General features: G+C 48.6%; 96 protein-coding genes, 1 other RNA gene and 1 riboswitch (1 of these 98 running past the window's edge). Of the genes, 57 read left to right on the top strand and 40 right to left on the bottom strand.

Annotated elements, in window-relative coordinates; genetic code table 11:
* From AC6R1A_RS09575 to AC6R1A_RS09550, 6 genes are all read right to left on the bottom strand, one after another.
* Positions 1–104 carry the beginning of a hypothetical protein gene (locus AC6R1A_RS09575; protein ID WP_500638714.1) on the bottom strand. It extends 628 nt beyond the left edge of the window, so the window shows 104 of its 732 coding nt (coding positions 1–104); it begins with the start codon at positions 102–104; its stop codon lies off the left edge, out of view.
* Between the two features lie 58 nt (positions 105–162).
* Positions 163–300, bottom strand: a complete 138-nt coding sequence (locus AC6R1A_RS09570) for a hypothetical protein (RefSeq protein ID WP_500634121.1) — start codon at positions 298–300, stop codon at positions 163–165.
* Positions 290–898 carry a hypothetical protein gene (locus AC6R1A_RS09565; protein WP_500634120.1) on the bottom strand — a complete coding sequence of 203 codons (609 nt, stop codon included), beginning with the start codon at positions 896–898 and terminating at the stop codon, positions 290–292. The genes AC6R1A_RS09570 and AC6R1A_RS09565 overlap by 11 nt, the downstream gene beginning before the upstream one ends.
* 9 nt (positions 899–907) lie before the next feature.
* Positions 908–1,264 (bottom strand): hypothetical protein, encoded by a 357-nt coding sequence (locus AC6R1A_RS09560; RefSeq protein ID WP_500634119.1) that lies wholly within the window; start codon positions 1,262–1,264, stop codon positions 908–910.
* Positions 1,257–2,444: a hypothetical protein gene (locus tag AC6R1A_RS09555; protein WP_500634118.1), complete on the bottom strand. Its 1,188-nt coding sequence runs from the start codon at positions 2,442–2,444 to the stop codon at positions 1,257–1,259. The genes AC6R1A_RS09560 and AC6R1A_RS09555 overlap by 8 nt, the downstream gene beginning before the upstream one ends.
* A 79-nt stretch (positions 2,445–2,523) precedes the next feature.
* On the bottom strand, positions 2,524–3,060 hold the full coding sequence (locus AC6R1A_RS09550; RefSeq protein WP_500634117.1) for a hypothetical protein: 537 nt from the start codon (positions 3,058–3,060) through the stop codon (positions 2,524–2,526).
* Between the two features lie 218 nt (positions 3,061–3,278).
* Here AC6R1A_RS09550 and AC6R1A_RS09545 point away from each other — a divergent pair, with 218 nt between their 5' ends.
* The 7 genes from AC6R1A_RS09545 (at position 3,279) to AC6R1A_RS09515 (ending at position 12,744) form a co-directional block, all read left to right on the top strand.
* Positions 3,279–3,527 (top strand): hypothetical protein, encoded by a 249-nt coding sequence (locus AC6R1A_RS09545; protein ID WP_500634116.1) that lies wholly within the window; start codon positions 3,279–3,281, stop codon positions 3,525–3,527.
* 169 nt (positions 3,528–3,696) lie between these two features.
* Positions 3,697–3,873 (top strand): methylation-associated defense system helix-turn-helix domain-containing protein MAD1, encoded by a 177-nt coding sequence (gene mads1 / locus AC6R1A_RS09540; RefSeq protein WP_500634115.1) that lies wholly within the window; start codon positions 3,697–3,699, stop codon positions 3,871–3,873.
* Positions 3,870–4,787 carry a restriction endonuclease gene (locus tag AC6R1A_RS09535; RefSeq protein WP_500634114.1) on the top strand — a complete coding sequence of 306 codons (918 nt, stop codon included), beginning with the start codon at positions 3,870–3,872 and terminating at the stop codon, positions 4,785–4,787. The genes mads1 and AC6R1A_RS09535 overlap by 4 nt, the downstream gene beginning before the upstream one ends.
* A 44-nt stretch (positions 4,788–4,831) precedes the next feature.
* Positions 4,832–7,186, top strand: a complete 2,355-nt coding sequence (locus tag AC6R1A_RS09530) for a type I restriction-modification system subunit M (RefSeq protein ID WP_500634113.1) — start codon at positions 4,832–4,834, stop codon at positions 7,184–7,186.
* The gene (locus AC6R1A_RS09525) at positions 7,186–8,460 is read left to right on the top strand and encodes a restriction endonuclease subunit S (RefSeq protein ID WP_500634112.1); all 1,275 of its coding nucleotides are present in this window, start codon (positions 7,186–7,188) and stop codon (positions 8,458–8,460) included. The genes AC6R1A_RS09530 and AC6R1A_RS09525 overlap by 1 nt, the downstream gene beginning before the upstream one ends.
* A 7-nt stretch (positions 8,461–8,467) precedes the next feature.
* Entirely contained in the window at positions 8,468–9,067 is a 600-nt protein-coding gene (locus AC6R1A_RS09520) for a hypothetical protein (protein WP_500634111.1), read from the top strand.
* An 8-nt stretch (positions 9,068–9,075) separates the two neighbouring features.
* A complete protein-coding gene (locus tag AC6R1A_RS09515) occupies positions 9,076–12,744 on the top strand; it encodes a type I restriction endonuclease subunit R (RefSeq protein ID WP_500634110.1) in 3,669 nt (1,222 codons plus the stop codon).
* Positions 12,745–13,479: 735 nt separating this feature from the next.
* Here AC6R1A_RS09515 and AC6R1A_RS09510 read toward each other — a convergent pair.
* A complete protein-coding gene (locus AC6R1A_RS09510; RefSeq protein ID WP_500634109.1) occupies positions 13,480–14,364 on the bottom strand; it encodes a BrxR family helix-turn-helix transcriptional regulator in 885 nt (294 codons plus the stop codon).
* Positions 14,365–14,520: 156 nt separating this feature from the next.
* On the opposite strand from AC6R1A_RS09510, the gene AC6R1A_RS09505 reads away from it, so the two are divergent.
* From AC6R1A_RS09505 to AC6R1A_RS09485, 5 genes are all read left to right on the top strand, one after another.
* Entirely contained in the window at positions 14,521–18,012 is a 3,492-nt protein-coding gene (locus AC6R1A_RS09505) for a hypothetical protein (protein WP_500634108.1), read from the top strand.
* Positions 18,012–19,976 carry a hypothetical protein gene (locus AC6R1A_RS09500; RefSeq protein WP_500634107.1) on the top strand — a complete coding sequence of 655 codons (1,965 nt, stop codon included), beginning with the start codon at positions 18,012–18,014 and terminating at the stop codon, positions 19,974–19,976. The genes AC6R1A_RS09505 and AC6R1A_RS09500 overlap by 1 nt, the downstream gene beginning before the upstream one ends.
* 105 nt (positions 19,977–20,081) lie before the next feature.
* Positions 20,082–20,366, top strand: a complete 285-nt coding sequence (locus AC6R1A_RS09495; protein WP_500634106.1) for a 5-methylcytosine restriction system specificity protein McrC — start codon at positions 20,082–20,084, stop codon at positions 20,364–20,366.
* 138 nt (positions 20,367–20,504) lie between these two features.
* Positions 20,505–22,214 (top strand): class I SAM-dependent methyltransferase, encoded by a 1,710-nt coding sequence (locus AC6R1A_RS09490; RefSeq protein ID WP_500634105.1) that lies wholly within the window; start codon positions 20,505–20,507, stop codon positions 22,212–22,214.
* Positions 22,215–22,219: 5 nt separating this feature from the next.
* Positions 22,220–22,942 carry a DUF429 domain-containing protein gene (locus AC6R1A_RS09485; RefSeq protein ID WP_500634104.1) on the top strand — a complete coding sequence of 241 codons (723 nt, stop codon included), beginning with the start codon at positions 22,220–22,222 and terminating at the stop codon, positions 22,940–22,942.
* A 39-nt stretch (positions 22,943–22,981) separates the two neighbouring features.
* Here AC6R1A_RS09485 and AC6R1A_RS09480 read toward each other — a convergent pair whose 3' ends face one another.
* Together AC6R1A_RS09480 and rrtA are read right to left on the bottom strand one after the other, a co-directional pair.
* Positions 22,982–24,394: a DEAD/DEAH box helicase gene (locus AC6R1A_RS09480; RefSeq protein WP_500634103.1), complete on the bottom strand. Its 1,413-nt coding sequence runs from the start codon at positions 24,392–24,394 to the stop codon at positions 22,982–22,984.
* A gap of 183 nt (positions 24,395–24,577) precedes the next feature.
* The gene (rrtA, locus tag AC6R1A_RS09475) at positions 24,578–25,186 is read right to left on the bottom strand and encodes a rhombosortase (protein WP_500634102.1); all 609 of its coding nucleotides are present in this window, start codon (positions 25,184–25,186) and stop codon (positions 24,578–24,580) included.
* Between rrtA and AC6R1A_RS09470 the strand changes: the two genes are divergently transcribed.
* Positions 25,163–25,783 carry a tRNA-uridine aminocarboxypropyltransferase gene (locus AC6R1A_RS09470; RefSeq protein ID WP_500634101.1) on the top strand — a complete coding sequence of 207 codons (621 nt, stop codon included), beginning with the start codon at positions 25,163–25,165 and terminating at the stop codon, positions 25,781–25,783. The genes rrtA and AC6R1A_RS09470 overlap by 24 nt on opposite strands.
* Positions 25,784–25,860: 77 nt before the next feature.
* A riboswitch (purine riboswitch) is annotated at positions 25,861–25,960 on the top strand.
* A gap of 76 nt (positions 25,961–26,036) precedes the next feature.
* Entirely contained in the window at positions 26,037–27,062 is a 1,026-nt protein-coding gene (locus AC6R1A_RS09465; RefSeq protein WP_500634100.1) for an adenosine deaminase, read from the top strand.
* Between the two features lie 5 nt (positions 27,063–27,067).
* Here the strand turns inward: AC6R1A_RS09465 and AC6R1A_RS09460 are convergent, their stop codons facing one another.
* The 4 genes from AC6R1A_RS09460 to AC6R1A_RS09445 form a co-directional block, all read right to left on the bottom strand.
* On the bottom strand, positions 27,068–28,372 hold the full coding sequence (locus AC6R1A_RS09460) for an anti-phage deoxyguanosine triphosphatase (RefSeq protein ID WP_500634099.1): 1,305 nt from the start codon (positions 28,370–28,372) through the stop codon (positions 27,068–27,070).
* Between the two features lie 51 nt (positions 28,373–28,423).
* Entirely contained in the window at positions 28,424–30,919 is a 2,496-nt protein-coding gene (locus tag AC6R1A_RS09455) for a bifunctional diguanylate cyclase/phosphodiesterase (protein ID WP_500634098.1), read from the bottom strand.
* A gap of 59 nt (positions 30,920–30,978) precedes the next feature.
* Positions 30,979–31,578, bottom strand: a complete 600-nt coding sequence (gene yfbR, locus AC6R1A_RS09450) for a 5'-deoxynucleotidase (RefSeq protein ID WP_500634097.1) — start codon at positions 31,576–31,578, stop codon at positions 30,979–30,981.
* 113 nt (positions 31,579–31,691) lie between these two features.
* On the bottom strand, positions 31,692–32,906 hold the full coding sequence (locus AC6R1A_RS09445; RefSeq protein WP_500631687.1) for a pyridoxal phosphate-dependent aminotransferase: 1,215 nt from the start codon (positions 32,904–32,906) through the stop codon (positions 31,692–31,694).
* Positions 32,907–33,127: 221 nt separating this feature from the next.
* On the opposite strand from AC6R1A_RS09445, the gene AC6R1A_RS09440 reads away from it, so the two are divergent.
* From AC6R1A_RS09440 to AC6R1A_RS09410, 7 genes are all read left to right on the top strand, one after another.
* Positions 33,128–34,456 carry an isochorismate synthase gene (locus AC6R1A_RS09440; protein WP_500634096.1) on the top strand — a complete coding sequence of 443 codons (1,329 nt, stop codon included), beginning with the start codon at positions 33,128–33,130 and terminating at the stop codon, positions 34,454–34,456.
* A complete protein-coding gene (gene menD, locus AC6R1A_RS09435) occupies positions 34,457–36,193 on the top strand; it encodes a 2-succinyl-5-enolpyruvyl-6-hydroxy-3-cyclohexene-1-carboxylic-acid synthase (protein ID WP_500646175.1) in 1,737 nt (578 codons plus the stop codon).
* Complete coding sequence (gene menH, locus AC6R1A_RS09430) at positions 36,183–37,016, top strand: 2-succinyl-6-hydroxy-2,4-cyclohexadiene-1-carboxylate synthase (RefSeq protein WP_500632377.1); 834 nt, start codon at positions 36,183–36,185, stop codon at positions 37,014–37,016. Before menD ends, menH begins: the two co-directional genes overlap by 11 nt.
* A 47-nt stretch (positions 37,017–37,063) precedes the next feature.
* Positions 37,064–37,930 carry a 1,4-dihydroxy-2-naphthoyl-CoA synthase gene (gene menB / locus AC6R1A_RS09425; protein ID WP_334550914.1) on the top strand — a complete coding sequence of 289 codons (867 nt, stop codon included), beginning with the start codon at positions 37,064–37,066 and terminating at the stop codon, positions 37,928–37,930.
* An 11-nt stretch (positions 37,931–37,941) separates the two neighbouring features.
* Positions 37,942–38,928 carry an o-succinylbenzoate synthase gene (menC, locus tag AC6R1A_RS09420; RefSeq protein ID WP_500631683.1) on the top strand — a complete coding sequence of 329 codons (987 nt, stop codon included), beginning with the start codon at positions 37,942–37,944 and terminating at the stop codon, positions 38,926–38,928.
* A gap of 39 nt (positions 38,929–38,967) precedes the next feature.
* The gene (gene menE / locus AC6R1A_RS09415; protein ID WP_500631682.1) at positions 38,968–40,374 is read left to right on the top strand and encodes an o-succinylbenzoate--CoA ligase; all 1,407 of its coding nucleotides are present in this window, start codon (positions 38,968–38,970) and stop codon (positions 40,372–40,374) included.
* 127 nt (positions 40,375–40,501) lie between these two features.
* Entirely contained in the window at positions 40,502–40,696 is a 195-nt protein-coding gene (locus AC6R1A_RS09410) for a hypothetical protein (RefSeq protein WP_334550910.1), read from the top strand.
* 14 nt (positions 40,697–40,710) lie between these two features.
* Here AC6R1A_RS09410 and AC6R1A_RS09405 read toward each other — a convergent pair whose 3' ends face one another.
* The 3 genes from AC6R1A_RS09405 to AC6R1A_RS09395 all read right to left on the bottom strand — a co-directional run bounded on the left by AC6R1A_RS09405 (position 40,711) and on the right by AC6R1A_RS09395 (position 44,271).
* Positions 40,711–41,634 carry a YeiH family protein gene (locus AC6R1A_RS09405; protein WP_500632918.1) on the bottom strand — a complete coding sequence of 308 codons (924 nt, stop codon included), beginning with the start codon at positions 41,632–41,634 and terminating at the stop codon, positions 40,711–40,713.
* A gap of 156 nt (positions 41,635–41,790) precedes the next feature.
* On the bottom strand, positions 41,791–43,662 hold the full coding sequence (locus AC6R1A_RS09400; protein ID WP_500629708.1) for an MFS transporter: 1,872 nt from the start codon (positions 43,660–43,662) through the stop codon (positions 41,791–41,793).
* Positions 43,663–43,680: 18 nt separating this feature from the next.
* Positions 43,681–44,271 carry a TetR/AcrR family transcriptional regulator gene (locus AC6R1A_RS09395; protein WP_500631699.1) on the bottom strand — a complete coding sequence of 197 codons (591 nt, stop codon included), beginning with the start codon at positions 44,269–44,271 and terminating at the stop codon, positions 43,681–43,683.
* A gap of 214 nt (positions 44,272–44,485) precedes the next feature.
* Between AC6R1A_RS09395 and AC6R1A_RS09390 the strand changes: the two genes are divergently transcribed.
* Together AC6R1A_RS09390 and AC6R1A_RS09385 are read left to right on the top strand one after the other, a co-directional pair.
* Entirely contained in the window at positions 44,486–45,355 is an 870-nt protein-coding gene (locus AC6R1A_RS09390; protein ID WP_500631679.1) for a Tim44 domain-containing protein, read from the top strand.
* 130 nt (positions 45,356–45,485) lie between these two features.
* Complete coding sequence (locus AC6R1A_RS09385) at positions 45,486–45,809, top strand: DUF1244 domain-containing protein (protein WP_500631678.1); 324 nt, start codon at positions 45,486–45,488, stop codon at positions 45,807–45,809.
* Between the two features lie 142 nt (positions 45,810–45,951).
* Here the strand turns inward: AC6R1A_RS09385 and AC6R1A_RS09380 are convergent, their stop codons facing one another.
* From AC6R1A_RS09380 to AC6R1A_RS09365, 4 genes are all read right to left on the bottom strand, one after another.
* The gene (locus AC6R1A_RS09380; protein ID WP_334550902.1) at positions 45,952–46,362 is read right to left on the bottom strand and encodes a phosphate ABC transporter substrate-binding protein; all 411 of its coding nucleotides are present in this window, start codon (positions 46,360–46,362) and stop codon (positions 45,952–45,954) included.
* Positions 46,363–46,372: 10 nt separating this feature from the next.
* Positions 46,373–47,524: a hypothetical protein gene (locus AC6R1A_RS09375; RefSeq protein WP_500625877.1), complete on the bottom strand. Its 1,152-nt coding sequence runs from the start codon at positions 47,522–47,524 to the stop codon at positions 46,373–46,375.
* A gap of 106 nt (positions 47,525–47,630) precedes the next feature.
* Positions 47,631–49,097, bottom strand: coding sequence for a methyl-accepting chemotaxis protein (locus AC6R1A_RS09370; RefSeq protein ID WP_500638719.1), 1,467 nt, complete (start codon positions 49,095–49,097; stop codon positions 47,631–47,633).
* A gap of 440 nt (positions 49,098–49,537) precedes the next feature.
* A complete protein-coding gene (locus AC6R1A_RS09365) occupies positions 49,538–50,614 on the bottom strand; it encodes a PLP-dependent cysteine synthase family protein (RefSeq protein WP_500632529.1) in 1,077 nt (358 codons plus the stop codon).
* Between the two features lie 217 nt (positions 50,615–50,831).
* On the opposite strand from AC6R1A_RS09365, the gene AC6R1A_RS09360 reads away from it, so the two are divergent.
* Entirely contained in the window at positions 50,832–51,296 is a 465-nt protein-coding gene (locus AC6R1A_RS09360; protein ID WP_487903569.1) for an Lrp/AsnC family transcriptional regulator, read from the top strand.
* 75 nt (positions 51,297–51,371) lie between these two features.
* Here AC6R1A_RS09360 and tesB read toward each other — a convergent pair whose 3' ends face one another.
* Positions 51,372–52,232 (bottom strand): acyl-CoA thioesterase II, encoded by an 861-nt coding sequence (gene tesB / locus AC6R1A_RS09355; RefSeq protein WP_500632530.1) that lies wholly within the window; start codon positions 52,230–52,232, stop codon positions 51,372–51,374.
* Between the two features lie 240 nt (positions 52,233–52,472).
* Here tesB and AC6R1A_RS09350 point away from each other — a divergent pair, with 240 nt between their 5' ends.
* The gene (locus AC6R1A_RS09350) at positions 52,473–52,901 is read left to right on the top strand and encodes a YbaY family lipoprotein (RefSeq protein ID WP_500632531.1); all 429 of its coding nucleotides are present in this window, start codon (positions 52,473–52,475) and stop codon (positions 52,899–52,901) included.
* Positions 52,902–52,909: 8 nt separating this feature from the next.
* On the opposite strand, the gene AC6R1A_RS09345 is transcribed toward AC6R1A_RS09350, so the two are convergent.
* The gene (locus AC6R1A_RS09345; RefSeq protein ID WP_500632532.1) at positions 52,910–53,212 is read right to left on the bottom strand and encodes an MGMT family protein; all 303 of its coding nucleotides are present in this window, start codon (positions 53,210–53,212) and stop codon (positions 52,910–52,912) included.
* 51 nt (positions 53,213–53,263) lie between these two features.
* On the opposite strand from AC6R1A_RS09345, the gene AC6R1A_RS09340 reads away from it, so the two are divergent.
* From AC6R1A_RS09340 to AC6R1A_RS09325, 4 genes are all read left to right on the top strand, one after another.
* Positions 53,264–54,001, top strand: a complete 738-nt coding sequence (locus AC6R1A_RS09340; RefSeq protein WP_500632533.1) for a VP0952 family biofilm-associated protein — start codon at positions 53,264–53,266, stop codon at positions 53,999–54,001.
* A gap of 157 nt (positions 54,002–54,158) precedes the next feature.
* Positions 54,159–56,222, top strand: a complete 2,064-nt coding sequence (locus AC6R1A_RS09335; RefSeq protein ID WP_500632534.1) for a GGDEF domain-containing protein — start codon at positions 54,159–54,161, stop codon at positions 56,220–56,222.
* Between the two features lie 117 nt (positions 56,223–56,339).
* Positions 56,340–56,436, top strand: an RNA gene (ffs, locus tag AC6R1A_RS09330) — signal recognition particle sRNA small type.
* Between the two features lie 262 nt (positions 56,437–56,698).
* Positions 56,699–57,163, top strand: coding sequence for a GNAT family N-acetyltransferase (locus AC6R1A_RS09325; protein ID WP_500632535.1), 465 nt, complete (start codon positions 56,699–56,701; stop codon positions 57,161–57,163).
* Positions 57,164–57,205: 42 nt separating this feature from the next.
* Here the strand turns inward: AC6R1A_RS09325 and AC6R1A_RS09320 are convergent, their stop codons facing one another.
* A complete protein-coding gene (locus AC6R1A_RS09320) occupies positions 57,206–58,702 on the bottom strand; it encodes a phospholipase D family protein (RefSeq protein WP_500632538.1) in 1,497 nt (498 codons plus the stop codon).
* A gap of 736 nt (positions 58,703–59,438) precedes the next feature.
* On the opposite strand from AC6R1A_RS09320, the gene AC6R1A_RS09315 reads away from it, so the two are divergent.
* The 6 genes from AC6R1A_RS09315 (at position 59,439) to AC6R1A_RS09290 (ending at position 65,556) form a co-directional block, all read left to right on the top strand.
* Positions 59,439–61,073 carry an ABC transporter substrate-binding protein gene (locus tag AC6R1A_RS09315; protein ID WP_334550882.1) on the top strand — a complete coding sequence of 545 codons (1,635 nt, stop codon included), beginning with the start codon at positions 59,439–59,441 and terminating at the stop codon, positions 61,071–61,073.
* Positions 61,074–61,147: 74 nt separating this feature from the next.
* Positions 61,148–62,068, top strand: coding sequence for an oligopeptide ABC transporter permease OppB (oppB, locus tag AC6R1A_RS09310; RefSeq protein WP_334550880.1), 921 nt, complete (start codon positions 61,148–61,150; stop codon positions 62,066–62,068).
* 15 nt (positions 62,069–62,083) lie between these two features.
* The gene (gene oppC, locus AC6R1A_RS09305; protein WP_334550879.1) at positions 62,084–62,986 is read left to right on the top strand and encodes an oligopeptide ABC transporter permease OppC; all 903 of its coding nucleotides are present in this window, start codon (positions 62,084–62,086) and stop codon (positions 62,984–62,986) included.
* A gap of 27 nt (positions 62,987–63,013) precedes the next feature.
* A complete protein-coding gene (locus AC6R1A_RS09300) occupies positions 63,014–63,985 on the top strand; it encodes an ABC transporter ATP-binding protein (protein WP_334550877.1) in 972 nt (323 codons plus the stop codon).
* Positions 63,982–64,977 (top strand): murein tripeptide/oligopeptide ABC transporter ATP binding protein OppF, encoded by a 996-nt coding sequence (gene oppF, locus AC6R1A_RS09295; RefSeq protein ID WP_487902387.1) that lies wholly within the window; start codon positions 63,982–63,984, stop codon positions 64,975–64,977. Before AC6R1A_RS09300 ends, oppF begins: the two co-directional genes overlap by 4 nt.
* 156 nt (positions 64,978–65,133) lie before the next feature.
* A complete protein-coding gene (locus tag AC6R1A_RS09290) occupies positions 65,134–65,556 on the top strand; it encodes a hypothetical protein (RefSeq protein ID WP_500631673.1) in 423 nt (140 codons plus the stop codon).
* Between the two features lie 71 nt (positions 65,557–65,627).
* Here AC6R1A_RS09290 and AC6R1A_RS09285 read toward each other — a convergent pair whose 3' ends face one another.
* Positions 65,628–66,221, bottom strand: coding sequence for an outer membrane beta-barrel protein (locus AC6R1A_RS09285; RefSeq protein WP_500632536.1), 594 nt, complete (start codon positions 66,219–66,221; stop codon positions 65,628–65,630).
* A 142-nt stretch (positions 66,222–66,363) separates the two neighbouring features.
* Here AC6R1A_RS09285 and cydH point away from each other — a divergent pair, with 142 nt between their 5' ends.
* Positions 66,364–66,456, top strand: a complete 93-nt coding sequence (cydH, locus tag AC6R1A_RS09280; protein ID WP_334550872.1) for a cytochrome bd-I oxidase subunit CydH — start codon at positions 66,364–66,366, stop codon at positions 66,454–66,456.
* 8 nt (positions 66,457–66,464) lie between these two features.
* Positions 66,465–67,610 carry a patatin-like phospholipase family protein gene (locus tag AC6R1A_RS09275; protein ID WP_500633535.1) on the top strand — a complete coding sequence of 382 codons (1,146 nt, stop codon included), beginning with the start codon at positions 66,465–66,467 and terminating at the stop codon, positions 67,608–67,610.
* Positions 67,611–67,714: 104 nt separating this feature from the next.
* Here the strand turns inward: AC6R1A_RS09275 and pyk are convergent, their stop codons facing one another.
* Positions 67,715–69,157, bottom strand: coding sequence for a pyruvate kinase (pyk, locus tag AC6R1A_RS09270; protein ID WP_500631669.1), 1,443 nt, complete (start codon positions 69,155–69,157; stop codon positions 67,715–67,717).
* Positions 69,158–69,508: 351 nt separating this feature from the next.
* Here pyk and mlc point away from each other — a divergent pair, with 351 nt between their 5' ends.
* Complete coding sequence (gene mlc / locus AC6R1A_RS09265) at positions 69,509–70,726, top strand: sugar metabolism global transcriptional regulator Mlc (RefSeq protein WP_500629695.1); 1,218 nt, start codon at positions 69,509–69,511, stop codon at positions 70,724–70,726.
* Between the two features lie 113 nt (positions 70,727–70,839).
* Positions 70,840–71,787, top strand: coding sequence for a chemotaxis protein CheV (locus tag AC6R1A_RS09260; protein WP_500633509.1), 948 nt, complete (start codon positions 70,840–70,842; stop codon positions 71,785–71,787).
* 46 nt (positions 71,788–71,833) lie between these two features.
* Here the strand turns inward: AC6R1A_RS09260 and AC6R1A_RS09255 are convergent, their stop codons facing one another.
* The 4 genes from AC6R1A_RS09255 to AC6R1A_RS09240 form a co-directional block, all read right to left on the bottom strand.
* Positions 71,834–74,905, bottom strand: a complete 3,072-nt coding sequence (locus tag AC6R1A_RS09255; RefSeq protein WP_500633510.1) for an error-prone DNA polymerase — start codon at positions 74,903–74,905, stop codon at positions 71,834–71,836.
* A 21-nt stretch (positions 74,906–74,926) separates the two neighbouring features.
* A complete protein-coding gene (locus tag AC6R1A_RS09250) occupies positions 74,927–76,375 on the bottom strand; it encodes a Y-family DNA polymerase (RefSeq protein WP_500633511.1) in 1,449 nt (482 codons plus the stop codon).
* 2 nt (positions 76,376–76,377) lie between these two features.
* On the bottom strand, positions 76,378–77,061 hold the full coding sequence (gene imuA, locus AC6R1A_RS09245) for a translesion DNA synthesis-associated protein ImuA (protein WP_500633512.1): 684 nt from the start codon (positions 77,059–77,061) through the stop codon (positions 76,378–76,380).
* A gap of 129 nt (positions 77,062–77,190) precedes the next feature.
* Positions 77,191–77,934, bottom strand: a complete 744-nt coding sequence (locus AC6R1A_RS09240) for a YciK family oxidoreductase (RefSeq protein ID WP_500629691.1) — start codon at positions 77,932–77,934, stop codon at positions 77,191–77,193.
* 89 nt (positions 77,935–78,023) lie between these two features.
* Here AC6R1A_RS09240 and sohB point away from each other — a divergent pair, with 89 nt between their 5' ends.
* Together sohB and AC6R1A_RS09230 are read left to right on the top strand one after the other, a co-directional pair.
* Entirely contained in the window at positions 78,024–79,085 is a 1,062-nt protein-coding gene (gene sohB / locus AC6R1A_RS09235; protein ID WP_500631665.1) for a protease SohB, read from the top strand.
* A gap of 194 nt (positions 79,086–79,279) precedes the next feature.
* The gene (locus tag AC6R1A_RS09230) at positions 79,280–81,142 is read left to right on the top strand and encodes a methyl-accepting chemotaxis protein (RefSeq protein WP_500633513.1); all 1,863 of its coding nucleotides are present in this window, start codon (positions 79,280–79,282) and stop codon (positions 81,140–81,142) included.
* 52 nt (positions 81,143–81,194) lie between these two features.
* On the opposite strand, the gene AC6R1A_RS09225 is transcribed toward AC6R1A_RS09230, so the two are convergent.
* Together AC6R1A_RS09225 and AC6R1A_RS09220 are read right to left on the bottom strand one after the other, a co-directional pair.
* On the bottom strand, positions 81,195–81,965 hold the full coding sequence (locus AC6R1A_RS09225) for an ABC transporter ATP-binding protein (protein WP_500631663.1): 771 nt from the start codon (positions 81,963–81,965) through the stop codon (positions 81,195–81,197).
* Positions 81,965–83,017, bottom strand: coding sequence for a FecCD family ABC transporter permease (locus AC6R1A_RS09220; RefSeq protein ID WP_334568275.1), 1,053 nt, complete (start codon positions 83,015–83,017; stop codon positions 81,965–81,967). The genes AC6R1A_RS09225 and AC6R1A_RS09220 overlap by 1 nt, the downstream gene beginning before the upstream one ends.
* Before the next feature lie 128 nt (positions 83,018–83,145).
* On the opposite strand from AC6R1A_RS09220, the gene AC6R1A_RS09215 reads away from it, so the two are divergent.
* From AC6R1A_RS09215 to AC6R1A_RS09185, 7 genes are all read left to right on the top strand, one after another.
* Entirely contained in the window at positions 83,146–84,228 is a 1,083-nt protein-coding gene (locus AC6R1A_RS09215) for an ABC transporter substrate-binding protein (protein WP_500633514.1), read from the top strand.
* Between the two features lie 314 nt (positions 84,229–84,542).
* Positions 84,543–88,238, top strand: coding sequence for an ATP-binding protein (locus tag AC6R1A_RS09210; protein ID WP_500633515.1), 3,696 nt, complete (start codon positions 84,543–84,545; stop codon positions 88,236–88,238).
* Positions 88,235–89,404, top strand: a complete 1,170-nt coding sequence (locus tag AC6R1A_RS09205; RefSeq protein ID WP_500633516.1) for an EAL domain-containing response regulator — start codon at positions 88,235–88,237, stop codon at positions 89,402–89,404. The genes AC6R1A_RS09210 and AC6R1A_RS09205 overlap by 4 nt, the downstream gene beginning before the upstream one ends.
* Complete coding sequence (locus tag AC6R1A_RS09200; RefSeq protein WP_500633517.1) at positions 89,401–89,997, top strand: response regulator; 597 nt, start codon at positions 89,401–89,403, stop codon at positions 89,995–89,997. The genes AC6R1A_RS09205 and AC6R1A_RS09200 overlap by 4 nt, the downstream gene beginning before the upstream one ends.
* The gene (locus tag AC6R1A_RS09195) at positions 89,994–91,388 is read left to right on the top strand and encodes a sensor domain-containing diguanylate cyclase (RefSeq protein ID WP_500633518.1); all 1,395 of its coding nucleotides are present in this window, start codon (positions 89,994–89,996) and stop codon (positions 91,386–91,388) included. Before AC6R1A_RS09200 ends, AC6R1A_RS09195 begins: the two co-directional genes overlap by 4 nt.
* Positions 91,389–91,394: 6 nt before the next feature.
* Complete coding sequence (locus AC6R1A_RS09190; protein WP_500633519.1) at positions 91,395–91,754, top strand: Hpt domain-containing protein; 360 nt, start codon at positions 91,395–91,397, stop codon at positions 91,752–91,754.
* Positions 91,751–93,385: a response regulator gene (locus tag AC6R1A_RS09185; protein WP_500633520.1), complete on the top strand. Its 1,635-nt coding sequence runs from the start codon at positions 91,751–91,753 to the stop codon at positions 93,383–93,385. The genes AC6R1A_RS09190 and AC6R1A_RS09185 overlap by 4 nt, the downstream gene beginning before the upstream one ends.
* Positions 93,386–93,445: 60 nt before the next feature.
* Here the strand turns inward: AC6R1A_RS09185 and AC6R1A_RS09180 are convergent, their stop codons facing one another.
* Positions 93,446–94,897 (bottom strand): RimK family ATP-grasp domain-containing protein, encoded by a 1,452-nt coding sequence (locus tag AC6R1A_RS09180; protein ID WP_487902368.1) that lies wholly within the window; start codon positions 94,895–94,897, stop codon positions 93,446–93,448.
* Between the two features lie 69 nt (positions 94,898–94,966).
* On the opposite strand from AC6R1A_RS09180, the gene AC6R1A_RS09175 reads away from it, so the two are divergent.
* Complete coding sequence (locus AC6R1A_RS09175) at positions 94,967–96,088, top strand: GNAT family N-acetyltransferase/peptidase C39 family protein (RefSeq protein WP_500631653.1); 1,122 nt, start codon at positions 94,967–94,969, stop codon at positions 96,086–96,088.
* On the opposite strand, the gene AC6R1A_RS09170 is transcribed toward AC6R1A_RS09175, so the two are convergent.
* Positions 96,085–96,411: a DUF1496 domain-containing protein gene (locus AC6R1A_RS09170; protein WP_500633521.1), complete on the bottom strand. Its 327-nt coding sequence runs from the start codon at positions 96,409–96,411 to the stop codon at positions 96,085–96,087. The genes AC6R1A_RS09175 and AC6R1A_RS09170 overlap by 4 nt on opposite strands.
* A 36-nt stretch (positions 96,412–96,447) precedes the next feature.
* Positions 96,448–97,362 (bottom strand): 1-aminocyclopropane-1-carboxylate deaminase/D-cysteine desulfhydrase, encoded by a 915-nt coding sequence (locus tag AC6R1A_RS09165; RefSeq protein WP_500633522.1) that lies wholly within the window; start codon positions 97,360–97,362, stop codon positions 96,448–96,450.
* Between the two features lie 448 nt (positions 97,363–97,810).
* On the opposite strand from AC6R1A_RS09165, the gene psrA reads away from it, so the two are divergent.
* The 3 genes from psrA to fabV all read left to right on the top strand — a co-directional run bounded on the left by psrA (position 97,811) and on the right by fabV (position 102,242).
* Entirely contained in the window at positions 97,811–98,437 is a 627-nt protein-coding gene (psrA, locus tag AC6R1A_RS09160) for a TetR family transcriptional repressor PsrA (protein ID WP_334550821.1), read from the top strand.
* A gap of 112 nt (positions 98,438–98,549) precedes the next feature.
* Complete coding sequence (locus tag AC6R1A_RS09155; RefSeq protein WP_500633523.1) at positions 98,550–100,835, top strand: acyl-CoA dehydrogenase; 2,286 nt, start codon at positions 98,550–98,552, stop codon at positions 100,833–100,835.
* A gap of 204 nt (positions 100,836–101,039) precedes the next feature.
* Positions 101,040–102,242: an enoyl-ACP reductase FabV gene (gene fabV / locus AC6R1A_RS09150; protein ID WP_334550818.1), complete on the top strand. Its 1,203-nt coding sequence runs from the start codon at positions 101,040–101,042 to the stop codon at positions 102,240–102,242.
* Positions 102,243–102,388: 146 nt separating this feature from the next.
* Here fabV and xthA read toward each other — a convergent pair whose 3' ends face one another.
* On the bottom strand, positions 102,389–103,195 hold the full coding sequence (xthA, locus tag AC6R1A_RS09145; RefSeq protein ID WP_500633524.1) for an exodeoxyribonuclease III: 807 nt from the start codon (positions 103,193–103,195) through the stop codon (positions 102,389–102,391).
* 213 nt (positions 103,196–103,408) lie between these two features.
* Here xthA and AC6R1A_RS09140 point away from each other — a divergent pair, with 213 nt between their 5' ends.
* Positions 103,409–105,526 (top strand): methyl-accepting chemotaxis protein, encoded by a 2,118-nt coding sequence (locus tag AC6R1A_RS09140; RefSeq protein WP_500633525.1) that lies wholly within the window; start codon positions 103,409–103,411, stop codon positions 105,524–105,526.
* Positions 105,527–105,655: 129 nt separating this feature from the next.
* Here AC6R1A_RS09140 and rsmS read toward each other — a convergent pair whose 3' ends face one another.
* Genes rsmS through dinG form a run of 4 tightly spaced genes read right to left on the bottom strand, consistent with a single transcriptional unit; the run spans position 105,656 to position 109,297 of the window.
* Complete coding sequence (gene rsmS / locus AC6R1A_RS09135) at positions 105,656–105,832, bottom strand: pleiotropic regulatory protein RsmS (protein WP_500633526.1); 177 nt, start codon at positions 105,830–105,832, stop codon at positions 105,656–105,658.
* Complete coding sequence (locus tag AC6R1A_RS09130) at positions 105,832–106,380, bottom strand: primosomal replication protein (RefSeq protein ID WP_334550813.1); 549 nt, start codon at positions 106,378–106,380, stop codon at positions 105,832–105,834. Before AC6R1A_RS09130 ends, rsmS begins: the two co-directional genes overlap by 1 nt.
* A 4-nt stretch (positions 106,381–106,384) precedes the next feature.
* Complete coding sequence (locus AC6R1A_RS09125; protein WP_500633527.1) at positions 106,385–107,164, bottom strand: sulfite exporter TauE/SafE family protein; 780 nt, start codon at positions 107,162–107,164, stop codon at positions 106,385–106,387.
* Between the two features lie 60 nt (positions 107,165–107,224).
* Entirely contained in the window at positions 107,225–109,297 is a 2,073-nt protein-coding gene (gene dinG / locus AC6R1A_RS09120; protein WP_500633528.1) for an ATP-dependent DNA helicase DinG, read from the bottom strand.
* A gap of 515 nt (positions 109,298–109,812) precedes the next feature.
* Here dinG and AC6R1A_RS09115 point away from each other — a divergent pair.
* On the top strand, positions 109,813–110,805 hold the full coding sequence (locus AC6R1A_RS09115; RefSeq protein ID WP_500633529.1) for a porin: 993 nt from the start codon (positions 109,813–109,815) through the stop codon (positions 110,803–110,805).
* A gap of 87 nt (positions 110,806–110,892) precedes the next feature.
* Positions 110,893–111,564 (top strand): DUF2057 family protein, encoded by a 672-nt coding sequence (locus AC6R1A_RS09110; RefSeq protein ID WP_500633530.1) that lies wholly within the window; start codon positions 110,893–110,895, stop codon positions 111,562–111,564.
* A 93-nt stretch (positions 111,565–111,657) separates the two neighbouring features.
* Here AC6R1A_RS09110 and bioA read toward each other — a convergent pair whose 3' ends face one another.
* Complete coding sequence (bioA, locus tag AC6R1A_RS09105; RefSeq protein ID WP_500633531.1) at positions 111,658–112,935, bottom strand: adenosylmethionine--8-amino-7-oxononanoate transaminase; 1,278 nt, start codon at positions 112,933–112,935, stop codon at positions 111,658–111,660.
* A 129-nt stretch (positions 112,936–113,064) separates the two neighbouring features.
* Between bioA and bioB the strand changes: the two genes are divergently transcribed.
* On the top strand, positions 113,065–114,117 hold the full coding sequence (gene bioB, locus AC6R1A_RS09100) for a biotin synthase BioB (RefSeq protein ID WP_500631640.1): 1,053 nt from the start codon (positions 113,065–113,067) through the stop codon (positions 114,115–114,117).
* Positions 114,104–115,285 (top strand): 8-amino-7-oxononanoate synthase, encoded by a 1,182-nt coding sequence (gene bioF, locus AC6R1A_RS09095; protein WP_500633532.1) that lies wholly within the window; start codon positions 114,104–114,106, stop codon positions 115,283–115,285. The genes bioB and bioF overlap by 14 nt, the downstream gene beginning before the upstream one ends.
* Positions 115,286–115,343 lie beyond the last annotated feature (58 nt).

The raw sequence follows: 115,343 nt of genomic DNA, 5'->3' as shown, positions 1-115,343 counted from the left end.
TGCAGCTCTACTGTAAGTAAGCCGTTTCTGTTTCGGCCAGCATACCATTCGACAACGGCAATGTTTTGGTTTAGCGCTGTGGCTCTGGTTTTAAGAAAATGCATATTATCTTTCCTGTATTTTCAACAGTTCAGCCCGGCTTCAGAGCTGAACTGTTATGACTTACTGGTTGCTCATCAACATCAAAGTGATAAGAATGAAGATGGCGACAACGTTAGTGATAAGCAATGCGTTAATATCGCTATGAATCCCGATAAGAAAAAACACTAATGATGCAGGTGCAATAAACTTAATGTTCATATGACTTGTTTCCTTTTTCTTGCAAGCGTTGCTGTAACTGCTGGAACGCGGCTTTCACTTCTACCTGATCACTGCCATGCAGTTTTTCCATTGCCTGAGAGAAACGAGCGTAAGAGAGTCTCACCAGTTTATAGGCAGAAAAACGTCCATTTTCTGCCACAACTTTGTGTTCTACCGTTTCATACCCGTTAACCGGTACAGAAGATACGATGCTGTCGATAAGGCGGGTGTATTGCTCTTTCATCTCGTAGTTACTTTCCTTGTTGTAACTTTGCTCATTGCCGGAAAGCTCCTGGGAAAATGATTTGGCCAGTTCATACTGGGCATTGAGATCCGCTTTTTTCATTGCGAAATCAATGTTTCTACTCTCCCCGCTTCCCACACCATAAACGGATGTATCATCATTTTTTGGTGGCATCAGAAACCACTCTGGTACATTGCTGATTTTATCTTCGGCTTTTTCCTGAGCAGCATTGGTTCTGATTTGTTCCGCTTTTAGCTGATCACGGGCAATGTCTGCTGAATCAGGTGAAGAAGCACAACCGCTCATAGTTAATGTGGCGACAAATGCTAATAAAATAACGTTAATTCGGTTCATGACTCTCTCCTAGATTTGTAGTGTGACGCAGTAACTTTTAATGCCATTAATTTCTTTGTAATAAGACTCGGTTGTCTGAATACCCCTCAATCTAAGTTGTCCGCTGGAGTAGATGTTTTCAGTCAACTTGTCAGTAACGTCATAGGAATCGCTACTTTCTGTGGTCACTTGTTCTATATGGCTACGGGCTGTGACCACACTGTTTAAATCCAGAACCAACCGCCCTTTTGCTATCGTTTTAGCGGTTGCCCGGTCGATAGATTCATTACCGGTAGTTTCGATACACGCGGTAGCCGTTGGATGCTGGGTTTCGGCGAGACACGCAGAGGAAAACAACAATGCCAGAGTCATCAGATGTTTATTCATATTTCCATCCTCTGAGTTCTTTGCGGTCTAAAATCTCTACGGAAGCAGTAAGCGCCGTAATTTGTTTAAGTTCTGCTTCGTTGACATTGCGAATAACCATTGGGTTGCGGTACATAACTCCGATCATCTCGCTGCCTGGCGCACCGGCATACTGGAAGAAAAATTCATCATCATTGAAGAATCCCCCCATATTTCCGATGGGTAAATACCCCAGCTTACTGCCTGCTCTTACCTGTAATACGATAACTTTGTTAGTGATGTAACCCAGAAGCTTTTCGGTAAACGGTAATTTTTGTCTGTTGCCTTTGTTGTGGTATTCCGAAATTTTTATCGTTGATGGAGGTGTATGACGGCCTTTTTCCTGACTGACTTCCAAGTACTTACCAAGAGTCTGATAAGCTGGCTTATGGTCAAAATTCCACCTTACAGATACTGCGAGGTTATAAGTACCATCACTGTTTTTAGTAAATTGAGGACGACCTGTTTTGATATGTGCTTCATGCTGAATGAAACCGAAGACATTGTTGTCAATATCCTGCCTAGCCAGCTCATATTCATCATTTCCCAGAGTTGCCAGCTGAAACAATGTGCCTTCTTCGAAAATCTGTCGTGAGGATTCACGGTTATTATCTAAGTCCTGCAAAATCGCATTTCGTGCAGCCATCAGATCAGTGCGTGCTTTACCGGAGTTTATCTGTTTAGTGATATCGAACAGCTCTTTTCTCAGGCGTTGATTGTCTTTACGCAACACCTCCATTTTCTGACGTCGTTCAGGGTCATTTTTTAGTTTTTCCAGACCATTATTAATGGCTTCCTGCGACATACGAACCGTCGCGGTTGTGGTCAATACCACACTGCCGGACTGGTTAAGCTTGCGGGTATCTTTGCTATCAACAATTTCAATGAATCCAGCCGTTAATACACGAATTTGTTGTTTGGTAAGGCGGGAATCTGTGACTTTTTGTTCAGTCTCAACATAGCTGCCGGCATAGTCTGAAGCGGATTTTTTTATTTGCTCAATATTTAACGCCCGAGCACTGGTTAGTGTGTCGTTATCTCCCATAACCAGTTGCTCTGTGACCGATAATGTCAGGTTATTTTTGTCTTCCCGAATCAACTTTGTCCCGGCAAATGCCTGAGCTGAAATAATGAAAATAAATGCGGGTAGTAGTCTTAACATTGATTGTTTACCTTTTTCAGGGTGCAGAAATCCTGGCCCGTTGTGTTGCAAAGCAGCAGGAATTCTTATTTGAGTGTTTTTAATGAACGGTTACGTCAGGTAAATCGATAATTTTAGTGATGCAGAACAGAGTCCCTAACATCATCCAAAGTTTGAGACCATCGATATCCGGGCCGTCAGTATCAAAGGCTTCATCGATAGAAACACCTCTAGAAAGGGATAGGCAGCAAAATCTGAAATAATGGATATTTTGATCAGTTATACATAGATCCTTGCCTAATTGAGATTCCAAAATCCCTTGGAATAATTCGGATTCTTCACAGAGTACTTGTTGGGCACATGGGGTACACTTTTCTTCGACCAGTCGTGAGAAAAAATGGTTGTTTAAGGTACTTTGTTGGATCAGGCAACTGCTTATTACTCTGAATTCGTCGGTTATAACATGAGACAAAGCAATACCTCTTAGATGAGGTTCTTTGACAATCATTTTTGCCCACTCAATAGTGGCTTTTACGACATTATCAGTAGTCCCGTCAGGATGTGTTCGACCAGATATAGTGGCTTGTCTAATAGCTCGTGTTAGCTCTTTATTTAAAAACGAAATCGATGGTGTCATATACTTGTCCTCTGCTGAGAATGTGTTCGTATGAACAAGTATATTGGCAACCAATCATATTCAATGGTCCGTGTAATATGATCAAAGATAGTTTTATCAATATATATTATTGTTATATAAGGTTTTTATTTGTAAATTATAATAATGGGTAAAAGGTGTAGAAATTCTTTTTGAACGCGACCATTATGAAAAGAGATTGATTTAAGCGAGTAGGGAAAATGTTACTAGTACACATAATCTTTGTTTTGGGGACGATTGTTGGATTATTGGCTCTGTATGCACCCCAAATTGAACAGTGGAACAACAAGCATCTGTTATCTGCTGGTAAGACTAATGGTGTCTTTGGACAAGATAGCCTGGAGGATGTCGAAACTAGTGAAAAAGTCAACACAGAAAAATTAATCGATGCGGGTTTCACTCACAAACAAGCTGCAGCAATCGTTTCAATACTTGAAGAGACCAAGTAAGTTAAAGCTATGGCTAAGGTGAAAAATTCATCAGGCAGGCTTTGAGCTTGGCCAGTGATTAAGCTCTTAGTCTCATAATCCTACTACAATCATTGTCCATTCCTCAATTTTCCCATATTCTCTCATTATTAAATCTACTCATAAAATTCCTGAGAGCTAACACGCTGAAATGACTGACCAAATTTTAACCTTGAAAGAGGTTGCCACGTATTTAAAACTAGCCGAAAAAACTGCATACAGATTAGCAAGCGAAGGAAAACTGCCTGGTTTTAAAGTTGGTGGCTCATGGCGCTTCAAGCGTGAAGATCTCGATGCGTGGATTGAAAGTCAAAAGGCGAACAAATGATACCAAACTATCAAGTCTTTATGCGCCCTTTCTTAGAGGTCGCAAAAGCCGCTAATGGCAAAGAGGTAAAGCTAAGAGATGTTATTAATCAACTAGCTGACTTATTCGAGCTTTCAGAGGAAGAACGAGATGAACGCTTACCAAGTGGTAAGCAAACAGTACTCGATAATCGTATTGGTTGGGCTCGAACGTATCTCACAAAAGCAGGTCTACTAGAGGTAACCCGTCGAGCTCATTTTGTAATTACTGAACGTGGTTTAAAAGCGATTAGTGATCCAACCACAGAGATAGACAACCAGTACCTTAAACAGTTTGATGAGTTTGTTGCATTTAAAGATCGAAAGGCTGAACAGTTAGACTCTACCTCAGCAGTTGAAAGCGACGCGGATAATGTAACACCTGATGAAGTCCTCAGAGCTGCTTACAAACAAATCAATGATGTTTTAGCTTCAGATATTTTGTCTCGAACACGTAAAGTTTCCCCTGCCTTCTTTGAGCAACTACTGATCGACCTGCTACTAGCAATGGGCTATGGCGGAAGTGATGAGGGTATGGCTCATACACTTGGAAGAAGTGGGGATAATGGTGTTGATGGAGTCATCAACCAAGACCCTCTAGGTGTAGATCAGGTATACATTCAAGCTAAGCGCTATGCCGAAGGCAACAATGTAGGATCTAGTGAAATACGGGATTTCTTTGGGGCGTTGAACTTAAAGAAAGCGCAGAAGGGTATCTTCATTACCACTTCCGATTTTACATCCTCAGCCACACAAACGGCTAAAGATTTAGGTATGCGCATTGTGCTTATTAACGGTAAAGAGTTGGCTAAGTTGATGTTGCGATACAACATAGGCAGCCGAGACGAGCAAGTGCTTTATATTAAACGCATAGATGAAGAATTTTTTGAGGGTTAAGTACACCGTTTACTTAACCCTGATGACATAACAGGATTGTCCACATGAAAGACCTTGGAAAGTACAAAAAGCATAGTGACCTAGTTTGGAACATAGCCAACTTATTACGTGGCCCATACAGGCCACCTCAATACCGCCGAGTGATGATTCCTCTGACAGTTCTTAAGCGGCTGGATAGTGTGCTTTTAGATACTAAGGCGCAAGTTTTAGCTCATCACCAAAAGCTTGTGGCTGCGGGTACTGAAGAAGAAACAATCGAAGAAATCATCAACCAGAAATTTGATTTGAAGTTCTTCAATACATCTGAATTTACCTTTAAAACGCTACTTGATGATCCTGATAAGTTGGCAGCAAACCTGAACAAATATATTGCAGGTTTTTCAAAGCGAGCTCGTGAGATTCTTGAAAAATTTAGTTTTGGTGAAGAAATCGAGAAGCTAGATGAAGCAAACCGTTTGTACGAGGTTGTGAAAGAAATGGCTTCTGATGATGTAGATTTTCATCCAGATAGGGTTGATAACGTAGCAATGGGCTACATCTTCGAGGACCTTGTGCGCCGATTCAACGAGCAGGCTAATGAGGAAGCAGGGGATCACTACACACCACGAGAAGTGGTTAAGTTAATGATTAACCTTCTTTTTACTGGTGAAGAGCAATTACACAAGCCAGGAAAGGTTATTAAAATTTATGATCCTACGTGTGGTACTGGTGGCATCTTATCGGAAGCTGAGAGAACAATCATTGAGGACTTAAACAGAGACGCTAATGTTGAACTGTTTGGTCAGGAGTATAACGCTGAATCTTACGCTATCTGCGGTTCTGACCTAATGATTAAAGGTGAAGACGTAAACAACGTTGTTTACGGCAATACGCTAGGTACGGGTAAGGTGAAGGAAGGCTTTGCTGATGGTGATGGGCATCCTGAAGAGCGTTTTCACTATATGGCGGCAAACCCACCATTTGGCGTTGAGTGGAAACCAGAAAAAGATACTGTGACGAAAGAACATGAACAGTTTGGTTTTAAAGGCCGTTTTGGACCTGGGCTGCCAAGAATTAATGATGGTGCTCTACTATTTTTGATGCACATGATGGCAAAAATGGAACGACCACCAGAAACTTACACATTGCCAGAGCCAGGCGGTGTTGAAGGAGGTGAGGGTTCTCGTATTGCTGTGATTTTCAACGGGTCACCAATGTTTACTGGTGATGCTGGTGGCGGTGAAAGCAACATCCGTCGATACATCATTGAAAACGATATGCTTGAAACAATCGTAGGTTTGCCGGATCAGATGTTCTACAACACGGGTATCTATACCTATATCTGGATTGTAACCAACCGAAAGGCAAAAAATCGTCAAGGCAAAGTTCAACTAATCAATGCGACGGACTTTGCTTGGAAGATGAAAAAGAGTTTGGGTGATAAACGTAAAAAACTTGGTGAGGGACCGCTCGCAGGTAATAAAGATGAGCCTGACCACATTGCTGAAATCACCAAAATCTATGCGGCTTTCAAAGATGGCGAAACACGTACGTTAAATGAAATAGGTACTAACCTTGACAGTCCTAAGGACAAAAAGCGTAATAAAGATAAGCCTATATTTGTATCCAAAGTCTTTAATAACCAAGATTTTGGATACTTGAAAATTACAGTCGAGCGCCCGTTACGTCTTAACTTTATTGTAAATGATGAGCGCATCGAACGAGTTAAGCAAACGGCTTACTTCATCACTCTTGGTAACTCTAAAAAACGCAAAGATAAAACAAAAATTGCAGAAGAGATCGCCCTAGGTAAAGCTCAGCAACAAGAACTCTTGAGAGTACTTAATGAAGTGAAAGCTCTTTATGCAGATGGTGTTGTTGTCAAGAATCGAAAAGTTATCGAACAGCAGCTAAAAGCTGTATTTGCAACATCGGAGCTTAAATTTGATGCAGAGATGAAAAAAGCACTGCTTTGTGATGGTGTACTTGGTGAGAAAGATCCGACCGCAGAGCCCTGCCTTGACAGTAAGAACCGACCAGAGCCTGATGCGGATCTTCGTGATTTCGAAAAAGTTCCTTTTCCTGGTGGAATTCTAATTAATGGTAAGCGTGATGAAGAAAATGAGTTGATCGAGCTACCGTTACCATTGGATTACGAGACCAAGAAAACAAAAGGTAAGGTTGATACTGCCGAGTTGTTAGATCTAGTAAAAGAGCATTGTGAGAGCTTTCTAACAAATGAAGTTTTACCTTACCGTGATGATGCTTGGATTGACCACAGTAAGATTAAGGTAGGCTACGAAGTGCCATTTAATCGACATTTTTTTGAGTATGAAGAAATTGAAAGTATTGAAAAGTTAGCTCTTGAAATACAAGACATTGAGCAGGAAATGTTGGGAATGCTCAAGGAGGTTCTTTAGTGGACTACCATGTTTATCCTGAAATGAAAGTGAGCGGCTTAGGAAACGTAAAACTTATACCTAAGCATTGGTCTACAAAGCGACTTAAATTTATGGCCTCTATTGAAAACGGTAGAGATTATAAAGCTGTAGAAGTACAACCTAATGATCATGGTTTCCCTGTGTATGGGTCTGGAGGGGCTTTTAGAAAGGCATCAGACTACTTGTATGAAGGGGAATCGGTACTTTTTGGTCGAAAGGGAACAATTGATAAGCCACTATATGTTAAAGGTAAATTTTGGACAGTGGATACAATGTTTTACTCAATTGTGTCTAACGACGTTTCTCCAAAGTATATTTATTATTTGTCATTAACCATTCCATTCGACCTGATTGCGACTCAGACGGCTTTACCAAGTGTGACTCAAAGTGATTTGTCTAATTGCCTTTTGTGTTGTCCTCCTAAAGATGAGCAGATTCAAATAGCTAAATTTCTAGATTATAAGATCTCTCAAATTGATACTTTGGTTGAAACAAAAAAAGAAGTTAAAAACAAGCTCAAGCGACAGAGATTGGCAATTATAACCAAAGCTGTTACTAAGGGGATTGACCCAGAAGCGGTAATGTCACAAACAGGTATCCAGTGGCTAGGGAAAATCCCAAGGAATTGGAATATAAAACGACTAAGGTTCGTAGCAGATATCAACCCTGTTAAGTCAGAAGTTCGACATTTAGATCCTGAAACACCTGTTTCGTTTGTAGCAATGGATTCAATCGGTGAATACGGTGGAATTAGACTGGATACGACAAAACCGTTGTCGGACGTTTATAACGGATATACGTATTTTTCTGATGATGACGTTGTTGTTGCTAAAATAACACCATGTTTTGAGAATGGTAAAGGAGCTTTGGCTTCAGGCATGGCCAATGGAATAGGGTTTGGAACGACTGAACTCCATGTTTTAAGAGCAGGACTAGATTGTAGTAGTAGGTGGCTATTTTATTTGACAAACAGCTACGCATTTAGACAAATTGGCGAGTCTGAAATGTATGGTGCTGGTGGTCAAAAGCGTATCCCCGAAAACTTCATAAAGGATTTTCGGGTGGGTATTCCCCCTTTCGAAGAACAGGAAGCTATTGCTGATTTTATTGATGGGGAGTTACAACACATTGATCAGATGTTAGAAGTCAATATGAGGGCCATTTCTAGTCTTGATAGATACCGAAGAGCTCTTATAGCCGCTGCCGTTACTGGTCAAATAGATGTCAGAACTATAAATATTCCCGAGGTGTAGCTAGAAGATGGCAGTGGATGCAAATAAGTACTTCAGGGGCTTACGTTCTTACCTCAATACTAATGCTTATGAAATCACTAAACGTGATAATGGGCGAATTGTGCTGGAAGAAAAAATATTCTTAGCCGGAGGGGAAGAGCGTAAGCAGAGGGTGAGACTTGGATTCAGTGGTGAGGTTATTGCTTTAAAACTTGATCGAAAGAATCAAAATGGAAATACCGATCCACTATTTCACTTCCTAGAAGATGATGCTAGACCTTGGTCAAAGCGTTGTGACTTCGTCATTTTTCAACTTCATAGAAATAAGCTGTCTGTTTACTGTATAGAGTTTAAGTCTTCAACTTTACCAGATAGCTTAGTGGATCAGCTGGCATCTACGGAGTCTTGGTGTAAAGCAGTTCAGTCAATAATTTGCTTATACACCAATGAGAAAAAGCGACTGCATCTAAGAAAGTTTGTTTTCTCTTGTATGGATGATCCAAGTCGTTTTGTTGATGGTGAAGGTTATATTAAGCGCGATCATAGTGTTCGCCATTATCATTACGATGATCTAAACGGCATGAAATTAGAAGAATTAGATAACCAGTGTCCTGTGTTGGTTGGGTAAGGAATGACATGAAAAAACATACCGAAGCACGTTTTGAAGATGCGATTGAAGCTTGTCTTGTTGATGTACACAAGTATGAACAAGGACAAAACTCAGATTTTGACACTGAAAAAGCCTTAGAGCCTAAGCGGGTAGTTCGGTTCATACGTGAAACGCAAAAGAAAGTATGGGCAAGTCTAGAGGCTATTCATGGTGATGGATTAGAGACGCTTATTGTCGACACGCTGAGCAAAGAATTAAATGCAAGGGGGACGCTAAAAGTACTTCGCCATGGATTTAAGTGCTTCGGTAAGAAAATTCGAATAGCGTTCTTTGCTCCGAATAACCATAAGAATGCTGACACCTGGGAGCTGTATGGAAAGAATATACTTAGTGTAACTCGCCAGCTTCATTACAGTGAATCTACTCCAAAAAAATCTATAGATATGGTTCTATTTATTAATGGAATACCTGTAGCAACAATGGAGCTGAAAAATGAATTTACAAATCAAGATGTAGAAGATGCCAAGCGACAATATAAAAATGACCGTGATCATAAAGAACTAATCTTCGAGTTTAAGAAACGTACATTGGTTCATTTTGCTGTCGATACGCAGTTAGTGTTTATGGCAACTCGACTAAGTGGTAATAAGACGTTTTTCTTACCGTTCAATAAAGGGTGCAATAGTGGCGCTGGTAACCCTGTATCTGAAAGTGGTGGTTATAAAACGGCATATTTATGGGAGCAGGTGCTAGGTCGGGATAGCTTCCTTGATATTCTTGGCCGTTTTATGCATTTGCAAGTAGAAGAAAAGCGGGTATTAACGGATAAAGGCATTAAGAAAATCACTAAAGAAACGATGATCTTCCCCCGTTATCATCAACTTGATGCCGTTAGAAGCTTAGTTTCTCATGCGTATGAGTCAGGACCTGGTCGTAACTATCTTGTAGAGCATTCTGCTGGTTCTGGGAAATCAAACTCTATTGCATGGTTAGCCCATCGCTTGAGTAGTCTTCATAACGAGCAAGAGCAGCGCATTTTCAATTCTGTCATTGTTGTCACTGACCGACGAGTTCTAGACCAGCAACTTCAGAACACTATTTACCAGTTTGAGCATAAGCAAGGGGTTGTTCAAAAAATTGATGAGGATACTCGTCAGCTTGTGAAAGCCTTGGTTGACGGCACCCCTATAATCATTACCACCTTGCAAAAATTCCCGTTTGTAACTGAAACCATAGAGAAGTTAAATGAAGAACAAGGTCTCGAAGAGGGTTTAAAGTTCAGTACTGCAGGAAAGAATTTTGCGGTAATTGTTGATGAAGCACATAGTTCGCAATCTGGTGAAAGCGCTATGGAGTTAAAAGGTGTTCTAAACCGTGATGGTATTCAACTATCTGCTTCTGAGTTTGCCTTAGAAAATGATTTTGGAGACGAGGATTATGACAACTTTGAAGACGTTTGTCGTGAAATGATGAAGCGCGGGAAGCAACCTAATATCAGCTTCTTTGCCTTTACTGCAACACCTAAATATAAAACAAAGCATGTTTTCAATGAGCCTGACCCTAAAACGGGAAAGGTGCCTTTTCACAAGTACTCAATGCGTCAAGCAATTGAAGAAAAGTTTATCCTTGATGTTCTGAAGCATTATACAACCTATACCGCGTACTTTGGTATGGCGAAGTCTTCCGAAGAAGATCCCCATGTTGAAAGGAAAAAAGCAGCCCTAGCGCTAGCGCGTAACTTGAATCGCCACCCTACAAATCTATATCAGAAGACAGAGGTGATGGTTGAGCACTTTAGACAGCATGTTCGCCACAAAATTGGTGGTAGAGCTAAAGCTATGGTTGTAACGGGCTCTAGACTTCAAGCTGTGGATTATAAGAAACAGTTTGATAGTTATATAAAAGAGAAAGGATACTCTGACGTGAAGTCGTTAGTTGCTTTCTCTGGCACAGTTACCGATCCGAAGGTGCCTGATAAAGAGTACACCGAAGTTGGTTTAAATGGTGGTATTAAAGAGAGTGAGTTACCAGAGCAATTTGATACTGACGAATATCAAGTATTACTTGTGGCTGAAAAGTATCAAACAGGTTTTGATCAACCGCTGCTTCACACCATGTATGTGGATAAGAAGCTTTCAGGTATACAAGCTGTCCAAACGCTATCTCGCTTAAATAGAACATGTGCAGGTAAAGAGGATACCTTTGTTCTGGACTTTCAGAATAAGCGAGAACATATATTTAGAGCCTTTAAAGACTTTTACGAAGATATAGCATACGAAGAGTTGACGGATGCTCAGCAATTGTATCGTCTTCAAGACCAAATTGACGAGTCTGGGATTGTCTTCACCAGTGAAGTTGAAGAGTTTTGTAAGGTATACTTTCAGCCTAAACGACAAGAAAGCAAGCAGGATCACGCCAAGTTTAATAGCATATTAGATAAGGCGATTGAACGCTTTAAAGAGCTAGAGGAAGAGGAACAATCAGAGGTTAAAGGCTTACTTGTTGATTTTCGAAACATGTATAGTTTTCTGTCCCAAGTTATTCCTTACCAGGACTCTGATTTGGAGCAATTGTATACCTATGCTCGTTTCTTGTTGACGAAGCTACCAAGGAAAGCCAGTGGTACTGATTATCATGTCGAAGATGATGTGGAGCTCCAGTACTATCGATTACAAAAAATCAGTGAAGGTCAAATTGATCTAAATACAGGTGAAGCGAAAGCGCTAAAAGGCCCTTCTGATGTTGGCACTGGGCAACAGGGAGAAGAGCTAATCAGGCTGTCTGAATTAGTTGCTTTGCTTAATGACCGTTTTGGTACGGATTTTAATCAAGCGGATCAGTTGTTCTTCGACCAAATTGAGCAAGAAGCTGTTGGGTGCGAGAAGCTGAGAATGGCTGCTGCTGTAAACTCTCTAGATGACTTCCGGTATGTGTTTAAGAAAGCGTTCAGTGGCTTAGTTATAGACCGAATGGATGGGAACGAAGAAATCTTCAATAAGCTCATGGGAGATGTTGAATTTAGAGATCTCGCATCTGAGCATTTATTACATAAGGTTTATCACTCGTTGAAGTCTGACGAAGCTCAAACTAGTAAGCCATTACCGCTTAATTTTGGTAACAAGCAGCTTTTTCAGACTCCGCAACTTGAAAAACTTGATGCGATAACTAAGTTAGCCACCATAACTATCACTACTGATATCCCATATGTTGATGATATCGTTAACTTAAGCGTTCTGGGGCACGCTCGTGAGCTAAGAGAGTTGGGGGTTGTCACTCCAAAACAGTTAGAGGCTTATTTTGAGTTAACAGCAGAACTTTCGGCTGCATTTGAAGGCGTAGACGTTCCATTTATAGATTCAGTTGATTCAAACTCTAATAGTCTACTCTGGTCCCTATCTTCAGTCACAGAAGGCAGCTCAATAGTTGAAATTGCTCTGAGCTACTATCAACCAGCATTAGAAATGGCTGAGGTAGCAGTTGATATTGGCTCTGGTGCTTTAACAGTGGCCGAGAATGGTCTAACACTAGCTGGAGCAGCAGCTTTGCTGCAAAAGCCATACAAAGCCATTAAGCAAAAGCTAAGCAAAAAAATGATAGAAGCTGAGTTAGATGATGGAACTGACGAAGTTGAACAAAAAGGCTCAGTAATAATTACGGAGTTCAATTTTCAGGATGAACTAAAAAAGCGTGACTGATTAATTGAGTGTTGAGGTCATGGTAAGCCAACTTATCGAGTGCGATGGTGAAGCTATCGTTTTTCAGTTAAGCATCTGCCTAGCCTTTGCTAAAAGTAATGCTTAATGTAATGCTTTTTTATTTTTGTATATTGAAATTGCTTAATATTCATATGATTATAGCGTAAAGTGGAATTCCTCACTCCCGCCACATTCTTAAAGGTCTGATTTATCAGGCCTTTTTTCGTGTTAGGGCTGTGTGCTATCAACCTAAAGGTACAAAATAGCAGACAATGACAGCTACATTACCAAATTATACATCCCGACAATGCACCTATCTTGTTCGCAGCAGAGCAGGCATCTACTCGTTTCGCTGGAATATTCTCGCCAATGGTAAGCACCACCAGCCTAAACTTTCACGGAAAATGAGAGACTTTTTGACGGCTGTTCGGTTTGCCTCCGACCTGGCAAGTCGACTCCTTCAGCTTCCAAATCCTACCATTGATGAAATAAAATCCATCTACAGTGACTTTTCAGGGAAGCAGAAGAAACAGAACTTGTTATTATCTTCCATTGATATAGTGGACTTTCTTAAAGATTTGAGTGCAAAAAGTCAGACAGAATATCGCAACTGTTGGAATGGTTTTGTCCATTGCCTTTCATTTTCAAAGACTCTAGACAGCGTTAGACAGGCTCACATTGAAAAGTGGAAAGAGACCCAGCCAGACGTGTAGCGTAACTACTATGAGGAAAAAGTTACGCTTTCTCTCTAGTTGTTCTTACTTGTGAAAAGCCGGGCCCAAGCGTCTGTATAGATTCAATTTCTTCAACCTCATGCCTGTTCATAAGCTGTAACCCAAACACCTTAGGAGGGAGGAGTGCGTCGTTCGAACAGTCTACTCTTAGCTCGTTGAGCACATAGCCAGCTAAGGCTGCGTTAGTCTCGATGTTTCGGATCGGTTTTCCTTCCATCTCTAGCTCCCATGCTAGGTTCTTGATGTTTCCATGCCGGGTATGAGGAGCAACACTTAGGGTGACAATAGTTTGCCACTCTTTGTCTTTTTCTGGGGGAATATACTCAGAGGTATGAGCTGGTTCTGCAGAGACAAATCGACTGACTCGAAATGAGCGCCCACCACCTTTGCTGTCATTCGCTTCAGAGTCCCACCCTCTGACATGCCATGCACCTAAGCCGAAAAAAACAGAGTGTGGAGAATAGATGCGAGGTTTCTTGCCCTTTGAGGAGTTGTATTCAACTGCTAAGGGTTGTTTAGCTACAATCGCCCTGGTTATGTGGGACAGAATTTCGTCTGATATGTTTTCAATTATTCTGGCAGAGTTCTGCACTCCATATGTAGCGGTTTCGAGCAGAGTTTCTTCTATACCCCAAGCAAATAACCTCAAGGCCGCAAAAGCATCATGTTTGAACTTGGGTTGAAAATTAGGCGTTCGGACATAGCAGCGTCTCCCCACGTCAAATTGAATATTATCTTCAAACTTTTCCCGGTACTGATTGAATGCACGGCTAGAGGTAGCAATAGAGATTTCTCCATGCTTCATTAAGTCAGCACGATTTACCTTGCCATAGAACATCAGATAGAAGTCTATTAGTCGGAGTCGTTTTTCTTGAACTGTATCCATATCATTTTGCACCTGAGTATCAAAATTTACTGTACTAATTTACTCTAACGATGCAAATGATTCTAGTGTAGGATCGAATTATGTAGAGAATTGCTTGAAAGTTCAGTAATGGTAATTGTCGTGAAATATAACTGATTCAATTGCTTAGAGGTGATTATGAGTGCGTTGCTTAAAACCTATTTAGAGATAGCCGGACCAGAGGCTTGTATGTTTGATGAAGGCTTCCTGGCTTTAGTTGATGCACAAACCGGGCTAGGAAAAACCTATCAAGCAACGGAATTGCAACTGCAACACCTCGTTATCGATTCAGGAAAAACACTAATTTATGCGACGAACTTGCGCGTTAATGTTAAAGAGGCATACGAAGATCTGCTGAATCGAATACAAAGCAATAGCTCTATTTCCGAGCTGCAAAAAAAGCAGCTCAAAGAGAATGTAATTCTGATACCAGCACAAGATACCTGTATCACCGAGTTATCTGATAGTGATTGGGCGTTAATCTATGAAGCTTTGGAAGTGCGTGAACGTCGGGAGATAAAAACAGCTTTAGATAGGATCAACCTGTTGGAGCAAGCTAAGGCGGGTACAAACTCAAATACGTTTGATGAAGAACTACGTAGCCGTTATGGCGCCATTTTCTCTCTGGTAAGAGAGTATCTGAGAAAGAAAGGGAATTGGAGCTATGAGCTAGAAACAGTACTAGACAAAATATTCCCGGCCAGAAGAATACGAAAAGGTACAACGCAAGTGCTGTTTATGACTACGTCTAAGCTACTTTATCCCTGGCATGGCATCCACAGTACTTACCGAGTCAGTGACTTCCTGGACAGCTCTTTGCTCATCTTGGACGAGTTTGATCGACAGCAGGGTGAGTTTTTGACGCATCTCATCAATACTGTATCTGATTATGACATTATCGCCTTGACACGAAAATTTTATGCAAGCTTTGATAGCTTTAAAGTCCGTGGGGCTCCTGAATTTATGGGCGTAGATAAAAGCTTTGATAAATTCCGTGCTGCTTTAAAGGACTTCAAAAGCAAATGGAAGGTTCAATATAGACCGTATATCTCCAACGCTACGATTCTAGAAGGTAGTGAAAACCAAAGCAGAATATTTACCCTACTGTCTGACAGGATGTCCATTCATGCCATCAACTTCAAGCATGAAGATCTTAGGTCTAAAACTAACCATTTAGAAGGTAGCCATGAAATTGGTCCCGGAGGTGATGAGAGTGCGATTCAGTTTGTAAACAATGGTGCTCAACTTGTGCGAACATTCTGCAATGGAATGCTGGGCGCTATTCTCAAGCTAAAAAACAACCTGGAAGGTCTCGGGGATTTAACCACCTATACAACGGAAAACCTGGTAGAAAAGATCCTCAATAACCTTGGGCTTGCGGAGCTCACGAAAAGTATCATGTCACTAATTTCTGCAAGGTTAAGCTTCAAGGTAGAAAGTGAATATAAATCTTATAGTTTTCACGACAGTGGGTATGAGATAGCTAATATCTCTAGGTACAGTGAGACCGATGATACCGTAGTTGCATCAACCTTCGATTTAGCTTTGACATCATCAGGCTTGTTGGCTCACTGGGTTTTAGCTGGAGCAAAGGTTCTGGGTATCAGTGCAACTGCGACCAGTGCGACTGCGATTCATAATTTCGATCTAAAGTATCTACGAGATGTACTATCAACGCGATTCATTGTGCTTAATGACGAGCAGAAAAAGGCGATACAGGCAGAGTATTACGCAAAGCGTCGTTATAAGGAAAATGGTGTTCAGATAGCGGTACAGAGCATCTCAGAACGAGTTGCTTGGGGCGGTGTTGAGAAGCTTTACCAAGAGTTCAAAGGTAGTGCTCTGATGCCTCAGATTCTGGAAATGCAACTATGCGAGATGTTGGGCATTGATAAACCGGAAAGCCTGCCATTTGGGCTAAAAAGGGTAAATAAGTTACTTGAATCCATCCGACTGTTCTCAGTACACCGAGATAACCGATATCACTTCTGCATGCTTAACAAAAGTTATAAAACGAAAGAGTTTTTTGAATTTATGGCATTTGTCGGAGATAAGTTCGGTGTCAGCATTTTCGAAAACATCAATGCGGCATCGTTCAGAACCGATGAATTTCAGTCTGTGCTTGAACAACTCGAAACTACATCTAATAAGGTGGTTGTCATCACCAACTATCAGGCCACAGGGGCAGGGCTCTCACCTTCGTACGCTATAGCACAAACGCATAACTTGATATACATCGGCTCTGAGGGCAGTAAGCCTATACAGAACAAAACTGATATAGACTCTATCTACCTTGAGCAACCTAAGAGCTTAATTGGTAGTCACATCTACGACTCTATGCTCAGAAATGAGCGAGATCTGGCGATTAAAAAGAACATCCATGATGCGCTAATGTTGCATGAACAGGGCATTGTCGTGGCTAATGATGTAAAAGGCCAACTGAAATGGTTTATCTCCTCAAAGGTCAATGGCAGAGCTGTCGGTAAAATGATTGCGACTTATAAAGGCAGTGAAGACTATCGCTACGCAGTGTACCGTTTTGTTGAGCAAGCATTAGGGCGTATGTGTCGTACTGAGTGGAAGCAGGAAGAGATCTCCATAATGTTTGATGCTCAGGATGACTTTGTTGAAGCTCTGGCAATGGATAGCCGCGACCTCTCGTACTTGTCTATTGAGTATCGAGAGCTGATTGTAGAAGTGAAAAAGCAGCTGCGAGTTGCTGTAGAAGAAAAGCTGCGTTCAGCTTATCACCCGAAAGCTGCAAGAAATTACGCACATATACAGCGATTGATCACCAGTGTCTATGAGCACCAGAACCCTAGTGCAATAGGCCAATATGAAAGGCTGCGGCAGTGGATGATGAGGAAACCAGCGATGGATAGTGCACCTGATGGTGAGGAGATGCGCTATTACATTGAGCTAGATGCAAGCCTGGGCAAGTATCACTATCAGGTTGAGTTCTCGCACGAGAAAGGTATTACGGAAATGTTCATCGACCCGGTAGATGCATCTGGTACAAGAGAGGTCTCGGAAGTTTCGGCGCGCCTGCCATTGTTGCTGAACAATCCAGCAGTAGCGAAGCATTTTGAAGATGAAGGCTTTGCCTGTTCATTTGTCGAGGGGAAATATGTGCTCGCACCAGCGATGTTTGATCTTTATATGGGAGCGATTGGTGAAGAAGCTATAAAAGCGATTCTCGCTCGTCATGAGTACCAGCTTCAGCCTATGCCTGAGGGTTGTGCGGAATGGTTTGATGGATACCTGGAAGTTGGTGAAAGAATACTGGTGGTGGATGCTAAGCACTGGGATCTAAGCATTGGATGTTTGGTGCACGACAATACTCTGGAAAAATGTCAAAGCAAGCTATCAAAGCTAAGAAAAAACATCCCCGATGCGTTTGGCGATAAACGTATACAGGCGCTGTATATCAACACAATATACGAAGGTGATGGAAGTGTAGTGTCTAGAAGGTTCTCTGTCGATGAAGGGGAGGGCCTGGAGCATGCGAGTTGTTCCGACGCTGATGTAATTGAGGTCCCGGGCATTATTGATAAGAGTACGGGTTCGAGCAATGTACCACCAATGGCACGCTTGCTCGGAATCTTGGAGTCATATAAGGAGACAGAGTGATGAGCCGCAGTTTTACTACCATGATTGACCTAACATTCGATTTCAAAGGTCTTGACAGGAACTATTTGCTGTACAAGGTCTCCTTAGCTAAAACGTCAGAGAAGCAAAACTATTCCGCGCAACTTAGTTTGGTCGATAAAGAAGCTGCTCCTAAAGCACTTATACGTCACTCATACCACCACTGGATACTTGTAGATAAGAAAAATAAGGTTAACTCAACTTCGCCGGACATTTCCTTTGAACAGGTCAGGTTTGAAGACTGCGACGCATTATTGTTGGGACGACTGTTAATTAGAGCCTTGGGTAAGGCTGCATCTGGTGAGTTCTTTTCTGGTTTAGGTGAAACGTATTTGTTCGTTGAACCGGATAAGTTTTATGAACATACCGTATATAAATGTTTGAAATTTGACCTGAGAGAAAGCGTGCGATTTGGCTCTTTGTTTGTAGATATAGACGGGGTGACCTTTTCCCCACTTGAAACAGTTTACAAGCAAAAGCATAAAATAGAGAAAGCACCGAAGTTCGAGTTTGATAACGCTACCGGCATTCTGCGCAGAAATCCAAAGGGTAACCTGATGATTTATAGTCCGGGTAAAAAGAAGTTCACAACTAATGCTATCGACATCACCGGTCAAAAAGCTATCTCACTACAAAAAACGAAAACGGGTGCGATTTATCAATTTGTCGAACTGATGAATCGGTGTTTTGCTGATGTTCTTCGAATAGAGCTCAAGCCTATAGAAGCGGACTGGCGTGAACATTACAAAAAGAAAGATATAGAGAAGATATATCAGAAAATTTATCAGGCAATTGATACAGCTGGTGGAATCCAAGTCATCAATGCTTCAATGAGCAGCAAGGGATATCAAAGGCTTCAAGCAGAGACGTGGCCGGTTATGGTTGAGTTTGTTGAGGCGCAAAATTATGACAAAGCAAAGCCTACATTGGTTGTGCTGGATTCGGCTAAAGAATACGAAGAAGTTGGCCAGGATGATCCTAAGCAGAGCTTCTATTCTGCTGGAACAGTCGTGCAGAGTGTTTACAACTCGACGATCATCTCGCAGCGTGCAAACAAGAATCAAACGGAGCTTCAGCCTTTAATTGATACCTGGGTGAAGGAACTGGCTATTAAACGAGAGTGTGTGCTGGGCCATTTCATGATTCAGGATTTTGTAGAGAACTTTTGGTTTGTTGAGCTCAAGGAAGAGAAGTACCAAGATCCTGTGTACCACATTCTTAAGTGTGAAGGTGGCGAGTTTAAGTACGAAACGCATGACGAGTTTTATTTTGATGAGCTTGGGATTCAGTTACCAGAAAAAAAACGGTGGTTTGAAAAGCTACAGTATGTGATTGATATGTCCAGTGATGAACCTCAGGTGTGCACCATAGTGCACGAAGATATAGCGGTTATTCCTGATGCTGAAAACTTATTCAACGTACTTCGTCACCTGGAAAAGAGTGACCATCAGGGTATGAGTAGAGTGTTCATCGAGGGGTATCTATCTTCTCTTGGCGACTCTGCTGACTCGATTGTAGACAAGCTCAGATTGATGCTGGAAAGGAGCCCTCAAAAGCGGGATTTCTACAAAGAAGATTTAAAGTTGGCCAAGGTCGGCTATCGCTCAAACGCTGAACAAGCACTGATCAATGATTACTTTGAACAAACAGGGATCATGTTCAATTACTCGTTAAAGGGGGAACATAACGAGTACCTGGAAGCCCTCACCGGCCATTTTTATGATGCTGAGCATTCAGCGTACTTTGTGGGTAGCGAGAAAGGTGGTTTTAAGTTTAGCCGTGGTCAGTTCAACCACGTACGCCATCTGGAAGGCCCAGAGTACCTGAAGAGGCGTTGTCTGGAGCTAACCAAGAGCTACTACATTCGCAATAAGCTTGCTACGGTGCGGCCATTTCCATTTAAGTATTTGTCTCAGTGTATAGAGAATTCGACGGAAGCGAGATAATGGTGATCTTTAGTTTTAATATAATTGTCTTTAAAGTCAGGTACATGTTGACATTCTAAGTGTGATTGTATCGAAAGTATGTGTAAGTGGTAGTGTATACTTGATGTGGCTGATACTAAGTGGAAACGAATTGACGAACAGCAAGCCACAGCAAAGCAAAAGTACGGTAGTAGTCAATCTGACATGTATCAAATGCTTGCTTATGGCCAAAATTATTTAGGCGGGGTAAGCGTGGTATATCTGATCTACCCAGCATACGATCACTCTAAAGAGTCTCTACCGCCATTTCGATTTGATGAAAACCTCGCGGTTAAGGTTATCCCTTATGAACTCGTGGATGACGAATGTGAGCTATCGGGTGTTAAGGGTTCTACTGAATGGCGACAATGATTGGAGATGGTACGCCGGATTAAAAGTTTGCTGGATTAATGTGACGTAAATCACCAAACCTAACCCATTTCTAAGACTTTATCGCCATATGCAATTGAGCTGTATATCATGCTTTTAGAATGATGATCGGCGCCTATTATGTTCCAGACCACCTCTTTTTATGATGCGCACGCAGATGTGCTAGCGAAGCAATACAACTCAGTGTCGTTTGAGTATGTCCACCAGTCTTGGCGGGCTTATTGGCCGAGTGCGGGCGCGTCTGTGCTTGATGTGGGAGCCGGTTCTGGGCGAGATGCAAAGTGGTGTAGCGCACAAGGGTGTGAGGTCATTGCTATCGATCCGAGTGATTTGCTGCGAGATATTGGCAAACACAGCACGGGCCCGAATGTCACTTGGCTGAAAGATTCACTCCCTGGGCTAGAGAACACGCTCACCCTAGGTATGCGCTTTGACCTGATCTTAGTTAGTGCAGTATGGATGCATATACCGAGTAGTAAACGGGAGCGCGCGTTTAGGAAACTCTCATATCTTCTTGCTCCCAATGGCAAGCTTGTGATCAGTTTACGTCATGGTGAGTTCGAAGATGGGCGCCACAGCTTTCCTGTTTCGGTGGACGAAATTAAGCGCTACGCAAACGAACGTGCGCTACAAATTGAGTTGGTCACTGATAGCGATGATTCTCTTCAACGCAGCGGTGTGCATTGGCAAACCGTTGTGCTGTCTCTACCTGATGATCGTTCTGGAAGTCTCAACACCGTTCGCCGTATTGTGATCAATGACAGTAAGTCGGCCACCTACAAATTGGCTTTATTGCGCACACTTTTACGCATTGCTGATGCTCATCCCGGCGCAGTGATGGAGAGAGCCGATGGCAAGATAACGCTACCAGCCGGCTTAGTCGCGCTTTATTGGGTCAGGCAATTTAAGCGACTCATTGATGTCGATATCCAAGGCATGGGGATTCAACAAAACTCCAATAGTAGTAAAGGTCTGGGTTTCGTAAAAGAAGATGGGTGGCACCAACTTAACCATCTAGCGGCGGATGATTTTGCCATTGGTGCGCTCTTTATGGGGGATGACGCCAAAGCCATCCAAAAGCTCTTCTCTCACACACTGGCGACCATCAAATCAGGTCCCGTAACCTTTATTTATCAAGGTAGTAAAGACAATCGCTTGTTTGAGTTATGTTCACCTTCCTCTCGTCGCAAGCGTCAAGACTCAGTGGTATTGGATGGCGCGTTTTTCGCAAGTTACGGTGAGTTTGTGCTTGATGAGAGTTTGTGGGAGTGCTTTCGCTTGTATCACTCATGGATTGAGCCTTTAGTCGTCAACCAATGGGTTAAAGAGATGCAGCGATTCGAGTTAAATCGCCAGCGTGATATAGCGCTACATACCTACCATAATTGTTTGGTCTGGATTGATGCTGCGCATGACACGCGTGATGTACGACAAAGAGTTGAGGAGCTCAAAGGTCAAGGGACGGAGATTGTCAGTGTGTGGAGCGGTAAGCCGCTCGCAGATGCGTATCACGTTGATCATTGCTTGCCTTTTGCGTACTGGCCAAACAATGATAAGTGGAACTTATTTCCGACGACATCAGCGGAAAACCTGAAAAAGAGTGACCGACTGCCAACAGTTAAACGCCTGTATGACTCGAGAGTGCGAATCCTAGATTGGTGGAATGTTGCGTGGGGAAATGATGCACATCGCCAGCGCCGCTTTTTCACTGAAGCCGCATTATCGCTGCCCAATTTACCCGCCGCGTGTACCGACTTTGAGGCGGTATTTGAAGCGATGGGGCTTCAAGTGCGAGGGGTAAAAAGCCGTTTACTTGTCTCTGAGTGGTAACCACCATGACTTACACCGGAATTGATGGCTGCAAAGCAGGCTGGTTGGCTTGGGTAGTGACAGAAAATGCACGGCCTAAAATCGTGATTGAAGAAAGTTTGGACGCGCTGGCGGCGCAGATTGGGGGCACTGGAGTGTGGCTGGTGGATATGCCAATCGGCTTTAGCACCCCAGATCAGCCAGATAGGTTATGTGACAAGGCCGCGAGGGCATTGCTCAAAGGGCGCCGTGCGTCGGTGTTTTCCGTACCTTGTCGTGAGGCGGTCTATAGTGAGAGTTACGAGCGCGCCTGCGAGCAAAATGTGGCGCGGTTGGGCAAAAAGTTCTCGAAACAAACCTGGGGTATTGTCCCTAAAATGCGTGAATTGGATGCCTTTGTCCGATCTCGGCGCAGTGCGTCACTGTCTGTACGTGAAGCGCATCCCGAGCTGGCCTTTGCGGGGCTATCTGGTCAACCGATGGCGTGGAATAAAAAGTGTGTTGAGGGGCATCAAGAGCGGTTAGCGCTGCTAAATCACATTGCCCCAGATTGGATGGCGGTGCTCAATTCAGCGCTGGCGAGCGTGCCGCGTAAAGTAGCGGAGAAAGATGACATTCTCGATGCGTTTGTTCTGATGTGTATTTCGATGCGACCAGAAGAGTGGGTGAGCGTACCAAACCCTGCCAGCGATTTAGAATCTGGCTTGCCACGTGAGATTGTCTATCTACCGAGCGCCGATGTGAGCTGAGTACCCGTTTCACATCGGCGTCATCTGTTTAACGCCGGTTTATTGCGCTTTTTGAGTGTTGGATGGCTTGTTTGGACGGTTACCTGAACGGCTTGGCTTTCTTGCACCGTTGCCGCTTTTCCCCGCGGGTTTACCACCACGGTTTGCACCGTTCGCCGATTTTGGGCCGAAGTGACGCTTGTTTTTGCTGGCCGGTTTGTGGCCACGTGCGTTGTCTGCTGAGCGTTGTCCGTCGGTGTGTTCCGTTTTCGGTTTCTTCGGCTTTTTCGGTTTCTTTGGCTTAATCGGGCGTGTGTCGAGTTTCGATTCTGGCAGCACGTTCACTGGCGCATAGCCTTCTAAGGCAAGGCGTGGCAACAACTGTTGAATCAATCGCTCTATGGCAAATAGCTCGCTCGCTTCTGCCGCTTCCACCAAAGAGATGGCACGGCCCACTTCGCCAGCTCGACCTGTACGGCCAATGCGATGAACATAATCTTCGGCCACATGCGGCAGTTCAAAGTTAACCACTTGAGGCAACTGTGGGATGTCGATGCCGCGCGCCGCAATGTCGGTGGCTACCAGCACGCGAACGTCGCCAGATTTAAAATCCGCTAGTGCTTTGGTGCGCGCACTTTGGCTTTTATTGCCGTGAATCGGCGCTGCGGTGATCCCTTGATCATTGAGGTAATACGCTAAGCGGTTAGCACCGTGTTTGGTGCGACAGAACACCAGAACTTGCTTCCAGTCGCCATCTTGGATCAGTTTGACCAACATCGGCGCTTTCTTGCGCTTGTCGGCCGGGTAGATGCACTGCTCGATGGTGGTTGCGGTCGAGTTGGCAGGGGCGACAGACACTTCAACAGGGTTGTTCACCAAGCCTTTTGCTAAGTCACGAATCTCAGCTGAGAACGTCGCTGAGAAGAGCAGGTTCTGGCGTTTTTCAGGTAGCAGAGCCAAAATCTTGCGGATATCGCGAATAAAGCCCATATCCAGCATGCGGTCTGCTTCATCGAGAACCAGCACTTCCAGTTGATCAAATTTCACCGCATTCTGTTGGTAAAGATCGAGCAAGCGACCCGGCGTGGCGACCAACACGTCCAACCCTTTGCGCAGCTTCATCATCTGCGGGTTGATCTTGACGCCGCCAAATACCACACCCGAAGTCAGGCGTTGGTAACGGCTGTACTTGAAGACGTTTTCTTGCACTTGCGCTGCCAACTCACGAGTCGGCGTTAGTACTAGCGCACGAATGTGATTGCCTTTGACGCGCGTGCCGTTATCGAGGCGCTCTAGAATTGGCAGTGTAAAGCCTGCGGTTTTACCTGTGCCTGTCTGCGCTGCGGCCATGACATCTTGACCAGCAAGCACCGCTGGAATGGCTTGTTGCTGGATTGGTGATGGCTCACGGTAGCCTTGTTCATCAATGGCTTTAAGCAGCGGAGCAGAAAGACCTAAATCGGTAAAACCCATACGTTGTTCTCTGTTGTGATGTAACCACGCCCCAGCGTGTATGCGGGGGGCGAAAAAGTGGGCCATTCTGCGCCCTTTGTCTCTGAACATCAATAAAATTATTGAGACAAAGGGCACAAAGACCGGGCGTCAAGGAGGGCAGTGCAAGACGGCGGATGCGGCCGTGGCTGATTTGAGCGTGACTTATTTTAGCGTGATCGCGTCTTTGTTTTGTTGCGTGAGCAAGTGCATGACAAGCGCGAAGAGCAAGCCGGTCCCCACGCCAAAGAGATGTGCATCAATGGCGACAGGTGCTTCAATCAGAGCGCTGGTGGATTCTGGCGCGCCCATGCTTTGCTCCCAAGCAATTTTTGCCAGCAAGCCAAGCACAAGTAGCCCGCTACTTTTTCGCCTTGGTAAATGGCTCTTGCTTGGTAAGTATTCACGTAAGGCGAAGTAGCCAAATAGTCCATGTAAAACGCCAGAGAGGCCAACATAGCCTTGCATCGTCGTCGTCAAGTTAAGTAAACCGACGCCAAGGCTACAGAGAAACAGGGCTAAAATAAGATCAAAGGGGCGAGGGCGGAATAGATAGCAAATCACCCACAGACCTGCGAGGTTCATCACAAGGTGGGCAAGGTTGGTATGGGTAAAGTTTCCTGTTACGATCCGCCACCACTGACCTTGTAGGATATCGACCTGGTGCCAAGCGCTCCAAGTCGCGGCGGGTTCAGTTTGTAACACGGCACACACAAGGCTAATGAGCCCCAATAGGATAATTAAGCGGAAATGACGTTTCGGTACTGTACTCAATGTGGGAAATCACTCAAAGCGTGTCTATGCCAATGGATAGTGCCGCTATCCTCTCATGTGGAACTCATCATACTCCAACATAAAGCGGAAACCCACCGACCAATGGGCACCGCGCGCATCTTGACGCTCTCGCTCTCCAATAGTCGCTGTTACGTCGGGGAAGATTTCAGTGAGCATGAGGCGCTCAACGCCCTGCTTAGTGAACCCAACGTCGAGCATTGGGTACTGTTTCCCGGTGAAGGTGCGCAGAGCTATGAGCAAGTGAGAACGCGCCTCCAGCAAGCTGAGCCTAAGGTACGTCTGCGCGTGATTCTATTGGATGGCACATGGAAGAAAGCCTATAAAATGTGGCAACTCTCAACCAACTTACACGCTTTGCCTAAAGTGGCGCTCCCCACAGATCTGGTGGGCAACTATCGCATTCGTAAATCGCCTAGCGCCAACAGTTTATCGACGGTGGAGGCAGGCTATCACATCTTGCGTTTGCTTGAGCCTCGGCAGGATTTTACCCCACTTATTACCGCGTTTGAGAAGATGATCGATTTTCAGATTGCGCAAATGCCGCCAGGCGTGTTCGAGAAAAACTACCAAGGCTAAAGGTTGCCCCGCAGCAAAGGTTGGCAAAGTCATCTATCTCGGTATATGCTTAACGCAATCGTTTTCACCGTAAGGCCATCATTGGCGCTGCGGTGCTTCGTATAATCCCACTGATACGGTGTGGGAGTCTCTACCTGGAGCCGTAAATTCCAGATTACGAAGAGATAAGTGCAAGTCGCTTTTCTCTTTGTATGTCTGAAATTCGTCAAGGGAAAAGCGTTTGTTGTGAAAGTGTCATTAAGAGGCGACAAACGTGAATCATACTGCTTTTATTCAAAACCTACCCAAAGTTGAACTCCACTTACACATTGAAGGCACCTTAGAGCCCGAGATGATGTTTGAGCTTGCTAAGCGCAACCAAATAGACCTGCCCTTTGCGACGCCTGAGGCGGTCAAGCAAGCCTACCAGTTTACCAATCTTCAATCGTTTTTAGACATCTACTACCAAGGCGCCAATGTGCTGATTGAAGAGCAAGATTTCTACGATTTGACGTGGGCTTACTTGCTGCGCTGTGAGCAAGATAATGTGATGCACACTGAGATCTTTTTTGACCCGCAAACGCACACCGCGCGGGGTATTGCCTTCTCTACCGTGATCAACGGCATCACGCGCGCTTTGGATGATGGCCAGCAAAAGCTCGGCATTACTAGCCAAGTGATCATGTGCTTTCTTCGTCATTTGGATGAAGAGAGCGCGATCGACACGCTTGAAGAGGCGATGCCGTTTAAAGAGAAGATCGTTGGCGTAGGACTCGATTCCTCAGAACTTGGCCACCCTCCAGAAAAGTTTGAACGCGTGTTTGCCAAGGCGCGTGAGGCGGGCTTTTTGACCGTGGCACACGCAGGCGAAGAGGGGCCAGTCGCTAACATCACCAATAGTTTAGATAAGCTGCATGTGGCGCGAATCGATCATGGAGTGCGTTGCAGTGATGATCCAAGCTTAGTCGCCTCGCTTGCACAATCGCGCGTGCCGTTGACGGTCTGCCCACTATCAAACATCAAGTTAAAGGTCTTTGATGAGATGGCGCAGCACAACATTGTGGACCTATTGCGCCAAGGGCTTTGTGTGACGATTAACTCTGACGATCCCAGTTACTTTGGCGGTTACATGAGCGATAACTTTCTTGCGGTTGCCGGCAGCCACGCACTGAGCCGCGATGAACTGGCCATGTTCACTCGTAATGCGATTGAAGCCAGTTTCATTTCACAGCAAGAAAAAGCGCGCCTGAATGCCCAGCTTAGTGACTATATGGAAGCAGGGCAGTCCGAGCGTAGCTAATCGCGTTATTGAGACGAAAACAGCTGTTGGTGTAGGCGCTGAGCGTGGCCATCGGTCATTGAGGAGATGTAGTCGGCTATCACGCGATAGCCGTCTTTGCTCTGTGTCCACTGTTGGCGCACTTCGATCGGCAGCAATCGCTCTGGATCGGCGCTCAGCGCTTCAAAGATGTCCATAATGATCTGTTGGCCTTTATATTCGACCACCTGAACGTGGGGCACTTGAATCACATAGTCGCTGACAAAGCGCTTGAGAATATCCAGTGCTAGCGCCATTTTTGGCTCCAAAAAGGCATTGAAAGCCAACAAGTCACAATCGAATGGCGCATCCACCGGCTTGATAGAGACGCTGGTCAGCAGGGCGTTGACCATACCGCCAATGGCATCTTTGCGCTGAAAGTGCGTGCCGGCAAACAGCATTTCAGTGATGGAGTCTATGTGCTGCTCAAACCAACTCTCACCGCACTCCGACAACTGGCTCGCCGCGCCCTCTATCCATTGATGACGGGTGACCAGACCAAGCACTATGGCATCTTCCAGATCGTGTACACCGTAGGCAATATCATCAGCCAGTTCCATAATGGAGCAATCGAGCGACTTAAATCGCGTTTTGTGGTGCCCTTGGCCGCTTGGCGCTTCACGCAGCTCGCTAAAGCGCGTTTTGTCCGCTTGAGAGAGCGGTTGCAGCATCCAATCAAAGGTGACTTGGTCACAATCATAATACCCTTTCGCAGGCGACCACTCTTTGGCTTTTAATCGCCGTTGATGAGAGACTGGCGGTGGCGTGTCGGCGGAGCAAGTTTGGCTGAGCGGCGCTGGGTATTTCATCAACCCAAGCAGAGTGCGCCGAGCAAGGTTCATACCAAAATGCTCGGTGTAGGGCTCAAGCTGGGTAACAATACGAAAAGTTTGCGCGTTGCCTTCAAAACCGCCGTGGTCGCGCATCATGTAGTTCAGGGCGACTTCGCCGCCGTGCCCATAAGGCGGGTGGCCAATATCGTGCGCCAAACATAACGAATCAATTAAGCTATCGCTAGGCAGTAGGTCACGAAACTCAGGCTGCTTCTTTTTGATTTGCGCGACAATACCTGTACCGAGCTGAGCGGCTTCAAGCGAATGGGTGAGACGGGTGCGGTGAAAATCATCAAAGCTGGTGCCATGCACTTGGGTTTTGGCCTGCAAACGACGAAACGCCGCAGAGTGGAGGATTCTTGCTCGATCGCGCTGGTATGGGCTGCGATGATCGTCACGGCGAATTTTATGTTCATCGTCGTGGCGCATCAGCCACGCCGGGTCCAAGTTGAAATCCATCAGCACATCACCTTTCGAACGTTACGTGTTTAAACCTCGAGTATGCCTAGCTTACGATGGATTGCCAATCTGCTTTATCAAATCCTCAATAGACAGAGGTTTAGCATAGAAATACCCCTGACCTAAATTGCAGTCGTACTCGATCAACTGCTGGCTTTGCTCTTGCGTTTCTATCCCTTCGGCGACCACTTTCATCTTATGCGCTTTGCCGATGGCGATGATCGCTTTGACCAGCGCATCACTCTGTTTGTTGAACAGCATTTTATCGACGAAGCTGCGGTCAATCTTGATCTCGTTAATCGGTAGATTGCAGAGGTAGCTCAGAGACGAGAACCCAGTCCCAAAGTCATCCAACGAGACTGCAAAACCGCTCTCTCTGACTTGATTAAGGATTGGTGTGACCATTTCTAAGTCATCAATCAGGACGTTCTCGGTGATTTCAACCGTGATGCGGCTGCGGTCGATCTGCTGTTCATCAATAATACGAGTGAGCTGTTCAAGGAAGTTTTTCGCCATCAATTGGCTCGGCGAAATGTTAATGGAAAGACCCAGCGCATCCTGCCCATTGGGGAAGTGCGCAATGATGTGCTGACACGCATGGCGAATGACAAATTCGCCAATTTGATGGATAAGACCGATCTCTTCTGCTTTGCGGATCAGCTCAATCGGTGACACATGCCCAAGCTCAGGGTTATGCCAACGCAGAAGCGCCTCTACCGATTCAAACTGGCCCGATTGCAGATTGATCTGCGGTTGGAACACCATATAGAGTTCATTATTCCTGATGGCGTTTCTCAGCTCTTTTTCTAGAGTCAGCTCGTACTGGACACGCTTGTTAATTGACTCATCAAAGAACAATACGCGCCCTTTACGGCGGGCTTTTGAGGTATAGAGCGCCGTGTCGGCGCGAGTGATAAGCTCTTCCGGATTTAAGCCATCTTGCGGATAGATAGCGACACCGATACTACAACTGGTGGAGATCACTTTGCCATCCACCACCATTTCTTGTTTAAAAATATCGCGGATTTGATGGGCGATCTCTTCAGCATCGAGCACTGAGCCCAGTTGTGGGAAGCAGAACACAAATTCATCGCCGCCAAAGCGCGCTACCAGTGAGTGATCATTGAGCATCTCGGTAAACTGATGGCCGACATAGGTTAGCAGCTTATCACCCACAGAGTGGCCAAAGGCGTCGTTGACCTTTTTAAAGTCATCAATGTCGACAAACATGATCGCCGTGAGCGGTGTTTCTTGATTGGCATTGCGAATCGCCTCTTGAATAAACTCAATCAAGAAGGTGCGGTTGGGCAACTCGGTTAAACTGTCGTGCAGGGCTTGATGTTGCAGCTCACTTTTGGCCTCTTGCAACTGGGTAAAGTCACGCGAAATCTGCTTTTGCATGATGCGATAACGTAGCCCAACACGTTTACCGACCACCCAAGAGAGCAAACCTAAAATGCCACAGACCAGAATGCTCGCCAGCAAGACCTGATTGAGCTCTCGCTGATTGCTCTGTGTGATCTGTTGCTCGCGATCCATGAGAAAATCTTCGACGGGCTTGAGGTAAACGCCTGTCCCGACGATCCAATCCCAGTCGGGCAAGTAGGTGACATAGCTGAGCTTGTAGGAATCTTCGCTACCGAGCGGCGTTTGGCTTGAGTGGTAACGGACAAAGCCACTGCCTTGGTGGGCGGTATCGACAATGGCTTGAATGTACTGAAAGCCGGTTTTATCGGTAGCGTCTAAGCGTTCAACACCGAGCAGCGCTTTGTTGGGGTGAGAGAGCATCGCCCCTTTGCTGTCCATGATGAAAATGTAGTCGTTGTTGCCGTAGCGATAATCTGAGATGCGTTCAATCAAACGTTGTTTGATATCTTGCTCGACATCCACCACGTACTCACCGGTACCAATAAACCAATCGTAGGGCTCAAACAGAGCCACATAGCCAATTTTGTCGAACTTTTGATCCAAAGCATTGGGTTTGTTCCAGTGCCAACGGTGGTAGACACGCTGTTGATTGCTGACCATTCGGGAGAGGTCTCGAGTGAGGTACGAACCATTGACATCTTGAAGATCCCACATGTCCGTTCCTTCTAACTGGGGAAGAATCGGATGCATGACATTGGTACCATCGAGCTGATAGACAAAGAAATACCCGCGCCCTTGATTGAATCGAATGGGTCTGAGCGCTTCGGTGATCGCCTTTTTGATGGTCTCTTCGGGTTGGCCTTCATACTGGCGATATAAGTTTTGTGCAATGGCGAGGGCTTCTTCAACGCGCTGTTTAATGTCTTGGCGAAGCAGATCTTCGGTGCGTTTTTTCTCAAACTCAATCTGATCGACAATATTGGTCACGCGATTTTGGATGCTTTTGCGCTGTGTGGTGTAGAAGTTGTCGCGCAGGTAGTTGACGTCTTTTTCGAGCGCAAAGCGATTTTCGTTGACGATTAAGGCCACAATGACAATCGCAAATGTGACCATTAAGGTAAGCGGCACATACTGAATGAACATCAGCAGTTTTTTATCATTAGAGATACCGTCCTGCACTACACACCTCGTCTTAGGGCTTTTTGATTAAGTGTAGACAGAAAGTACTAGCTTACCAGTTAACTTATCTCATCGAGAGAGAGCTCAAAACTCGGGGCGAAGGTGTTGAGGAAGTACTCCATTTCGGGGGTATGGCGCTCTTTTAGCGTCACATCGAGGCGCTTTTTGGCCAAGGCGTATTCATGGTTGCCCGCACTGAGCTCTTCCAAGCATTTGAGATAGGCACAGATGGTGTCGGCTTGCTTAACGATGGCAGCATCGTCACTGTGCGCTTGATGAGAAACTAAGTAAGGCGCGAAGTCTTCTTGGAACTCTTCCGGCAGCATGGAGAGCAATTTCTTTTCGGCCGCCGCTTCGATTTTTTTGTACTCTTTGGCGATCTCAGGGTTGTAGTATTTCACCGGAGTGGGTAAATCGCCCGTCAGTACTTCACTGGTGTCGTGATACATGCCGAGCAGCGCGACACGTTCTGCGTTGACTTGGCCGCCAAACTTCTTGTTTTTGATAAGCGCCAGCGCGTGGGCGACAAAGGCGACTTGCAAGCTGTGCTCGGAGATGTTTTCAGTCGATACAGAGCGCATGAGCGGCCAGCGCTGAATAAGTTTCATACGGGCCAAATGGGCGAAAAAGTGGCTTTCTTGGGGCTGATTGGATGGCATTTCTCTACCTCCTAGAAATGAAAAAAGGACACGGGGTCGTGTCCTTAGCATAAGAAAATTCGGCGGCGATTACTATTGCCGAATCGCTGATTACACCACGGTGCCGAAGCGCGTTATTGGCTGTAACCGGAGAGGAATTTCTCAAAGCGGCCAATGGCCAGTTCCAAGTCTTCAACATGGGGCAATGTCACGATGCGGAAGTGATCCGGTTTGGGCCAGTTGAAGCCAGTGCCTTGTACCAGTAGCACCTTCTCTTGGATCAGAAAATCCAACACCATTTTTTGGTCATCTTTGATCTTGTACATCTTTGTATCAATTTTAGGGAACAGGTACATCGCCCCCTTAGGTTTGACGCAAGAGACGCCAGGGATTTGGTTGATCAGCTCCCAAGCGCGGTCGCGCTGCTCCAGCAATCGACCACCCGGTAAGATCAACTCATTGATACTTTGATAGCCACCGAGCGCGGTTTGAATTGCATGCTGCATAGGCACGTTGGCACACAAACGCATCGACGCCAGCATGTCCAGGCCGTTGATGTAGCCCTGCGCCAGGTGTTTTGGCCCGGTCATAAACATCCAGCCGCCACGGAAACCACACACACGGTAGGCTTTAGAGAGACCATTGAAGGTCATCACCAGCACATCTTCAGTCAAGGTCGCAACTGAGGTGTGCGTCGCACCATCGTAGAGCACTTTGTCGTAAATCTCATCGGCGAAAATGATCAACTTGTGTTGGCGCGCAATTTCAATCACTTCCAATAGGAAATCACGGCTGTAGACCGCGCCGGTTGGGTTGTTTGGGTTGATCAAAACAATCCCGCGGGTTTTGGGCGTGATTTTCTTCTTGATGTCATCCAGATCGGGGTACCAATCGGCTTGCTCATCACACAGATAGTGCACCGCTTTACCACCTGACAGTGCGACTGACGCTGTCCATAGTGGGTAGTCCGGTGCTGGCACTAGCATCTCTTCGCCGTTGTTGAGTAGCGCTTGCATCGCCATCACGATCAGTTCCGACACGCCGTTACCGATGTAGACGTCTTCCACATCAAGCGAGCGAATACCTTTACGTTGGTAATGTTGCACGACCGCTTTACGGGCCGAGTAAATGCCTTTGGAATCGCAATAACCTTGTGATGTTGGGAGGTTACGAATCACATCGACCAAGATTTCGTCAGGCGCGTCGAAGCCAAATGGGGCGGGGTTGCCGATATTGAGCTTTAGTATTTTGTGTCCTTCTTCCTCCATGCGCTTAGCATGTTTCAGTACAGGACCCCTAATGTCATAGCAGACATTGTCGAGTTTTGACGACATCCCGATATTTTGCATTGGCAGCAACCTAAAAATAATTGAATTTCTTTATTAAAGTAACTCAATTCAACGTTATTTAGAATAAAAATCTGAATGATTGCGGCTATTTAGTGAGCTTGTAGCACGCGTATTATCACAGGAATTCGCAAAACATTGCTTGCATCCTTGATTTGAGTAGGGTCAATAAATAGAGTAGCGGTATAAAATTGAATAATGATCTCTTTGCATACGAGGCTGATTTGTCCCATTTCCATCAAGCAGTCACTGAACTGATAGAACGCGTCAAGCAAGCAGAAGATGGCACCGCCCGTCTGGTTCAAGCTCTTGAAGACAAACCAGAATGTTCAATGATCGATTGGCTGGATGCTCAGCCGCTTTTCCCTAAATTTTACTGGCAATCCCGCGATACTCGTGAAGAGGTGGTGGCGCTCGGTCAGTGGCATACTTTCGTTGACCCGGCTCCCGCTTACGCAATTTTATCGGCAGATCAGCGCGTATGGGGAGGGCGAGCGTTTGATGGTGACGATGAAAAAAATCGCCGTTGCATGCCGTCGTTTTTCTTCTTACCTCAAGTGGAGTTGATTCGTCTTGATGATCAATGGTCTTTGGCGGTCAACCTCAGCCCAGACAAATCGCGCACCTTGATGGCGCTAAACAAATTGCGTTGCGAGGTGGCCAAGCTTAAGCCTTTAAGTGCCAACGTTCAGAGCATGACCCATAGCCCAGAGCAGCCGCAGTGGCATGATTTGGTCGACAAAGTGTTGCACGGTATCGATCACGATCAGTTTAAAAAAGTGGTGCTCGCAAGGCGCACCGATGTGGCGCTAGACCACGCGATCAGCGCTGCGCAACTGCTTAAATCCAGCCATGAGCAAAATCACCATAGCTTCCATTTTATGTTGGCGCTAGACAGCAAACACAGCTTCGTAGGGTCAACGCCAGAGCGGCTCTATGCCCGCCAAGATAATGAGCTGCACACCGAAGCCTTAGCTGGCACGATTGGTCGTGGGCAAAGTGCGACGCAAGATATGGCGCTCGCCAATTGGCTAGCCAATGACAGCAAGAATCTCAACGAAAACCAGTACGTGGTGGATGACATAGTGCAAAGCCTCGCGCCGTTTTCTTCCCATGTTGAGGTGGAGCAAGAGGCGCGTTTGGTTCGGCTAAGAAAAGTGCAGCACCTTAAGCGCACCATTCACGCCACGCTGCACTCGGGGATTAACGGTGTGCAGTTGCTTGGCGCTTTGCAGCCAACGGCGGCGGTCGCCGGTTTGCCGCGTCAGGCGTCGATCGATTTTATTCGCCAAAACGAGCCGTTTGCGCGCGGTTGGTACGCTGGTTCTATGGGCTTTATTAGCCATCAACGCGCCGAGTTTTGCGTGGCGATCCGCAGCGCTTTGGTCTTGGGGGAGACAGTACAGCTCTTTGCCGGGGCAGGGATTGTGCCCGGCTCTGTGGCTGAGCACGAGTGGCAGGAGCTGGACAAAAAAATGTCGACGCTACTGTCACTGTTTGGCCATCAATCACCGCCTTTTTGTCAACGCTCATCATTAGGAGTGGCTTCGTAAATGCCCCCACAAACCCATACACAAGCGGTGACAAATCGTCTTTGGTCGCGTGTTTTACTGGAAGAATTATCTCGATTTGGCGTGCGTCACGTCTGTGTCGCGCCTGGCTCGCGTTCAACGCCGTTGACCCTAGAAGCCCATGCCAATGCACATTTTACCCTGCACACCCATTTTGATGAGCGAGGTTTAGGCTTTCTCGCTTTAGGGCTGGCCAAAGCCAGTCAACAACCGGTCGCTATTGTTGTCACCTCTGGGACGGCGGTGGCCAATCTTGTGCCTGCGGTTGCTGAGGCCAAGTTAACCGGCGAGCCTTTAGTGGTGCTCAGTGCTGATCGTCCCCCGTCGCTGGTGGATTGCGGCGCGAACCAAGCGATCAATCAAATAGGATTGTTCTCAACCCATGTCACTAACAGCTTAAATCTGCCTATCCCTGCGGGTCGAGAGGCGTATCCTTGGCTGCTGACATCGGTTGATAACCTGATGGCAAGCCAGCAGCGCGAGGGCGGTGCGGTGCACATTAACTGCCCGTTTCCTGAGCCTCTCTATCTCAGCGTGGAGGATGAACCAGTCTTGGCGCAAAGTCTCGATACGTTATGCCCTGAGCTGGCTAAGTGGACGCTATCATCCACACCTTATTCGAAAAAAAGTGCTGCTCAGCACAGTGAGCCTTGCCATGTTCCTAATCTGGCGGGCAAGAAAGGCGTGGTGGTAGTGGGGAGTGTGGGAGTAGAGGAAGCCAAACAAGCCAAACACTTAGCCGACACATTAGGTTGGCCGGTGTTTTGCGATCCGCAGTCAGGCGTCAGTTCGCCTTGGGCACACTACGATTTATGGCTGCAAAATTCGCGTTTTCGCTCTCAGCTTGCATCTTGCGAGTGCGTCCTACAGTTTGGCTCGCGTCTGGTCTCTAAACGTTTGGTGCAGTGGATAGCCGAGTGCGTTACCCACTCGGGCGCTGAGTATCACTATGTGTCACCTCACCCTGCGCGCAATAACCCGAACCATCTGCCACAGCATCATCACGAGGTGGATATTGGCCGTTGGATTGAGAATGTCCAAGCGATCATGCCCGCAGCGGTAAGCCGTAAAATCGGATGGGCGGAGGGCTTAATAGAAGCGAGCGCGCAAACACGTCGCCTAGTGCAGCAGTTCAATGTGAATGGCGCGCTCAGTGAAGTCTCCGTGGCCATGTCGTTAGAATCGTTGCCCGATGAGGCATCGCTCTTTATTGGCAACAGTTTGATAGTTCGCTTGGCGGATATGTTTACTGCGTTGACGCCGAGAGAGGTGTTGAGTAACCGCGGCGCATCGGGCATTGATGGCTTGATCGCCACCGCAGCAGGCGTTGTTCGTGAGCGTCAAACGCCGACTGTGGTGCTGCTTGGCGATACCTCCGCACTTTATGATTTGAATTCACTTGCCCTGTTCCATCATGAGCCAACGCCGGTGGTGATTGTGATTACCAACAACGATGGCGGCGCGATTTTTGATTTGCTACCGGTCCCAGATAGGGAGAAGCAAGCTCTGTATCAAATGCCGCACGGTTTTCATTTTGAACACGCCGCGGCGCAGTTTGGCCGTGCGTATCGTCAGCCAAAGACGCTGACGGACTATCAGCACTGTTTAGCCACGCACCTCAAGCAGGGAAGTGGCGCACTCATTCTTGAAGTTGTTACGCCCGCGGGTGAGGCGTCGAGTCATATTCGCCAATGTGTTAGTCAGATCCATGCTCTCTAGTCAGTTCTTCCCTGCCGATGATGTTCAGAAAAAAGACAGTATTCAGCAAGCTGATGACGCGCCGCTATTGGTGTTTCTTCACGGCTTTCTTGGTTCGAGTGACGACTGGCGTGAGACGCTCAGCTATCTGAGCGAGTTTGATCGACTTTGCCTCGATCTTCCGGGCCACGGTGAGAGTGTCGGCATCCACACCGAGTCATTTTCGACTTGCTGCGCACAGATCACCAAGAGCGTGTTGGCGAGATTGCAGAGTGAGCAAATCTCTTTGGAGCGACCTATAGTGGTAGTGGGTTATTCGCTTGGCGCTCGCCTTGCCATGATGGGCACGGTGAAGCGCGATTTTGCGCCGCTGAGTATCCAAGCCTTGCTGCTAGAGGGCGGCAATTTTGGCTTGCAAGACGAAGCACAGCGCCACGAGCGATGGCTCAGTGATGCTCAATGGGCCCGCCGCTTCAACGAGGAGCCGATTGAGCAGGTATTGAACGATTGGTATCGCCAGCGCGTATTTAGTTCACTAAAGGATGCGCAAAGACAAACTCTTATCGCCAAGCGCAGTGATAATCTAGGCCCCGCGGTGGCCAAGATGCTATTAGCAACGTCTTTGGCGAAGCAGCCAGACTGCTTAGACGCACTGCGCCAACTCACCCTGCCAATCACCTATGTCTGCGGTGAGCAGGATGAGAAATTTAAACAACTTGCACAGCGCAGCAGGCTCCACCTCTGCTGCGTTGAGAATGCGGGGCACAATGTTCATGTTGAACAGCCCCAACGCTTTGCAGAGCAGGTGCGCGCGCAGTGTATTGCGCTTGCCGCTCGCTCCTAGACATTATGCCCCGCTCGGTTGGGCTACAAGACAAAACAGGAATCATCATGGCTAAAACAGTCGGTATCTCAGAAGAAGAACTCTACGCTCCCGTTCATTGGCGTGATTGCAGCGCCGAATATGAAGACATCCACTACCACAAATCGGACGATGGCATTGCTAAAATCACCATCGCGCGACCTCAGGTGCGCAATGCGTTTCGCCCTTTGACGGTCAAAGAGATGATCCATGCACTCGCGGATGCGCGCTACGATGAGAGTGTTGGGGTGATCATTCTGACTGGGCTAGGCGAAAAAGCATTCTGTTCAGGCGGCGATCAAAAAATTCGTGGCGACTACGGCGGCTACCAAGATGATTCTGGCACTCACCATCTCAACGTGTTGGACTTTCAGCGCCAGATCCGCACCTGTCCAAAACCCGTGATCGCCTCGGTGGCCGGTTGGGCGGTGGGCGGCGGCCACGTATTGCACATGATGTGTGACCTCACGATTGCCGCAGACAACGCCCAATTTGGTCAAACAGGACCCAAAGTGGGCTCTTTCGATGGCGGTTGGGGCGCCTCTTACATGGCTAGAATTGTTGGGCAAAAGAAAGCGCGTGAAATCTGGTTCTTGTGCCGTTTTTACGACGCCCAAGAAGCGCTCGACATGGGGCTGGTGAATACCGTTGTGCCTCTGGAAGAGTTAGAAAAAGAGACGGTGCGCTGGTGTCGTGAAACCTTGCAACACAGCCCAATGGCGCTGCGCTGTCTGAAAGCGGCGTTAAATGCGGATTGTGATGGTCAGGCGGGTCTTCAAGAGTTGGCAGGCAACGCAACCATGATGTTCTACATGACCGAAGAAGGCCAAGAGGGTCGCAACGCTTTCAATGAGAAGCGTCGCCCTGACTTCAATAAATTCCCACGCAATCCGTAAAGGAGTTGGTGATGAGAACAGCCAAACTGTACCGCTACGAACTGCCGATGGACAGTGGCGTGATCCTGCGCGAGCAACGTTTGACTGTGCGGGAAGGCTTTGTGATTGAGCTTTGCTGTGATGGTCATACTGGTCGTGGTGAAGTCGCACCGTTACCCGGTTTTAGTGTGGAGAGTCTCGATGAGGCCTACGCGCAATTGGTTGAGCAGCTTTCTTACTGGCAACTAGGCCAAGAATTGGCGCTGGATACGCTGCATCCTTCGGTGGCCTTTGGTCTATCGATGGCGCAATTGGAGCTCGACAACGCCTTGCCGGCAGAGGGCTGTTTTCAGGCCGCGCCGCTTTGCTCGGGCGACCCGGATGAGCTGTTGCCCAAACTGGCGGGGATGAGCGGGGAGAAAGTCGCCAAAATCAAAGTTGGCTTGTACGAGCCTATCCGAGATGGCCTCTTGGTGAGTCTATTCCTTGAGTCGATTCCCGATTTGACGCTGCGCCTTGATGCGAACCGAGCATGGAGCGCGGACAAAGCGGCGCAATTTGCTAAGAAAATCGCGCCGTCGCTACGTCAACGTATCGCTTTTATTGAAGAGCCATGTCAAGCGCCGGGGGACAGCTTCTCCTTTGCCATCAACACTGGCATTGCGATTGCCTGGGATGAAACACTGCAACACGCCATGCGCAGCGAGGATTTCTCACTGCATGATCTCAATGGCGCCAAAGCGATCATCATCAAACCGACTTTAATTGGTTCGATTGAACGCTGTAAATCGCTGATTGAGCAAGCGATGTCGCTTGGGATCAAACCGGTGATCAGCTCAAGTATTGAGTCAAGCCTTGGCTTGACGCAACTGGCGCGCCTTGCCCATTGGTTGCTGCCGGAGACGATTCCAGGTTTAGATACCGTCGGATTGTTTACCGCGCAACTTGAGGTCCCTTGGCCGGGCTGTGAGCTGCCGGTTACGCCTCTGTCGTCGCAAAGTCTCATCTGGCAATGTTAATCGCCGCTGTGAGAGGCGAGCACTATGATGGAAGGCTTCATGTTGTCACCAGTTAGACAATGGGCGCAGCAGTGCCCATTGCAACTGGCCTTGCGCACGCCAGAGCGAGACTATACTTGGGCAGAGCTGTCTGATGTGGTCAGTGAAACAGCATCGACTCTCGCTCAGCAAGGTGTGGGACAGGGTGATGTGCTCACCTGCATCGATAAAAACAATTCGGAACTCCTGTTTGTGTTGTTGGCGTGTATGGAGCTAGGGGCCATTTGCGCCATCAGCATGCCCGGTAGTGAGCAGGAGAGGGCGCAAAAGCTTTCTACGTTGTATCCCGCATCCAACGCTGTGAAGCAGTGGTCTTCTCGCCAAGATATTCGCAGTACCCTCCGCTTAGACTTCTCTGCCAACCAGCGACAACGCCAAGAGAATTTTTCTCACAGTTACCACCCAGATAACCTCGCGACGCTAATTTTTACCTCAGGCTCGACTGGGCCTGCTAAGGCCGTCGCCCATACACACGCGCAGCATTTGGCCTCAGCGACGGGTCTATTGACGCACTTTTCTTTTCAGCCTGAAGATTGCTGGCTACTGAGCTTGCCGCTTTATCATGTCTCTGGGATGGCGATCGTCTATCGCTGGTTGGTCAGTGGCGCGCAGCTCAAAATCGGCACGGGTGAGTTGGCGCGCGACATTCAACAGGTAACTCACGCCTCGCTGGTGGCGACGCAGCTTAAACGTTTACTCGATAGCCAACAGCCTTTACAGCTGAGTCGTGTGTTGCTTGGTGGCAGCCATATTCCGCTAGAGCTTAGTCAACAAGCTGCGGATCGTGGTATCGACACCTGGCTGGGGTATGGGTTGACGGAAGCGGCCTCGACCGTGACAGCAAAACGCGTGGATGGCAAAGAGAGCGCCGGTGTGGTGTTACCCCATCGCCGCGTGATGGTGCACGACGGGCGGATTTTGATTGGCGGTGAGACGCTCGCCTCAGGTTACTACTTTCAAGGTCAATTGACCCCGCTCCCGAGGGTTAGCGTGCCGGGGCAGGGGGATGGGTTTGATAGTAAAGATTTAGGCCAGTGGCAGGACAATGAGCTGTGTATACTTGGCCGCGCCGACAACTTATTTATCTCTGGCGGCGAGAATGTACACTGCGAAGAGATAGAAGCGGCGCTCTGTACCCACAGTGCGATTCGTCAAGCGATTGTGGTGCCCGTTGACGACGCCGAATATGGCCAGCGGCCAATCGCAGTTCTCGATGCCAACGCAATGCCCGATAAAACCGAGCTAGATTCCCACCTAACACCACTATTAGCCAAGTTCAAATGGCCCATCGGTTACTATTTGATGCCCCCTGAATTGACCCAAACAGGCATCAAAGTCTCACGTTATAAGGTTAAGAAGTTGCTAGTTCTAGTTCCTAGAGTAGGGCTTTCTCCTTCTAGGAACTAGAAACTAGCCACTCGCCTCTCCTCACCCATTAGGTCTTTTGGCAATATCACAGACCAAATCTGAATTTCGTTTTGTTATTCCTCTCTTTCATAATAACCGCTAGTTTAAATGATGATGGGAATAAGCAATGAATGCGATCTTGATCGTCGCGGTGGTGATTCAGATTATTGTCGCGACGCAAAGCGAGGGTGTGATGCGCTCGTTGTGCGAGCTCACGGCTTTCCTGTTGGTCATTGTGTTGGTTTTTCGTCAGCGTCAGCGATTGAGCCCACGTCGCAGAAAGCAAGACAACAAAGTGATGATCGAACCAGAAGATCTCTAACGTCGGTTCGCGCGTTAACTGAGCATTAGCCAAGTCAGTGAACCGCTTGAAATCAACACCCATAAGGTGATGCCAAACAACAAGGGCTTGGGTCCGGTAGCTTTCAATTTTTCTAGCGAAATACCACATCCAATCAAAAACAAACAGACCACTAATGCGCGTTTTGCCAGCGCGAAAAGGCCTTCATAGAGCACCTGAAATTGCGGTAGCGCATCACTCACTCCGATCGCGGCGCAGTAGAACACGATGAAATAGGGAATGGTGACCTTTTTTGCATCGCTGTGAAAAATCCACGCACTCACCAGAGCCACAGGCACTATCCATAACGCACGCGCTAACTTTAGCGTGGTTGCGGTGGTAAGTGCTTCCTCACCGTATGCCGAAGCGGCGCCGACCACCGAAGAGGTGTCATGGATGGCGATGGCGGCCCAAGTTCCGAAGGTGTGTTGGTCGAGGTTGAGGGTGTGCCCAATCAACGGAAACACAAATAAAGCGACCGAGTTAAGCACAAATACAGTTGCCAGTGCCAAGCCAATTTGCTCATCTTTCGCATTGATCGCCGGTGATACGGCGGCGATGGCGCTGCCGCCACAAATCGCGGTGCCTGATGAAATTAAATAGCCGGTGACCGTGTCCAGCTTAAGCTTCTTCGCTAGCCAGCCACCGATGAGCAAGGTGCCAACGATGGTCGTGATAATCAGGCCGATGCCATCCGCGGTGACGCTGATGGCTTGCTGAAATTGAATACCAAAACCCAAGCCAACAATGGAGTAGGCGAGCAGCTTTTTGGTGATTTTTGCAAGCGGGATCGACGCCGGTACCCAGCCCATCGACGCGATCAAAAAGCCAATCACCAGTGCGGTGGGTGACGAAATCCAGGGCGTTAAACACAGGGCCAGTGCTGCCCAGAAAAGCCAAGTTGAAGAGGATCGGATCATCGTTGCTCTAAGTGCCTACAGAAACGTGTTCAGTGAATAACGTCAGTCTAAAGCAGTTTTGTTGTTAAGTAGATTAGTATGATTTGAACAAGCGTTAAGTTTTTCTTAACGCTTGTCTTCACAGTGAGCGCCTGTATCAAGTCGTGTGCGGGGTGATTATCGCCAATCGCCGCGCAGTTCGAGCACGCGTTGCTTCATCCCTTCGGCGGAGGCTTCTTGCGGCGTAACCGGCTCTCCGGCTTCGATTTCAATTCTCGACCAGAATCGACTCGGCAAGCCTTTGCAGGCACTGCCTTTCACGCGACTAAAGTAGCTGCCCCACATGCCTTTCAGAGCGACGGGAATCACAGGGACAGGGCTGCGTTTAAGAATGATGTCCATACCGCGCATAAAAGGGCCGATTTCGCCATCAGGCGTCAGTGTGCCCTCAGGGAAAATACAGACGATGTGTCCCTCTGCCAGCGATTGTTCCACTTCGCTGAACGCGCGGCGGATAGAGCCTCGGTTTTGCGCGCAAATCGGAATCACGCCCGCCCGCTTTAAAAAGCGTTTTAGCGGAGGAAGATGGGCGTACTCTTCATGCATCACAAAACGAATCAAACGCGGACACACCGCGCTCAGTAGCAGCGCATCCATATAACTGACGTGGTTACAGACAATCAGTGCGCCGCCCTGTTCGGGCAGATGGTGTAAGTTTTTGTGTTTGACGCGATAGGCGCTGTGCGTCAGCACCCAAACCAAAAAACGCACCGCAAAAATCGGCACTTGCAGGAAGAGATAGAGCGCGACTAAGGCATTCAACACCGACAGCAGAATAAACAACTGCACTATGGAGAGGTTGAGTAAGCTCAGGCACACAATGCCCATCACAGCACTGCCTACCATAAAGAGTGAGTTGTAAATATTGAGCGCCGCAACGACCTGCGCGCGCTCATTCTCCTTTGAGCGTTGCTGCATTAACGCATACAGAGGCACGATAAACAGACCGCCAGAGGCGCCCAGCAGTAGCAGATAAACAAACACTGGCCACAGTGCTGAGTGGCTAATAAACGCGTGGAACGTAGAAAATTCAGGCAATTGATCAGGGACAGCGAGCGCCATTAGCAGACCAAACAGGGTAATTCCGGCACTGCCAAGTGGCACGATGCCAATATCGATGCGATTTTTCGATAGCTTGTCACACGCCATGGAGCCAACCGCAATGCCGACTGAAAACAGCGCGAGCAGGAAGGAGACCGCGGCTTCATTACCACTTAAGTGCAGTTTGGTGAAATTTGGGAACTGAGTCAGGTAGGCAGCGCCTAAAAACCAGAACCAACTGATCGCCATTAAAGTTTGAAAGACGGTTCTGTCGCGTTTTGCAATCGCAAGTGTACGGCGTGTCTGTTGGATAGGCTGCCAACGAAAGGTCAGGTTTGGGTCGCTGGCTGGGGCAACCGGAATTGATCGGCTCGCGAGATAACCCGCAATCGCAAACACCACGACGGCGCCCGCCGCAACGTATTTGGCGTTCTCTGCGGAGGCAATGACGCCAGCGCCCAGTGTGCCAAGCAAAATCGCAAGAAAGGTGCCGGTTTCGACTAAGGCGTTGCCGTTCACCAGTTCATGTTGCTTAAGCTGAGAAGGTAATAGGGCGTATTTTATCGGTCCGAAAAACGCCGATTGGGTACCCATCAAAAACAGTAACAAGAGCAAAATAACATAGCTTTCGGTAATAAAACCGACAGCGCCAAGGCACATAATGGCAATTTCGGCCAATTTGACTTTACGAATGAAGCCCGCTTTTTCGTATTTGTCCGCCAATACTCCCGCCGATGCCGAGAATAAAAAGAAAGGCAAGATGAACAGGCCCGCAGCGAGGTTGATGAATAAGTTGCTAGAGATGGGGAGCGCGTTTGCGCCCGCGAACGCGACAAACAGCAGCAAAACATTCTTGAAAATGTTGTCGTTAAACGCGCCAAAAAACTGAGTAATAAAATAGGGTAGAAAGCGCTGCTGTCGAAGAAGCGAGGTCTGGGGCTCTGACATGAAGGGGCCTTTTATTGATTACCAGCTTTTAAGATAGCTCGAAAGTAAATTTTCGATAAGCACTTTGCCCTCAATCGGCTCATCAGCAAAAAACTTATCATCGACACTGAGTAAGGTAATGCCGTGAACGCCCGCCCACAACACGCGACTGGCTTTCACCACCTCTTGATCTGAGCGATGAGGGGCAACGGCTTTCAGCAGATGTTCCAGCATGCTGGTCATACCGTCAATGCGCTGTGCTTGCCATTCGGGCAGCTCTTCCCCGTTCATATTGTGCTCAAAAATGAGCTGCCAACGGTAAGGGTGGCGTGCCGCAAAGTCGTGGTAGCAATAGGCAAGCTCATATAAGGCTTTGGTGCTGTGGTTACAACGTTCAACGACCTTTTTTGACTCAAGCGCGAGTTCGTCCAGTGTTTGAGCGACCGCGTGTAAGAGCAGCAGGTTGTAGTTGCCAAACACATTCACCAAGGTGCTCGGAACATAGCCGATTTTGTTCGCCAGCTTACGCAGGCTCAGCTCATGATGAGAGTGAGTCGTGAGGAACTCTTTTACCGTGTCTAAGGTGAGTGCGATCAGCTCTTCGCGAGTGTGGTCGTTGCGTCTGGCCATAAAAAGGGGATGAAAATGAACAATGTTCAATATTCTAATAAGCACCTGTTCGATCCGCAACAAAACAATCACTAAATTGGGGCGTTTCCTTGCGGATAGCTGCAATATTCTGATACATCATAAACCCAGCTTCTGGTTTCTTTATCAAGGATGTCTGGGTATTATGCGATGATAACGAAAACTTCATCCTCAAATGGAAACTCTAAGGAAAAATATGAAACGTTTGTTTTCCCTAGTTGCTCTACTCATGGTCTCTGTCGCCATGACGCCTGTTGCCGAAGCGAAAAAGTTCGGTGGTGGTAAATCTTTCGGTAAAAGCTTTAAAACAGCCCCTGCGCCGAAGCAGCAGCAACAAAACACCAATACGCTGGGTAAAGACCAATCGACCAAAGCACCGAGCTCAAGCAAAAAAGGCTTAATGGGCGGCTTGCTTGGCGGTCTGCTGGCTGGTGGCCTGCTCGCGGCATTTTTCGGTGGCGCGTTCGAGGGCATCCAATTTATGGATATTCTCATTCTCGGTTTGATCGCCTTTGTGATCTTCAAATTTATGCGCGGTATGCTGGGCGCAAAACAGGGCAGCATGAATCAACATCGTCAGCAACCTGCTTTTGGCGGCAGCGCACCCAAGTTCGAACAGCCGAATGTTCACAACTTTGAACAAGCGTCTGCGTCTTCTACGGGCGGTTTTGGTGCACAGACTGATGTGCCACACAACACGCCACCGGGTTTTGACCAAGCGGCCTTTATCAACGGCGCGCGTGAGCACTACCGCATTTTGCAAGGGGCGTGGAACCACAATCAGTTGGAGACCATTGAAGAGTACGTGTCACCAAGCTTGTTTGAAGACCTAAAAGCAGAGCGTGCGAAGCTAGAGGGCGATCAACACACTGACGTTATGTACGTGGATGCGGAAATCGTGCGAGCGGACTACGACGCGTCAAAAGCGCAACTGAGCCTACAGTTTAGCGGTCGCTACCGTGATGCGGTGGAAGGCGTTGAAGAGAATATCGAAGACATCTGGCACCTAGAGCGTGACTTAACCGTCGACAATGCGCCATGGTTGATTGTGGGTATCCAAGGATAATATCCTAGGGCAAGAAATAGTATCCTAAGGTAAGAAATAGTAACCTGATGTAAGAAAACGCCCATTTCGATGGGCGTTTTTTTCACCTCTCCATGATTGACCTTAACAACCAAAACAAGGAAAGAGTAACGTGGCTGAATTTAAGTACCAACACCTCTCACAGGAAGAGCAAGACAAACTCGATGCCGCTGTGTTTCGTCGCTTGCTGTCACACCTCGATGACAATAAAGACGTGCAAAATATCGACCTGATGATCTTGGCGGGTTTTTGCCGTAACTGCTTTAGCAAATGGTACAAAGCCGAGGCGGACAACCAAGGGTTAGAATTAGACATTGATGACGCACGCGAGCGTGTTTACGGTATGACTTACGATGAGTGGAAGCAAAACCATCAACCTAAGGCTACCCCAGAGCAGTTGGCTGCCTTTGAAGCTCGTCAGAATCGCACCAAATAGCGAGTAGTAGCTACAGAGCGAATCAAAGCAGTAGCAAACGTCAGAGACAAAAAAGCCAGCGCAGGTTCCACCTCGCTGGCTTTTGTTTAGATTGCGCCTATGTTTAGATTGCGACTATGTTTAGATTGCGTTTAGGGGCGGTTTAGAGCTTAAGAAGCACCTTAACATCGCCCGTAACAGCAGACTCATCCACATAGCCAATCGCGCTGGCATTCGAAGAGACTTCCGCAATCACGCCGGCGTAATCCGCCACTTGAACAGGCGCTTCCGCTTTACCCGTGAAGACCAAGCGTGACCAGGCCGATTGCAGCTGAGACTCACTGCGACCCGTGGCGATTTCATGAAAAGCAATACGCCCAGCGTCACCATCAGCCAGCTCAACGATACGCGCAGTTGAGCCATTGTCGAGCTTGGTTTTTTTGCCCATAAAGAGCTTTTTCACATCACCTGCTGAAAGTGAGTCCACACCAGCCGGATTACCAATCACGACCATACCTGCTAGCGCATTGAATGAAAGGGCAGAAGCCGCTAATAAAGTGATCAGTTTTTTCATCGCTTCCTCCTTAGAATACAAAGTCTAGACGTGCAGAGTAGACGAAGGTGTCTTGCTCCAAAAATTCAGAATATGAACTGTTTATATTTGTTTGATAGCCGCCTGATGTATCTTTGTAGTCAACGTATGTAACATCAAATTTTAGAGCCATATTTTGATAAAAATCCCAACGGCTACCCAGAGAGTATGAAATGCGCTCGTAGTTAGAGATCTTATTTAGGGCAAGAGCGGTTTGGTATGCTGATTGATCCGAAACGGCGAGCGCGAGGCTAGGTTCGGGACGTTCATCATCATCCGTGGTTTCTACCCAGCTTGAGGCTATGTAAGGAGTAAATTCGCCAATACGATACCCGACTAAGCCAGAGAGTGAACGAGTGTCATAGAATTTTCCGTCCAATTGAACGTCGGTACCTTCGACATTAACGAGTAAGTCGCCATTATCGTACTGTGCTCCGAGGGAAATAAACTGCCCATCTTTGTCTTTGGCTATCACAGAGAGGTTACAGCCATCGCTGCTGTCAGTACATTGTGGATCTGCTGTTGCTCTAAAATATGAGCCACGTAAAGTAATATCTTCGTAGTTCCAACTCGCCGATAAACCCATTAATTTGTTGAGTTTCACCTCACCAATGCGAGAATCATCTTCGTCTACTGTACCAATCCCAACTACTGGTTGAATAAGCAAGGTTGATTCATCAAAGTCGACTGGTATTAGGAGCTCAGCGCCAGTATACCCTTTTAAGACAATGTTCTGATACGTCTCTTGAGAGGGTCTCAACATTGGATAGGCGTATCCTAAGTCGATGTAATCCGAGTAGAAAAACAATGGTAGGCGTAACTTACCAGCACGAGCGGTGAAAGAGTCAAATTCGTAGGCAAGGTAAGCCATTTCAAATTTTGGATCGTAGTCATATTGACTGTTTGCAACAATTTGAGTGACAAACTTAGCTCGATCATTCACTTGGAAGTCAAACTGAATTCCGGCGAGTGTTTCTTGTTCCCACTCAACGTTGTCATCAGTGTATCCTGCATAGCCGACATCATTGTCTGCTTTACCGATACCAACGGAACCAAATCCTCCGATAGATAGGTCTTCTAAACTGGCAGCGTTAGCGCCAAATGCGGCGAGTGCCACACAGCTTGCTAGAATCGTTCTTTTCATCCTGAACTCCACTACTTTATGTTGGGGGTTATCATAGTTATTTAATTTTGGGCGAATTTGTCCACACCATCACGCTTACGAGACGGTGTGAGAGACAAAGAGATCGCTACTTGACCTTAAAGTGACTCGTCAGTTCGGTTAAGTTAGCGGTAATAATGTTGATGTTTTGCGCGACGCTATCGAGCTCACCGACACTGTCTGCCGTACCTTGAGCCATGTTGCGGATGTTGGCCACTATGGTTTCAATCTCTGCGGATGTGCGTTCTTGCTCTTCTGTGGAAGAGGCAATCAGTTCGTTTTTGTGGCTAATATCCGAGACGTCAGCGGTGATGCGTTGCAAAGATTGCTCAGCAACGAGCGATTTCTCTACGCACGCTTCCGCTTTGTTGGCGCTTTCGGTAATGATGTTGGCAGCGGTTTTGGTCTGTTCCTGTAACTGCTGCAAGACAGATTGAATTTCTTGAGTAGAGGTTTGAGTGCGAGAAGCGAGGGTGCGCACTTCGTCGGCCACCACGGCAAATCCGCGGCCCTGTTCGCCCGCGCGGGCGGCTTCAATGGCGGCGTTAAGCGCCAGTAAGTTGGTTTGCTCAGCAATGGCGCTGATCGCATCCAGAATCGAGCCCGCATTTTGGGTGTTGGCATCGAGTTGTTGAACGACTGTCGAGGCGTTTCTCACGTCTTCCGTCAGCTCTTGAACGGCAGTGATGGTGCTCTTAACCTGCACTTCACCGTTGCTGGCTTGCTCACTGGCGCTGTTGGCTGAGACGGAAGCATCGCTGGCGTTGGAAGCAATCAGCCTTGCAGCTTCAAACAATTGCGCCAGTGAGCGAGAGACTTCTTCGATCGCTTGGTATTGTTTATCTGAGAGGCTAGAGGTCGAATGGCTTGATTCCACTAGAGTGGTGGATATATTGTCCAGCTTGCTGACGTTTTCGATAGTGTGGGTGACGTTTTGCTGCAACTTGTTAACGAATACGTTGAAGGAGTCGACCACAGGTTTCAATTCATCGCGTTTGTCATGTTGAATTCGAACAGTGAGATCGCCATCGCCTTCGGCAATGTCGCGCATGTTTTCGGCCAAGGCACCCAGATCGCGGCGAATACCGCGAGTGACAAATGCGCCCATGACGATGATCAGAGCCAGCGCCACAACACCAAGAACGCTCATGTTGCGACTTGCGGTCACGTTGTCACTTTGTAGCTCCGTCACCGACTGCTCAAACTCATCAATGCGAGCTTGAGAGAAATCGGACATTTGGGTGGTCAGTTGGCTAAGAAGTTGGTTGTTTGCTTCGGCTTTTCTGGCCGCCTCGGACAGATCGAGTTCGCCATCAATCATGCCGAGCGCGACATCATAAGTGCCATTGAAATAGCTCTCTAACGTCGATTTAAGTTGCGCAGTCTGTGATTTCAGTGCTGGCTGCAAAGTGGCTTGCATCTCAAAGTTGCCGACGATTTCCGCGAGCGTGTCACGGTTGATCTCGAGCATCTCTTCATCACCGAGTGTTACGGCGAGATTGAATCGCTCTGCAAGCTGGGAGAGCAGCACAGAGTTCAGGGAGGCCGAGTTCATCACGGGGTAATAAAGCTTATTGATATCACGAACTTGTTCGGTGTTATTGGTGAGGGTTGAGCCACCGATAGAGAGAATGCTCACAAAGCCGAATAGCGACACCAAGCAGAGTGCAAGGACCTTCCCACGAATGGAGAGCGACAGCATAGAAATTTCCTTATTTCAGTATCAACAAAGATGTGTGACAGTGATTGTTTATAGATTTTGTATTGTGGTTAATGATAATAATCACATCTTATCAATACTAAAACAATAACCTAGCCACGTTATTTTGCTATTACTGTGAAGGATAGTCGCTCTTTTGGGACTCTGCTGAGTTTAAAACAAAAGTCGTAGGTTAAAAATTGATTTTTGTATGACTTAATTCGTTTCTGTTTTCATTATTTATAATAAAAACAACGGGTTGATAAATGCGCGTTTTTATCGCCCGTTGTTTGAATTTATCGGATGTTTAGCCCCGTTCCTGTGGTTGCAAATTGTTTAAGTTGCGTGAGGTAAGGCGCTAAATCACCAATGTGATCCTCAACCCATTCTGGTGAAAAGTAAGTATCGAGGTAGCGCTCGCCACTGTCACAGAGTAGCGTGACAATCGCGCCTTTCTCGCCTTTGGCTTTCATTTCGCTGGCGATTTGCAGCGCGCCGAACAGATTGGTGCCTGTAGATGGCCCCACTTTACGCCCCAGAATCCCCTCAAGCCAATGGATGGTCGCGACCGAAGCAGCGTCAGGAATGGTGCGCATTTCATCGATAACGCCGGGAATAAAGCTCGGTTCAACTCTTGGGCGGCCGATCCCTTCTATTTTACTGCCGCAGTCGAGCGTCAATGAAGCATCGCCAGTACGATAAAATTGATGGAACACTGAGTGTTCTGGGTCAACCACGCACAACTTGGTGTTGTGCTGTTGATAGCGAATAAAGCGGCCAATGGTGGCGGAAGTGCCGCCTGTTCCAGGGCTCATAACAATCCAACTGGGGATAGGGTGCGTCTCGAGTGCCATCTGGCTAAAGATCGAGTTAGCAATATTGTTGTTGCCGCGCCAGTCTGTCGCGCGCTCAGCATAAGTGAACTGGTCCATATAATGGCCGTTGAGCTCTTTGGCGAGGCGGTGAGATTCTGCGTAAATCTGGTCGGTGCGTTCGACCAGATGCGCTTTGCCACCATAAAATTCGATTTGTTCTATTTTTTTCCGCGCGGTGCATTTGGGCATCACGGCGATAAAGGGCAGCCCAAGTAGCCGCGCAAAGTACGCCTCTGAGACCGCGGTACTGCCGGAAGAGGATTCAATGATCGGAGTGTCAGGCCCGACCCAACCATTGCATATTGCGTACAGAAACAGTGAACGTGCCAATCGGTGCTTGAGCGAGCCGGTAGGGTGCGTGCTTTCATCTTTTAAGTAGATATCAATGCCGTCAACACACGGCAAATCGAGTTTGATGAGATGAGTATCGGCGCTGCGTTGATAGTCCGCTTCAATTTTGCGCACAGCGCTGTTTATCCAATCATGATCTTTACACACGGTATCGCTTCCATTGTTCATGCAATGAAAATAAACTAACTTCAAATAAGGAGAAATGCTTACCTATTTTTCCTTGTATTTACTGTCATCGTAGAAAAAAATTCTCCCATAACCCATAACCCATAACCCATAACCCATAACCCATAACCCATAACCCATAACCCATAACCCATAACCCATAACCCATAACCCATAACCCATAACCCAAGGCCTCACCATGCAACTAGACCGTATCGATAAAACTCTCCTCAACTTGCTGCAACAAGATGCGACGCTGTCGTTGAACGATCTGGCGGATGCGGTCAATCTAACGACGACACCGTGCTGGAAGCGGCTGAAAAAGTTGGAAGAGAGTGGCGTTATAGAGCGTCGCGTTGCGTTGCTCAACCCTGACAAACTGGAGTTGTCGTTTACGGCGTTTGTGTTAGTGAAAACATCGGATCACTCGCATGGCTGGTATAGCCACTTTGTCGAGACTGTGTCGGAGTTCCCTGAGGTGATGGAGTTCTATCGGATGGCGGGAGAGTATGACTACATGATGAAAGTGCTGGTGAAAGACATGCCGTGTTTTGACCGTTTCTACAAAAAGTTGGTCAACTCGGTAGCGGGTATCTCTAATGTCACGTCGACCTTTGCTATGGAACCCCTGAAATACACCACGGCGTTGCCGATTCAGGGTTAGCGTTATGATTAGCAATAACTGGCAGCGCCTGAAAAATAGCGCCGCGCTTGGATGATTCCAAACACGGCATTGGCGTTATTGAGTAAATCGCATCACACCTTCTTGCACCGCAGTGGCGACCAGGTGTCCCTCACGATTGTATATCTCGCCGCGGACTAAGCCTCGGGTATTGCTGGCGGTCGGGCTCTCGATGGCATACAGCAACCAGTCATCCATTTTAAAAGGGCGATGGAACCAAATAGAGTGGTCGATGGTGGCCACTTGAAACTTGGGCGTCATCAAAGAAACACCGTGCGGATGAAGCGCGGTCACGAGGAATCCCCAGTCAGAGGCGTATCCAAGCAAGTATTGGTGAATCAGTTGATTGTCGGGCATCTCACCGTTGGCACGAATCCAAAGATACTGCTTGGCGTCGACTTTTTGCGGATTTAACGGATTGACGACCGTGACCGGGCGCATCTCAATCGGCTTCTCCCCACAAAACGCTTTTTTCAGCTTCTCTGGCAAGATGTGTTCGATTTGCGCGGCGAGCTCAGACTCGGATTTAAAGTTTTCAGGCCCCGGAATATTCGGCATGGTGTTTTGATGCTCAAAGCCCGGCGCATCACCATGATAGGAGGCGGTTAGGTAGAAAATCGGTCGACCGTTTTGAATCGCTTTTACCCGACGTGTGCTGAAGCTTCGGCCATCGCGCAGGTTTTCCACATCGTAAATGATCGGTTTTTCCGGATCGCCAGGGTAGAGAAAGTAGCTGTGAAACGAGTGCACAGTGCGCGCATCATCCACTGTGTAGCGAGCGGCAGAAAGCGCCTGACCAATCACTTGTCCTCCATAGACTTGCGGTAGGCCAAGGTTTTCACTTTGGCCGCGAAACAATCCTTCTTCTAATTTTTCAAGTTTCAGTAGTTTTAGGAGTTCTTTGAGAGGTTTACTCATTGGCAGATCCTTCCCCTTGTCGAGCGGGTTTCATAGGTACAGGTTGACGATAGCGACTATTTTATCGGTTGAGTGATAAATTTAAACAGCTGTATGAAATTGTAGTCAGACTTTTCTGATTTGCGTTAGGTCGCGGTCAACTCTTTCATCAATAAGCACCACTGTGCACAGCCATCGTTTATACTCAAGGCGATTCTCCCGCTTACGTTGGGTTTTTGGCGAACAAATTAAAGAGGCACTATGAAAAAGAATATCACGCATTGGTTTTTAGCATGCACCGCGATACTTGCGCTCGCAGGTTGCCACGCGGGGCAACCGTCGGCGACAGCGCCGAAAATGGACACAGTCTCCGGTACTCTCGCCTACCGAGAGCGGATCGCACTGCCGAGCGAAGCCTTAGTGACGGTCACGTTGCAAGATGTCTCACTGGCGGATGCGCCAGCAAAAGTGATCGCCAAACAGCAGTTTTCGGCGGATGGGGCGCAAGTCCCGTTTGCGTTTGAGCTCAGTTACGATCCGAGCCAAATTGACGCGCGACATACTTATAGCGTCAGCGCAAGAATTGAGGTGGGTGGGAAATTACGTTTTATCTCTGATACCGCGTATCGCGTGATTACCGATGAAGCGAAAACGCAGCAAGTGAATCTAATGCTTAAAGGTGTGCGTTAAACATCGTCTTAAGGCTGCCAGCGATAGCGAACCAGTCTTACTCGGCCTTGCGGTGATACCTCAATGCCCTCTTCAATGAGGGCGTTTTTTTGTCTTTCAAACGCTTCGCCTTTCAATGAGAGCTTACCTTGACTATTGATAACCCGAAACCAAGGCAGAGATGATCCCTCCGGCAGTTGGCCCAGCGCTCGGCCGACATGTCTTGCGTAACCTGGGTAACCCGCCATTTTTGCGATCTCTCCGTAGGTAGAGACCTTTCCACATGGAATTTGGTGAATCACAGCAAAGATTTGCGCGAGAAACTGGTCCATAATGATTTTGTCCTAGTTCGATTTTTTCCATGGAATGGATAAGGAGAGAGGATGGTATTGTCTACATTTCAGTTCTTTGTCGCAACACTGCTCGCGGTGATTTGCGCCCGCACCATCAGCATGAGTGAAGGAGACATCCCACTGCTCGCGATGCTCATTCCCGCGCTTTGGATATTGCCTCAAGGCGGTATTGTCGGGTTGATATTGATCGGTGCAATGACGGTTTACGGCTTGACGTTGCCTTATCAGCCGATTGCGTTGTCGGTCAGCCAATGGATACTCTTTCCGCTCTTAATGGTGGTGTTCTCAAAACGCAGCAATATGTGGGTGGTGTTAACCATCGCATTGATTGTCGCAGCGCTGCAAGTCGGCATTATGGTCACACAGGCCGGTGGAAAATTAGAGGGCAGTGCCTTTATCACTGTGCTGCAAACCCTCTCAATATCGGTGGTGTGGTGGTCAGCCAATCACTGGAAACCATCGAATAAACATAGCTGGTGGGCGCTCAGTTTGATCTTGCCCCTGTGGATGGCTGAACTCTCCTACGGCGTGCTGGTGGCACTTTCGCTGACGGGCATGATTGCCTCAATGGAAACATTGACGAAGCTAAAAACACTGCGTTGGGGGAAGTTGCTCTGTTGGACGCTGCCGACCGTCGGATTTGCTGCTTTAGTTGTGTCGCCCAATATTGACGTGCCCAACCCGGTATTTGTGGTGTGGTTTGCCTTGTTAGGCACGGCGTGGATGACCGATTACATCCTTCGCAGTGCGGAAGAAGCAGAGATTTAGTTGCATAGCTCTCACTATAAAATGTTTGGCTAGCAATTACTTGGCGTATGCAACCGAGTGTGCGAGAATCTTGCGTAATTGCAATCTCATGCAAAGGGGTGAGCAGTCTTCACCAGGACTGGTTACTTGGGTTAGTTTTTCGCTAGAGACATGAACAATGTGGTTTAGGTTTTGGCTACGGATGGTCAAACTCGGCCAAGGATTGTGGCTACTGTTGGCGTTGATGGGAGGAGCCCATGCAGCGCAAGAGCAGTATCGGGTCGCGATGGAAGCCGATGACGTCGTCACGAGGACGCTGTTTGATGCAGTGTCGCAGCATTTTTCCATCAAAGTAGAGTATGTACGCTATCCTAGTTTTAGCAGCATCTTACAGTCTGTCGAGTCTGGTGAGAGCGATTTCGCGGCCAATGTCACCTATACACCTGAGCGTGCTCAATACTTCGATTTTTCTGCGCCCACTAACATTGAATACACCTATTTATTTAGCCCCCAAGCCCGCCGTTTAGGGGACGTTCAAGTCGTGGGCGTGCCCAACGGCACGATTTATGGCGAGCTGATTGAGCGCCACTTTCCTGCGATTACCCTCATCGAATACTCGGGCCATCACGAAGCGGTTCGACTACTGAATGCCGGGGAAGTTGACGGCGTTGTTGACGCCATAAACCAGCTTAAGCCGATGTTGCTTTCCGGTTTTGATGCCGAACTGCTGAATGATCAAATCCCCATTAAACCGGTCTCTATCGTGACAACCAAAGGCCAACACGCGGATCTCCTGGCCGCGATAGAACATTACGTCCATAGCGCTAGCGTACAAAAACTGTTGCGTGAGTCGATTCGACAATACCAATTTAATATTCGCAGAGATGCACTACGAAATGTGGCGAAAGAGAGCGGCCTTGACCTTGATCGCCCACTGAGAGTGAAGTTGGAGAATTTTGGTCAGTACGCGACCTATCATGCCGACGGCAGTGTGTCCGGGATCGCAGCTGACGTTTTATTTCAAGTGTGCGACATCTTACTGCTTAAATGTCAGCTTGAGAGTCAAGCCAACGAGACTTGGGAAAGCATGTACCAAGATCTGGTCAATCAGGCTATCGACGTACTTGCACCGGTTGCGGTGCTGGAATCGCGTCGGGGTGAGTTACTCTTTGGTGATTCTTACTACTTCCCTGAAGCGATTTTGGTCAAACGGGAAGAGTACAAGGAGGGCGTCTACAGCAATATTTCTGAATTGATTGCAGAGCGTATTGGCGTGATCAAAGAGGCGGCATCTGAATCACTGCTGAATGTCTTGCTGCCCAACAAGCGCTTTAAGGTCTACAACAATAGCCAAGCGTTGGTGACGGCGCTGCTGAATGGCGAAATCGACTACATCCCCATGACGCGCGGCAGCTTCCATGCTCTGCTGCGTGAGAGCAAAGAGGTGTTGCCACTCGAAGAGGACACCGCGATAGCGCCTTTCTACCGTTCAGAGGTAGCGATGGGCTTTGCAAACAATGAACTCGGAGCGCAATTGGTGCCGCTGTTCAATCAGGCGCTGACGATGATCGACGTCGAGAAAATCATCCACAACTATGATAACCAGCCAGACTGGAAAGCCACGCTGCATAACGAGAAAAGCTTAGCCCAGCAGAACCAAGCATTGTTTCTGTTTGTGCTGGCGTTCTTGGTCATCGTGGCTTATTTTCTCTATAGCCAATCGAATACGGATAACTTAACGCGTTTGAGAAACCGGCGTGCCATGCAGCGTAAATATCGACTCGGGCTCAAATCGCGTGACACCTTGGTCTATTTTGATGTCAACGGCTTCAAAGCCATTAATGATACCTATGGGCATGAAATTGGTGATGAGATGTTAAAAGCGATCGCCAACCAGATCGTTCGCTACTGGCAAGGCAGCGCTTATCGTATCGGTGGAGATGAGTTTATCTTGATTGGCCAGATGGATGAGGGACAACTGGATATTCTCGCTCAACATGTTGCTGCCTTAACCTATACCTCATGGGATAACAGTGTGTCACTCAACATTACGTTGGCTATGGGTGTTTGCCAAGCGAGTACTCGCTCTCTGACGCTTCAGCAAGCCCTGAATCAGGCGGATCAAGCGATGTACAGCCACAAACGCAAGCAGCGAGAGCGCAGTAGCCAAGGCGCAAAGAGCAAAGCAGCTTGGTTAACTGCTCCGTCAATGGCTGAGCAGCCACAATTGCCTAATGATTAGGCAGTTAAGCCGTTTTTCTTTGATTTGTCTGGTTAACCGCTTGAAATCAGTCAGGCGATGATTAATAATCCCCACACTTCTTAGCGCACAGTCGCAAGAAAAACGAATCAATGGAGGCTCTGGTCCTCCCGCAACAATAGCTTGTGAACTCGGTCAGGTCCGGAAGGAAGCAGCCGCAGCAAGTGACTTGTGTGCCGGGATGTGGCTGGGGCTTCCACCCTTTTGAAGCCTGCAATATATGTTCGCATAAATTGCAGGCTTTTTCATATCTGCACAGCATTGGGTTCTGTGTCGCTAGGCGAAGAATTCATCTCACGTATACAGGATATGACAGTCTTCATCAGTTAGCTCATATTTTCCCCTTTTCTTTTTTCGACAAATTCAACAACCACTTGACCAAAGTAACGATTGACTCACTTTCCCTCACCTCACTATGTGGTCAAATTTACTACCGCACTGCAGAGCAACAGATAGCTATGATTACGATACGAGACTACCAGCACTCAGACGCCCTAGAAATGTGGCAGCTGAAGTTCCAAACGATTAGAACCGTGAATATCAAAGACTACACTTTTGAGCAAGTATCCGCTTGGGCTCCGGATGGCTTTGATATGGCGGTGTGGCAAAAGCGCGCAGACGACATGAAACCTTTCGTCGCGGAATTCGAAGGCAAAATAGTCGGCTTTGCAGATTTACAGAAGGATGGGTACATCGACCATTTTTTCTGTCATGCCGAGTATCAAGGCATCGGGGTAGGGCGACGATTAATGGAGCACCTATTTACGAAAGGACGTAGACTAGGCATCAAGCGTTATTATTCTCACGTGAGCATCACCGCCCGTCCGTTTTATGAGCACCTTGGCTTTCGTGTTGTAGCAAAGCAGCAAGTCGATGTACGTGGGCAGCAACTCACCAACTTCATAATGGAAACAACCGGCTAAGATTGGTTGGGCATTGGCCCTAAGTTCGATTTTGTTACTCGCTTATAATTGGCTTTCTATCGGTAGCCATCCGCTGATCCACGCGCCCATTTTTAACCATAGGCTAGCGTCGGGTTCGCTATCGAATTGCACGGACTGCGCGTGATCGAGCCAAATCAGTTCGCCCTCTTGCACGATGACTTGGTACGCCTTCTCATTCAATTTGCTGTACAGCTGCGCTAAAGCGCGCTCCGCGTACTCAGGTTGTTCGAACAGTACTGCCAACTCGGTATTGAGTTCCGCAGAGCGCGGGTCAAGATTCATCGAACCGACGGCAATTTTGCTCCGATCGAGTACGATGACTTTGGCATGTAAGCTGGCGTTGCTGCTGCCCTTGATGCTCCAACTGTTGTCGATGTCTGCTGTCGCTTTAACTTCCCAAAGGGTAACGCCGCCTTCAATGAGCGCTTGGCGATATTTCGCATACCAACCGTGAACGGCGAAAACGTCATTGGACGCGAGACTGTTGGTAATAATCGTCACTTCAATCCCTTTCTCAACCGCTGAAATCAAGGCTTGTGTGCCAGATTCTGTCGGGACAAAGTAGGGGGAAATCAAGACCAACTCACTCTCTGTTTGGCTAAGAAATTGTGTCAATCCGCTTTTTAGTGGCTCGCCTTGTCCTAGCACTTTGTTTGGCGAGTCGTAGATAAGCTGCGCTTTACCCCAGAAAAGCGAGAGTTCTGCGTTAATAAGCTTTTGATAAAGAGGTAATTGGCTAAAGTCGTATTGGCCCTGCGTGAACTGCTCTTCGATTTTAGAGCTTGTGACCCAATCTGAGATGGCTTCAGAGGTGAGCGGTGTGTGATTTGGGTAAATCCACTCCATCGGGATAGCGAAGTCGCTGTTCCAATATTCATCGAACTGCTCACTCACCGCTGCGACGGCTTCACCGTGCATCAACAGATCAAAGTCGCCAAACTCGACATCCGATTGAAATGAAAAGTACTCATTGCCAATGTTTCGCCCGCCAATCACTGACGCGACATTATCTGCCGTGAGTGATTTATTGTGCATGCGGTGGTTAAGACGGTCAAAATCACTGAGGAAGGCCGCGCCGCGCGCTGTGCGATATTGGTGAGGATTGAATAGACGAATCTCGATGTTTGGGTGTGAGTTGATGTAAGCCATGACCTTGTCATCGCGCTTTTGCATGTCGTCTAACAATAGGCGAACTCGGACGCCTCGCTCTGCGGCGATGAACAGTCGCCAACTGAGCAGTTGGCTGGTTTCGTCGTCACGGAAAATATAATACTGAAGATCTAAGCTCGCCTTTGCGGATTCAATCAGTGCCAAGCGAGTCAGGAGAGCGTCGTGGCCATGCTCTAAAGGATAGAATCCTGTCTCTCCCGGCGTCTTTTTCGAAAGGGCAGAGAAATAGTTATCTAAGGACGAGTTATGCTGATATCGCAGGGCGGTGCTGGTGGTCTTCTCATTATGGGTGTCAGGTGACGGGGAAGTACACGCCGTCATGGCGATCATAACTAAGCTAATCAACATCGTTTTAAATAAAGAAGACAAAGCCAGCGCCTGTTCAAAACCGATAGATACCCTTGAGTGTAAATGAGTCACGCTGGAGAACTTGCTATTTTGCGTTTTTGAGATGGATAAGTATGAGAGACGTCACATTGGCGGTTTATAAAGCATTCCACGCATTCGCCACGACGATGAATAGCTAAAAAACACACAAAATAAAGCTCTAAATTTATCAATTTAGAGTGGGCTATTGACTGACGTGTTGAGCATTGGCAGTGAGTTATTTATTTCGTGAATGATCACTTTTGGCGCAGGTTGACTAAATAGGTGCATCATGGTGATTCGCTTCACAGAACCTCTCATCGGATAAGCGATTTGTAGTTAAGTAGTCGCCACCTTTCATAACTAATGTTAAATTTTCTGCACGCTTTCTAGCAGATGATGCTAGATGCTGGTGTTTATTTAGACTAAAAGGCGCATTAGTCTGTCTGCAGATGTAAAGAAATGCCAACTCTCTGGCAAACGTTTACGTATGCAGAATTATATGCCAATTCATTGATATGATCGTGGAATATTACGGTTGAATGCTACAAATTTATGGCAAATTGCTTCAATGGTTGGTAATGTGTGCCGCAATCTTTGTGGGGTTATTAGGTGATTATTGGTCGAATTTTGGGCTAAAAAAACCTAAATCACTGGCCGTTCAAGTGAAAACCACAAAGACGTCATGGATGCAAAAGAAAAACTTGGAGTTTTACTCATGTACAAGAACAAAATCACACAAGCCCTTCTACTAGGTGCCGGCCTTGCAGTGGCCTCTACCGCAACTTTTGCCGCTGATGTTCCAGCGGGTGTCGAACTAGCAGCAAAACAGGAATTCGTCCGTGGTAACGGTACGGAAGTGGCGTCGCTAGACCCTCATAAAGTTGAAGGTGTGCCTGAGTCTCACGTTCTACGTGATTTGATGGAAGGCCTTGTTATCCAAGATGGCCCGGGTAATACCATCCCAGGTGCTGCTGAATCTTGGTCTACTGAAGACAATCAAACGTTCACATTCAAAATCCGTAAAGATGCGAAATGGTCGAACGGCGATCCTGTCACCGCTTATGATTTTGAATACAGTTTCAAACGCGCTGCTGACCCAATGACTGCGTCTCCTTACGCTTGGTATATCGAATACACCAAGATGAAAAATGCGAAAGACATCATCGCAGGGAAGAAAGACGTGGCTGAGCTGGGTGTGAAAGCCGTGGATGAGCACACGCTCGTGGTGGAGACTGAAGTACCACTGCCATACTTCGTGAAGATGATGGCGCACACCACGATGTACCCAGTACACAAAGCGACGGTTGAGAAGTTCGGCAACGACTGGACGAAACCAGGTAACTTCGTTGGCAATGGTGCGTACGTGTTGTCTGATTGGGTAGTGAACGAGAAGATCGTTCTAGAGCGCAACGCTAACTACTGGGATAACGCCGATACCGTCATTGATAAAGTGACTTACCTGCCTATTGAAAACCAAAATGCGGAAATGAACCGTTTCCTATCGGGTGAAATCCACATGACTTACGAAGTGCCAAATGAGCAGTTCCGTCGTCTTGTGAAAGATTACCCAGATAACGTGGTTGTTTCACCAAACCTATGTACTTACTACTACGGTTTCAACAACCAACGTCCTCCGTTTGACGATGTTCGCGTACGTAAGGCGCTGTCTTACTCGATTGACCGTGACATCATCACTCAAGCGATTCTAGGTCAAGGCCAAAAACCTGCTTACGCATTGACGCACAGCGGCATCACAGGTTTCGCACCTGAGGCGCCAGAGTACGCGACAATGACGCAAAAAGAGCGCGTAGAGAAAGCGAAAGAGCTTCTTGCTGAAGCGGGCTTCGGTCAAGGCAAACCTCTTGATTTCACGTTGCTGTACAACACCAGTGAAAACCACAAGAAGATCGCCGTCGCGGTTCAATCTATGTGGAAAAAATCGCTGGGTGGTTTCGTCAACGTTAAGCTCGAGAACCAAGAGTGGAAAACTTACCTAGACAGCTCTAAGCAAGGCAACTTTGACGTTCGCCGTGCAGGTTGGTGTGCAGACTACAACGAAGCCTCTACCTTCCTAGCGATTGCGATGACTGAAAACGGTTCAAACGACCAGAAATACTCTAGCGAGATTTTTGATAAGGCCATGAACGACGCAGTAAAAGTAGCGAAAACTGAAGAAGAGCGTAACAAGTACTACGCGATCGCAGAAGCTCAGTTGGCACAAGATATGCCAATCGCACCTATCTATCAGTACGTTCAGCCACGTCTAGTAAGCAAACAGCTTGGTGGCTACCCTGATCAAAACCCGCAAGACAATATCTACTCAAAAGACATGTACATTATCAAAAAGTAATCCTTGAGTAAGATATCCAGTGCGCTGATAGCCCGCGTTATTAGCGCACTGTTTTTTTAGATGTGAGATGTTTTATGTTAAAGCTAATTTTCTCTCGAATTTTGGAAGCTATTCCAACCTTACTTGTCCTAATAACCGTATCGTTCTTCTTGATGCGGTTTGCACCGGGTAACCCTTTTTCTTCAGAGAAGACACTGCCTCCTGAAGTGATGCAAAATATCAACGAGAAATATGGCTTGGATAAGCCTCTATTTGAGCAATACACCACCTACTTAGGTAATATTCTTCAAGGCGACTTTGGCCCCTCGTTCAAGTACAAAGATTATACGGTGAATGAGTTGGTGTCTGAGGCGCTACCTGTATCGGCAAAAGTCGGTTTCTATGCCTTTATCTTCACTGTGATTGTCGGAGTGGCGGTCGGCACGCTCGCCGCGTTAAAGCAAAACACCTGGCTCGACTATACGGTGATGTCCACCTCCATGATAGGGGTGGTACTGCCGTCGTTTGTTTTTGCCCCCGTGCTTATCTACATTTTCTCGATTGGTCTGGGGTGGTTCCCAGCGGGCGGCTGGAACGGCGGTGCGATTGAGTACATGGTTTTGCCTGTCCTTGGTATGTCCTTTTTGTACATCGCCACGTTTGCGCGTATTACCCGTGGCTCGATGATTGAAACCTTGAACAGTAACTTTATCCGCACTGCGCGTGCGAAAGGTTTGAGCTACCGTTACATCGTTCTTAAACACGCACTGAAACCTGCGTTGTTGCCTGTCGTCTCTTACATGGGCCCTGCGTTTGTCGGCATCATTACCGGTTCGGTGGTGATCGAGACCATCTTTGGTCTGCCTGGCATTGGTAAGTTGTTCGTCAACGCCGCATTTAACCGCGATTACTCGCTGGTGATGGGAATTACGATTTTGATCGGTTTCCTCTTCATTCTTTTCAACGCAGTGGTAGATATTCTCCTTGCAATGATTGACCCGAAAATTCGCTACTAACAGGGAAGATTGGTTATGTTAACGAAAAAAGAGAACCTCGAAGCGGTCGAGAAGTTTGCAGAGAATTTGGAAGTCGAAGGCCGCAGTTTGTGGCAAGACGCCCGTATTCGTTTTATGCGCAACAAGGCGGCAATGATCAGCCTGTGCATTTTGTTTGTGATGACCTTAGCGGTGATCTTCCTGCCAATGATTGCGCCGTACACATTCGATGATACCGATTGGTACGCGATGCACGTTGGCCCAAGTGCTGAGCACTGGTTTGGTACCGACAGTCTAGGTCGTGACCTCTACGTACGTACGCTGATTGGTGGCCGAATCTCACTGATGGTGGGTGTACTTGGCGCCTTGGTGGCGGTTCTGATTGGTACCCTCTATGGCGCAACCTCTGGGTTTATCGGCGGTAAAGTCGATAGAATCATGATGCGTATTTTGGAGATCCTTTACGCGGTGCCATTTATGTTCCTTGTGATCGTATTGGTGACCTTCTTTGGCCGAAATATCATTTTGATTTTCGTCGCGATTGGTGCCATTGCTTGGCTGGATATGGCGCGTATTGTACGTGGTCAAACTTTGAGCCTACGCAGTAAAGAGTTCATTGAAGCGGCACACGTCTGTGGCGTTAGCAACTGGAAAATCATTACCCGTCATATTGTGCCAAACGTACTGGGTATTGTGGCGGTTTACTCCACACTGTTGATCCCAAGCATGATTCTGACTGAATCTTTCCTTTCATTCCTTGGTCTAGGTGTACAAGAGCCGATGACAAGTTGGGGCGCACTTCTACAAGAAGGCTCGCAAACGATGGAAATCGCTATTTGGCAGCTGACTTTCCCAGCCGCGTTCATGGTGGTGACCTTGTTCTGCTTCAACTACGTTGGTGACGGTCTGCGCGATGCGCTTGATCCTAAAGACAGATAATTAAAGAGAAAGATTAAGGAAGCAATGATGAGCTTATTAGATGTCAAAGATCTGCGCGTCGAATTTACCACGCAAGATGGTATCGTCACCGCAGTTAACGATCTGAACTTCTCACTCAACCAAGGTGAAACACTGGGTATTGTGGGTGAATCAGGTTCAGGTAAATCGCAAACGGTTTTCGCTATCATGGGGCTGCTGGCCAAAAACGGCATCATCTCAGGTAGTGCTAAATTTGAAGGCAAAGAGATCCTCAACTTGCCAGAAAAAGCGCTCAATAAAGTGCGCGCTGAGCAAATTGCGATGATCTTCCAAGATCCTATGACGTCACTGAACCCTTATATGAAGGTCAGTGATCAGTTGATGGAAGTGCTGATGCTGCACAAAGGCATGGGCAAGGCCGAAGCGTTTGAAGAGTCGGTCCGCATGTTGGAAGCGGTGAAAATCCCTGAAGCGCGTAAGCGTATCACCATGTATCCGCACGAATTTTCAGGCGGTATGCGTCAGCGTGTGATGATCGCAATGGCGCTATTGTGTCGTCCTAAACTGCTGATCGCTGATGAGCCGACGACCGCTCTGGATGTAACAGTTCAAGCGCAGATCATGGATTTGCTTAACGAGCTAAAACAAGAATTCAACACCGCCATTATCATGATCACGCACGACTTAGGTGTGGTTGCAGGTTCATGTGACAAAGTGCTGGTGATGTACGCAGGCCGTACCATGGAGTACGGTAGCGTGGATGAGATCTTTTACAACCCAAGTCACCCTTATGCAGAGGGTCTGCTCAAAGCGATTCCTCGCCTGGATACCGAAGGTGAGGTGCTGCCCACCATTCCTGGAAACCCGCCAAACTTGCTACGTCTGCCGACCGGCTGTCCGTACCAAGAGCGTTGCCATCGCGTGATGGATCGCTGTAAGCAAGAAGCGCCAATCCTGACGCCATTTGGTCAAGGTCGTCAACGCGCGTGTTTTTCTGATTGGGAGGCTTGGACGAAATGAGTGCAGATAAAAAAGTCATTCTAGACATTTCAGAGTTGAAGGTGCACTTCAATATTGCCGCAAAATCGGCGTGGCCATGGGCCAAACCTTCAACGCTAAAAGCGGTGGATGGTGTTAACGTGCGTTTGTACGAAGGCGAAACGCTCGGCGTAGTGGGCGAATCTGGCTGTGGTAAATCCACCTTCGCCCGTGCCATCATCGGCTTGGTCGAAGCGACCGACGGTGAAGTGGTGTGGCTTGGGCAAGACTTGACCAAGATGAAAGAGGTCCAGCGCCGTGAAACGCGTAAAGAGATCCAGATGATTTTCCAAGATCCGTTGGCGTCGCTTAACCCGCGAATGACCATTGGTGACATCATCGCCGAGCCGCTGGAGACTTTCTATCCAGATCTCTCCAAAGAGGAAGTGAAGCAGCGCGTTAAAGAGATGATGAAGAAGGTCGGTCTGCTACCTAACGTGATTAACCGCTATCCTCATGAGTTCTCGGGTGGTCAGTGTCAGCGTATCGGTATTGCTCGTGCGCTTATCTTGAATCCGAAGATGATCATCTGTGATGAGCCGGTATCGGCGCTAGATGTATCGATTCAGGCTCAGGTTGTGAACTTGCTTAAAGAGCTGCAAAAAGAGCTGGGTCTGTCACTGGTGTTTATCGCCCACGATTTGTCGGTGGTCAAACACATTTCTGATCGCGTGTTGGTGATGTACTTGGGTAACGCAGTGGAGTTGGGTGAAGCTCACGCGCTGTTTGATAACCCGAAACACCCTTACACACGCGCACTGATGTCGGCGGTGCCGATTCCCGATCCCAAGTTGGAACGTGAGAAGCAGATTGAAATGTTAGAAGGCGATCTGCCATCACCGATCAGTCCGCCGTCTGGTTGTGTGTTCCGCACCCGCTGTCCACAAGCGACCGACGCGTGCGCCAAGACCAAGCCAACCATTCAAGGTAGCGATGTGCACGCAGTGTCGTGTTTGCATGTGTCCGTCTCTTAATTGACGCATTATGCACGTTCAACTTTCAATGCCAGTCTGATGACTGGCATTGTTGTCTCTAGCCCTTTGTTATTAGGTTCTGACGTTTTCCTGACACCTGATAGGCACTTTTGACGATAATTTCCTGCAGAACTTAAACCGCTAAGGAACTCATCAATGAACAAGAGAAGCGTTAGCATGGTAGGGGGCACGTTGGCAGTATTGCTTGGCTCGTCCGTAGCCATGGCAAACCCAGATAAAACCCCAATTTCGGTCGGTATGGCGTACGATCAAGAGCTCAGTGCGGTATTGGAGCTCGATAATCAATACCGTTTCACCCTTGGCAATGATGGTGCTGCATTTGACTACCTGATCACTTCTGGTCGTTTTGATGGCAACGCCCCAGTCTCTTGGTATGTCGGTGTTGGTGGTTGGAGCGAGTGGGATCACAAAGAGTTTGGCGTGCGCGTGCCACTGGGCTTGAAATGGGATCTGGGCAAAGGTTGGGATCTTTACGGCCAACTCCACCCAGAGCTTGACCTATACAGTGGTCCTGAACTGCAAATTGGCGGCGCACTCGGCATTAAGTACAACTTTTAAGCGCTCCAATTAGACTCTCTACGCCACCGCTTTGTCGGTGGCGTTTTTATGCCTGCTCGATATTGAGAATCCTAGAATCGCCACGTGATCCCGATGTTGGCGGAAAATTGATTCATCCAATCGGTCTTAAAGCGAATGATGCACTGTTCGCTGCCATCGCTGGGTAGATTGCATATCCCGCTGGTGTCATTGTCCACCACAGTCCCGAGCCAGCGTACTTGCGTGTTAACAGAAAGTTGCGAGTTGAGCTGGTAATCAAAGCCACCAAAGATCGAGGCGGAAAACCCATAGTGGTCATCCACCCATTGGGCATCCATGTAGGACGCGCCCAAACCGACGCCAACGTAGCTCGACAGCCCCGGATTCAGTGGATAGTAAATACTGCTCTGAAAGTGAAGATAGTGAGTGGTCGCTCGCTCTGAAATCTTTTCTACATCGGTCGACTGCGTGGCGTAAAAAAGGCCGATGCGTCCCTTATCTAACGTATGTTCTAGGCTAAAAGCGTAGCTCTCTGACGGTTTGAGGTCGTAGGTTTGTCCGTTTTGATCTTCTAACTCGCCGCCCAGTGTCACACCTAGCCAAGGGGTGAGGAAAGTCTCGGCGTAGCTGATAGAGGGGAGGGCGCAGAGTAAAAGCAAGGGAGTGAGCAGGCGCAGACAAGTCATGAGCGGTTCCTTATCGAGAATCTAATCGCAGTGGGATAAGGCAATTGTGACGCTAACGCCATAATTAAACACAAAAAAGATGTGGTATTTGAAGATACTTCACAGAGGTGTTATTACTTTGTTAAACAACAAGGAGGTGTCTATGGAACACGATCTCAAATTTGCCCTCATCATCGTCGCGACCGTCTTTACCGTGTTAATTGGCTATGGACTTATCGCGATCAATGCGGCTTAACCGCCATCATGAACAACAGCGGATGCATTACTAATGCTGCTGTCGAGTTAGACGAATCCCGACTCGCCAAATATACCGGTGGCAAAAACGCTTTGGTTGCCCAAGGGGGCGGCCAAAGAGGTATCTTCACTGCCGGTGTACTTGATGCTTTTCTTCTCTCCAATTTTGACCCGTTTGATACCTTCTATGGCACCTCTGCTGGTGCGTTGAACTTGTGTGCGTACCTTTGCCGTCAACGCGGAATCGGTCGCTCTTTCATCTTGGATTTGACCACGGATCCGCAGTTCTTCAATCTTTTCGGTTACATCCGCCGCAAACAGTACCTTGGGCTAGATTGGTCGCTGGATAAAATCAGTGATTACCCCTACCGGTTGGATGTCGATTTAGGGCGCAAAGTGCTGGGTAAGCGTGATGCCTATGCGGCGGTCACGGATACGCATCATCTTCTCGATCACTATTTGCCCATGTTAAAAGATGATTGGAAAAAGGTGCTGATTGCCACCTGCGCGATTCCAAGGCTCTACCCCAATACAGTGGCATTTGATCATGGAGAATACGTGGATGGCGGCGTGTCGGCGTCGATCCCGGTGCAAGAAGCGTGGCGCAAGGGCGCTCGATGCATTGTGGTGATCCGCACCGAAGGGGATGATCTTGCCGTGGAGCCTACTCCTCTTGCACAAACAGAGAAAGTTGAGTGGTTTCGTGACTCTTTCAATCTGATTCAAGAGCAGTGGCAGCAAAAGCTGTCGCAATGGAAGTTGGATTGGGGCGCGTTTTTGTCGGAAAAGGTGCAGAAAAACAAACAGCTGCAAATCCAAAAACAGGGCTTTGAGGCGCTCAATGGTGGGCGTTGGTTGTTTGGCGCCGACGATGTGTACCGTTTGAGTCACTTGCTGGGCGATAAGTTTGACTCTCATTTAGCCGATATGCTGATGGTGCACTATCAAACCTACGCCTTGACGCAAGATTTCCTTCATTCGCCACCGGATGATTGTTTTATTGTGCAAATTAAGCCCGATAAACCTTTGCAATCGAATTCGCTGATGAGCGAGAAATCCGCATTGGAACACGATTATCAACTCGGTTTAGAGGCAGGTTATCGATTCGTCGAGACCTTCGCCCGATGCAGTGAGCAGCGCTTGTTCAGTGTTTAGAGGTGCAGGCGAGTTAAGCGAGAAGAGGTGTAAAGTCGGCCAGTAAACCGGCTCAGCAAATACACAATCAATAGGGAGCATCGCTCCCTATTGGCGTTCTTTGGCTAGGCTTTCAAGATGCGCATGCAGTTGGTCGAGCCCACCACATCCATCACATCGCCGAGGGTAATCAACACTAAGTCGCCCTCATCGAGTAACCCTTTTTCTTTGAGCGTATTGACCGCGGCTTGAGCGGTGTTAAAGCCTGTGTCGCCTTTGTAGTCAAAGAAAATTGGGAACACGCCACGGTAAAGGGCGCTGCGATTTAGCGTATCTTCGTTGCGAGAGAGAGCAAAGATGGGCAGCCCTGAGCTTGGACGAGACATCATCAGTGCGGTGCGGCCAGATTCAGTCAGGGTAATGATGCCTTTAACGCCTTTGGTATGATTGGCGGCGAACATGGTGCTCATCGCGACCGCTTCTTCGGCGGATTCAAATTCTGAATCGACTTGGAATTGACTGCGATTGATGGAGGCCACACGCTCGGCACCCAAACAGACTTCGGCCATCGAAATCACGGTCTCAAGAGGGTATTTACCCGCTGCGGTTTCACCCGAGAGCATCACTGCATCGGTGCCATCCAGTACCGCGTTGGCCACATCCATGACTTCCGCTCGAGTGGGCATCGGGTTTTCCATCATGGATTCCATCATCTGCGTCGCGGTGATCACGGTGCGGTTCAGGCTACGCGCGCGACGAATCAGTTGTTTTTGTACGCCGACCAGCTCAGGGTCACCGATTTCCACCCCTAAATCCCCCCGAGCGACCATGACGGCATCGGAAGCGAGAATGATGTCATCAATGTTCTCAAGGCTCTCCACCGTTTCAGCGCGCTCAACTTTTGCGACCAATTTGGCGTTGAGCCCGGCATCTTTTGCGAGGCGTCTGGCGTACTTCATGTCTTCGCCGTTGCGTGGGAACGACACCGCGAGGTAATCGACATTGATCTCTGCCGCAAGAAGAATGTCCCGTTTGTCTTTTTCGGTTAAGGCGGCGGCCGACAAGCCGCCCCCTTTTTTGTTAATGCCTTTGTTGTTCGAGAGCGCGCCGCCGATGGTCACTTCGGTACGCACCTGCTGGCCGGATACGCCAATCACTTTGAGTTGCACTCGGCCATCATCAAGAAGCAGGATATCGCCGGTGGTGACGTCATCTGGTAGCGCTTTGTAATCCAAACCGACAGCGTTCTTGTCACCTTCACCTGCAGGTAGGTCGCCATCGAGAATAAAAATGTCGCCCACGTTGAGGTGCACTTTGCCCTCTTTGAAGGTGGAGACGCGAATCTTGGGGCCTTGTAAGTCACCCAAAATGGCGACATGCGTGCCTAACTTGGCGGCGATATTGCGGACTTTGGTGGCGCGATCTCTATGATCTTGAGCCGTCCCGTGCGAGAAGTTCATTCTCACCACATTGACCCCCGCTTGCAAAATGGCGTCTAAGATACCGGGTTGGTCGGTTGAAGGTCCGAGGGTTGAGACGATTTTTGTTCTTCTCTGGATGATGGTCATTGAACTCTCCTTGCAAGGCGTTATTCGCCAGACTCGCTTTCTCCAAGCGCTCGATGATGTCTGTGGTCGATAAATTAAGTGTTTGAGAAATTAAGTCCCTGATAACTTAAATGCTCGATGAGATAAGTTCCCTATGAGATAAGTATATACGCTGTTTCAAACTTGAGGATGGAGACATATTTATTAATGCAAAAAAATAACACTAAGGGGGCAGGAATCGTTTTGTGATTTGACTCGGGACACAAACAAAACGCTTTATACGTGATGCTGGTCACGGCGATTCATCAAAGCTCTTCACAATTAGTTCGCAAAGTAAAAAAATTACCAGGTTACTGATATTTGGAGCACTCTATGTACATGGCTCAACCTGGCCATATTGATCATATCAAGCAGGTCAACGCTGGCCGTGTCTACAAACTGATCGATCAGTTCGGCCCTATTTCTCGCATCGACTTATCCAAGTTGAGCGAGTTAGCACCAGCGAGTATCACCAAGATTACTCGTGAGCTGATAGAGGCGCACCTTATCCATGAAACCACAGTGCAAGAAGCCACCAGTCGTGGTCGACCTGCGGTGGGGCTTCAAGTCAATAACGAAGGCTGGCAATTTCTCTCGATGCGTCTTGGTCGCGGTTATCTGACCATTGCACTGCATGAGCTGGGTGGTGATGTCCTCATCGATACCAAAATCGATATTCACGAGACAGACCAAGACGACGTGCTCGCGCGACTTTTACATGAAATTGACGAGTTCTTCCAAACCTACGCCGATCAGCTTGATCGCGTCACCAGTATTGCCATCACGTTGCCGGGCTTAGTGAACTCTGAGCAAGGCGTCGTACTGCAAATGCCGCACTATCACGTCGAAAATCTAGCCCTAGGCCCAGAGATTTTTAAAGCCACGGGTTTGCCTGTGTTTATTGCCAACGATACCCGAGCTTGGGCACTAGCAGAAAAACTGTTTGGCCACTCACAAGAGAACGACAACTCGGTACTCATCTCGATTCACCACGGCCTCGGGGCTGGGATCGTTTTGGATGGCCGTGTTTTGCAAGGTCGTCACGGAAACATTGGTGAGCTTGGCCACATTCAAATCGACAAAAACGGTAAGCAGTGTCACTGCGGCAACCGTGGTTGTTTAGAGACCGTTGCCAGTTCACAAGCGATTCGTGATGAGGTGACCGAGCGTATCGCTAATGGTGAAGAGTCATCGCTCTCGTCGATTGAAGAAGTGTCGGTTGAAGACATTTGTGAAGCGGCGGCGAACGGCGATCCACTGGCGGTCGATGTCATCCAAAAGTTGGGGCGCTACCTCGGCTCTGCGATTGCGATGGTGATCAATTTGTTCAACCCTGAGAAGGTGTTGATTGGCGGCGCCATTAACCAAGCCAAAACCATTTTGTACCCGGAAATCCAAACCTGCATTGAAGAGCAGAGTTTGCCTGTCTATCATCAAGATCTGGAACTGGTGGAATCGCGCTTCTACAAACAAGCGACCATGCCGGGCGCGGCGTTAATCAAACAGGCGTTATACGATGGCCTGCTGTTGATGAAAGTCATTGAGGGTTAACGCACGTCATCTCATAGCCAAGCTTTATCTTTTCCACTTTCCCATATAATCTTGAAAAGGGATGGGGTGAATACCCTAGTTAATTTGTCTTAATACATTGGTTGAGAAGTAGTATGTCTGGAGTATTAAATACCGTAGATCAGCGCACAAACTTGGTGGGTGAGAACCGACTTGAGTTGTTGCTGTTTAGCCTCAACAGTCGTCAAATCTTCGCGATCAATGTGTTTAAAGTGCGTGAAGTGATCAAAGTGCCGCCATTGACCAAAATGCCCGGCTCTCATTACAACATCACGGGTGTCGCATCACTGCGTGGTGTCTCTGTGCCCGTGATTGACCTGCGCGCTGCCATTGGTTTCCCGCCTTCTCGTCTTGAAAATCAAGAAGAAAATCTCATCATCACCGAATACAACCGCACTGTGCAGGGCTTCCTAGTAGGTCAAGTGCGCAATATTGTTAACACCGCATGGAGTGAAATTCAGCCGCCACCGAAAACGGCAGGACGTGCGAACTACCTGACAGCCATTACACATGTGCAAGAAGACATCCAGCAGAAGATTGTCGAAATCATCGATGTAGAAAAAGTGCTGGCTGAGATCATTGACTACGACGTCTCCATTTCCGAAGGCGTACTGGATGAAGAGTTGTCGACACAAATGGTCGGACGCAACGTCTTGATTGTTGATGACTCCTCGACGGCGCGCGCTCAGGTGAGAGGAACCTTGTCGCAGCTGGGCCTTAATATCATTGAGTGCCGCGATGGCCTTGAAGCGTTGAGACTGCTTAAGTCTTGGGCGGATGAAGGCAAGAATGTGGTGGAAGACTTGTTGCTGATGATCACCGATGCCGAAATGCCAGAAATGGACGGCTACAAACTCACCTATGAAATCCGTAACGATCCGCGTATGAAAGATCTCTACGTGACCTTGAACACCTCGCTCAGTGGCAGTTTTAACGAAGCCATGGTGAAAAAAGTGGGCTGCGATCGCTTTATCTCCAAGTTCCAGCCGGATTTGCTGGTGGAAGTGGCGCAAGATCGTCTGCGCGATGTACTGAGCAAGTAAGTCTGACTTGTTGTGACCTTTGGGTTTGATCTGACGGGCTCACCATTTAATGAAAATCTCGCGAGCGGCTGTTTAAGTCTGCCAGTTGCTCGGTCATATCCTCTAAGCGCCCAGCGATGACATGTGTGACGTCGCCTTCGCGTTCTAAAATCCCTTTGACTTTGAGTATCTTGGCGGTCAGGTAAGCGTTTTTTTGCGCTCTGGCGGTCGCTTGCCACACCACAACATTGATATTGCCGGTATCGTCTTCCAGAGTAAAAAAAGTCACTCCAGCGGCGGTTCCCGGGGATTGCCTGCCCGTGACCACACCTACTACGGTGACTAAGGACTGATGCGGCTTTTGCACCAGTTGATTCATCCGAGTAAAACGGCCTAATCGCTGAGCGTTATCCAGCAGTGTGATGGGGTGGCTGTGCAGCGATAGCCCAGTGGCGGCGTAATCTTCAAGTAAGGTTTGCACATCGCTTGGGGCAGGCACCGGCGCGGCTTGCTCATCATTGAGGTGGCGAAACAGTGGCAAGTCATTGAGTGAGTCCATCATCGCCCAGCGGGTATGGTAGCGGTTGTTGGCAATGGTGTGCATGGCGTTGGCTGAGGCCAGTGCTTCGAGCTCTTTCTGGTTTAAGCCAATGTGTTTCAGTTGACTTGGATGGTGAAAGTGTCCGTTATGGCGCGCTTTGAGTACCTGCTTAGCGCTGGTTTGACTAAAGCCTTTAATAAGACGAAAGCCCAGCCTTAGGGCAAATCCGTGTTCATCGCGTACGACCTGATGGTCATACTCAGAGTGGTTGATACAGATAGGTAATACGCGCAGTTGGTGGCGACGCGCATCTTGGATCAATTGAGAAGGGCTGTAAAAGCCCATCGGCAAGCTATTGAGCAGCGCCGTATAAAACGCGTAAGGGTAATGGCACTTTAGCCATGCCGAGCAGTAAGCGAGCACCGCAAAGGAGGCGGAGTGGCTCTCAGGAAAACCGTATTCGCCAAAGCCTAAGATCTGGTCAAATAATCGCTCGGCAAACGCTTGTTCATAGCCGCGCGCTAACATGCCCTCAATCAGTTTGGTGCGAAACTTCACCAAATCGCCATTTTTCTTCCATGCCGCCATTGCGCGTCGCAACTGATCGGCTTCCCCGCCACTAAAGCCGGCGGCCACCATCGCCAGTTTGATCACTTGCTCTTGGAAAATCGGCACCCCCATTGTGCGTGACAGCACCTCTTCCACCTCTTTTGAAGGGTAGGTGACGGGCTCTAAGCCATCACGGCGCTTGAGAAAGGGATGAACCATATCCCCTTGAATTGGCCCTGGGCGCACAATCGCAATCTGTATCACCAGATCATAGTAGTTGGCGGGTTTGAGGCGCGGTAGCATACTCATCTGCGCGCGTGATTCAATCTGAAACACGCCCACGGTGTCGGCTTTTTGAATCATGTGATACACCTTGGGGTCATCGCCAAGGCGGGTAATGTCGGCAATCGATAAGTTGCGTCCGTGCCAGCGCCGAATCAAGGCAAAACATTTGCGAATGGCGCTGAGCATGCCCAGTGCCAGCACATCGACTTTGAGCAGTTTGAGGCTTTCTAAGTCATCTTTATCCCACTGGATCACGGTGCGATCGGCCATGGCGGCATTTTCGATCGGCACCAGTTCATAGAGTGGACCTGCGGAGATGACAAAGCCGCCCACATGCTGTGATAAGTGACGCGGAAAGCCCAAAATCTCATTGACCAAGTCGATAAACTGCCGGCCTTTGAGTGAGCCCGGTTGCAGGCCCAACTGTACGATCTGAGCTTGCCAACCTTGAGTGCGGTCACGGCGGTTGACGTTGTGAATGAAGTGGTCAAGTTGGCTCTCTTCAATGCCAAGCGCTTTACCGACATCACGTACCGCACTTTTAAAACGATAGGAGATCACCGTTGCGGCGAGCGCTGCGCGTTCACGGCCGTATTTTTGATAAAGGTATTGAATGACCTCTTCGCGTCGCTCGTGCTCAAAATCGACATCAATATCGGGCGGCTCATCGCGCTCTTTACTGATGAAACGCTCAAACAGTACTGAGATTTGTCTTGGGTCAACGGCGGTAATTTCTAAGCAGTAGCAGACGACGGAGTTGGCCGCTGAACCTCGCCCTTGGTAGAGGATTTTCTGGCGTTTGGCAAACATCACCATGTCATGAATGGTGAGAAAGTAAAACGGATAATCGAGCGCCTCAATCAGCGCTAGCTCTTTTTGAATGGTGTGTTCAATCTCCTGAGGAACGCCGTCTGGAAAGCGTGCTATTTTGCCTTTTTCTACTAATGCGGTTAGGTAACTCATCGGGGTGTGGCCGTCAGGAATCAGCTCGCTAGGGTATTCGTATTTGAGCTCACTGAGGCAGAAATGGCAGCGCTTAGCAATCCGAACACTCTCCGCTAGCCATTCAGCTTTAAACAGTTTGTTGAGCTTATCTTGGCTGCGCAGGCTGCGCTCTGTGTTGGCGAGCAAATGCGCAGAGACCTGTTCAACACTTTGACCAAGACGAATCGCGGTGAGGACATGTTGCAAAGGCAGGCGTGTTGCGCTGTGCATCAATACGCCGCCGCACGCCGTAATGGGTAAATGAAGCGATTCGGCGAGCTGCTCACAATGGGCTAAGTAGGCGTGATCGTCTTCTTTAAGATGGCGCTGAACACCAATCCACAAGCGATCAGCATGATGTTGATGGAGCCAGCGTCCCCAGCGGCTATCTTCGCTGTGGTGGGTGGGGAGCCAAAGTACAAAACAGTGGCGAACGGACATCAGATCCCACTCTGATAGTTGATATTGCCCTTTCTCTGAGCGCCGACGCGCATTGGTAATAATCCGGCACAGCTCGGCGTACGCTTCACGGCTAGGGCAGAGTAACACCACGTGGCAATGGGGGTTCAACCAAAATACGCTGCCGACAATCAAATGAATCCCGAGTTGGTGCTGCTTAACGGCACTGTAGGCGCGCACCACGCCCGCGACGGAGCACTCATCGGTAATGGCCAGTGAGTGATAGCGAAGAAAATCCGCCTGTAAGATCAGCTCCTCTGCGTGAGAAGCGCCGGTCAGAAACGAGAAATTGGTTTGGCAGTAAAGCTCAGCGTACGACATGCTTTTCTCTTGGGTTCAGTGCTAACAAAATAGGCCATGCAAAAACCACTGCCGCTGCGGGGTGCGATAGACCCACAACCAGCGCCCAACCTCACTGCGAGCGATGAAGTAATCCCGAGTGATGCTGTCACCATTCCACCATCCGGTTGCAATGCGTTCGGGTCCTTGAATCAAGGTGACGTTCTCTTCCAGTGGCTGAGCGTTGTCGAGTAACACCAAAGGGCGAAACTTCGGCGTAGCCAGAGAGGTTGGAACGGGGCGCTCTGGCTCGCGCAGCGCCAGTGATTTTTCCGGTCTAGGATCGGCGGTGAGGGCGATTTTACGTACCTGCTGCGTGCCCAACTTGGCTTGCAGTAGGCTGATGAGCTCCAACTCGCTCTGTTGGCCCTGCTTTTTGCCAAACAGGTTGGGGCTGGTGGATTCTAATTCGCCGCCGCGTACTAACTCGAGTGTCAGTCCTTGTACTGGCGCGTCGAGTTTCATCGACTCCAACGTCAGCTGGCACAGCGTCATCCAGCGCGTGGCCAGATAATCACCACTGGCGGAGGTAAAGTGAATCTGCGCCTCTTGTCCTTCCCGTTGATGCAGTGTGAGTGTGAGCTCATAGGCCACTTGATTGCGCAGCATAAGGAAGGTTTCCAGTTGATTGAGCAGGCGTTGCAAAGGGCGAGTGAGCCACGCGATGGTCTCAATCTCAAACAGCAGTTCCAGATAACGCTGGAAGGACTCGGGCGGATGGTAGAAATCTACCGGATGCTTAAATTGGCCCATCAAGCGCCCAACATAGTTGACCAAATCAATATCAAAGCGGCGGGCAATATCTTGCATTGGCAATGCCAGCAGTTGTTCGAGTGTGGTTATCCCGACGCGCGCGAGTTTATCCACTTGCGAGGGGGCGAGTTCGGTCGCGTGCAGAGCAAACGGTAAAAGGGCTTGATGGAGTCTCTCTTGACGCTCTTCAATCATGTCTGTACCCGATTTGGCCAATAGCATGGCGCACAGCGGAGAAAACCCCGTGGCGTAGTGATAGTGAAGGCGCATCGGCGCGTTGCAATCGATCTCTTCTGTCTCTTTTCCATCCACCGACCAGCGCGTGAGGTGCTGACTGAGCTGCTGCCAATACTTATCCAACCCCTCGTATAAGGTCAGCATATCGGTAACTTTAAGTAGCAAGCCATTGGGGGGATAGAGCGCAATGTCAGAGGTGACGAAATAGAGCCACTGCGCCAGTTCCAGTAACAACTTATGCTCGACATCGGCATCATAAGGGTGCACTTGCAGAGTCGGGCAAAGCGCACTGGCGCTGCCTAGCCCCATGCCAGGTTGGATCCCTTGAGCATGAGCCGCTGCATTTAACTGCACAACCCTAAAGCGTTGAGGATCGACAATCACCAGCGGATCACCTTGCGGCGTGTGAAACAGCGCGTCCAGTTGCAAGGACGGAAAATGGAGATACAACCAGAGCGTCATCGTTAGCCTTGCTGCCTCAGTGGAAAGGGGAGAACGTCAGCGCTTGATGGCGAGCGAGCCTGCGTCAGTGCTGGCCAAGTGCGGCTCATATCCAGCACAAAACTGGCGTGTGGCCATCCGCCGCGGCGTTTGGTGATGGTGACCTCTAAGCCCAAAGGGTGCGGGCGCAGGGCAAGGCTTAAGCTCACCGGCAGTGATGCCTGGCTGTGCTGCTCGGATTTGAACAAAAAAGACAAACTATCACCGCGTTCACTGGCGACTTGCAAACGCCGAGCTTGGTGCACTTCTAACTCGCTTGACCATAACAGCACATTGCTGCAAGCGCCGCTTTTTAAACATTGTTCAGCGGCCCACAGCGCCTCTTTGTGCTCGCGTGGGTAGAGGAGCAAAATCTTATTCATATCGAACCCTTCGCGGATGAGCTGCTCGGCGCATAGATACCCCGGCGGCTGAATAAAGACCGACAACCGCTCTTGAGTGGTGTTTCTTAGATGGGGAAGCAACAGGCGCAGCTCACCAATAGCAGCGGGCGAGCTCAGCTCCACCACACCTTGCTTCGGGAAGCCGCCGCTGAGTTTTTGATCAAGCAGATCATAGCCAGTGGTGTAGTGGTCTTGCTCTGCTAAGGTTTGATTACCCTGCCAAAGCCATTGTTTTTGCTTAAGATGTTCGATCAGTTCATACATAACTATTTACCTGTATATATATACAGTATAATTGTTTATCAACGATCGACAAGATCCTCGTGGTGTGAGTGAATAAAAAAACGCCTCACACAGAGTGCAAGGCGTTGAGAAGTCGGCGTTTATTGGTGATTATTTTTTCGGTTGCGCGTCAATACACTGACCGTTGACGGCGCGACCTTCTGGTGCCATCAAGTAGAGATACAGGGGCATCAGATCGAGCGGTGTTTTGAGTAAATCGGCATCTTCCGCTGGGTAGGCTTTTGCGCGCATGCCTGTGCGGGTCGCGCCTGGGTTGATGGCATTAACACGAATAGTCGAGTCACTGAGCTCATCCGCCAACACTTGCATCATGCCTTCGGTTGCAAATTTGGACATCGCATACGTGCCCCAGAACGCGCGGCCACTGTGACCCACGGTGGATGAGGTAAAGACAATGCGCGCATCGTCGGATTGACGCAGCAAAGGCAGCAGGGCCTGCGTCATCAAAAAGGGCGCTTTGACGTTGACTTGCATCACGTCGTCATAGGTGTCCTCACCGATTTGATCAAACGGACTGATCACGCCAAGCAAACTGGCGTTGTGCAGCACACCATCAAGACGTCCAAACTGGCTCTCAATCGTATCGGCCATATCCAGATAGTTTTGCTTGCTGGCGCCTTTCATATCTAGAGGAATAATCGCTGGCTGAGGGTAGCCGGCGGCTTCAATTTCGTCGTAGGTGGCTTCGAGTTTTTTGACGGTGCGGCCAAGGAGAATCACCGTTGCGCCATGCTCTGCATAAGAGAGCGCCGCTTGTTTACCAATACCGGCTCCCGCGCCAGTAACCAGAATAACCTTACCTTTCAGGGCATCTGAAGAGACAGCATAATCCACGATGTGCATCCTTATTGTAATCTTCTGCTTTAAGTCTTCGTGACAAGGTGGTTACAATACACCAATTCGCCTAGGAGAGGATATTCACATTGGAATTTTTGTTGGAGTACGGGCTGTTTTTAGCCAAGATTGTGACTGTTGTGGTCGCGATTATTGCGATTTTAGTGATAGCCAAAGCCGCGGGTGGCAAGAGTGGAAGTGCCAAAGGTGAACTGGAGGTGACCAACCTCAGTGAACAGCATAAACACACTGTCGATACCCTCGAACATCATCTGCATGATGATGCGTTTTTGAAAGCGCGCGACAAGGCGGAGAAGAAGAGCCAGAAAGAAGAGACCAAAGCGCGCGAGAAAGCCATTAAACAGGCCAGTAAAGCGGGTGAGTTAGACAGCCAGCGCGAGCCGCATCTTTTTGTGTTGGATTTTAAGGGTAGCATTGATGCGAAAGAGGTGGCTTCACTCCGTGAAGAAGTGACCGCCATTCTTGCCGTGGCCCGTGAGGGAGATGAAGTGCTGCTGCGTCTTGAATCGGGTGGTGGCATGGTGCACGGCTATGGCTTGGCCTCTTCGCAATTGGATCGCATCAAGCACGCGGGCATTCCACTGACCATCGCGGTCGATAAAGTAGCGGCCAGCGGCGGTTATATGATGGCGTGCATTGCGGACAAAATTGTCTCGGCACCGTTTGCGATTGTCGGCTCTATTGGCGTGATTGCCCAGTTGCCAAATTTCAATAAGCTGCTGAAAAAGCACGACATCGACTATGAGCAGCTGACTGCTGGTGAGTACAAACGCACGCTCACTATGTTTGGCGAAAACACCGACAAAGCGCGTGAAAAATTCAAACAAGAGCTTGAAGAGACGCACGATCTCTTTAAAGATTTTATCCGTGAACATCGCCCAGAGTTAGCGTTGGAGAAAGTCGCCACCGGTGAACACTGGTTCGGCACACAAGCGCACAAGCTGGGCTTGGTGGATGAAATCAACACTTCCGATGACCTTATCGCCACCGCCTGCAAGGAAAAAACCGTTTTGGCGATCCATTACACACAAAAGAAAAAGCTGTCATCCAAGCTGGCCGGCATTGCCGGAGAAGCCGCCGATAACGTGCTCATGAAGCTGATGGATCGCGGACAAAGACCGATTGTGTGATAAAGATAGATGCTTTGGTAACACGACGTCTAAAGCCTAACTCCCAAAAGCCCACTTCGGTGGGCTTTTTGCTGTTTGGTATTGGTACGGAGCCAATGTGTACCTCGTTACTGTATGAGGAATAACCGATATTCCTCATAAAATATGCACTTCGCTACACTCGCACGAGCATGCTTATTTGTCTCCGAGGAATTATGAAATTTCGTACCAAACTGATCGTAGCAGGATCAGCGATATGTTTAGTGTCGTTGAGTCTATTATCGACCCTTAACTACCGTGCATTGAGTAAAGAAGTGGAGAGTTCTATCTCAACAATGATTGACCTCTCGATGAAACAGGTAGCTGATAATTTGTCGGAAACCATGAAGGCCAAATATGACTTTGCTGATTACCTATCGGAGTTGACGGCGAACGCACCTCAAGAGAGTGTTCATACTATTTTCAATCAATCGGCACTGAATCATGTCTTTGTTACCGCCGGAGTCGGATATGAAGATGATGGCCGAATTGTGCACAATGATGCCAGTTGGACGCCACCGAGTGACTGGGATTCTCGCACTCGCCCTTGGTATGTGGACGCAAAGCGCGTGGGTCAACGAGTGGTGACAGAGCCGTATGTGGATGAAGGCACAGGCGCGGTATTGATCTCTGTGTCACAACCGATTTACCAGAGTGGTCAGCTTGAGGCAGTAAGCTTTTTTGATGTTGACCTTTCTGTGTTGTCAGCCACTGTCAATGAGGCTGACGTGCCACACAGCATGCTATTCATTGTTCATGAAAATGGCACCATCATTGGTCACCCAAACGCGCAATTTAATGGTCAGCCTCTGACTCGTTTCATTGCAAATGGTGCGATTAGCAATGATGTTAAGATCTTGCCTGTTAATGGGCGAGATTACTATGTCACCTACCAGCCAGTGCCTGATACACGCTGGTTTGTCGGCATCCTCGTCGATTTTGAGCAGACACATCTTCCTTTGCAGAACATGAGCACAAGCTCGATGATCATTGCCACTCTCTTGATGTTCCTCAGTTTAGCGGTTTTCTTGGCGATCATCGCTTGGCTAACCCGCCCATTGCGTCAACTGAGTGCAGCGATGGACAACGTTGCAAGTGGCGATGGTGACTTGACCAAGCGTCTTGATACCAATACCGATGAAGAATTTAGCCAGCTAGCGAAAAGCTTCAACAACTTTGTGGCGACGATTCAAGCGCTGATTAAAGACAGCCAACGCACAGCGCACGATGTCACTCATGTGGCGGAATCGACCAATATCGCGGCGAACGATTCACGAATCCTACTGGACACTCAAGTACAAGAAGTGGAGCAGTTGGCGACTGCGATGAATGAGATGTCGACGACCTGTGCGTTGGTGGCAGAGAATGCACAGAGCGCCGCGCACGCTGCGCAATCGGCGGATCACGCTGCAGAAGAGGGCACCAGCATCGTCTCGCTGACGTCTGATTCTATCCAAACGCTGGCGCAGCAGATGGAGCGCGCGTCGAAAAGTGTCCGTGAACTGGAAGCCTCAACCGACAGCATTGAATCTATCGTCAGCGTAATAAATGGCATTGCTGACCAAACCAACCTGCTTGCATTGAACGCGGCGATTGAAGCGGCGCGTGCGGGCGATTCAGGACGCGGTTTTGCAGTAGTAGCGGATGAAGTTCGCACCTTAGCGCAGCGCACGACGGAATCGACCACCGAGATTCGCGCTATGATTGAACGCTTACAAGCGGGCGCGAACACGACGGCTTCGGCGATGACTCAGAGCTACGATCTGGCGATGGAGACGGTAGAGCACGCGCACAGTGCCAATGAGTCACTGCATCGCATTAAAGATGCGGTGTCGCAAATCACCGAAATGAATATCCAAATTGCCTCCGCGGCGGAAGAGCAAAGCTTGGTGGCTGAAGAGATCAACAGCAATACGGTGAACATCAAAGATCTGTCGAGCCAAGTAGCAGAACGTACGTTGGAAACGTCTAACTTAGTCGAGCAACAGACGCGCCTTGTCGAAGAGCAATCATCAGCACTCAACAAGTTTATTGTTTAGTCGAAATGGCCCCAGCTTAATGCTGGGGCTTTTTTTGAGCGGTGAGCGTGCGTTAACTGGCTTTTAGAGTACGTATGAAGGGTACGCCATCGTTATCATGATGAACCGTGGCATCCACATTGTAGATGGACTTCACCAGCTCTGTGGTCAAAATGGCATTGGGCGCGCCGCTGGCGACCAATTGCCCCTGTTTGATGACCAGAAGATGGTCGGCGTATTGCGCCGCCAAATTAAGATCGTGCAGCACCATAATGCTGACAAACTGCTGCTCGCGTGTCTGTTTCACTAAGTGATCAAGCAAGACATGCTGGTGGTGAAGATCCAATGCGCTAACGGGCTCATCAAGTAACATGATCTGCGGGTTGCGCATGATAGCTTGGGCGAACAAAATCATCTGCCGTTGACCGCCACTGAGTGAGCTAACGTTACGATTCGCCAAATGGGCCATGCCAATACTGTTGAGAATGTGCAGCCCTTGCTTGAGTAAATCATCATCAATGCGCAAGCTCAAACTATCGAGCCTGCCCATCAGTACCACTTCTATCACACTCAAACTCACTTCAAGGTGAATGTCTTGCGGCATGTAGCCAAAGCGAGCACGCCAGCGAGCGAGAGCTTTCGGGTTGAGCGTGGTCTCTTGATGACGAATGGCACCTTGAGAGAGGTCAATATCGCCAAACAGCGCTTTCAAGAGTGTGCTCTTTCCGGCGCCGTTGGGACCCAGTACCGCAGTGACTTGGCCGGGATTGAGCTCAAAGCTGATGTTATCCGCTAGCGTGAGATTATCGATATGAATGTGAATATGATCCGCAACCAGCACCATTAACCTCGCTTCGCCAAGATAAGCCAGAAGAAGAAAGGCACGCCAATAATGGCGGTGACTATGCCAATGGGAAATAGCGCGCCTGGCACGATGATTTTAGATAGCACAGAGGCGCCTGAGAGCAAAAATGCCCCAACCAAAAACGACATCGGCAAAAAGAATCGCTGATCTTCACCCACCATGGATTTCGCCATATTGGGGGCGACAATGCCGACAAATCCGATGATCCCAACAAAACTGGTCACGGTTGCGGTGATCACCGCGACGATAAACAGAGTTTTTAATCGCAGCCGTTTGATGTTAACGCCAACGCTTTTTGCCCGCTCTTCCCCAAGGCGCAGCGCGGTGAGTTGCCACGCATCTTTCATCAGCAACACGCCGCCCAATAAGACCACCGCCGCAGTAATGGCTAGGTTATTCCACGTTGCTTTCGACAGGCTACCAAAGAGCCAAAATAGAATCTGCTGACTGAGTTCAGGGGAGGAGACAAACTGCACCAACGAGAGCAGCGATTGAAACAGAAACAGCAGCGCAATGCCGGCAAGAATCAGCTGGCCAGAGCTAATATGACGCACCGATGCGAGAGAGAACAAAAAGCACGCCGACAGCATACAACACAAAAACGCGCCGAGTGGCACCGCATAGTTGCTGCTGATCCCCCAAGATCCCATGTACAGAGTGATAGCCGCGCCAAAACCAGCGGCGGCGGCCATGCCTAAGGTGTAGGGGCTTGCCATGGTGTTGTTCAGTAACGTCTGCATTTCTGCACCGCCAACGCCAAGTGCGCCGCCAACGACGATCGCCATCAAAGCGATGGGCAAGCGCAGGTTGGTGACAATGATTTGCGTGGATGCATCGACTTGATACGGCAAGCCAATCCATTCCAATAATGAGTAGAGGACTTTGGATGCATTGAGCATCGAAGGCCCGGTCATGATGTCAAAAACAAACGTCATCACAATCAGACAAGCAAAGGCGATAATGACGCCTACGCGTTGCTTCTCGTTGCGGCGCTGCTGCTTGATTAACTGTTCTAAGGCGACAGATTCCACGTCATCTTACCTGTACAAAAGGGCGTATTCGCATAAATAAAGGTGGTGATATTACCATTAATGATAGTTAGTTGCATTATCATTAATAAAGGGATTAATATGTCGCAAAACAACAAGGAATTGACCCAATGATTAAACAGTTAATGATGTTTGCCGCACTCTGTTTTAGCGGTTTCACTTTTGCCCAAACCACCACAGTAACTGACGTTCTAGGACGTGAGGTGACCTTTGATGCACCGGCGCAACGAGCCGTCGTAGGATTTTACCCTGAAGATTATATGGCAATAGGCACGGAAGCGGCGTATGACCGTGTGGTTGGCATGTCTAAATACATTTGGCAAGCACGTTCGGCGAGCTGGGCGAAGTATGTCAAGCACCGCCCCTCTCTTGATGAGATCCCCGAAATCGGACGTGTAGACACCAACACCTTCTCGGTAGAAAAAGTGATCGGCTTGAATCCCGACGTCGTGCTACTGGCGGATTGGCAATTTAAGGCACTTGAATCGGATGTTGAGCGTATGCAAAGTGCCGGGATCGCAGTGGTCGTTGTGGATTACAACGCCCAAACGGTGGAGCGCCATGTGCAAAGCACTAAGCTGATTGGGGTCATCACTGGTCAGCAAGCGCGCGCACAAACCATTGCTGATGAGTACCAGAAAAACGTAGAGATGATCAGCGAGCGTCTCGCGAAAGCCAACCTGCCTAAGCCGCGTGTCTACACCGAATATGGTGCGGCGGGCGTGAGTGAAACTGGCTACACCTTTGGCAAAAACATGTGGGGTGCGATTGCGACCATGGCGGGCGGTGACAATATCTCCGCTCCATACGTCGAGTGGTGGGGCAAACTCAACCCAGAGCAAATCCTCGCTGCGAATCCAGAAGTGATTGTGATGACAGGCTATGAATCAGGCAGCGCCGATGACTCTATGGTCATGGGGCAAGGTGTGGATGAAGCGCTAGCGAAGCAGCGTTTAGCCGGATTTCAGCAGCGCGTCGGTTGGTCAACCCTATCTGCGGTGCAAAACCAGCGTATGTTTGCGGCGTATCACGGTGCATGCCGTACGATTCTTGATGGCGCGATGATTCAGTTCTACGCGAAAATTCTTTACCCATCCCTGTTCAGTGATTTAGACCCTGCTGGTCAATACCAGGCGTTTTATGAAAAATACCTGCCGATTAGCCCAACCGGCACCTTTATGACTGAGTTATAAGAGCTCAGCTGTTAGGCTGGTTACGCTCTTTTGGGCAAGTTGAATAAGCGTGCTGCCCTCAACGAAAGCCGAAGTGAACCGTATGTCGGGTCACTTCGGCTTTTCTGTCATTACTGAGCCTAGAGAGCGTCAATTTTCTTCTTTTCTGACAGAGTTGATTTGTCTGGTATCTCCCGAACTCGTGTCATACTCTTCCTACAAAATTTAAAATTATCTATATTTAACAATTAGTTAAAATCAAGGTGCCAAACGTGCTCGTTTGACTTTGCTTCCTATATCCCTAGTCTTGCCGATCAGTAGAGTAGGAAAGACTTATGATGCCACGTTTTCAAACACGATTTCACATGCCGCGCCTGCGCGTGATGGTGCTGTGCGCGCTCTGCCTGCTTGGTTTAGGTACAGGTGAGGTGAATGCGACCAAAACTGCGCCAGTAGCGCCGACCAGCGAGCCACAAAGGGCGACGTTGGTGTTTGGTATCGTGTCAAAAGAGGGAGCGATGGGTACCCACCGCGATGGCATCAATGCATTTGACGCCATCAATCAAGACTATCTGGTCAACATTGCCAACGCGCTGAAGTTGAAGGTAGAACTGAAAGGCTACCCGACGGTGTCTGCACTGCTGGATGCGATTGAGCGTGATGAAGTGGTCGGGGCGGTGGGCTTTAGCCACACCGAGGAGCGAGCCAAGCGATTTATCTTCTCTAAACCTTTTTTCACTAGCAGTGTGGCGGTGTGGTACGCCGATCGTCACCTCGCCAAACATGCGCCTGAATCTCTTGCTTGGTCATGCATTCGCGGCACTTCCCATTGCGAACAGCTCAAATCGGCGGGCATTGATAACATTCACTATGCCCGCGATCTTGATGATGCCAAGCAAGCGATGGAGTTGGGGTTGAGTGATGCGCTTATCTCCAGTTTCGTGGTCTTAAACACCTTTCTTGATGGCCATGACATCGTCAAAGGTACATTGGCGACGCCAGAGTGGGTCAAGAGCGAGAAAGTGCGCTTGATCACCACCGCCAAATATCAAAGCCTTGTCGATCGCGTCAATCAGGTGCTGAATTTAGAAGAGCAGGGAGATAACGTTCGCTCGATAGTCTCCGACAACCCTTATCACTCGGTTGAACTCAAACTGAACGATTTTCACCGTACCCATAGCGCCGAACAGCCGATCACTTATAGCGCCGCGACCACCGCCTATCCGTTTCTGTTTCGTGGTGAAGACGGCAAGCTTGATGGCTTTTTGCATGATTTCTTCCAACTGCTTCGCTCGCGGACAGGGCTCGAGTTTACCCATGTAGAGCCTGATCATCTCGATGAAGGGAGCCTGTCAGGCTATAACGCCGATTTGGTCCCCGTGGCGTATACCGATGAAAAACCGATGGCGAAGTGGCAACTGACTGAGCCCTTTTTGTCCCTCAACTATGTTGCCGTTACCCGTGAAGGTGACGTGCCTCAACATCAGGGGCATGACATTGTCGGCGTTTTGACCAGCAGTGAGCACCAAGGATTTGTCCATCTTACCGGGTGGCGAGATCGCCAGATCAAACAATACGACACCCTGAAAACGCTGATTGCAGATTTGAAATCTCAAGCGATTGATTTTGCTTATATCCCTAAAGATATCGCGCACAGTTTGGTGGTACGAAGCGATGTCGGCGGGCTCGAAATCAACGAGCGTGAGCCTCTAAAAGTGCACCTCGCGTTTGCGGTGAAAAACTCCCCGCAGTTGAAGCGATTGCTCGACAGTGTATTTAGCACCATTGACGTTAACGAGATGGCGAAGCTGATGCGAGGCTATCGCCAAATCAACTTCATCTACGGCTATGACGACAAGCAAGTGGTGCAGGTTGCTGGCGCTGTGCTGACATTGGTGTTGCTGGCGGCGCTGCTGACCTACTTTATTATCTCTAACCTCAGGCTCAAAGTGGGCTTGGCTGAGGCAAGTGCAAATCAAGAAGAGAACGAAAAAGAGTGGTTGAAGACCATTATTTCAGAGCTCGACAGTTGGGTATTTATTCATGACAGCCGCAACCAGATGGTGCTGAGTAACTGCGAGCACGTTCAACGTGGCGATTGCAACGGGTGCACCGTGGCCAGTCGTAGCGCGCAGTCGCCTTTGGTCGATAATGCGCAAGAAGTGGAGCGGGTATTGGCGGGTGAACTGATCGCAGATTATCACCAAACTCAAGATTGCCGTCTGTCGGTGTCGCACATTTTCCGCCAACGTAAAATGATCACGTCTCCGAGCTCAAACAATCGCTTTGTGTTGACGGTGCTCAACGACATCACCGAGCACAAAGCGAAAGAAGCCGAGCTTCTCAAAGCGAAGCAATATGCGCAGGAAGCGGTCGTCTCTCGTGAGCGCTTTTTGGCAACCATGAGCCATGAGCTGCGCACTCCCATAGCGGCAGCGCAAGGGCTATTGGAGCTGATGCAAACCAAGCCGTTGCATGCTGATGTGTCTGAACTGGTGGAACAAGCCAAACAATCGACCCGTCACCTCAATCAGCTGGTGGATGAAGTGCTCGATTTTTCCAAATTGCACGCCAATCAGTTGCGTGTGAATCCGGTTGAGACCGATCTGCTTCAGGTGGTGGGGGAGACGGTTCGTTCCTTTGAAAGTGCAGCGCAGAGCAAAGGGCTGGAGTGTCGCGTGGCATTTTTACCCTTTGCCCAGCGTTATGGCGTGATTGATGATGTGCGAGTGGTGCAAATCATCAACAACTTGATGTCTAACGCGATTAAGTTCACCCAGACGGGCTTCATTAAAATTGATGCATCCGCCACTGATCGGGCACTCAACGTGACGGTCTCTGATAGCGGCATCGGAATGACGCGCGGCCAAATAGAAAAGATTTTTCAGCCGTTTACCCAAGCCGACGATGGCGTGACGCGCCAATTTGGCGGCACCGGTTTAGGGCTGAGCATTGTTGATAAGCTGGTGGCCTGCATGGGTGGGTCATTAAATATCGAAAGCATCGTCAATGTTGGCAGTGTGTTTCGCTTACAGCTGCCACTCAAACCCAGTGCTCGCTTAGATCCGATATTGAGCGATGTGAGCTACAACGAATCAGGTTTACCTGTAGAAATGACACAGTGGTTTCGCGCCTGGGGGCTGAAAGCCTGTGAGAGTCAAGCGGATGTGATGATGCTTGAAAACCATCATCTTCAGATTCGAGGTTTGAGTGATGACGTACATGAGATGCCGAGTCAGCACTATCGCTACCCTCATCTGGTGCTTAAAGCCTTGACGGAGCGCACGCGTCAGACATCGACCTCCACTTCAGCGGCTAAGGATGCGCCTGCAAGTCCCGCGCTGAGCGGATGTGTCTTGGTAGCGGAAGATAACCTCATCAATCAAAACATCATCGCGATGCAACTGGCTGAGTTGGGCGTTGACGCCAAGATAGTCGATAACGGCGAACAAGCGTTGGCTTATCTTGCTCAGCACCAGGATATCGATGTGCTGCTGACTGACTTTCATATGCCCATCATGGACGGTTTTGCCTTGACGCGTCACATTCGTCAAGACTCGACACTGAGTGCGTTACCCGTGATTGGCCTCACCGCAGAAGATTCGCGAGTGGCGACGGAGCTTGCCAGCCAAAGCGGCTTGGACCATGTCCTTTGCAAGCCTTATTCAATGGCGCAATTACGCGCTCTGCTTGGCTTGTATCTGCCCGAAGAGGCGAACGAAACCCGCGCCATGCCTGCTTGGCTCGCTCAGTTAAGCGAGAGCGAACAAGCCGAATTTTCGGCGCTGTTTGTGCAGTCGATGAATCAAGATTTAAAGGTGCTGCGAGACAGTGATGATATCGATGTGCTTCGTAAGGCGATACACAGCATTAAAGGCGGCTTGGCAGCCGTTGGGCTCATGTCACTGGTGACTCAGTGTCAACACATAGAGCACTCTTCTGCTCACTCATTCTCTCAGGGAGTCGCGTCATTGATTGATAGTCTGACGCAAGAGGTAGCCGCGGTAGACCGCTGGAGAACCCAATCATGACACACACAGTGATGTTATTAGACGACCACCCCTTACAGCTAAAAATGCTGGACAGAGCGCTACGCCAACTCGGGGTGAGTGATATTCACAGTTTTACCTCGGTAGATGCGGCGATGGCATCAGTGAGTGAACGGGATTACCAGTTGATCTTGTGTGATTTGAGCATGCCCGGTCGAGATGGTATCGACATGCTTGAAGCGCTCAATGAGGTCGGTTTTTCTGGACATGTCGCCATTCTCAGTGGGCTAGATCAACCTGTGCTCTCTACCGTGAAAGCCATGTGTCAGGGTTACAGTTTTGACCTTATTGCCCAGATCAGTAAGCCTTTTGTTGAGGCCGAATTAAGCGCTCTATTTTCCTACATCAAACCGACCCCGCGCACATTCGTTCAACGCGCGCTAACGCTAACGGATGCGGAGTTTTTGCTCGCATTGGCTGCGGGGGACATTTGCAATTTTTATCAGCCTCAAGTGGATTTCAATACTGGTGAGGTAGTGGGCGTTGAAGCGCTGGCGAGATGGCAACACCCAGAGCATGGCACGCTCTTCCCCGATACCTTTCTTCCTATGGTGGAGCGATGCCAGTTGTCGAACGAGCTGTTTGATACCGTATTGCTCAACGCGCTCATGGATATGCAGCAGGGTTTGCTGCCCGCCAAAGTCTCCGTGAACGCCGATCAAGCGAATCTGGAGAACCCCAATTTTGCCGATCATGTGCTGACGCTGTGTCGTCAGCACCGAGTGGATCCGCAGCGTCTGACGATAGAAATCACCGAAGAGTACTCGTACCAGAAAAATCGTGCGCTATACAAAAATTTAGCCAAGCTGCGCGTCAATCACATCAATGTCGCGATTGATGATTTTGGTACAGGCTACTCCTCGTTGGAGAACTTGTATGCCTTCCCATTTAACGAAATCAAGATAGACCGCACCTTTGTGCTTGGTCTTGAGAACGACACCAAAAAGCAGCGCATCGTGACGTTTATCAGCCAACTTGCGCAATCTTTCAACATTCATGTTGTGGCAGAAGGTGTGGAGACGAAGCAATCGTGGGATGTATTGCGCGGGTTGAGTGTGCATACCTGCCAAGGCTACTTGGTCAGTAAACCTGTTCCTTTGGCAGAGCTGCCGCTTTGCCAACCTAATTTAGTAGAGAGCTTATTATGAGTAAATGTCGCTGTTTAGTGTTTGATGACCATCCACTGGTGGGAGTGGCGATTCGCGCCACCATCTCAACCTTACCCTTTATTGACAGTGTCTCTGTGGCCAACAACGCCAAGAGCGCGCTCAATACTATTAAGTCAGGGGCGGTGGACTTGCTTATCTTGGACATCAATCTCACTGATGTCGATGGATACGATTTCTACCGCCGCATTAAGTCTCATGGCTATCACGGTAAGGTCTTGTTCTATTCGGCGGAAGAGAGCGCGCTGTTTAGCGAATTGGCGTTTAAAGCAGGCGCTGACGGTTATGTGTGTAAGTCGGAGCAGCAAGAGATCTTGCGTGATGCAGTAGAAGGGATCTTCAACGGCTATACCTTCTTCAAGTTCAAATCAACTCCGAGCCCTGAGCGCGAGAAAGTGGATCTCTCTAATCGTGAAGCCGTCGTGATGAACCATTTACTGCGCGGAAAAACCAACAAGGAGATCGCGCATATTCTGTCGATCAGCGACAAAACCGTGAGCACCTATAAGAAGCGTCTTTTAGACAAATATGGTGTGGGCAACTTAATGGAGCTCAACAAGGTTGCGGCATTATGATTAGCAAAAAAGTGAGTCGTGTCAGCGTGCTGACGAAGTCTTGCGCGTTGGCGTTTATCACCTATGTCTTGCTGTTTTTTGCCTACTCCTATGTGCAAGTCAGCACGAAAAAAAACGACTTCAAGCTGCTGACGGAAAGCATCGATACTCAAAAGCAGCGCCTGATTTACACCTCTTTGTTTGTGAATACGGTTTTTCATATTGATGAGGCGGTGTTGGAGGAGACGTACAACAATATCGGTCAATATGGCATTAAGACCTACGTTTACCCACTGACCGGAGAGTCGCACCAGCTAAATCGCGATGAGAAAGTGGTGTTGTCCTCACTGATTTATGCCTTTGGCAATATGAATGCGTTTTTACTCGATGATCGCTCTGCGACCTACTACCAATCGTTTCAAGGGCAGGGAAAGTTCATCTTTTTCAGCGATATGGGGCAAATTGACTTGGGTACACGCGCCATCCACGATCAGCGCTGCGAACGCTTTCGAATTTGTTCTCGATTTTCCACCGCAGAGGCGCTTTCAGATCGCTTAGTAGTATCAAAAATCTACCAGGATATGATTTCAGGCGAACCGACAATAACGCTGTCGAGCCCCGTGTTGCATCGTGGTGAAGTGATGGGTGATGTGAGCGTAGATATGTACGCGTTTGGTTCAAAATTTGGTGAAGAAGCGACGTACAGCTCAGGCAATGTGGGCGAGCTTAATTATGTGCAAATCAGTTACCCGGACTACCCGTTGGCAGAGCTGGGCTTTCGCTCGCACTATGTGATTGATAACAAATCGGTGCTCAGTTTCAATTATCCGGTCAGCAAGTTGTTGCTTGATACGTTACCCGCCTTTTTCTTGCTTTGGTGTGTCTCGCTACTTGGGGTGAATCACTACGCCAAACTGCGTGAGGCGAAAGCCAATATCGCCAAAGTGTACGAAGAGTCACACCGTGATGAGATGACAGGGCTGTATAACCGCAAGGTATTCAATACTCGCAAGTTTATAGAAAAAACACACAGTGAAACTCTGGCTATCTTGGCCGTGGATGGCAACAAACTCAAAACCATCAATGACGAATATGGACACCATACCGGCGATGAAGCGATTAAACACATTGCCAACGCGATGAAGCGTGTTTTCCGCGACTCCGACTATCTTGTTCGCTCGGGCGGTGATGAGTTTCTCGCCATCTTGCCGGGGTGTACTCCACCTCGTGTGTTAGAGCTCAAAGAGAAGTTGCAACAGCAGGTATCGGCTCAGCTGTTAAGACCGATGAACATCGCGGTGACCGTGAGCGTGGGTGTGGCGTTTAAACGGCCAGATGATGAGCTAGACCATGCGCTGATCATGGCGGATGAAAATCTCTATCAAGACAAAGGCAAGCGGGGGGGTAAGTAAGAGGTGATGCAGCAAATCCAGCCTAACGATCACACGGCGTGGCTAGATGCCTTTGAGCCAAGCACAAGGCCGATGATGGCGCAGTGCTATATCGATGTGATGCAAGAAGACGCCACCGGTTTAACGCAAGCGCTTGAACGGGAGGATGTCGCGGCTGTTCGCGCTTTGCTGCATAAGATCAAGGGCGGCGCGGCGATGGTGGGTCACCACTTATTGGCGAGTGAGGCGCATCACTTATTGCAAGCCAGTTCTCTACCGGCGCAGGGTGAGCCGGCGCTTATCCTATTTTCACGAAACCTAAGCCAAAGCATTGAGCATGTCGTGAACTGGCAATCGATGCCGACATCGGAGGATGCAGGGCCATGAATGGGATCAATGTTAGCCAGCTTAAAGTATTGGTCGCGGATGACTCGCGTTTAGTGTGCAACTCTATCTTGTTGATCCTAAGAGAGATTGGCTTTGATAGCAGCAACGTTGTTTGTGCCTATCGGCCAAATGAGGTGATTAATCACTGCAAGCAGATTGCGTTCGACATCGTGATTTGTGATGTGAACTTCAATAGCCAGATCAACGGCTACCAACTGCTCGAAGAGTTGCATCACTTACAACTGCTCAAAAGCGATCTCTTTTTCGCCTTTTTAACCGGTGAAAACCAACCGCAAATCGTGCGTACCATCATTGACTGTAACCCGGATGATTATTGGCTTAAGCCCTTCAATAAGCCCTTTCTCTCTGCGCGTCTTTACAGCGGTCTCAAGCGGAAAAAGGCACTGGCGAGTGTCTATGCCGCTATTTATGACAAGCAATACCAACACGCGCTAGAGGTATGTGATGAGCTGCACCCGTTTCACCCGCAGTATGGGCGTCATCTGGACCATCTGAAAGCCCAATGCTATGCCCAGTTAGGTCAATATGAGGATGCGGCCCAGCAGTATCGCGCGCTGCTCGATGAATATGATTGCGACAGCGTGAAAACCGCATTGAGCAAAGTGCTGATTGAACAAGAAGAGATTGATATGGCGAGGGATGTACTCAGCACCTTGTCGAATCAAGACAATAATCCCTACTACCATGATGGGATGGCGGCGGTGTGTGTGCGAAACGACAACATAGAGGGGGCGATAGGACATTTAAAATTGGCCACCAACCTGCTTGAGGCAGGGACAGAGCGCGAGCTGATTCTCTCCAATCTGTCGCTAGCGATTGCTCATTATGACGACGCGTTTTATTACATTAAGCGCTACAGCGAAAAGAACGAAAATACCTACCGTCAAAGTGAATACATCACGCTCAACACGGTCCGCAGTTTTCTCTATCGAGCCGTTGATGAGGATAAGCCCGCAGTATTTGAAGCTCAGCGCTACCTCATCAATGGTAAGTTGGATGAGCTTGAAAAGTGTCGTCATCTTGATGTGCAAGTGACGTTGCTGCATGTGCACATTCATTGGTTGTCGCAAGATATGCGCAGTGCCGTGTCGCTCATCTCTGAGCTCACCGTTGATAAGCCACTGCATTTCTATGATTATTTTCATTGGCTCTATCTACTAGAGCACCTGTCGCTGTTTAACGACATTCCCGTGCTCTTACAGCAGGCCAAAATGGCGATTCGAGACGAGCAAATTGCCCATATTAAGAAGAGCCAGCACGTCATGTGGGCAAATTTTGAAAGCCGCTTCAAAGATAAGCAGCGCCAAATTCAGCGAGTGAAAAGCATTATGGCGCAATGGAACGAACGCGACGAAAAAGAAGGCGAGAAATACTTAGAGCAATACGCGACGCTCAAAGCCCTAATGCCGAACTCCTACAAAGTGAGCTTGGCGATCATCAAGCTACTCGCCAATAACCGCATTCGAATTCGCAACTACCGAGAGGTATTTAACTTGTTGGCGGATTGCCATCGAGTGGTCCATGCGCAAATGTCAGCACAAGAGCGCAACAACAGCAATTACAAAAAGCTCTATGCGATGGCGAAAGACAATGTGATGGAGTATGCCTAAGCCACCGGAGTGACTTAGGCAGGATATTAAGCTTTGATACGAATGATCGGATGATATAGGTTAGAAGCCGCGCATTTGGATACGACGCAGGAACTCCGTCATCAGGCGGTCATAGAGAAGATCGCCAAGGAAAGCGTCTTCAACATGATGGTCAATACTCGGGTTGTCATTGACTTCAATCACGTAGACTTGACCGTCGATCTCTTTCAAGTCGACACCATATAAACCATGACCAATCAGATTCGCTGCTTTGACCGCCACATCGACGACATTCTTTGGCACTTGCTTAAGATCGAGCGTCTCAAAACTACCAGATGAAACACGGCCACTGTTGTGGTGTTGGTAGATTTGCCAGTGACCACGACTCATCATGTATTTACAGGCAAAAATCGCTTGGTGGTTCAAAACACCAATTCGCCAGTCAAAGTCGGTCGGCATAAAGGCTTGAGCCAAAATCAATGCGCTTTTCTCAAACAGCGCCGCCGCTTCGCGCTCAAGCTCCTCTTGGTTTTTAACTTTCACCACACCGCGAGAGAAGGCGCCATCTGGAATCTTAAGCACCATAGGAAAGCTCAACTCGCTCAGCAAATCGTCTTGCCAGTCTGGGTCAAAGCGATTCAAAATCACGCTTGCAGGCGCAGGGACTTTGTTGTTTTTCAACAACTCAGTCAAAAACACCTTGTTGGTACACTTCATGATGGACTCAGAGTCATCCATCACCACTAGGCCGAGCTTCTCGGCGGTCTTGGCAAAGCGGTAGGTGAAGTTGCTGATGTTGGTGGTCGCGCGAATAAACAAGCCATCAAATTCGCCAAGACGCGAAATGTCGTCTTTGCCAATCGTCTCTAGGTTCATCCCCAAGCGATCCGCTGCACGCTTAAAACGCTTCAATGCAGAGGCATCCGATGGCGGCATTTTTTCCTCTTCATCGACCAGCATTGCGAGGTCATAGCGGTATTTTTTCACCTGCTTGGGTTTGCGCCAAACTTTGTCTGAGAATAGCTCAAGCGACTCGATAAAGAAGTTTTCTTCTTGATCTTCTAGCTCTTGGAACGGGAAAGCCGCCACTGATTCGATTTGCCACTGCGTTTGATGTTTGGTCATCTTGAGCTCGATGATCGGAATCATAAACTGCTCAAAAAGCTGACGGGCAAGTTTTTCAAGCCCTGCTTGTTGCGTACGGCCAAAATAGATCTTGCAAGACAAGGTCGTTAAGTCACTCGGCAGTTTACTCAGCTTGAGGAAATTAGATGACATCAACAGGGGTTGAGAAATATCATTGATAGCAGTGACCGTCGGGATCACTCGGTGACGACGGGCCTCGGCCATCAGCGAACAGTAGTAACCACTGCTCATGTAGCTGTAATCGCGACATAGGTTGACCACTTGAACATTACGTTGGGTGGTTTGCCAATCTCTGTCGAGGTATTGCGCCACGCTCACCACTTGTTCTGACGGGAAATATTGCTGCCAATCACTGGTTTGGTCGGCGACAATTAATAAGTTTGCCATCTATCTTGTTCCTTAATGATAACGCTATGATGGGTAAACACTAGCATAAGCTTTTTTTGAAGGTATCACATGAATTTTCGCCAATCGAAAATCACAGATCTCAGTGCGTTAAATCAGTTGGAAAAGTCACTTTTCTCCAGTGATAGGATCTCACCACGGCAGATGAAAAGGTTCATCCAATCTGAACATTCTTCTTTGTTCGTAGCACAGTGCGATGAGCAGGTGGTTGGCTATGCATTAGTTTTGTTTCACCAAGGAACACAACTGTCGAGACTCTATTCCATCGCGGTGATGCCGCAGTACCGGGGACGAAATATTGCACAATCGTTAATCGAAATGTGTGAGCGCGCTGCCGTCGAAAAAGGCTTCACAACAATACGACTAGAAGTGCGCGAAGACAATATAGGCGCGATAAATTTATACAAGAAATTGGGCTATAAAACCCTCAAGCTGCTGATCCATTACTACGACGATTTGTGTGATGGGCTAAAAATGCAAAAACGCTTAAGTCATTACGGACCTAAGACCTTGTTAAATATGCCACTTTATGTGCAAACCACGCCATTTACTTGTGGCGCGGCGTCGCTGCTAATGGCTTTTGCGCATTTCGATAAATCACAACCTCTGACACGCAGTGCCGAGTTGCAATTGTGGCGCGAGGCGACGACGATTTTCATGGCGTCAGGCCACGGTGGGTGCAGTGGTCATGGGTTGGCACTGGCAGCGGCACGACGCGGGTATCATGTCGAGCTGTGGAGCCAATCCCAGTCAACGCCATTTATCGACAGTGTGCGTGATGACAACAAGAAGCAAGTGATTGAAATTGTTCATCAGGATTTTTGCCAACAGTTGGCGGAGCAGGACGTGGATATCATCGACTCTCCACCGTCACAGAGTCAGTTGGAGCGCTGGGTGGAAGAAGGGGCTAGTATTTTGCTGTTAATCAGCACCTATCGTTTTAATGGCAGCAAAGAGCCGCACTGGGTGGTACTGAGTGGGATGAGCGAGCAGTTCTTTTTCATTCATGATCCGCACGCTGAATCTGAGCTGGATGCCGTTGGCTCGGCGCACGTGACGGTCAGCAAAGCGGCGCTGTCGCAGATCATCGGTTTTGGCAAGCAGCGTCATACCGCTTGTGTGGTGATTCGCCCTGCGCACTCTGAATCCAGCGCAGTGGCGTCACAGAGCTAGTTGACCGAATAACGCTTAGATTTGTTCGCGTCAGCGTCAGGTTGCTCGCTTTTACTTTCGTCTTGGCTATTAAGGCTTTGCCATTTCAGCGCGCCATTGCTCTCAAAGTCGTTGGCTTTCGAGCAGCGCAGCAGGTGATCCTTGACTTCAATCACGGCGCCCAATGAGTAGGCTTGGTCTTGGTAGTAGCAGACGCGCTCAGCAAGGCGCGAAGCGTTGACGCCGACAACCGGTTTACCCGGCGTTGTGATGACGGTTGCCAACGCAGGATAAGTCATGCCGAGAGCCAACAACAGACTTAGAATTTGAGTGCACAATCGCATCGCTGCGCTCCTTTTACTCTTTGGTTGATGATGAACTTAGGGGATGCGTTGGCTTAAAACACCATCAAATTTGCGTTGATAACGCGCCAGCATACTTTCGTTGCCCAGCAATCCCCCTTGATGCACATAGAGAATAGTCTTTTGCGGGTGATTTGGGTACCAGCTGAGCAGGCAGCGCCACATCATGGGATCGTAAAGCAGATCAAACTCAACATCGGTGTCGGCCAGCAGTTGCTGCCACATCCGATAGTCAGCTTGATACAACTTGCCAAAGTGATGCTTTTGTTCGAGTTCAAGAACCGTGGGAAACACCTCTTCACCTAATGCTCGCCACTGCGCTTCGAGGTAGGCTCTCCCACCCACACACGGACAAGTCAGAACCTCAATGCCGTGCGGTCTGAGTGCTTTTTGCAGATAGAGCGACGTGGTACCGGTCCCGGAAGGTAGGGCGACAACAAACTCGTGCTCGGGATGATAACGAGTCCAAGAGAGAATTTCTCGCGCCAGTCCTGCCACACCGGGCTCTGCCAGAGTAGAGCGGCCGCCTTCGGGGATCACTAAGCAGGTTTCATCAGGTTGGCGGATTTGCTCGATGTAGCTCGTGGGTTCTAGCCCTGAATCGCCGACGGCGATGATTTGCCCACCGAGCTCCAACACGCCGCGATAATTGCCCATCGGCTGCTGCTCTAGCCATGCGGGGATACGATCGACATAAAACTCAAACGCCCAGCCCTTTATTGCAGCAAGCGCGGCAAGCGAGTAGGCGGAGTTCGCCTGTGCGCTGCCATAGCCAATCAAGGTTTTCACCTTTGGCCACTCGCCGCTCAGTACTGACATCAGTTTGCGTGCCTTGTTACCAGAGAAGTGGCTGTGCAGTTGATCGTCTCGCTTGAGAAAAAAGGGGATCGAAGCCACTTGATGTTGCGTGACGGGCGTATCGCTGAGTTTCATGGTCTAATGTGCAGGGTGTCAAAAAGAGGCGTATTGTATAAAACTAGCTCTAAAAAGTCTTGTTGGTCGGTTTGAGCGTAAAAGATAAAAAAAGCCCAGAGTAAAAGGTCTCTGGGCGGATACATAAAACATAGGAGTTAATAAGAAAAAGCAGCATATGAGTAGGTTCAGAAAGGAAACAAGTTTGACGGCCTGTAAACTTCGAATGCTCTGCTCACTACACCTATTCAGACCGGAGACGGCCCAAACAGTTCAATAAATTTCCTCTCTTTTTTCTTCTTTGCACACTTTTTTGTTCGCAAGGAAAAATCTCTCTTACGTTTCAATGAATTACTTTCACACTTTTTTATCTGGTCAGACCAAAGCGCAAAAATGTGATGTTAATTGGTTGTTAGTTAAATGTTTCGGATGTATATTTCAAACAGTTGTTTAATACGAGTGCTTTAAAATGTCGGCGAGAAATAAGACGAAAGAGAAAATCCTAGATGTAGCGGAAGCGTTGTTTGCTGAGCATGGTTTCAATGACACGTCTCTTCGTACCATTACCAGCAAAGCTGGAGTGAATCTCGCGTCAGTCAACTATCACTTTGGCGATAAGAAAACCTTGGTACGTGCAGTGCTAAACCGTTATCTCGAAGCTTTTATGCCCTCAGTGCAAGATGCGCTAATAAACTTAAATCTCAATGATACGTATGAAATGTCAGACGTGTTTGAGTCACTGCGTACGCCACTAAGAAACTTAAACGATGTAAGACCGAACGGCACCAGCCGCTTTATGTTGCTGATTGGGCGTGGTTATACCGATGTGCAAGGTCACTTGCGTTGGTTCATTACCACACGTTACCAAGAGACGTTATCACTGTTTACCCAATCGGTGATGAAAGCCAACCCTGAGTTGACTCAAGAAGCGCTGTTCTGGCGTTTGCATTTTACCCTCGGCACCTGCGTGTTCACTATGGCTTCGAGTCAAGCGCTGCTAGAGATCGCTGAAAATGATTACGGCAAAGCGATGGATGCCAAGTCCGTCGTTGACCAACTGATTCCTTATTTGGCTGCGGGCGTCGCGGCGAAATAAATCGAGTAATAGCGAAGGTTTTTAAGACCAATAAAGCATTTTTAACATCAACAAAGCATTTATAACACTAACAATAAGTTCAACACCCTAACGCGAACAAAAGGATCGGATTATGTGCTCTCTAAGAAGAAAATGGGTCAGCGACCCAGCTTTCAAAATGTTCAAAAAAGTACTACCGCCGCTATCAAGCACAGAGAAAGAAGCCATGGAAGCGGGCAGCGTATGGTGGGACGGAGAGTTGTTCTCAGGCCGTCCTGATTTTCGTAAGTTGCACCAATATCCTGCACCAACGCTAACAGCGGAAGAGCAAGCCTTTATGGACAATGAGCTCGAAACCTTGTTGGCGATGCTCAATGACCACAAGATCGTCAAAGAAGATCGCGATCTGCCAAAAGAAGTGTGGGATTACCTACGCAAAGAGCGCTTTTTCTCGCTGATCATTTCGAAAGAATATGGCGGTCGTGAATTCTCTGCATTGGCAAACTCAACCATCGTTTCGCGCATCGCCACTCGCAGTATCAGTACAGCGGTATCGGTCATGGTGCCAAACTCGTTAGGTCCGGGTGAGCTGTTGTCCCACTATGGTACGCAAGAGCAGAAAGATTACTGGCTGCCACGTCTTGCCGATGGTACCGACATTCCGTGTTTTGCGCTAACTGGCCCGGAAGCGGGTTCAGATGCCGGTGGCATTCCCGATGATGGCGTCGTCTGTTACGGCGAGCACGAAGGGAAAGAGGTGCTCGGTATTCGCCTCAACTGGAACAAGCGTTACATCACTCTCGCGCCCGTTGCGACGGTACTTGGCCTTGCGTTTAAAATGTATGACCCAGACGGCCTGCTAGGCGATGAAAAAGAGCTCGGCATTACCTGTGCGTTGATCCCGGCGGATCACAAAGGGGTGGAAATCGGTGAGCGTCACGACCCGCTAGGTTTGGCGTTTATGAACGGTCCAACGCGCGGTAAAGATGTCTTTATTCCTATGGAGTGGCTCATTGGTGGCCAAGACTACGCCGGTAAAGGTTGGCGCATGCTGGTGGAATGTTTATCAGCAGGTCGCGGTATCTCGTTACCAGCACTTGGCACTGCGATTGGCCATCTGACGTCACGCACTACAGGCGCGTATTCCTACGTGCGTAAGCAGTTTGGTATGTCGATCGGTAAGTTCGAAGGGGTTGCAGAAGCGCTAGGGCGTATCGGTGGTTTGACGTACTTGCTAGAAGCGAGCCGCACACTCACCACGACCTCGTTGGATCTGAAAGAGAAACCGGGCATTGTGACGGCGATTGCCAAATACCACATGACGGAAATGGCCCGTACTATTTTGAATGATTCGATGGACATTCACTCAGGCCGCGCTATTCAAGACGGCCCGATGAACTACCTTGCTACGCACTATCTCGGTGTGCCGGTCGCTATTACCGTGGAAGGTGCGAATATTTTGACCCGTAACCTGATGATCTTTGGTCAAGGGGCGACGCGTTGTCATCCATACGTACTGAAAGAAATGGAAGCGGCCGCCAACCCAGATGAAAAAGAGGGTGCGAAGCAATTTGATGATTTGCTGTTCAAACACATCAAACATGCGATGGGCAACACCTTCGGCGCGTTTGGCGCGGCGCTCACCGGCTCTCGCTTTATCAAAGCCGATATGAGCGGGCCAACGCAGCAATACTATAAAGAGATGACGCGTCTCAGCCGTGCGTTGGCGGTCAGTGCGGATATCGCAATGGCAACACTGGGCGGCGATTTAAAACGTAAAGAGATGATCTCTGCACGCTTAGGGGATGTACTGGCGTATCTCTACATGGCGTCTGCGGCACTGAAAAAGTACGAAGATGAAGGTCGCCAGCAGCAAGATCTCGATTACGTACACTACGCCGTGCAGCACTGTTTGTATCACGCGGCGCAGTCATTGCAGCAAGCCTTTACCAACTACCCACAAAAAGCGGTTGGGCGTTTGCTGAAAGTGATCATCTTCCCACTGGGCAATCGCTACACCAAGCCAAGTGATCAGCTTACTGTGAAACTGGCAGAAAGTCTGATGACACCAGGAGCGCACCGTGATCGCCTCACTCACCTTTGCTACATTGGCAAAGACGCGGATGACAGTGTCGGCTTGATGGAAAACGCGTTCCTTGCCATGTATGGGGTGAAGAGCTTAGAGCGCAAACTGATGCGTGCAGCTAAAGACGGTGTCGTCGCTCGTAAAGGGCTGCTGACCGAGCGATTAGCGCAAGCCTTAGACGCTGGCGTGCTGACTCAAGCTGAAGTGGATAAGATCTTGGCCGCGGATAAATTGCGTTACCGCGCCATTCAAGTGGACCACTTTAGCCACGATTTCAGCGAGACTCGTACCCATCAAGAGGGTGCGAAGCCAAAGCTCGATAGCGTGGCGTAATAAAGCACGTCACCGCTCTTACTACTCAGAGGCACCGTCACGGTGCCTCTGCTGTTTCTGCTCAGTAAAATGCTTTGGATACCACAGAGAGAAGCGACAGGAAGTGATCCAACCACTTGCCTTTTCACGACATTTTTACAGAAATTAGATGCGATCTGGCGTTGAACCTTTTATCCTAGCCGGGTTTTGTTAAGGAAGTTGAATATGATCATCAAACCTAGAATTCGTGGATTTATCTGTACAACAACGCACCCAGTGGGTTGTGAAGCTAACGTAAAAGAACAAATTGCTTACACTAAGGCGCAAGGTCCAATCAAGAACGCACCTAAGCGTGTACTGGTTGTGGGCGCATCGAGTGGCTACGGTCTATCTTCTCGTATCGCAGCGGCATTTGGTGGCGGCGCTTCAACCATCGGTGTGTTCTTCGAGAAAGAAGGCACAGAGAAAAAGCCGGGCACAGCCGGTTTCTACAATTCTGTCGCTTTTGAAAAACTCGCCCGTGAAGAGGGTCTTTACGCAAAAAGCTTGAACGGTGACGCGTTTTCAAACGAAGCAAAAGAAAAAACCATTGAGCTGATCAAACAAGACCTAGGTCAGATCGATATGGTGGTGTACTCACTGGCCTCTCCAGTACGTAAAATGCCAGAGACGGGTGAAGTGATTCGTTCTTCTCTCAAGCCTATCGGCGAAACCTACACATCGACAGCGGTGGATACCAACAAAGATGTGATCATCGAAGCGAGCGTTGAGCCTGCGACTGAAGAAGAGATCAAAGATACCGTCACCGTAATGGGTGGCGAAGATTGGGAATTGTGGATCAATGCCCTCTCTGAAGCCGGCGTGCTGGCTGATGGCTGCAAAACCGTCGCTTACAGCTACATTGGCACTGAGCTGACGTGGCCGATCTACTGGGACGGTGCGCTAGGCAAAGCGAAGATGGACTTAGACCGCGCAGCCGCAGCACTGAACGAGAAACTTTCTTCAACCGGTGGCAGCGCGAATGTCGCAGTATTGAAATCGGTTGTGACTCAAGCGAGTTCTGCGATTCCTGTTATGCCGCTTTATATCGCTATGGTCTTTAAGAAGATGCGTGAGGAAGGCGTTCACGAAGGGTGTATGGAACAAATCTACCGCATGTTCAGCCAGCGTCTTTACAAAGAAGATGGCAGCGCAGCAGAAGTGGATGAGAAGAACCGCCTGCGTTTAGACGACTGGGAATTGCGCGACGACATCCAACAACACTGCCGTGACCTATGGCCACAAATCACCTCTGAAAACCTAAAAGAGCTGACGGATTACGTCGAGTATAAAGAAGAGTTCTTGAAACTGTTTGGTTTTGGTGTTGAAGGCGTGGATTACGACGCGGATGTTAACCCAGACTACAAAGCCGACTTTATCGCTATCTAACCGCTGCTTATCGTAACGTCACTACTCAAAATGTGGCGTTAGAAACAAAAAATCCGGAGTTGATGCTCCGGATTTTTTTCACTGCTATTTTCAATCGGCGGCTTTGGAACGTCGGCTTACCCAGCTCTTTATCCTAGTCAGTCCGCTTACTTAAACGTCGACCAAATAGGCGCGTGGTCAGACGGTTTTTCAATCCCGCGCAGCTCGTAATCAATATCCGACTCGACGCATTTTTGCGCCAAACTTGGCGTAGCTAGAATCACATCAATACGTAGACCACGGTTATCATCGAAACCGCGAGAGCGATAATCAAACCATGAAAAACGATCGTCGACACTCGGATGAACCTGACGGAACGTATCGACCAATCCCCAATCCATCAAGGTGTTAAGCCACTCGCGCTCCTCTGGTTGGAACGAACACTTGCCCGTTTTTAACCAACGTTTGCGGTTGGGTTCACCAATACCAATATCGCTGTCCAGTGGGCTGATATTGATGTCACCCATCACGATTAATTGCTCGTCGCTGCTGTGATACTCGTTCAAGTAGGTCATTAAATCTTGATAAAACTGACGCTTATACGGGTACTTGGTTTCGTGGTGGATGTTGTCACCTTGAGGGAAGTAACCATTGAGGACGGTCACTTTCTCTCCCGCGTCGTCTTCAAACGTCGCCATGATCATGCGTTTTTGATGATCATCATTGTCGGTCGGAAAGCCTTTTTGCACGTGAATCGGCGCTTTCTTACACAGCATGGCCACACCGTAGTGCGCTTTTTGACCGTGAAAGTACACGTGATAGCCCATCGCTTCCACATCCTCGAGTGGGAAAGCTTCATCATGCACCTTGATTTCTTGAAGACCAATCACGTCAGGTTGATGCTTATCAATAATGGCTTGCAGTTGATGAAGGCGGGCGCGAAGGCCGTTGATATTAAAAGAGATGACTTTCATTGATAATCCTTGCTTGAATAGGTCTCGTTTTTGCAGTCTAAATCCACTGGTTTTGAATAGTAACACTTCCACTTTTGGCTGACTAATGCCAAGCGTTCAGCATCTTCCTCCGAGCGATAGTAACAAATTCTTAAACTTTTGATTGATAATCAAGTTCAATATGCTGTAATGATTGAACAAAACTATCAACAAGTTTGCTTATAAGGATGTATTATGCGAACGCTTTCGGTTCAATGGAAGATCACGCTTTTCGCTGGCTGCTGTCTCCTCATTACGTCACTCTCTTTAATTGGCTTCTCGGTCTACAACGCTTTATCCAATCAACAATTGATCAAAGCGCAAAGCGCGGAATCGGTGATCGATAAATCCGAGCAGTTGCTGCAAACGCGCGCTCTACTCAGCGGTACTGAGGTGGCGGAGTATCTCAATGAAGCGCTCTACCGCGCAGAAATGTTGGCCTCCAGCGCCATGTTCTTAAAGCGCAATACCGAAGAAAACTTTGGTGACAGTGAAGAGCTGCGTACCGCATTGGATGAAATGGTTCGTCGTTCGGTGATGGACTTTGAATCGATTCAAGGGGCGTATTTGGTCTTTAGACCGGACATGCTCGACAATGAAGACAGCAATTACGTTGATGCTGAGTATGTCGGTTCAAATGAAGTGGGCCGTTTTGCGCCTTACTGGATCACCGCGCAAAATGGTGAAAATGTGGTGAACAGCGTGCTCAGTGAAGCCCTGCTTTTAGACCCAAGTAATCGTGAGCGCTTTGAGTGTCCATTGACCACAGCACAAGCGTGTGTGACTACGCCACGTTTGATTACTCAAGAGGAGGAAACATTTTTAACCTCCTCGATTTCGGTACCGATTATGCTTGATGGCACCAGCATTGGTTTCTTTGGGATTGATTTGCGTCTCGACGCCTTGAAAGAGGTGGTGGCCGATGCGGATAGCAAACTCTTTTCGGGCGATGGCAGCGTCAATATTGTTAGCTTTGATGGCTCTTTGATCGCCAGTGACGCGCCTGACGCGGCCATTGGTCAACCTTATCAGAGCGACATGCACAGCAGTGAAGCGCTACGAGAGTTGCTCTTGGGTCAAGAAGTGGTGACACAGTGGAGCGAAAGCGGTGACTGGATGACGGTGTTCGCACCGATTATGGTGGCGAATCAAACCTGGGGCGTATTGTTTGATATGCCAAGAAACAGTGTGTTGGCCGATGCCGATGACCTTGACGCGACCATTACGGCGCAAGTGGAATCGAGCGTGACCACCGAACTGTTGGCGGGGTCGGTCCTGGTGCTGTTTGGTTTATTTACGATTGGTGTTATGGCTAATCGCTTGGTGAAACCGATTCGTGACGTGGTGGCGCGTTTGGATGATATCGCGTCGGGTGAAGGTGATCTTACCCAACGTATTGAGGTGAAATCGGCGGATGAAATTGGTCAGCTCGCCATGGGTTTCAACTCGTTTTTGGAAAAGCTGCAACACATTATTCGTGATGTGATTGATACCACGATGCAAGTAGGGACCACAACCGAACAATCGAAAGTGGCCGCCCAAGGCACGAGACGCAGCAGTGACGCCCAGTTTAAAGAGGTCGACTTAGTCGCGACGGCGTCTGAAGAGATGACGCAAACCGCAGGCCTTGTGGTACAAAACGCAGAAATTGCGGTGCAAGAGGCGGATAAAGCGCATCAGGCGGCAACCGTCGGTCAACAAGTGATTGAAAAATCGCAACATGAAATGGAACATCTGGTTGAACGTATGACCGCAGCGGTGCCCGTAGTGGAAGAGCTGGCGAAGAACAACGCCAACATCACGGAAATTTTGACTGTGATTGAGGGCATTTCGGAGCAAACCAACCTGTTGGCGCTCAACGCTGCGATTGAAGCGGCGCGCGCGGGTGATCAGGGGCGTGGCTTTGCCGTGGTGGCCGATGAGGTCCGTAATCTTGCCAGCCGTACCCAAGACTCAGTCGGTGAAATTCGCAAAGTGATCGAAAGTGTGCAGAAGGGCACCCAAGATGTGGTGTCTGCGATTCAAGAGGGCAATGAGCTCGCCAATCACTCTGCCAGCCAGGTTGAACAGGCGGTACAAGAGCTTAATCACGTATTTGGCGCGATCGCTTCCATCAACGATATGAACAATCAGATTGTTAAAGCGGCAGAAGAGCAGCAGTCGGTGTCAGGCGAAGTGAATCAAAGTGTCGCTAATATCCGCGATCTGAGCGCACAAATTTTGTCTCAAGCGGAAGAGTCAGAAACGGTCAGCGGCCAGATCAGTGAGCTGTCGAAAAATCAGCAGCAACTGGTCAATCAATTTAAGGTATAGCATCAAAGAACATACATCTCTTATTGAGAAAAACGCGCTCGGTGAATCCCATCACCGAGCGCGTTTTTGTTTTATCCAGCGATTAGTCGATAAGCAAGAAAGCAAGTCTTTGAAGTCAGGGCGTTGACCTTATTGTGCCAACTTTCGCTCTAAATCGCTTTTTACGATATCGATAGCGGCTAAAGCAGTATGAGGATCGATCTCATTGCTCTCCAATAAATAGATCAAATCTACCGCCAGTTTGATCTCTTCGGGGGCGTTTTCAAGCCCGCTGTTTGCTGCCGCTGACTGTTCTTGGCTAGACATTACTGGTTTCTCTCTCGATAGGTGATTTGATTTTCGATTTTCAACTTAGACTCTTGGCACCGTTTTAGACGCTGCTCGGTAGCCAGTAACGCTTGCTGCGCTTGTGCTTGGGCAAACGATGAGGCGTTTTGCAGTGCACGCTCTTTATCTCTCACCATCTCTTTTAAGCGACGTTCCCACTCTTGATGCTGCGCCAGTTGTTGGTAGAGCTCGTTGATGGGCTTTCTATAATAGCTTTTGTGCTTAGGTTCGTTTTTACGGATTGAGGTGGTGGCCAATTCGCGCTCAATGGCACTGATTTGCGACAGTAAACGCTCGCCGAGGTATTCTGCTCGGTGCGTGGTCAATTTGCCCGCTTGTTCTTCGCGCAAAATCGACGTCAATGTGGCTTGTGTTTCTGTCACGCAGGGAACAAGCAGTTTGGCTCGGCAGGAAAACAGCCGTTCATCAAACAGCGGTAGGTGGTGCTCACCGCGTTGGCGATCAAGCCCCGCGGCTTGCAGGGCAAGGTTCTCTAAGGTTTGCTTTAGCGAATCGAATCTATTCATTGCGTTAACCAGGGATAAACCACGCATCAAACGCCAGTTTGACGGCGAGCACACTGACGACCGTAACAAAGACTGGGCGTATAAACGTTGCGCCAAATCGTATCGCGGAATGAGCACCAACGAACGCACCAGCCATCAAACAGACACCCATCGTCAGACCTAGTACCCAATCGATGTGACCCAAAATCGCAAATGTCACCAATGACGTAAAGTTGCTGGTAAAGTTCATCGCCTTGGCCAAACCAGAAGCCAACAAAATATTGAGGCGATAGAGCGCCATTGAGCTCACGGTCCAAAACGCACCAGTACCGGGGCCGGCAACGCCATCATAAAAGCCTAGAATCAAACCTTGGCCTATCTGCTTTTTATGTAGTACAGGGCAAGGTGGTGGCGATTCATTGATTTTTGCGTTCGGTGTTTTATGCCAAACAGTATAGACAGCCGCTGCCAGAATAATCAGCGGTAAGATTTTTTCAAGCCACTCGGTTGAGATGAAATCAACAAACAAGGTGCCTAAGATTGCCCCTGCTAGGGTGGCAAAGAACGCTCTTAGCCAACATTCAGGTTTAAACAGGCGCTTTCGGTAGTAAGTAAACGCGGCGGTTGATGATGCGAAGGTCGCCGCTAACTTGTTTGTACCGAGCGCAATGTGCGGCGGTAGGCCGAGCGACAGGAGAGCAGGCACCGTTAACATGCCGCCACCGCCGGCGACGGCATCAATAAATCCAGCAACAAAAGCAACCAGTGCCAACACCAACAACATGGTTGGCTCAAAAAGTTCCATAATGTGTATTCTTCTTTATATGCTTGACGCGCTTGTAAGTTATGGGTGTCAATCGCACCACTATTTAATGGTGCGTTTAAATGGAGGAAGTGAGTCCAACAGCGCACTCCCGTAACGTTTGGTGACCAGTCTGCGATCAAGGATGACGACTCTACCAGAATCGCGCTCTTTACGCAGCAAGCGACCGACAGACTGAATCAGCTTTTTACTCGCTTCGGGTACCGAGATCTGCATAAACGGATTTCCGCCTTTGCGCTCGATGTATTCTGCATGGGAGCGCTCCACAGGGGAGGTCGGCACCGCAAACGGAATCTTGGTGATCACCAGGTTGGTCAGCAAGTCACCCGGTAAATCCAGCCCTTCTGAGAAGCTGCCAGTGCCAAACAGAATGCTCGTCTTGCCACACTGCACAAGGGTTTTATGTTTTTTTAGGATTTCAGAGCGCGACTCTTGACCATGAATTTGCAGCGCCCAACCCTTTTTAACAAATTCGCTACTCAGCGCTTCTGCGACTTGGTTCATTTGCCAATAGGAGGAGAATAAAACCAAATTGGCCTGTTTGTCTTCAATCCAGTTAGGCAATATCTCTATAAGATATTCAGTAAACTGTGGCGCTTGGGGCTCCATCTTCATTGCCGGTATGACCAATTCGGCTTGGTTGGCGTAGTCAAACGGCGACGAGAGCGCAAGAAAGCGCACACCGTCTTCCTCTTTTTCACTCACGCCAGCTTGGCGACAGAAAAAGCTGAATGAGTTGAGCGCGCGAAGAGTCGCGGAAGTGAGTACCGCTCCAACGCAGCGGCTCCAGATCTGTTGATCCAATTGCCAACCCACTTCGAGCGGCGAGACATTGACGATAATGTCGCCTTCGCGTTCCGGATGTAGTGATAACCAACGCGCTAAAGGTGCGCCTTTTTCACGCGTGGGCTCGGCCATTAAGCGCCAAACTTGGGCGAGATTGTCAAAACGCTGAATGTAAAAACCGAGCTCAGCGAGCGCGGGTTCTGCGAGTCGGTTCGCAATTTCGCCGTCTTTGACGCGTTCTGAAATCAGATCCGCCACCTTAGCGACGGCCTGAGCACCTTTGACCGAATAGGTCTTCAATTCTTTGGCCTGTTCAAATAGCCAAGTGGGCAGCTCGCCATGTTCAAAGCGATAATGACGATCTTCAAACGCCTGAGTATCAAACTGTGCGGGGAGCTTCGCCAAGGTTGGAATAAGCTGCGCAATGCTGTCTTGCAACTCATTTTTAAACCTTGCGACGCGCTTTTCATCGGCAAGGCCTGCAAATTTGGTCACACTTTGATTGAGCTTTTCTAGCCAACTGGCAGCGCCTTTACAACTGGCTGCGGCAGAGGCGTGATCGCGCGCGACGTGGGGTAAGTGGTGCGCCTCATCAAACACATAAAAGGTGTTCTCAGGCTCTGGAAGTATCACGCCACCCCCGAGATCGGCATCGGCCATCACCAAGCTGTGGTTGGCAATGATCACGTCGACCTTATCAAGCTCGGCACGGGCCTTTTGAAACGGACACTGGCGATGCGCAGGTAAACTGGTGTTGCAGCTGTGCTTATCGCTGACAATCATTTGCCACAAGTGGTCGGGAATTGGCTTGGGCCAAGCGTCACGGTCACCATTCCATTTGTTTTGTGCCAACTTGGTGTGCATGAGCTCAAGCAGTTCAACCTCTTTTTTCTTCGGCTTACTGTCGAACATCGCCATCTGCCCGCCGTCTGCCCCACACGCGGTGTAGAGCTTTTCAGCACAGCAATAACGGCCTCGGCCTTTGGCGAGGATAAAGGAGAACTCACGATCAGAGAGGCGTCTATATAGTGGCAAATCCTTATTGATGAGCTGCTCTTGCAGCGCGACGGTGGCGGTGGAGATGACCACTTTACGATTATTGAACAGCGCAACGGGTATCACGGCCATCAGATAGGAGAGTGATTTGCCAATCCCGGTCCCCGCTTCTGCAACTATCATCCGGTTAGATTTGTGATACTCGCCACATAATGTTTTGGCGATCTCTGCGACCAAGTAGTTTTGTGCTCGGCGAGGAACGAAGTTTTCTAACTGATGTTGGAGAGATTGATAACTGTGGCGGATAGAATTTTGTATCTTACTGGCAATCATATGGGGACCTTCGCTATGGGCGACGGATGATAGCACAGTTTGCTAAACGCTACTCAGTTCACGAAATAGAATCTCAAATGACCAAATCTAGATCTCCTTCACAAAAAAAAACTGAACCTTCAAGAACTTATAATTAATTCTAATTGTAAAATATATATCACTCCAAATAATCACAAATGGTAGATTTATATTCTGTCATTTACTTAATTTTATCGATTAATTGGCGTTTAAGTCTAAATGTTAACGGTTTTGGTAAGACCTGTGGCGTGGAGATATTTTTATGAACCTGGTCTAAAAAACGGCAGCTTTATATGTAAACATATGATTTTAAAATAATTTATGTTTTTTTAGTTGTGTGGTTTAGAACATTTGACACTTAGGGGAATCTTTTGCAATCTAAACCTCGAAATTTAGTGGCGATGACATCGGACCAATAAAGAGTTTGAGTCATCTTCTAAAACATAAAGGGAACCGGATAGGGAATTCCCATTCTATAGAAAAGGCAGTGGATTATTATGAAAAAGACTCTAGTAGCTCTAGCAGTACTTATGGCGGCTTCGTCTGCTAACGCGGCGATTGAGGTGTACAACCAAGATGGTGTTTCAGTAAACCTGAAAGGTGATATTGAAGTTGTTTACCGCAACGACGTAACTGGCTCAAGCCAAATGCAGCAACGCATCGAAGACGCTGATTTCGGCTTTGACATCCGTTACATGGTAAACGATGACTGGACAGTCGGTGCATACTGGGAGTTCGACGGTTCAGAAAGCACTAACTCAGAAATTACGCGTAACGGTGACACCTATGTAGCTGCGTACCACAAGACGGCTGGCTCAATTAAATTTGGTCGCCTATGTACTGCTGCTGATGATCTAGGTATCGGCTCTGATGAAGCGTTTGGTATTGCTTCTCTTCTTGAAGCAGCGACAGATGAGTGCTCTGACGAAGCAGTACGTTATGATTTTGACAACGGTGATTTATACGCAACCCTAGGTTTCGTACAAAACAAACTTGATCAAGGCCTACTGCTTGATGGAGGTGAAATCTCTTCAGAATCCAAGCAACGTGGTTCTCAGGATACATATTACGATGCACGAGTTGGCTACCGTGTAGCTGATTTTGACCTATCTGCGTTTTTTGCCCAGTACAATGCAGACGACAGCGCAGAGCAAAAAGATGATACTGCTTACGCGTTTGAAGCTGTATACGGTGGCCTTGAAAACATCAGCCTAGCTATTGCTTACTACGCAGTTGCAGCAGACGCTGCTAACTCTGATAACAGCAACGTGTCTTTTGCTGCAGATTACAGTCTAGGTAAACTTGGCTTTGCAGCTGGTTACTCAATCGGCTCTCACGACGACAAGACTAAAGAAGCAGACCGTTGGTTCGTTAACTCAACATACGCTGTAGCACCAAACACTAAGCTTTATGCAGAAGTTGGTGGTCTAGATCAAGAAGGTGTTGATGACAACACTGGTCTAGCAATCGGTGTTGAAGCTTCTTTCTAATCATTTAGCTTAAGAAGTTTAGGAATCATAAAGCCACCTTCGGGTGGCTTTATTTCATGTTATCCATACAAATGACAGAGGGAAAGGATGAGAGCTTATATTTTTATGTGGTTTTTGGTGGTTGCCTCAACACATTCCAGTCATGCTGCAACGCTCACACCTAAGCGTGGAGTGAGTATTCTATATATTAATGGTCAGAGTGCAGAGAATAAGATCGGAGTGAATTCCATTAAAGAGGGTTACACACAAATTGTTGTCAGAATGGATAAAAATATGTCAAAGGGCTCTAGCGGTGACGTGTTTACTTCTAAGCCTTATGTCCTAACTTTTACTATGTCCGGTGACCAGGCTACTATTGATCATCCTGTCGCGAGAAGTTCTATGGAGGCGAGGGCTGTTTTTGAATCCCCTAATCCTGAATGGCGATTATTTATAGATGGCAATGAAGTTGAATATACACAGGGGATAATACAAGGTAAAACTGGATTTCTACCTTTCTCTGGACTTAAGGCATCTTTGGCAGAATACAATGAGCAGCGCGGAATCTACTTCGACAAAGGTTCGCTCGTCGATAAACCTGTCGCCGCCGTCAGCGCAACCGCTGTTACCGCCGCCGCTATGACGGATATGGCTGAAGCCCCACAAGTCGCCCCTCAAATGGTTGACACCAACAACCTTGACCAACTTAAAGCCTGGTACCTAAAATCTTCCACCGAAGAGCGCAAAGCCTTCCGCCGCTGGATGATTGACCAAGACTAAATGGCATAAAGGGTTACGAGCACTTGACCGACCAAACAAATCGGTAAATTATCGTAACCCACAACCCACAACCCACAACCCACAACCCACAACCTACCTAAAACACACCTCTTTCCCCAGCGCACTCTCCACTGCCATTACTAACTTCTCAATATGCTTAGGTTCGCTGATAAACGGCGGCATCATATAGATAAGACGTCCGAATGGGCGTATCCAGACGCCTTGCTCAACAAAATGCGCTTGGATGTTTTCCATATCCACCGCTGTCGTCGTCTCTACCACACCAATCGCGCCGAGCCAGCGCACGTCTTTGACTTTTTGATATTTTTTTAGTCTCGGCAGCAGCGAAGCAAATTGACGTTCGATGCCCGCAACTTGTGTTTGCCATTCGCCGGTTTTCAATAAGTCCATACTGGCACTTGCGACGGCGCAGGCGAGGGGGTTGCCCATAAAAGTCGGGCCGTGCATAAAGCAGCCGGCTTCGCCCGAACAGACGGTGTCAGCAACGTGGCGAGTGGTGAGCGTGGCGGATAACGTCATGTAACCGCCGGTGAGCGCTTTACCGACACAGAGGATGTCTGGCTGAACCTCGGCGTGTTCGCAGGCAAACAGCTTGCCTGTGCGGCCAAAGCCGGTGGCGATTTCATCCAATATCAGCAGCACGCCATAGTCGTCACACAGTTGGCGTACGCCTTTTAGAAATTCTGGGTGATAAATGCGCATGCCTCCCGCACCTTGCACTATGGGCTCAAGAATGACCGCCGCTATTTCTTGATGATGATTAGCGAGCTGTTGACGAAAATCGTCCAGATCACTGGGTTGCCACGTTTGCCAGAAGCCTGTTTGAGGCGAGCGAGCAAAAATGTGTTCAGGCAGAAAGCCTTTATAGAGTGAATGCATGGAGTTGTCAGGATCAGTTACCGACATCGCCGCAAAGGTATCGCCATGGTAGCCATCTCGAAGGGTGAGAAACTTTGAGCGCGGCTCGCCTTTCGCATGCCAATATTGCAGCGCCATTTTTAGGCTCACTTCCACCGCCACCGAACCAGAATCGGCAAGAAACACCTGTTCAAGATTATCCGGTGCGAGCTCAAGCAGCGCTTGACACAAGGTGATCGCCGGTTGATGGGTGATGCCACCAAACATCACATGAGAGAGGGTGTCAATTTGTTCATGGGCGGCACGATTTAACGCAGGATGATTGTAGCCGTGAATCGCAGCCCACCAAGACGACATGCCATCGACCAGCTGCTCACCGCTCTCTAATTCAAGATAGACACCCTCTGCGCTACGAACAGGGTAGCAGGTCAGAGGTGTGAGAGTAGAAGTGTACGGATGCCAGATATGGCGGCGATCAAAGGCGAGATCCATCAAAGTTCCTTAATAAATCAAAGTTCAAATATTAAGCAGATGTAAACCTGCGTGTTTTTATTGTGTTGACAGTGCGTATGGTGTCAGTAGACTGGCGAGAAATCAATCCAATAATAAAAAGGAAAGCAGGTGGAAGTACGTCATAACTGGACTGTCGAGCAAGTCCGTGCGCTCATGGAAAAGCCATTCATGGACTTAGTCTTTGAAGCGCAAACCGTCCATCGCCACTATCAGCAGGCCAATCACGTGCAGGTGAGTACCCTGCTGTCGATCAAAACCGGCGCTTGCCCGGAAGATTGCAAATATTGTCCGCAAAGTGCGCGTTACCAAACTGACATTGAAAAAGAGCGATTGATGGAAGTCGAGCGGGTACTCGATGCCGCGCAAAAAGCGAAAAGTGCGGGTTCCACACGCTTCTGTATGGGCGCGGCATGGAAGAACCCCAAACAGCGCGATATGCCTCATCTCACCGAGATGATCAAAGGCGTCAAAGAGATGGGGCTTGAGACTTGTATGACTCTGGGCATGTTGACGGCCGAGCAGGCGAAAGAGCTCTCACAGGCTGGTCTTGACTACTACAACCACAACTTAGATACCTCGCCAGAGTTCTACGGCAACATCATTACTACTCGCACTTATCAAGATAGACTGGACACTCTGTCACACGTGCGTGACGCAGGCATGAAGATTTGCTCCGGTGGCATTATTGGCATGGGTGAGAGCGCCAATGACCGAGCGGGCTTACTGGTTGAGCTGGCTAATCTGCCGACACACCCAGAGAGTGTGCCGATTAATATGCTCGTCAAAGTCAAAGGGACCCCACTGGAAGAGGTCGAGGACGTCGAGCCGTTTGATTTCATCCGCTTAATTGCCATTGCGCGCATTATGATGCCGCGCTCTGCAGTACGCCTCTCTGCTGGACGTGAAAATATGAACGAGCAGATGCAAGCACTGTGCTTTATGGCCGGGGCCAACTCGGTGTTTTATGGTTGCAAACTGCTGACCACGCCAAACCCATCGGAAGACAAAGATATGCAGCTGTTCAAAAAGCTGGGTATCAACAGTCAACAGGTGTCGCAAAAGCCGGATGAAATAGAAGAGAACGATCTGCTGGATCGCGTTGTGGAACGTGTGGCGGCTCGTCCAGCCAAAGACGACCTGTTCTACGATGCCAGCGTTTGATTCTCGCGTGCGCGCTGCGCTGGCCGAGCGCCGCTCGCAGGGCTTACTGCGTCAGACACGCACTTCGCACGGTGGCAATCAGGTGGAGATTGCTGATAACGAGCGCCGATACTTGAATTTTTCCAGCAACGACTATCTTGGTCTTGCGACGAACGCCACTATTGGGCAAGCCTGGCAGCAAGGCATTACCGTCTATGGCAATGGCTCAGGCGCATCGCCATTGGTGACAGGTCATGGCGGCGCACATCAAGCGCTGCAAGAGCGGCTGTGTAAATGGCTAGGCTATGAGAGAGCGGTGCTGTTCAGCTCCGGTTTTGCCGCTAATCAAGCGCTGCTATTGAGTTTACTTCAGCAAGACGATGTGCTGATTCAAGACAAACTCAACCACGCATCCTTGATGGAAGCAGGGGTACTCTGTCCTGCGACCATGAAGCGCTTTAAACACAACGATATGGCGCATTTGCGCCAGGTATTGAACCGCATCGATCCTGAAGCTGCGACCCTTGTTATCACCGAAGGGGTGTTTAGCATGGATGGCGATCTTGCGCCGCTGCAAGGGATCAGCGAGCTCACAGAGCAACAGGCATGGCTTGCGGTTGATGACGCTCACGGTATCGGCGTGCTCGGCGAAGGTGGACGCGGCAGCTGCCAACATGCGGGCATCAAACCACAGGTGTTGATTGTCACCTTTGGTAAAGCGTTTGGTCTCTCCGGTGCGGCGATTCTGTGTCATGACGAATTGGCCGATTACTTGACGCAATTTGCTCGCCATTATGTCTACTCGACAGCCATGCCCGGGGCGCAAGCGGTCGCCCTTCATAAAGCGAGCGAGATCATAGAGCAGCAGCAGTGGCGCAGAGATAAGCTAGCTGAGTTGACGGCACTGTACGATCAACTACTTAGTGACGAACCTGGATACGTGGCAACGCCGACACCCATCAAGCCTTGGCTGATTGGCGAGAGTGACGATGCGGTGGCCACCGCCTCACAGCTGAAACAGCAAGGTATATGGTTGACCGCCATTCGCCCGCCAACCGTACCCAAAGGCAGCGCGCGGCTACGCATTACTTTAACCGCCAATCATACCAAAACGCACATTCATCAGTTGGCCCAAGCCATCAAAGGCGCAAGAAAACCCACGGGACGAGGACACTCATGCACGCGGTAAAGACACCTTCCCCACATCCTCTTACACCGGTGAGCGTCAAAACAGTCAGCGATAAAGC

This window comes from Vibrio sp. R10-SG3-ISO3, from assembly GCF_059834225.1.
Note: the sequence above shows the minus strand (reverse complement) of the source record. Positions and strands in the feature narration are given on the sequence as shown.

What these genes read in the sequence shown, in the direction of transcription:
- AC6R1A_RS09570 (WP_500634121.1), bottom strand. Translation starts at nt 300, where the DNA reads ATGAACATTAAGTTTATTGCACCTGCATCATTAGTGTTTTTTCTTATC.
- AC6R1A_RS09565 (WP_500634120.1), bottom strand. Translation starts at nt 898, where the DNA reads ATGAACCGAATTAACGTTATTTTATTAGCATTTGTCGCCACATTAACT.
- AC6R1A_RS09560 (WP_500634119.1), bottom strand. Translation starts at nt 1,264, where the DNA reads ATGAATAAACATCTGATGACTCTGGCATTGTTGTTTTCCTCTGCGTGT.
- AC6R1A_RS09555 (WP_500634118.1), bottom strand. Translation starts at nt 2,444, where the DNA reads ATGTTAAGACTACTACCCGCATTTATTTTCATTATTTCAGCTCAGGCA.
- AC6R1A_RS09550 (WP_500634117.1), bottom strand. Translation starts at nt 3,060, where the DNA reads ATGACACCATCGATTTCGTTTTTAAATAAAGAGCTAACACGAGCTATT.
- AC6R1A_RS09545 (WP_500634116.1), top strand. Translation starts at nt 3,279, where the DNA reads ATGTTACTAGTACACATAATCTTTGTTTTGGGGACGATTGTTGGATTA.
- mads1 (WP_500634115.1), top strand. Translation starts at nt 3,697, where the DNA reads ATGACTGACCAAATTTTAACCTTGAAAGAGGTTGCCACGTATTTAAAA.
- AC6R1A_RS09535 (WP_500634114.1), top strand. Translation starts at nt 3,870, where the DNA reads ATGATACCAAACTATCAAGTCTTTATGCGCCCTTTCTTAGAGGTCGCA.
- AC6R1A_RS09530 (WP_500634113.1), top strand. Translation starts at nt 4,832, where the DNA reads ATGAAAGACCTTGGAAAGTACAAAAAGCATAGTGACCTAGTTTGGAAC.
- AC6R1A_RS09520 (WP_500634111.1), top strand. Translation starts at nt 8,468, where the DNA reads ATGGCAGTGGATGCAAATAAGTACTTCAGGGGCTTACGTTCTTACCTC.
- AC6R1A_RS09515 (WP_500634110.1), top strand. Translation starts at nt 9,076, where the DNA reads ATGAAAAAACATACCGAAGCACGTTTTGAAGATGCGATTGAAGCTTGT.
- AC6R1A_RS09510 (WP_500634109.1), bottom strand. Translation starts at nt 14,364, where the DNA reads ATGGATACAGTTCAAGAAAAACGACTCCGACTAATAGACTTCTATCTG.
- AC6R1A_RS09505 (WP_500634108.1), top strand. Translation starts at nt 14,521, where the DNA reads ATGAGTGCGTTGCTTAAAACCTATTTAGAGATAGCCGGACCAGAGGCT.
- AC6R1A_RS09500 (WP_500634107.1), top strand. Translation starts at nt 18,012, where the DNA reads ATGAGCCGCAGTTTTACTACCATGATTGACCTAACATTCGATTTCAAA.
- AC6R1A_RS09490 (WP_500634105.1), top strand. Translation starts at nt 20,505, where the DNA reads ATGTTCCAGACCACCTCTTTTTATGATGCGCACGCAGATGTGCTAGCG.
- AC6R1A_RS09485 (WP_500634104.1), top strand. Translation starts at nt 22,220, where the DNA reads ATGACTTACACCGGAATTGATGGCTGCAAAGCAGGCTGGTTGGCTTGG.
- AC6R1A_RS09480 (WP_500634103.1), bottom strand. Translation starts at nt 24,394, where the DNA reads ATGGGTTTTACCGATTTAGGTCTTTCTGCTCCGCTGCTTAAAGCCATT.
- AC6R1A_RS09470 (WP_500634101.1), top strand. Translation starts at nt 25,163, where the DNA reads ATGACGTTTCGGTACTGTACTCAATGTGGGAAATCACTCAAAGCGTGT.
- AC6R1A_RS09460 (WP_500634099.1), bottom strand. Translation starts at nt 28,372, where the DNA reads ATGGATTTCAACTTGGACCCGGCGTGGCTGATGCGCCACGACGATGAA.
- yfbR (WP_500634097.1), bottom strand. Translation starts at nt 31,578, where the DNA reads ATGCCATCCAATCAGCCCCAAGAAAGCCACTTTTTCGCCCATTTGGCC.
- AC6R1A_RS09445 (WP_500631687.1), bottom strand. Translation starts at nt 32,906, where the DNA reads ATGCAAAATATCGGGATGTCGTCAAAACTCGACAATGTCTGCTATGAC.
- menD (WP_500646175.1), top strand. Translation starts at nt 34,457, where the DNA reads ATGCCCCCACAAACCCATACACAAGCGGTGACAAATCGTCTTTGGTCG.
- menH (WP_500632377.1), top strand. Translation starts at nt 36,183, where the DNA reads ATGCTCTCTAGTCAGTTCTTCCCTGCCGATGATGTTCAGAAAAAAGAC.
- menB (WP_334550914.1), top strand. Translation starts at nt 37,064, where the DNA reads ATGGCTAAAACAGTCGGTATCTCAGAAGAAGAACTCTACGCTCCCGTT.
- menC (WP_500631683.1), top strand. Translation starts at nt 37,942, where the DNA reads ATGAGAACAGCCAAACTGTACCGCTACGAACTGCCGATGGACAGTGGC.
- menE (WP_500631682.1), top strand. Translation starts at nt 38,968, where the DNA reads ATGTTGTCACCAGTTAGACAATGGGCGCAGCAGTGCCCATTGCAACTG.
- AC6R1A_RS09410 (WP_334550910.1), top strand. Translation starts at nt 40,502, where the DNA reads ATGAATGCGATCTTGATCGTCGCGGTGGTGATTCAGATTATTGTCGCG.
- AC6R1A_RS09405 (WP_500632918.1), bottom strand. Translation starts at nt 41,634, where the DNA reads ATGATCCGATCCTCTTCAACTTGGCTTTTCTGGGCAGCACTGGCCCTG.
- AC6R1A_RS09400 (WP_500629708.1), bottom strand. Translation starts at nt 43,662, where the DNA reads ATGTCAGAGCCCCAGACCTCGCTTCTTCGACAGCAGCGCTTTCTACCC.
- AC6R1A_RS09395 (WP_500631699.1), bottom strand. Translation starts at nt 44,271, where the DNA reads ATGGCCAGACGCAACGACCACACTCGCGAAGAGCTGATCGCACTCACC.
- AC6R1A_RS09390 (WP_500631679.1), top strand. Translation starts at nt 44,486, where the DNA reads ATGAAACGTTTGTTTTCCCTAGTTGCTCTACTCATGGTCTCTGTCGCC.
- AC6R1A_RS09380 (WP_334550902.1), bottom strand. Translation starts at nt 46,362, where the DNA reads ATGAAAAAACTGATCACTTTATTAGCGGCTTCTGCCCTTTCATTCAAT.
- AC6R1A_RS09375 (WP_500625877.1), bottom strand. Translation starts at nt 47,524, where the DNA reads ATGAAAAGAACGATTCTAGCAAGCTGTGTGGCACTCGCCGCATTTGGC.
- AC6R1A_RS09370 (WP_500638719.1), bottom strand. Translation starts at nt 49,097, where the DNA reads ATGAACTCGGCCTCCCTGAACTCTGTGCTGCTCTCCCAGCTTGCAGAG.
- AC6R1A_RS09360 (WP_487903569.1), top strand. Translation starts at nt 50,832, where the DNA reads ATGCAACTAGACCGTATCGATAAAACTCTCCTCAACTTGCTGCAACAA.
- tesB (WP_500632530.1), bottom strand. Translation starts at nt 52,232, where the DNA reads ATGAGTAAACCTCTCAAAGAACTCCTAAAACTACTGAAACTTGAAAAA.
- AC6R1A_RS09350 (WP_500632531.1), top strand. Translation starts at nt 52,473, where the DNA reads ATGAAAAAGAATATCACGCATTGGTTTTTAGCATGCACCGCGATACTT.
- AC6R1A_RS09345 (WP_500632532.1), bottom strand. Translation starts at nt 53,212, where the DNA reads ATGGACCAGTTTCTCGCGCAAATCTTTGCTGTGATTCACCAAATTCCA.
- AC6R1A_RS09340 (WP_500632533.1), top strand. Translation starts at nt 53,264, where the DNA reads ATGGTATTGTCTACATTTCAGTTCTTTGTCGCAACACTGCTCGCGGTG.
- AC6R1A_RS09335 (WP_500632534.1), top strand. Translation starts at nt 54,159, where the DNA reads ATGTGGTTTAGGTTTTGGCTACGGATGGTCAAACTCGGCCAAGGATTG.
- AC6R1A_RS09325 (WP_500632535.1), top strand. Translation starts at nt 56,699, where the DNA reads ATGATTACGATACGAGACTACCAGCACTCAGACGCCCTAGAAATGTGG.
- AC6R1A_RS09320 (WP_500632538.1), bottom strand. Translation starts at nt 58,702, where the DNA reads ATGTTGATTAGCTTAGTTATGATCGCCATGACGGCGTGTACTTCCCCG.
- AC6R1A_RS09315 (WP_334550882.1), top strand. Translation starts at nt 59,439, where the DNA reads ATGTACAAGAACAAAATCACACAAGCCCTTCTACTAGGTGCCGGCCTT.
- oppB (WP_334550880.1), top strand. Translation starts at nt 61,148, where the DNA reads ATGTTAAAGCTAATTTTCTCTCGAATTTTGGAAGCTATTCCAACCTTA.
- oppC (WP_334550879.1), top strand. Translation starts at nt 62,084, where the DNA reads ATGTTAACGAAAAAAGAGAACCTCGAAGCGGTCGAGAAGTTTGCAGAG.
- AC6R1A_RS09300 (WP_334550877.1), top strand. Translation starts at nt 63,014, where the DNA reads ATGAGCTTATTAGATGTCAAAGATCTGCGCGTCGAATTTACCACGCAA.
- oppF (WP_487902387.1), top strand. Translation starts at nt 63,982, where the DNA reads ATGAGTGCAGATAAAAAAGTCATTCTAGACATTTCAGAGTTGAAGGTG.
- AC6R1A_RS09290 (WP_500631673.1), top strand. Translation starts at nt 65,134, where the DNA reads ATGAACAAGAGAAGCGTTAGCATGGTAGGGGGCACGTTGGCAGTATTG.
- AC6R1A_RS09285 (WP_500632536.1), bottom strand. Translation starts at nt 66,221, where the DNA reads ATGACTTGTCTGCGCCTGCTCACTCCCTTGCTTTTACTCTGCGCCCTC.
- cydH (WP_334550872.1), top strand. Translation starts at nt 66,364, where the DNA reads ATGGAACACGATCTCAAATTTGCCCTCATCATCGTCGCGACCGTCTTT.
- AC6R1A_RS09275 (WP_500633535.1), top strand. Translation starts at nt 66,465, where the DNA reads ATGAACAACAGCGGATGCATTACTAATGCTGCTGTCGAGTTAGACGAA.
- pyk (WP_500631669.1), bottom strand. Translation starts at nt 69,157, where the DNA reads ATGACCATCATCCAGAGAAGAACAAAAATCGTCTCAACCCTCGGACCT.
- mlc (WP_500629695.1), top strand. Translation starts at nt 69,509, where the DNA reads ATGTACATGGCTCAACCTGGCCATATTGATCATATCAAGCAGGTCAAC.
- AC6R1A_RS09260 (WP_500633509.1), top strand. Translation starts at nt 70,840, where the DNA reads ATGTCTGGAGTATTAAATACCGTAGATCAGCGCACAAACTTGGTGGGT.
- AC6R1A_RS09255 (WP_500633510.1), bottom strand. Translation starts at nt 74,905, where the DNA reads ATGTCGTACGCTGAGCTTTACTGCCAAACCAATTTCTCGTTTCTGACC.
- AC6R1A_RS09250 (WP_500633511.1), bottom strand. Translation starts at nt 76,375, where the DNA reads ATGACGCTCTGGTTGTATCTCCATTTTCCGTCCTTGCAACTGGACGCG.
- imuA (WP_500633512.1), bottom strand. Translation starts at nt 77,061, where the DNA reads ATGTATGAACTGATCGAACATCTTAAGCAAAAACAATGGCTTTGGCAG.
- AC6R1A_RS09230 (WP_500633513.1), top strand. Translation starts at nt 79,280, where the DNA reads ATGAAATTTCGTACCAAACTGATCGTAGCAGGATCAGCGATATGTTTA.
- AC6R1A_RS09225 (WP_500631663.1), bottom strand. Translation starts at nt 81,965, where the DNA reads ATGGTGCTGGTTGCGGATCATATTCACATTCATATCGATAATCTCACG.
- AC6R1A_RS09215 (WP_500633514.1), top strand. Translation starts at nt 83,146, where the DNA reads ATGATTAAACAGTTAATGATGTTTGCCGCACTCTGTTTTAGCGGTTTC.
- AC6R1A_RS09210 (WP_500633515.1), top strand. Translation starts at nt 84,543, where the DNA reads ATGATGCCACGTTTTCAAACACGATTTCACATGCCGCGCCTGCGCGTG.
- AC6R1A_RS09205 (WP_500633516.1), top strand. Translation starts at nt 88,235, where the DNA reads ATGACACACACAGTGATGTTATTAGACGACCACCCCTTACAGCTAAAA.
- AC6R1A_RS09200 (WP_500633517.1), top strand. Translation starts at nt 89,401, where the DNA reads ATGAGTAAATGTCGCTGTTTAGTGTTTGATGACCATCCACTGGTGGGA.
- AC6R1A_RS09195 (WP_500633518.1), top strand. Translation starts at nt 89,994, where the DNA reads ATGATTAGCAAAAAAGTGAGTCGTGTCAGCGTGCTGACGAAGTCTTGC.
- AC6R1A_RS09190 (WP_500633519.1), top strand. Translation starts at nt 91,395, where the DNA reads ATGCAGCAAATCCAGCCTAACGATCACACGGCGTGGCTAGATGCCTTT.
- AC6R1A_RS09185 (WP_500633520.1), top strand. Translation starts at nt 91,751, where the DNA reads ATGAATGGGATCAATGTTAGCCAGCTTAAAGTATTGGTCGCGGATGAC.
- AC6R1A_RS09180 (WP_487902368.1), bottom strand. Translation starts at nt 94,897, where the DNA reads ATGGCAAACTTATTAATTGTCGCCGACCAAACCAGTGATTGGCAGCAA.
- AC6R1A_RS09175 (WP_500631653.1), top strand. Translation starts at nt 94,967, where the DNA reads ATGAATTTTCGCCAATCGAAAATCACAGATCTCAGTGCGTTAAATCAG.
- AC6R1A_RS09170 (WP_500633521.1), bottom strand. Translation starts at nt 96,411, where the DNA reads ATGCGATTGTGCACTCAAATTCTAAGTCTGTTGTTGGCTCTCGGCATG.
- AC6R1A_RS09165 (WP_500633522.1), bottom strand. Translation starts at nt 97,362, where the DNA reads ATGAAACTCAGCGATACGCCCGTCACGCAACATCAAGTGGCTTCGATC.
- psrA (WP_334550821.1), top strand. Translation starts at nt 97,811, where the DNA reads ATGTCGGCGAGAAATAAGACGAAAGAGAAAATCCTAGATGTAGCGGAA.
- AC6R1A_RS09155 (WP_500633523.1), top strand. Translation starts at nt 98,550, where the DNA reads ATGTGCTCTCTAAGAAGAAAATGGGTCAGCGACCCAGCTTTCAAAATG.
- fabV (WP_334550818.1), top strand. Translation starts at nt 101,040, where the DNA reads ATGATCATCAAACCTAGAATTCGTGGATTTATCTGTACAACAACGCAC.
- xthA (WP_500633524.1), bottom strand. Translation starts at nt 103,195, where the DNA reads ATGAAAGTCATCTCTTTTAATATCAACGGCCTTCGCGCCCGCCTTCAT.
- AC6R1A_RS09140 (WP_500633525.1), top strand. Translation starts at nt 103,409, where the DNA reads ATGCGAACGCTTTCGGTTCAATGGAAGATCACGCTTTTCGCTGGCTGC.
- rsmS (WP_500633526.1), bottom strand. Translation starts at nt 105,832, where the DNA reads ATGTCTAGCCAAGAACAGTCAGCGGCAGCAAACAGCGGGCTTGAAAAC.
- AC6R1A_RS09130 (WP_334550813.1), bottom strand. Translation starts at nt 106,380, where the DNA reads ATGAATAGATTCGATTCGCTAAAGCAAACCTTAGAGAACCTTGCCCTG.
- AC6R1A_RS09125 (WP_500633527.1), bottom strand. Translation starts at nt 107,164, where the DNA reads ATGGAACTTTTTGAGCCAACCATGTTGTTGGTGTTGGCACTGGTTGCT.
- dinG (WP_500633528.1), bottom strand. Translation starts at nt 109,297, where the DNA reads ATGATTGCCAGTAAGATACAAAATTCTATCCGCCACAGTTATCAATCT.
- AC6R1A_RS09115 (WP_500633529.1), top strand. Translation starts at nt 109,813, where the DNA reads ATGAAAAAGACTCTAGTAGCTCTAGCAGTACTTATGGCGGCTTCGTCT.
- AC6R1A_RS09110 (WP_500633530.1), top strand. Translation starts at nt 110,893, where the DNA reads ATGAGAGCTTATATTTTTATGTGGTTTTTGGTGGTTGCCTCAACACAT.
- bioA (WP_500633531.1), bottom strand. Translation starts at nt 112,935, where the DNA reads ATGGATCTCGCCTTTGATCGCCGCCATATCTGGCATCCGTACACTTCT.
- bioF (WP_500633532.1), top strand. Translation starts at nt 114,104, where the DNA reads ATGCCAGCGTTTGATTCTCGCGTGCGCGCTGCGCTGGCCGAGCGCCGC.